This window comes from Myxococcus sp. CA051A (genome assembly GCF_013336705.1).
Classification (GTDB): domain Bacteria; phylum Myxococcota; class Myxococcia; order Myxococcales; family Myxococcaceae; genus Myxococcus; species Myxococcus llanfairpwllgwyngyllgogerychwyrndrobwllllantysiliogogogochensis.
In genome coordinates, this window is record NZ_JABUMS010000001.1 from 1,092,361 (window position 1) to 1,206,737 (window position 114,377).

Sequence of the window (114,377 nt, forward strand, 5' to 3'; positions counted from 1 at the left end):
ACCTTGACGTCCCGGGAGGTCCACGTGGCGAAGCCGGTCCTGAAGTCGGGGAAGGGGACGCGCTCGAAGTCCTTGAGGGGCGCGGACGCCGCGCTGCTCATCATCGACGTCATCAATGACCTGGACTTCCCCGGGGGAGAGCACGTGCTCCCCTGGGCGTCGCGGATGGTGGAGCGATTGGCGCCCTTCGCCGCGCGGATGCGCAAGGCGGGGGTGCCGGTCATCTACGTCAACGACAACTTCAACCACTGGCGCAGCAACTTCCGGGACGTCTACCGGCATTGCACCCGGGCGGGCAGCCGGGGCCGAGGCATCGTCCGGGCCTTGCGACCACATGCCACGGACTACTTCGTCCTCAAGCCCAAGCACTCGGCCTTCTTCGCGACGTCGCTGGTTCCCCTGTTGGAGCACCTGGGGACGAAGAAGCTGCTGATGGCGGGCATCGCCACGAACCTGTGTGTCTTCTTCAGCGCCCATGACGCGCACATGCTCGAGTACGACATCACCGTGCTGAGCGACTGTTGTTGCGCGGAGAGCGACACGGACCACGACCTGGCGTTGGACCAGCTCCAGCGCTTCCTCGGGGTGCGCGTGTGCAGGGCCGACGAGGTGAAGCGCAAGGGGCGCTTCCGTCGACCCGCGCATCCCTCGAAGGGGTCCGGACGCTTGTAGGCGAAGGGCTTCTCAGGAGCGGTGGAAGCGCTGGCGCAGGGCACGGAGCGTCGCCCGAGGACCCATCAACGTCAGGTCGAGCTGCGTCTGCCCGCGCTCTCCGCGGAAGCTCGCGCCCGTGAGCCGGTCCTCGGGCAGGGGCTCCAGGATGTTCGAGACGTTCTTGTACCGCTCCGCCTGGGCTCGAAGCGTCTGTTCGCTCATCCCGAGCTCGCGCAGGGCGGCGAAGAGGTCGTCGTGGAGTTCCGGGGGCACCTGGAGGTGGGCCGCGACAGGCTCGTGGATGAAAGGGGAATGCTTTGTGACCAGATAGCTGATCCTTCGCGCCCCGTGCCCTCCGAGTTCGACGTAGGAGAACATGACGCGGCTGCTCCGGGTGTCGCGATAGAGGTCGCAGCCGTTGTAGGGATAGAAGCCCAGCGCGAAGTGGGTCCAGGCGCGATAGCTCACGGACGTCGTCGCTCCGAGGACATCGTCGTGGATGCCGCCAATCCATTCCCAGTGGGTGGGGACCTGCATGGGGACGTCGTCCAGCTCCTTCACGGCATCCTCGAGGCCGGGCTGGTTCCGGAGGTACTCGACGAGCGTGTCGTGGGTAATGGACATGGTGTCTCAATCTACCAGGAGGCCGAAGCCCCTGCGTCCGGCCGCGCGTTGCGCCTAGACTGCCGCCCCGTGTCCAGGTCCTCCGAGCAGAGCCCCCAGGGTGGTTTCCGCGCCCGTCTCCACACCATCATCTTCGAGGCCGACACTCCGGCGGGAAAGGCGTTCGACGTGGCCCTGCTGTGGGCCATCGTGTTCAGCATCGCGGCGGTGATGCTGGAGAGCGTGTCCTCCATCCGGGTCCGGTATGCGACCGCCCTGCAGGTGGCGGAGTGGTTCTTCACCATCATCTTCGCGCTCGAGTACGTGTTGCGGCTCATCGCAGTGCGCCGACCGCTGGACTACGCGCGCAGCTTCTTCGGGCTGGTGGACCTGCTGGCCATCCTGCCGTCCTTTCTGAGCGTCATCTTTCCGGGGGCGCAGACGCTGCTCGTGGTCCGGGTGCTGCGTCTGCTGAGGGTCTTCCGGGTGCTGAAGCTGGGGCACCTCTTGGGACAGGCGGAGGTCCTGCTCACCGCGCTGCGCGCGAGCCGGGGGAAGATCATCGTCTTCCTTGGCTTCGTGCTGACCGTGGACGTGGTCATGGGCGCCATCATGTACCTGGTGGAAGGGGAGCAGCACGGCTTCGACAGCATCCCCCGGTCCATGTACTGGGCCATCGTGACGATGACGACGGTGGGCTTCGGCGACATCACTCCCAAGACGGTGCCCGGTCAGTTCATCGCGTCGGTGTTGATGATCATGGGCTACGGCATCCTCGCGGTGCCCACGGGCATCGTCTCCGTGGAGCTGGCCGCCGCCACGAAGCAGCGCCCGGACACCCAGGCGTGTCCCGGCTGTGGCGCGCAGGGGCACGACCTGGACGCCCGTTACTGCAAGACGTGCGGGACCGCGCTGGACTGGACGTCCGCGAAAACCGCCGGGTGATGTGGGCCGTGGGTGTTCAGTGTTCACCGTGCGGCGGAAAAGCCCCGCCGGGGAGCGGCTTCATTCGCGAGCATGCGGTGCGCACGTTGCGCCTGCCCTGTTCCCTGGAGATCTCGCGATGAACCTCTTCATCACTGGCGCCACCGGCTTTATCGGCGGCTCCCTGGCGTTGGACTTGAAAGCCCGGGGGCATGTCATTCGTGGGCTCGTGCGCGACGACGCGAAGGCCCGGAAGCTGGCGGCGCTCGGAATCGAACCAGTGCGTGGAGACCTGGGCGACACGGCCCTGCTCATGGCCGAGGCCCGACGCGCGGACGGTGTCATCAACGCGGCCAGCAGCGACCATGAGCAGGCCATCCTCGCGTTGATTGACGGCGTGCGAGGCTCCGGCAAGCCGCTGATCCACACCAGCGGCTCCAGCGTCATTGGCGATGACGTGAAGGGCAATGCCCTGTCGCCCAACGTGTTCGATGAGGAGACGCCGTTCATCGTCGAGCCGGAGAAGCAGGCGCGGCATGCGCTCGACAATCGCGTCCTCGCCGCCGAGGGCGCGCGAGGCATCGTCCTGTGCAACACGATGATCTACGGCACGGGGAAGGGGCTGAGCCGCGACAGCGTGCAGATTCCGCCGCTCGTCGCCCAGGCGCGCAAGAGCGGGGTGGTGCGAATCGTCGGTAAGGGCATCAACCGCTGGTCGAACGTGCACCTCGACGATGTCACCACGCTCTATGCGCTGGCCCTGGAGCGGGCGCCGGCGGGGGCCTTCTACTTCGTGGAGAACGGCGAGGCGTCCTACTCGGAGATTGGCGACGCCATCGCGGCGCGGTTGAAGCTGGGCCCGGTGCGGTCGTGGACGGTGGAGGAGGCCTCGCGCGAGTGGGGCGAGGGCCACGCTCGCTACTCGTTCGGCTCCAACAGTCGGGTGCGAGCGAAGCGGGCACGGCGCGAGCTGGGCTGGGCGCCGCGACACGACTCCGTGACGGCATGGATTCGCGACGAGATGCCCGTCGACTGAGCGACGGTGCCCATCGGGCTGGGGGCCGGACGTCCACTTCTGCTCGTTGCCGGGTGTTGGACGCATCGTTCTTCCACCCCGCAGCGCACTTCGGGTTTGCTGCACGCTGGCAGAGCTTCGTTTCCATCCCAGCTCGCGGAGTGACTTCATGCGTACCCTGCTGACGACCCTGGCCTGCACCACCCTCCTGTCCTTCGCGGGGGCCGCCCACGGGCAGGCTCCCGCCAAACCCACGAAGCCCAGTGGCAACATGGCCCCCGGTGGTGCCGCGGGCAGCCAGCAGTCCGAGCCCCGCCAGGGACCGAATCCCACCGGTGCGCCCGTCGAGACGGCGCCGCCCAACGTGCCCGGGTTCAAGCCGGCCTTCCCGGGCCAGACGCGCGCGCCGGGCGTCCAGACGCGCACGCCGTTCCGAGTCACGGAGGTGGCCTCGGGCTTCAACAAGCCGTGGGCCATCGCCTTCCTTCCGGACCAGCGCATGTTGGTGACGGAGAAGCCGACCGGGAAGATCTTCATCGTGACGCCGAAGGGCGAGAAGTCGCAGCCCGTCGCGGGTGTGCCGCGCGTGGATGGGCGCAACCAGGGCGGGCTCCTCGACGTGGAGGTGGGGCCGGACTACGCGACCAGTGGCCTCATCTACTGGAGCTATTACGAGCCGCGTGAGGGCGGCAACGGGCTCGCGGTGGCGCGCGCGAAGCTGGTGGATGGGGCGAAGCCCAAGGTCGAAGGGCTGAAGGTCATCTTCCGGATGGAGCCCACGCTGGAGTCGACGCTGCATGCCGGTGGGCGTCTGGTCTTCGCGCCGGATGGGAAGCTGTTCGTCACGTTGGGTGAGCGCTCGATTCTCCAGGGCCGCGTCCAGGCGCGCGACCTGAAGAGCGACTTCGGGAAGATTGTCCGCATCAACCCGGACGGCTCCATTCCGCAGGACAACCCGTTTGTCGGTCGCAAGGATGCGCGGCCTGAAATCTGGACGCTGGGCCACCGAAACATCCTGTCCGCGGCGCTCGACAGCAAGCATCGGCTCTGGGAGGTGGAGATGGGCCCGCGCGGTGGTGACGAGCTGAACCTCATCGAGAAGGGCAAGGACTACGGCTGGCCCACCATTGGCTACGGCGAGGAGTACTCGGGTGCGCCCATCCACAAGTCCACGCAAGGCCCGGGCATGGAGCAGCCCGTGTACTACTGGGACCCGGTGATTTCGCCCTCGGGGATGACCATCTACTCGGGAGACCTGTTCCCCGAATGGAAGGGCAACTTCTTCATCGGAGGCCTGTCGAGTCAGGCGCTGGTGCGGCTGGTGCTCAAGGACGACCGCGTGGTGGGTGAGGAGCGGTTGCTCCTGGACCAGGACTCACGCATCCGCGAGGTCGTCCAGGGCCCCGAGGGCGCGCTCTATCTGCTCACCGACGACGACAACGGGCGACTGCTCAAGCTGACGCCGCGCTGACCGGACATCGTCGGCTCAAGGCGCTCGCGTGGGACTGCGAGATGACCTGCCGCGTGGTGGACACGGGCACCGAGCCCGAGCCGCCGGCGTGGGTCGTCTCGATGATGCTGCAATGACTTTTTGGGCATTCCTTTCGGAATGGTTTCATTGATAGGGTTGGGTCCGTCCGCGTTCTGCGGACACTCGACCAATCGCGAGGGGCGCTGTCTTTTCGGGCCGGCACGCACCCCCAAGGTCTTTCTTTCATGTCTCCTCGCCGTACCAATGTCCTGTCGTGCCTGTTCGCGTGGGTGTCCGTCGGCCTGCTCGGTTCCTGTGGTGAGGTCCAAGAGCCCATCGACAACTTGGACCCGACGATTCTCTGTGCGGATGTGGGGTGCAGCGCGGGGCAGTGTGGCGTCAAGAATGGCGCCGCCGTGTGTCGCTGCTCCGAACTCGAGGAGTCGTCGGGGTTCACCTGCGAACAGGTCGACATCCGCTCACCGGACGAACACGGTGATACGCCAGCGACCGCCACGGTGCTGGTGCCCTCCGACGAGGTTCACGAGGGCGTCATTCAGACGTCCGGTCGGATGATCGCGAAGGGTGAGGCGGACGTGGATGTCTTCGCCATCTCGACCCGAGCGGGACAACGGATTCGCTTGACCCTCCTGGCTCGGACTGTGTCCAGCCTGGCCACCGAACTCCTGGATGCCAGCGGGAACCCGTTGTACCCAGACGCGCGTCTTACCTACCGGTCCCTGGAATTCAGGGACCTCGGTTCCCAGGAGGCGGCAACCTGGTTCGTCAAGGTGCGCGCTGAAGAGCGGAACGCGGGGGCCTACACCTATCACCTGGAGGCGCTGGATAGAGACCTGCACGGCGACACGCCCACCACCGCGTCGCTGATCGAACTGCCGAGTGCGCCCTTCCCTGGCTTGGTGGATTTCTTCCGGGACCGGGATTTCTTCACCTTTCACACGGCGCCGGGACAAGGGTTCCGGTTTTCATGTGAGAGCCCGGCACTCGCCATGGTCCTGATGGATGGCGCGGGCGTCGAAGTGGAGCAGCAGGCGTACTGGGGGGAACACAGCGTGGGCCGCGTGAACGCGGCGGCGAGCACCTGGGTCGTCGGAATCTGGCGGAACAACTACGGGTCTGGAAGCACGGTGGACACCCAGTGCCAACTGGACGACCTGGGCTTGGATGAACATGCGAACGTGCCCGCAGGCGCGACGCCGTTGGAGATAGGGGTCCCGATGTCCGTGCGGTTCCAGGGCTCGAACGACGTGGATGTCTTTGCCTTCTCCGCCACCGCGGGGCACATCTACGACCTGGGGCTCACGCCTTCGTCGCACTGGCGGCGCATCCGGTTCACGGATGTGGATGGGAACATCCTGCGCGAGACCTTCGGGAGCCGGCTCCTCCATCAAGCGGCTTCAACGGGGACGTACTACGTGCAGGTCCTCGAGGATCGTGCCTGGGGAGGCGACTTCCAGGTGCGGGTGGATGACCTGGGCCTGGATGACCATGGAGGTAGGTCGGAGCCCACTCTCGTGGCGGTGGGAGAGACTGCCACGGGGTTTCTCCATGGGGAGGAGGACCGGGACGCCATGGCGGTCCCGATCGAAGCGGATGGCATCTATCGGCTGACCTGCAGGCCCGACTGCATCGTACTCGGGTCGGGCTTCGACCCTGTTCTGATGCAGCCCGTCTCAGCCGGAGTCTGGGAGTTCCAATCGGAACGCGGGATCGTCGTGCCCATCTTTGTCCTTTATTCGAAGGCCATCCCCACCACCTTCACGTTCCTGGTGGAGCGGATCGGCACGGACGACTACGGCGACGATGACGCCCATGCCACGCCACTGACGTTCCCCGTGTCCACGTCGGGTGTCTTCGAACTGCCTGGGGACTACGACGTGTTCTCGGTCGAACTGGAAGCAGGACGGACCTACTTCTCGGAATCCAACATGGTGGTGAGTGTGGTGGGCCCAAATGGCGTGGGGATCAACGTGATCTACGAGGGTGCGACGAAGCCCCGCTACTTCACGACCGCGGTGGCGGGACGCCATAGGGTGACCCTCTTTACCTACGAACCAGGTCGGACTGCCTCCTGGCAGTGGTCTCTGCGCTAGCCGGATGGCACGCGCGTTGGCCTTCCGGACCTCATCCATCCGGACCGCCACTGTGACGTCGTCCACTTCTGCTTCCTCGTCCTCGGATGCTTCGTCATGCTCTTCCGCAGCCTCTATCCTCACATTTGATAGAGGCTCTTGGTGCGGCCCCCTGAGTCGTCCGTTCGCAGCAACAACCGGGTCGCAACCTCCCCCCCTGTGCGCCATTTCCTGCGTCTGTCCGGTGCGCTGACTGAGCCACCGGTGACCAGGGGAGTGTCTGTATGGCGTGGGGAATGATGTGGGAGCCTATGGGTGGGGGGCGGTCATGACGGCTCCTGTCCGGAGGATGCGTGCGTCGAGTCGTCCCTCCATGGAGCAGCGCTTGGAGGCGCTCGACTGGGCGGCTCTCGGCTCGGAGCTGGATACTCGTGGGTGCGCCACGCTGGCTTCCATTCTGACGCCTGACGAGTGCTCGGCCCTCGCGGCGCTCTACGCCTCCGATGCGCCGTTCCGCAGTCGCGTCGTCATGGCTCGCCACGGCTTTGGTCGGGGCGAGTACAAGTACTTCGCCTATCCGCTCCCTGACCTCGTCGCCCGTCTACGAAGTGGGCTCTACCCCCCGCTCGCCGCCATCGCGAATCGCTGGAACGAGGCCATGCGCATCGACATGCGCTACCCCGAAACGCACGCCGCCTACCTCCAGCGCTGTCATCAGGCCGAGCAGCTCCGGCCCACGCCATTGCTCCTCCAGTACGGAGAGGGCGACTACAACTGCCTCCACCAGGACCTCTATGGCGACGAGGTCTTCCCCCTCCAGGTGGCCTTCCTCCTGTCGGAGCCGGAGCGCGACTTCACGGGAGGCGAGCTGGTGCTCACCGAGCAGCGCCCGCGCATGCAGTCCCGCGCGGAGGTGGTTCCACTTCGGCAGGGAGATGGCGTCATCTTCCCCGTCCACCACCGACCCGTGCAGGGCACGCGAGGTGTCTACCGCGTCAACATGCGTCACGGCGTCAGCCGCCTCCGTTCGGGCCACCGTCACACGGTGGGCATCATCTTCCACGATGCCCGCTGACGGTCCCCACGCCCGGCTCAGTCACCCCGGAGCGCGACAGAGGGAGACACCCGCGCCGCCCTCCGCGCGGGGAGCAGGGCCGCGGCAAAGGCCACCAGTCCCAGCATCACGAGCACCACCGCGTACGTGAGCGGATCCACGGGCTGAACCCCGGTGAGCAGATGCGCGAGCGTCCGGCTGGCCCCCGCCGCGAGCACGAGCCCGAGTCCCAGCCCCACCGCCGTCAATCCCAGGTACCGACGCAGCACCAGGTTCGTCACCTGGTGTGCCCTCGCTCCCAGGGCCAGGCGGATGCCCAGCTCCCGCGTCCGCTGGGACACCGCATAGGCGACGACGCCATAGAGCCCCACCGCCGCCAGCAGCAGCGCCACCCCGGCGAAGACTCCAACGAGCAGCAGGTAGAAGCGCAGTGGCGCCATCGTGCGGTCCACGACCGAGGCCAGCGTGCGCACGCTGCCGAGCGCGAGGCTCGAGTCGAGCGACCGGACCTCCGCGCGCACCGCCGAGGCGAGCGTGAGCGGGTCCGCCGACGTTCGCAGGACGAGCGTCATCTGCGTGCTGCGTGCCTGCTCATAGGGGAGATAGACCTCCGCGACAGCGGGCGCCGCCAGCCCGTCGATGGCGAGGTTGTCCACCACGCCGACCACGACTCCTCCGAACGCACCGTTTCCCCAGTTCATGTCCGTGCTCAGCGTCCGCCCCAGCGGGTCCTCGTTCGGCCAGAACCGGCGAGCGGCCTCCGCGTTGACCAACACGGCGCGCCTGCCTTCACCTCGGTCCTCGGCGCTCAACCCCCGGCCACTCAGGAGCTTCACGCGCAGGGTCTCCAGGGCGCCAGGACTGACGATGCGCACGCTGGCCTTCCAGGGGGCCGCTCCAGGTGGCACCGGACGCTGGGGATCCTTCAGGTCGAGCGGCATCTTGCCGCCGTCCATCGGCAGGCCGGCGACGATGCCCGCGGCCTCGACGCCGGGCAGGGTGCGCAGCCGGGCGAGGAGCTGGTCGAAGAAGGCCTCGGGCGCGGCGGTGCCGAAGCCATACCGATTGGGCGGCAGGTCGAGCTTCACTGTGAGAACTCCCTCCGACTCGAACCCCGGCGCCGCTCGCTGAAGATGCACGAAGCTGCGCAACAGCAGTCCCGCGCTCACCAGCAGCAACACCGCGAGCGCGGTCTCCCCGACGATGAGCAATGCGCGCGTCTTGTGGTGGTGGGCGCCACCGCCACTCCCCGCATTCGCCATGCGCAGTCCACCGCCGAGCGACACGCGCGTGGCCTTCAGCGTGGGAACGAGGCCGAACAACACCGTGGTGAGCATCGCCAACGCGGCGGTGAAGGCCAGCACGGTGCCGTCGATGGAGGCCTCCTCGAGACGAGGAATGTCCTGGGGGCCGAACGCGGTCAGGACATCCATGGCCCACATGGCCGCGAGCAGTCCCATCGCGCCACCCGCGAGCGCCAGCAGGCCGCTCTCCGCGAGCAGCTCGCGAGCCAGCCGGCCCCGGCTCGCGCCCAGGGCGAGGCGAATCGACAACTCTCCCTCACGCGAGGCCGCACGTGCGAGCAACAGGTGGGTGAGGTTCGCGCAGGCGACGAGCAGGACCAGCCCCACCGCGCCCATCAGCATCAGCAGGGAGGGACGCACCTTTCCCAGCAGCACGTCGCGCAGGGACTCCACGCTCGCGCCCACGTCCCCGTTCGTTCGGGGATGCTGCTCGGCCAGTCCTCGTGCAATCGCGGCCACCTCGGCGCTCGCCTGCTCCACGCTCGCGCCGGGCGCGAGGCGGCCATACACCTCCAGCCAGTGGGCACCGCGTGCTTCCGGCGTCAACGACTCCGGGCCCAGGACCAGGGGCAACCAGAGCTCCGAACGCGCCGGGAAGTCGAAGCCGGGCGCCATGACTCCCACCACCGTGGTGGGCACGGGGGCTCCCGTGCTCAGGGTTCGCCCCAGCACCGTCGGACTTCCGCCGAAGCGACGCTGCCACAAGGAATGAGAGATGACGGCGACCGGAGGCGCGCCTGGAGCATCGTCTCCTCGCTGGAGCGCTCGGCCCAGGTGCACTCGCGGGCCGAGCACCTGGAAGAGGTCGGCCGTGGCGAGGGTTCCCTGGACCTTCACGGGGAGCGACTCGGCGTCATGCGCGCCCAGGGTCAGCTCGGTGCTCGCGAGCGCGGCCAATCCGGTGAAGGAGCGCGCCTGCTCGCGCAGACTCACCAGGTCTGGAGGTGAAGTGGGACCCGGGCCCTGCTTCCCCACGCTGTACAGCCGCACCACGCGCGCGTCGTCCTGGAGGGGGAGGGGACGCAGCAGCACGGTGTGCACCACGCTGAAGATGGCCGCGTTCGCCCCGATTCCGAGCGTGAGTGTGAGCACCGCCACCAGGGTGAACGTGGGACTGCGTCGCAACCGGCGCAGCGCGTGACGGAAGTCCTGGCGGAAAAAGTCCATGCGTGTGCCCGACAGCACGGAGCGTGCCATGAGGCGCACTCTCTGTCGTCAGACGCACGGTGCGACGAGCCACCTGGCGCGGTGGCCGGAGCTGGGACAATCGGTTCCCGGCTCCGGACACTCGCGTCTCATGAACGTGTCTTCGAGGCTCAGTTCTTGGGGAAGCAGCCGGTGGACAAGGCCCACGGCTCGCTGCCGTGGGTGCCGTCCCCCGCGACGAGATAGACCCAGTCGTGGGAGGCGAGGAAGATGACCGGATTGGACGAAGCCGGCCCCGGATTGATGTCCGCCACGTGGGTTCCCGACGCGGTGCCGTTGGTCCACGCCAGCTCCGCGCCCACCGTCTCGTCGAAGTAGAGGAAGGTCGCACCGTCGCCCACGACGAAGGGCGGGAAGGGGTCTCCAGAGATGGAGTTCTCGGGCCCGGGCCTCAGGTCCTTGATGAGCCGGGTGCCCGAAGGCGTGCCGTCGGTGACCCAGGGCTCTTTCCCCTCGTCGGGCGTGGTCGCGTAGAAGAAGACCTTGTTCTTTCCGGCGGCCAGACTCGAGGGCTCGTACCCGGGCGGTGGCGACGTCGGATGGGTGTCCGCGAGCATCAAGGTGCCCGCCGTCGTGCCGTTGCTCCTCCAGGGCTCCCTGCCGTGGGTGCCATCGTCGGCGAACAGGATGACGTTGCCCTTCAGCGGCACCAGCTCACGCGGGTCCGAGCCCGTGGCACCCGGACGGATGTCCTTCACCAGTCGTGTGTCGTCCTCGCAGCCCATCGAGGTCCACAGCTCCGCGCCGTGGACGCCGTCGTTCGCGGTGAAATAGAGCTTCTTCTTCCCTGACGTCAGCCAGGCGATGTCCGAGCCCTCCGAACCCGCGCGAATGTCCTCCACCAGCTCGGTGTCCTCTTTCGTTCCATCCGTCGTCCAGAGTTCCCGGCCGTGGGTGCCGTCGTTCGCCACGAAGAACACGGTGCCGTCTTCCAGTCGGAAGAGCTGCTCGGGCGACGAACTCCCGGAGCCCGGGGCGATGTCTCGCACCAGCCGGGTTCCGCCATTCGTGCCGTCGGACTTCCACAGCTCACGACCCTTGTCGCCGTCGTCCGCGGCGAAGAGGAGCCGCTTGCCATCGACGAGGAGTTGCCCGGGGGAAGAGCTCGCGAAGCCCGGGGCGATATCCTTCACGAGGTGCGTTCCCCCGGTCGTCCCGTCACTGCGCCACAGCTCCGTGCCGCGCGTGCCGTCGTCGGCGGGGAAGTAGAGCGTCTTGCCCACGGAGACGAGCTGGAAGAGCGGGTTGTCTGGGAAGGCATCACCGAAGGGATTGATGTCCTCGACCAGTCGAGTCCCTCCGGGGGTGCCGTCTGTCTTCCACAGCTCGTTGCCGTGGATGCCATCGTCCATGATGAAGAAGACCTTGGAGCCCACGACAGTCATTCGCTTGGGGTAGTCGGAGAGGTTTCCGAGCAACAGGGTGGCCTTCCATCCGGAATGGAGGTCCTGCCCGCCGGATTTCTCTTCCAGCTTCCACAGGGCGTAGGTGTCGAGGCTCGGGCCGTAGACGACGCTCAGATAGACGACGCCATCCACCTGGACGCTGTCGAACGGGAACGTCGAGCCGGTACCCGGCGCGAGGTCGGCGACGAGCTTGGGCCCGCTGCACTGGTTGTTCAGGTCCTGGCTCAGCTCGGTTTCGGAGGTGGTGTCGGGGGTCGGTAGGTCCACCGACTCCTCCATGGGGCCGCAGGCGCAGAAGAGCGCACAACTGCCTGCGAGGAAGTATGAACGGGAGTGACGCATGGATTCATTTCCTTTCCCCGGACCCATCGTTCATCCGGGTCCGCGGAATGTGGAGGGTGATTGGCGAATGCCCAGTGCTCTGGGGCCTGAGGTCAGGTTCGCTGGTTCACCGATGTGAATGAGGCGACACTCCCCCGCGCGGCTATCATCCGGGGCCACGGTGGACGGGGCGCGCGATGGACGACTTCCAGGCGATTCTGAATGAAGTGATGGCGGCCATCCGGCCGACGGTGGGGCAGGGGCGGGTGGCGAACTACATCCCCGCGCTGGCCGCGGTGGACCCCGCACGGTTCGGCATGGCGCTGGCGACCGTCGATGGCGAGGTGTTCGGCGTGGGGGATTGGCGGGTTCCCTTCTCCGTGCAGAGCATCTCCAAGGTGTTCGCGCTGGCGCTGACGCTGGCTCGCGATGGGGATGCGCTGTGGCGCAGGGTAGGCAAGGAGCCCTCGGGCAATCCGTTCAATTCGCTGGTGCAGCTCGAGTACGAGCAGGGTGTGCCCCGCAACCCGTTCATCAATGCGGGGGCGCTGGTCGTCACGGACCGGTTGCTGAGTCTCACGGGCGATTCGCGCGGAGTGTTGCGGGAGTTCCTGCGGGCGGAGAGTGGCAACGCGTCCGTGGACTTCGACCCGGTGGTCGCCGCGTCAGAGGCCGAGCACGGCCACCGCAACTCCGCGCTGGCGCACTTCATGGCGAGCTACGGCAACATCCAGAACCCGGTGCCTCGCGTGCTGGAGCACTATTTCTGGCAGTGCTCGCTGTCGATGAGCTGCGCGGACCTCGCGCGGGCCTGTGGCTTCCTGGCGCGTCATGGGCAGGGCGCGAAAGGTGAGCGGTTGCTCACGCGCAGCCAGGCCAAGCAGGTCAACGCGGTGATGCTCACCTGCGGCACGTATGACGCCGCGGGCGAGTTCGCCTATCGCGTGGGTCTGCCATGCAAGAGTGGTGTCGGTGGCGGCATCATCGCCGTCATCCCGAATCGCTGTGGATTGTGTGTGTGGAGTCCGGGGCTGGATGCCCACGGCAACTCCGTTGCGGGTGTGGAAGCACTGGACCGGTTCACGACGCTGACCGGGCTCTCGGTGTTTTGAGGGGGATGGGTGGCGTTGAAGGTGAACCGGTCCTCGCGAAGATGTTCTTCCGCTGAGGACCGGCCCCCACCGCCCATCCCTCACGCCCGAGCCGTCCCGATGTGAAGCGGATCTCCCGCTTCGCTTGCTGCAACCCGCCCGTCCAACCCGCCCGTCCTGCGTGCTGCCCCGTCCTGCGTGCTGCCCCGTCCAACCCGCCGCCCGTCCTGCGTGCTGCCCCGTCCGACCCGCCGCCCGTCCTGCGTGCTGCCCCGTCCAACCCGCCGCCCGTCCTGCGTACCACCCCGTCCAACCCGCCGCCCTTGCTGCCCAACCCCTGCGCCGTACCGCCGCGCTTCGATGCGGCATCACATAGCAGGGCGCGTGCCGCATCCTTCGCCTCGCTCGATCCAAGCGTTTCCAAGGACTTGCGACGAAGCCACCGCGAGTGATCCACGCAGGTCCGGTAAGAAGTCGGGTGAACCCTTCCGGAATACGGTGCCCTCGGCACCGGGTTGCCCCTCGATGCCCATCAAGACCCGTCGTTGGTGTGTTCCAGGAGAGCCCGATGATGGCTTGCGTCTCCTCGTCTGCCGCTACAGGCCGCGCGGCCTCCCCAAAGCCAAGGAGACCTGGGACGAGTGGCGCCGCGAGCTGGCGCCCAGCCCCGACCTCTTCGAGGCCTTCTACGGCAAGGGCCAGACGCCGATAACCCTCGATGCCTACCGAGAGCAGTACATCCAGGAAATGCAGTCACAGCGGGAAATCATCGCAGAGCTGGCCGCGAGGGTGGACCGGGGAGAGACGGTGACGCTCCTCTGCTCCAAGGACTGCATCCTGGAGCCCGTCTGTCACCGCACGCTGCTCGCGGAGCTCATCGAAGCCGCCCGCCGCTCCTGACCTTCTGGAGCGTGGGCGGCCGCACCGCCGGGACATGGGAGCCAGTGGCTCCCGCGTCCGCCAGCGGTGTCCTTCACGGGCTCACGGCGCGGGAGCCGCCGCCGGGAGTTCGTCGTCCGCCGCTTCCCGCCGGGACTCGCCGCGCACCTTCTGCATCAGCACGTAGAGGCCCGGGATGAAGATGAGGTTGACGATGGTGGACACCAGCATTCCGCCGAACACCGTCGTGCCCAGCGAGTTGCGTGCCGCCGCGCCCGCGCCCTGCGCCGTCATCAGCGGCACCACGCCCAGGAGGAACGCGATGGAGGTCATCAGGATGGGCCGCAGGCGGACCTCGGCGGCCATCACCACCGCCTCCAGCGCGTCCTTGCCGCTCTCCCTCAACTGCTCGGCGAACTCCACGATGAGGATGGCGTTCTTGCTGGCAAGACCCACCAGCATCACCAGACCCACCTGACAGAACACGTCGTTGGCGTACCCGCGCATGAGCTGCAGCGCCAGCGCGCCCATGATGGCCAGGGGCACCGAGAGGATGATGACGAACGGCAGGCTGAAGCTCTCGTACTGCGCCGCCAGCACCAGGAACACGAACAGGAGCCCCAGGCCGAAGATGATGAGCGTCTGACCACCGCTCTCCTTCTGCTCCAGGCTGATGCCCGTCCACTCCGCGCTCATGCCCTGCGGCAGCGTCTCCGCCGCGAGCGTCTCCATCGCCTCGATGGCCTGACCGGAGGAGACGCCTGGAGCCGCCGCCCCGTTGACCTCCGCCGAGCGGAACAGGTTGTAGTGGCGGATGACCTGCGCGGACACCGTGGGCGTCACCTTCACCAGCGACTCGAGCGGAATCATCTCCCCGTTGTCGCTGCGCACGTAGAACGCGCCGATGTCCTGCGGGCTGTCGCGGTACTGCTGCTCGGCCTGCACGTAGACGCGGTACGTCCGGTTCGCGTAGTTGAAGTCGTTGACGTACTGGCTGCCCATGTAGACCTGCATCGTCCCGAAGATCTGCTCGATGGGGATGCCGAGCGCCTTGGCCTTCTGCCGGTCCACTTCCACGTCCAAGAGCGGGGTGTCCGCGTTGAACGCCGTGAGCACGCCGCGCAGCCGTCCGTCCGCGTTGCCCTTCGCCACCAGCTCCTGCGTGGCCGTCGCCAGCTCATCCAGCGTGCGAGAGCCCGCCGTGTCCTCGACGATGTACTGGAAGCCGCCCACGCTGCCCACGCCGCGGATGGCCGGAGGCTGGAAGGGGATGACGCGCGCCCCACCGATGCGGCTCAGCGGCCCACGCAGCCGCTCCACCAGCCCCGCGACGGACTGGTTCTTCCCCGGACGCTCCTCCCACGGAATGAGGCTGGAGAACACCGTCGCCAGGTTGGGGCCGGTGCCCTGGAAGGAGAAGCCGCCGATGGCGAACATGGCGCGCACCTCCGGCTGCTGCTTGAGCACCTCCTCCACCTGGGCCAGCACCTTCTCCGACTGGGCCAGCGACATGCCCTCCGGGCCCTGGATGGAGATGATGACGTAGCCCTGGTCCTCGTCGGGGATGAAGGCCGTGGGCGTCACCCGGAACAAGACCACCGTGGCGCCGATGCAGGCCAGGAACGCAACGAGGACGATGAGCGGGTGCTTGAGCAGCGCCCTCAGTCCCCGGCCGTACCAGGCGCGCGTCGCGTCCAGCACCTTGTCCACCCAGCGGAAGAACACCCACTTCTCACCCACGTGGTGCTTGAGCATCCGAGCGCTCAAGGCCGGGGTGAGCGTCAGCGCGCAGAACGTGGACAGCGCCACCGACGCGGCGATGGTCAGCGCGAACTGGCGATAGATGGCGCCCGTCGTTCCAGGGAAGAGGGCCACCGGGACGAACACCGCCACCAGCACGACGGAGATGGCGATGACGGCGCCGGCCACTTCCTTCATGCCCTCGCGCGCGGCCTGTCGCGCTGTCAGGTGCCGCTCCACCATCAACCGTTCGATGTTCTCGATGACGACGATGGCGTCGTCGACGACGAGGCCCGTGGCCAGTGTGAGGCCGAAGAGGGTGAGGGTGTTGATGGAGAAGCCCATCAACTGGACGAAGGCGAAGGTGCCCACCAGCGAGACGGGCAGGGTGAAGGCCGTAATCAACACGCTGCGCCAGCCGTGCAGGAACAGGAAGATGACCAGGATGACCAGGGCGATGGCTTCCACCAGCGTCTGGAGAACCTCGTGGATGGAGGCGCGCACCGCGAGCGTGGTGTCCGTGCCCGTCTGGAACGTCATGCCCGGGGGGAACTGCGCGGACAGGCGCTCCAGCTCCTTGAAGACGCCGTCGCGCACGTCGAGCGCGTTGGCGGTGGGCAACTGGAAGATGGCCAGACCCACGCCCGTCTTCCCGTTGAAGCGCAACAGCGTGCCGTAGCTCTCCGCGCCCAGTTCCACCCGGCCCACGTCCTTCACGCGCACGCTCTTGCCGCTCGCGTCGCGCATGAGGACGATGTCGCCGAACTCCTCCGGGTCCACCAGACGGCCGCGCGCGCGGACCGCGAGCTGGTAGGGCTGCTCTTCACTGGAGGGCGGCTGGCCCACCTGGCCCGCGGCCACCTGGAGGTTCTGCTCCTGGAGCGCGCGCGTCACGTCCTGGGGCGTGAGCTTGCGGCGCGCCAGCTCCGTGGGGTCCAACCACAGGCGCATGGAGAACTTGCGCTCGCCGAAGATGCGGACCTCGCCGACGCCGCGCACGCGCTTGATGGCGTCCTTGAGATTCACGTCGGCGTAGTTGCTGAGGAACTTCGCGTCGTAGCGGTTGTCCGGGCTGGACAGACCCACCGTCAGCAGCATCTGGCTGGAGGCCTTGTTGACGACGATGCCCGTCTGGTTCACCTGAGAGGGCAGACGCGCGGCGGAGCGGCTGACGCGGTTCTGCACGTCGACGGCGGCGACCTCGATGTCGCGCGTGGGCTCGAAGGTGACGGTAATCTGGCTGGTGCCGTCATTGCTGCTGGTGGAGGTGATGTAGCGCATGCCCTCCACGCCATTGAGCTCCTGCTCGATGGGAATGGTGACGGCGCTCTCCACCACCTCGGCGCTGGCGCCCACGTAGTTGGCCGTCACCGTCACCTGCGGCGGTGCCAGGTCCGGGTACTGGGAGATGGGCAGTGTGGGGATGGCAATGGCCCCCACCAGCGTCAGCAAGATGGAGCAGACGATGGCGAAGACGGGTCTGCGGATGAAGAAGTCGACGAACACGGCGTTCAGGCCCTCATTCTCATGGCGGTAGCCGAGCCTCGCGATGCGACTGGCGAGGCCCGGTCCATCCCCTGCTCAGCGGCTGCCCGCCGTGGCGGCACCGGCCCCGGCGGCCGGAGCGGCGTCGGGGGACTTCACCTTCACGGCCATGCCGTCGCGCAGCGCCTGCAGCGAGGACACCGCCACCCGGTCGCCCTGCTTCAGCCCGCCTTCGATGACGTAGGACAGGTCGCCCAGCGTCCCGAGGACGATGGGGCGGCGCTCCACCACCGTCTTGCCTTCCTTGTCCTGCACCACCATGGCGAAGGGCTGACCACTCAGGCGCACCACCGCGAGCGCGGGAATCTGCAGCGCGTCCCGCTTCGCGTAGACGATGCGCGAGCGCACCAGCTCGCTGGGGCGCAGGCCCACGGTGTTCTGGAAGGCCGCCTTCACCTCCACCAGCTGCGTGCGCGGGTCCGCCTGCGGCGCGACGAAGAACAGGGGGCTGGTGAGCAGCACCTTGCCCTGCGAGTCCAGGACCTCCAGCGCCGTGTCCGGCTTGAGCGCGCGCGCCCGCTCGGACGGCAGCGCCACGCTGACCTCCAGGACATCCGCCTGGGCAATCGTCGTCAGCGGCGTCGTCGCGCCCACGAAGTCACCCATGCGCACCAGCACGTCGCCCACGGTTCCCGCGAAGGGCGCGCGCACGGCGTGGAACTGCAACTGCACCTGGCGCTGGGCCACCTGGGCCGCGGCGGAGCGCGAGGCGGCCTCGGCGGCCTCCACCTGGGCGCGGCCCTGCTCCAGCTCCTGAGCGCTGGCGAGGCCTTCCTTGTAGAGCGCCTCCGTGCGCGCCAGGGTGGTGCGCGCCAGCTCCCGGCTGACGTGCGCGGAGCTCTGCTGCGCCTGGGCGCTGTCGAGCGCGGCCGTCTCCGTGCGCGAGTCGACCTCCAGAATCGGAGCCCCGGCCTCCACCTTCTGACCGGGCTTCACGTGGATGCGGCGCACGTAGCCCGCGACTTGAGGCAGCACGGTGATGTTCTGCCGCGACAGGAGCGAGCCCAGGTACTCCCCGGTGTCCCGCACCTCGCTGGGCGCCAGCGTCAACACCTGCACCTCGCGAGGAGGTGGCGCGGCCGGAGGTGCCGCCTTGCCCGAGCACCCCGCCGCCATCAGCAGGGCGGAACTCCACAACGTCATCTTCAGCGCCTTCAGGGGGCGCACCCGCATCACCAATCGCACCGGGCCTCCGTCAAGAATGCGTCCAGGCGCGCCTGGACAAGCTCGAATTCACGCAGCGCCAGCGTCAGCTCCGCCTGGCGCAAGGCCGCTCCGCTCTGCACCAGCTCCAAGCTGCTGCCGCGGCCCACTTCAAAGGAACGGCGCGTGAGCCGGTCCGTCCGGTCCGCGAGCTCTCGCGACTCGGACGCCGTCTTCACCAGCGCCTGTGCCACCTCGATGCTGCGTCGGGCCTGCGTCACCTCGACGGACACGTCGCGGCGGCTGCCCTCCAGCGTCTCCGCCGCTTGACGTTCGATTCCCTCGCGCTCCTTCACCAGTCCACCGCGCAGGCCGCCTTCCCACAGGGGGACGGACAGCACCGCGGCGATGCTCCATGAAGAGAAGCGCCCGAAGCTCGGGTCCGTCGTCACCGCTTGCAGGTTGCTCGTCAGGCCGAGCGTCGGCAGGTAGCCCGCGGACGCCTGCCGCCGGCTGTCGCGCGATGCATCCACCTGCGCGCGGGCGGCCGCCAGGTCCGGGCGGGTGTCCAGGTCCTCCAGCGGAGTGCACGCCTTGAGCGTGTCCTCCATCAGTCCGCCCAGGTTGAAGGACGTGTCCACGCCCACCGCGTTGCCAAAGCCCAGGGCGATGCCGAGCGCCTCGCGCGCCCGGCGAAGCTGCTCGTCACCGGAGACGAGCGCGCCGCGCGCCAGCGCCACATCCTGGTTCACCCGCACCACGTCGAGCTGGTTGCTCGCGCCCAGGTCGAACGAGCGCGTCGTCAAGGCGGAGCGCTCCAGCGCCTGGAGCAGACCCACGCGGTTGATCTCCGCGGCCCGCTCGGCCGCCACGGTGGCGACCAGCGTGCGGGCAAGCCCCAGCGTGAGGCGGCGACGCAAATCTTGAAGGCTGGCCACCGCGCCGCGCTCGGAGGCGGATGCCGACGACAGGCCTCGCCACGCGCCCACGTCCACCAGCGACTGGCTCAGGGACGCGGAGAGGGTTCCGACAATCGGCGAGGTGGGCGTGCGCCCGTCCAGCGCGGGCGTGGGAAACACGCCCACCGCGGTGTCCGGGTTGAGGAGGTCATGGGCGGCACTCGCCGACGCGCGTGCGTTGGGCAAGAGCGACGCCAGGGCCTGACGCCAGCGCCCCTCGGCGCGTTGGACGCCGGCTTCCGCGGCCCTCAGATTCGTCGAGCGCTCCCGCACGAGCGTCAGCGCCTGCTCCCAGGTGCTCACCTGCTGAGGCGCGGCGGGGACCGGAGCCAACATCGGGTCCTCCACCTTCGGCTGAAAGGGGACAGGGGGAGGAACAGGAGTACTCGGCGCGGCCGGCGTCGAGGCAGCGACGAACGCCAAGAGGAGAGCGGTGGGGGCGGACATACCAATCGGGTAGGTAAGGGTGACTGCAGGTGCGACTCGACTCCCCCCATCCGACGAATTGCGTCAGGCAGATGTAATTGACAACCATTGTAGGCGACAACTATTTCTTCAGAGGAATGACTTTCGCGGAGCACCTCGCCTCGTTGCGTCGCAGCATTCGCCGCCACCTCACCGAGAAGCTCGGGGCGCGGACGACGCGGCCGTTCAATCAACTGCTGGCGCTGAAGGCCATTTCCGAGGGCATGCGAAGGCAGTCCACGCTCGCCGAGCGGCTGATGGTGGACGCGCCCGCGGCGAGCCGGCTGGTGGATCGGCTGGAAGAGGATGGGCTGGTGCTGCGGCAGGCCGGGGAGGACCGGCGCTGCTTCCGGCTGGAATTGACCGCCCAGGGAGAGCGCGAGCTGTCCCACCTGCTCGATGCGCTTCGGGAGCTGGACGGCGAGTTGGGGGAGTACCTTCCGGAGCCGGAGCTGTCGGAGCTGAAGCGACTGATGGAGAAGCTCCAGACGGGCCTGAGCCTGCGGTCAGTCGGTTCGGAAGTGCCTGGCACCGACGGCTGCGGCGAGTGAGCGGGGCCTGGAACGACGAAGGGCCCGGCCTCCGGAAGTGATTCCGGAAGACCGAGCCCCTCGGCTCGAAGCGGCGAGGCGGCCTGTCAGGCCTGCTGCGCGGGCTTCGGCTCTGCCTCGGTGGTGGCGGCGGGAGCCTCGGCGGGCGCCTGCTGCGCGGCGGACTGGGCCTCCGACTCGGCGCGCACGCGGGAGGTCTCCTCGGTGCGCTGGTCGCTGGCGGCCATTTCCTCCGGGGTCAGCTCGGTGCGGTCGGCCAGGATGCCCGTCTTCTTCTCCAGGTCCTTGATGGCGCGGCGCATGAGGTCGCGCTCGAGCAGCGTGCGGTTCAGCCGCTTCTCCAGCGCCTTGTACTTGTCCTTCATCAAGTCCAGGTCGCCCTTGGTCGCGGCGTAGACGCGCTGCTGCGTCTCGTTGCGGCCCTTGATGCGGCGCACTTCCTTCTCCAGGTCCACGGCGCGGTTGCGGTCCTTGTTCGCCGCCTGCTCCAGCCGGTCCATCTTCTCGCGGTCCGCCTCGCTCAGCTCGCGGATGACGCGACGAGGAGTCCGGTCCTCGCGAGCGGCCTCGGCCACCGGCGTCACCGACACGGCCGCGGCCACCACCTGCTCACCCTCCTTGGCGGGGGCGGCGATCTGCGGGGCCACCACGGGGGCGGCGGCGGACACCGGGGCGGGGGCCTGCGGCTCACGGCGACGGCCGCGACCACCCTCGGACTCCGCCTTCAGCCGCTGGTTCTCGGTCAGCACCTGCGCGAGCTCCAGCCGGGTCTGCTCCAACTGCAGCGACGCGTTGCGCTCCACCTCGGCGCGGGCCTTGGCCAGGTCCTGAGAACCCTTGTCGCCCTCCTTCTGCTCGAAGACCTTTCGCTTGGCCTGCTTGAGCTGATCCTTCACTTCCTGGAGCTGGTTTCGCTGCTCATCCAGTTCCTTCTGCTTGCGTTGCAGCTCCGCTTCCGCCCTGGCGCGCGCGGCCTTGTGGTCCGCTTCCAGCTCGACGCGGGGCGTGTTGGAGGAGGAGGAAGAGGACGGGAGCGCCGCCTGCTTCGCGCCGCCGAAGAGGTTGAAATACAGCGAGATGGCGAGCCCGACTGCCAGGGCGATGACCAAAGGAACCACGGGACGACCTCCACGGGAGGGATATGCAAAAAGCGGGGCAGCCTAACCTCCAGCGCGGGCCCGTCAAGAGTGCGCTGGGGGTGCGTCCCCCTTGTACCCCGCCTCCATGCCCTGTTCGGAGGAAGGGTGCACGTGCGAAATCGAAGCCTCCCTTGGAGGGCATTCGTCCAGACGGGGTCTTCCCCGCCCCGCCGGGAGCCGCGATGCTGCGCCGCCCCGAAGAGCCCCGAGGAGCACGTGTGACATGGCTCACCTGGAGCTGAGACCCAAGCAGCGCGTGTCGAGCTTCCGCAAGCTGGCCATTGGCAGCTGGGGGGCGGCGTATGACCCCACCGTCTACGGCACGCTGACGGTGCGCATGGACCGGGCGCTGGCCTACATGGATGCCTTCCAGCGGAGCACGGGCCTGCGGCTGACGGTGACGCACCTGGTGCTCAAGGCGTTGGCGGAGGCGCTGCGGCGCTGCCCGGATGCCAACGCGGTGCTGCGCTTCCACCGAATCTATCTGCGTCAGCGCATCACCGTGTCCGCGCTCCTGCGCTCGGCGGACGCTGCGTCGGGGTGGGCGCCGGTGCGGGTGGTGGACGCGGATCGCCTCGGGTTGCGTGACCTGGTCCTCGCGCTGGACGCGGCGCACGAGGATGCGCGGGTGCGACAGGGCTTCCGGTGGGTGGAGAAGGTGCCCGCGCCGTTGATGCGGCTGTTCACCGGTGGGGTGTCGTTCCTGGCGGTGACGCTCAACCTGGACCTGGGCCGCTTCGGCCTGCCGAGGGATGCGTTCGGCGCCGCGGTCGTCACGGACGTGGGGGAGCTGGGCCTGGACTCGGCCTATCTGCCCCTCGTGCCCTTCACGCGGGTGCCGGTGTTCCTGGCGCCCGGCGCGGTGCGCGACACGCCGGTGGTGGAGGAGGGGAAGGTGGTGGTGGGGAAGGTGATGAGCCTCAACGCGTCCATCGACCATCGCTTCATCGACGGCTTCCACGCGGGTGTGCTGGCCAACACGTTGAAGGAGCTGCTGGAGGACCCCGAGGCGGCGTTCGGTCCGCCGGACGCGGCGGCCTCGGGGGGCTGAGCGCGGGAAGCGATGGGGTGCTCCCCGCGCCCGTTCGTCACGTCAGTACGCGTACTCCCAGCCGCCACGGCCCCCACGGGCACGCGAGCCGCCGGTTCGAGCGCTCATCGCGCGCAGCCGGCGCACCCGCTCTGGAATGGGCGGGTGGGTGGAGAACAGCGCCATGACGCCGCCTCGGTGCAGCGGGTTGACGATGAACAGGTGCGACGTCGCTGGCGCCCTGTCGTATGGCATCACCTCCGCGCCGCGCTCCATCTTCAGCAGGGCATCCGCCAGCGCATCCGGGTCCCCGCTCAGCTCGGCGCCCGTCGCGTCCGCGCCGTATTCGCGCGAGCGGCTCACGGCGAGCTGCAACAGCGTCGCGGCGATGGGGGCGACGAGGAGCAGGCCCAGGTTTGCGAACGCGCCGCCAAGGCCGCCCTCGTCGTCATCGCTCCGGCTGAGCATGGAGCCGCCGAACCAGAAGAGCATCTGCGCCGCGTAGCTGATGATACCGGCCAGCGTGGCCGCCACCGTGCCGATGAGCGTGTCGCGGTTGCGCACGTGCCCGATTTCATGCGCGAGCACGCCCTCCAGCTCGCGCTGGTCGAGGATGTCCATGATGCCCGCCGTCACCGCGACGGCCGCATGTTTGGGGCTGCGGCCCGTGGCGAACGCGTTCGGCGAGCGCGTGGGCAGGATGTAGACCTTCGGCTTGGGCATGCCCGCGCGGGTCGCCAGTCGCTCCACCATCTGATGCAGCCACGGCGCCTGCTCATAGGGCAGTGGCTTCGCGCCGTGGATGGCGAGCGCGATCTTGTCGCTGAACCAGTAGGAGCCGAAGTTCATCACCACGGCGAAGAAGCCGGCGAACATCAGACCCTGGGCTCCGCCCAGTCGCTGGCCGATGACGAGCACCAGCGCGGTGAGGCCCGCGAGCAGCACCGTCGTCTTGAGCGCGTTGCCCAGGCGGTGCCACCCACCGCCGCCGTGCAGCGCCGGACGTCCGCCGCCGTTCCGGGAAGTTTCGTGGGTGCCAGTGAGTGCCATGTCGTCTCGTTCCTTTCCCCCGTTCAGGGGCTTCAGAAACGTAAACAGGCGGGCCGGCTCGTCAACGAAAGCCCCTGGATGTGTCCATGAATCCAGGGGCTTACGTCATCGCTCGGAAGCCAGGCAGGAGAGCGGGCAAGCCGTCGCCCGATAGCGCGCCGCGCGGGCTCGCGAGCCCTCCTATGGCCGGAAGTGTCGTGGCTCGTGGCCCGATGCAGGGGCCGTGCGAGCCTTCGCGGGGACGGTGGGCGCGCCGCGAGCCGAGCACGTCCCGAGGTTGTCAGGGCGAATCAACGCGCGCGGTGCGCAAGGTCGGGCGCAGCCGGATGGGCGGTGAGTCGGGCGCTGGGAGAATCCACGCCTTGGGCGCGAGCCCATCCCGCTCTCGCGCCAGGTCCACGTTTGGATCCACGAGCACCTCCGCGGAGCGCCCGTTCAACGAAACGCGGACATCCGCACGAACCTCCACCGCGCCATGGCCTCGGGACTCGAAGTCGCGGGCGATGTGTCGGGCGAGCTGGAGGATGAGGTCGGGCTGCACGGACATCTCCCGCTCCTGGAGGCGGGTGAGGTGCTCGCTCGGCGAGACGTGCCACTCGCGTCCCGTGCCCGGTGCGCGGACGATGAACGTCACGCTGCCATTCTTCTCCCGCGCCATCACCCGCCAGGAGAAGCGCATGCCCTGCTCGTGCCAGAGCACGTTGCCGCCGTACAGGTGCGTGCGCAGCGGGACGGCAAGCTGCACCACGCCGTACGCCACCGCCGCGCCGAGCGCCACCCAGGCCTTCCATCCCGGCGACGCGAGCCCCGTGGTGCGGGGAGTCCAGGAGACCGCATCGCGCCATGGCAGTCCGCGCAGTCGCGCCACCATGCGTCGGGGCCAGGAGGGCTCGAAGAATACGAGCGCCGCCGTCACCATGATGAAGGGGAACATCCCGATGGGGAACAGCACGGAGGTGGCCGCGTGGAACACGATGACCACGACGTATGCGAACGGGCGCAGCCGGCGCGACAACAGGAACGCGACAATGGTGGTGTCGAAGAGGAAGCCGGACCACGCCGCGGCATAGGCCACCCAGCGCTGCTCCAGCAGGGGCCCCACCCACGGCAGGCTCGTCCGGGCCGACAGCCAGATGTTGAGCGGCTGAGCGTGCACCAACCAGTCGGAGGTGAGCTTCGCCAGTCCGGCGAACACGTAGACGACGGTGACCTGGAAGCGCAGCAAGAGCGTGCACCACGCGGGCAGCGTGTCGCTCCGGAGCGCGGGCCTGCGCCATGCGTCGACGGAGAACGCGCGGTGCGCTGGCACGAAGACGAGCAGCCCGAGCAACAGGCTCACCAGGTAGTAGTGGTTCAGGTAGTTGCTGACATCGACGAGCTGCACATACGTGAAGGCCACGAAGAGCAGGACGGCCGTCGCCCGATAGAACAGGCCCGCCGCGAGGAACGCGCCCAGCACCGCCAGCGCGGCGAACACCAGGTGCATCCACGGCGCGGGCAGCGCCGGCACCCAGTCGAAGCCCCAGTAGCTGAAGTGGAACCGGGGGCGCACGAACAGCACGTCCACCCAGCCATAGGCGAGGAAGCGAATCGACGAGACGGTGATGAGCACCCCGAGCGCCACCCGGAACGCCGCCAGCGCCGCGATATCTCGCGGCGCCAGCAACAGCTTCCAGAGGCGCTCGTTTCGGGAGCCCCGGGCCTGCTCAGTCATTGTCCCCTTCGACGGACTGGGGCAGCTCCAGGTCCAGCACCGTGACGAGCTCCGTCTTGAGCACGTCCGTGACGCCCTTGAACGCGTCATGGAGCGCGCGCACGGACGGCTTGTCCTGGGCCAGCGCCTGCTTCAGGTCCTCTTCCTCGATGGTCGCGAAGGCGGCCTCGGCGGCGACGATTCGCTCACGGAGCTTCTGGGCCAGGGCCTCCGCGCCCGCGGCCACCAGCACGTCATCGAAGCCCGTGCCCGTGTACCCCTCACCGCAGCCCTCCGCGAGCAGCCGGAAGCCCCGGACGTTGGCGCGCAGGTTCGCCTTCGAGCGGTTCGCGAACTGCGACTCGAGGTGCTCAGGGCACGATTCCGTCGAGCACTCCCGCATGCCCAGGGGGCGCGCCAGCTTCAGGTCCTTGCCCTCGCGCTCGAAGTAGAACATCGCGTCGCTCACCGCGTTGAGCGCGGCCTGATTCGTCGGGAACACCGTGTTGCCCGAGCCCGCGGACGCCAACGTGTTGGCGAAGTTGTCCTGGTCCGCTGCCCACGCCTTCACCAACTGCGTGGCTCGCTGATTCACGTCCTGCGCCACCGCGAGCGCATAGGCGCGCTTGCGCGTCGCCCGCTCCGTCGACGACAGCGCCGCCCAGGTGCCCTGCGCGACGATGGGTGAGGTGCCCTGACACGCCGTGTCCTCTCCCTCGTGGAACAGCAGGTACTCCAGCGCGTACAGCCCGCGCCGGCTCACCAGCGACGTCGGGAAACCCGCCGTCTCGTAGCTCTTGCTGACGAGCTGCTCCTCCACCGTGCACCGGCTCACCAGCGGCCACGAGTAGACGTTGTCGCGCAGCTCCGCGCCGCCCGCCGCGCTGCGAGGCGCCGCCGGTCCCACCTGCATGACCTCCGCGACCTGCCAGACGTCCATGGCCGCGTGGAACGCCGCACGCGCCTCCGCCTGCGTCGTGGCATCCGGCTGACCCGCGTACCGCGACACCGCCCCCGTCAGCGCGGTGCTCGCCTCCAGGAACTGCCGCGCCGTCTTCTCCACGCAGGCGCCCGTCGCCTTCAGGAGGTCCGCGCGCGTCGTGTCCGTGCCGCCCGGCCCCGCGTCCTCCTTGCCTTTGTCGGACTCCTTGCAGCCCGGAAGGCAGGTCAGGGCGGTGAGGAGCAGGAGCGCGCTGGTGCGGCGCGCGCGGAGGGGGCCCGGCGACTGGGTCTTCATGAGGGTCTCGATCATCTCGGGGAAGTCAGGGTGCTCAATGCTCGCGCGCTTGACAGCACGTGTGGATCCGTTTTACGAGCCGCACCCTGATTTTGAGAACGATTGTCATTAGCAGATTACGAAATATTGCAGGGAGAGGGGCATACGATGAAGAGCGGGATGCAGCAGCGTAAATCGTTCGCGGGCGTAGCGGCTCTTTCGCTCGCACTGGCGGTGTTCAGCAGCGCCTGTGGCGACGACGACGAGAAGGACCCGCAGAACACGCCGGACTCTGGCACGCCTGACTCCGGAACGCCCGACTCTGGCACGCCCGACTCCGGCACGCCTGACGCGGGCCCGGTGACGACGGTGTCGGACGCCGACATCGCGCTGGCTCGCTTCAACACGGACGGCACGCTGGACACGACGTTCGGCGCCAGTGGCACGACGCGCGTGGACCTGAGCACCGTGGCGGGTGGAACGAAGGACGCCGTTTGGGGTCTGGCGGCGGATGGGACCAACCGGCTCGTCGTCTTCGGCTCGCGCCGTGGCGAGGGTGACCGCGTCGACGCGGACCGCGTGGTGGTGCGCTTCTCGGCCAACGGCGCCCGCGACACGACGTTCGGCACCGAGGGCGTGTACACGCTCAACGTCTCCAACCTGAGCGACGGCGCGCGCCACGGCATCGTCCAGGCGGACGGCAAGATTGTCGCGTCGGGTTACACCAGCCAGCCGACGGGCGCGGGCACGCAGGCAGCCAACCGCATCGTGCTGCTGCGCCTGGATGACGCGGGCAAGGCGGACACCACCTTCGGCTGGAAGGGCGTGGTCAACTCCGCGCCGTTCGGAGCCGTCAACCCCCCCACCAACCCCGAGTGGGGCATGGCGGAGGCGTACGCGGTGGGCCAGTTCAGGGACGGCAGCTACGTCACCACCGGCTACGGCCGCAGCGCGTCCTCCGGCACGGTGGACGTGGTGAACTTCAAGTACTCGGCCACGGGCGAGCGCGACCTGAATTGGGGGTCGAACGGCATCGCCCTGCTGGACCTGGTCAGCGACAACGACCGCGGCCGCAACCTGCTGGTGCTGAACGACGACCGCGTGTGCACGGTGGGCAGCGCGACGCCGGTGGCGCAGAAGATCTCCGCCCTGGTGTTCATGCTGGACAAGAACGGCGCCCGCGACACGACCTTCAACACGGAGGGCTACAAGCTGTACGACTTCGAGCGTCCGGAGCAGGCGTTCTTCGGCGTGGCGAAGTCCGCGGACGGCAACTGGGTGGCGGCGGCCGGTTACCGCGCCGGTGGCAGCGAAGATGACGACGGCGTGCTGGCCATCATCCCGGTGGGCGGCTCGGGCACCGAGGTCTTCAAGGCGGCGCCCATCTCCGAGACGGACCATGACCGCTTCTGGTCCGTGGCCTTCGACGCGTCCAACCGCGTCTACGTGGCGGGCTTCGTCACCGAGGGCGGCGACAACAAGATGGTGGTGGCGCGTTACACGACGGCTGGCGCGCTGGACACCACGTTCGGCACGGGCGGCGTCGTGAAGCACAACTTCATCGTCGGCAAGACGGAGGAGGCTGTGCGCGGCATCGTCGTGCAGTCCGACGGGAAGATCGTCGTCGCGGGCACGGCCGACAAGTAGTAGCAGCACGGTTTCGAAGCACCCAGTCCTGGAGCCGGGGAGTCGGGTCCCTTCATGGGCCCGGCCACCCCGGCTTCCTGGCGTCTGGCGCAGTGCCACCGCACATCATCGAGACAAGGGCGTACTTCGCAGATGGCATGGTTCAAGGACAGGCTGAGGCGGGCGCGGAGCTGGACGGCTCCGGTGCTCATGGTGGGGTTCGTGTCGTCGTCGGCCGCCCAGTCCGTACCGGTCGCTCCCAGCGAGGCTGCGACTCCGTCAGAGGCGGCTCCTCCGGTGGCCCCATCGCCCGTTGGACCTGCCGAGGAGCCCGCTCTTCCCTCGACGTCCTCTCAGCCAGAGCCCCTTGTCGACGTGCCCGTGCCTTCGGAGTCGGTGGCCACACCCTCGGCGCCGGAGGACGCGCCGCTGGCTCCGGAGCAGGCCGGTAGCGTGCCCGCGCAGGCGCCCACCGCGCCGGACGCGGTGCCCGAGGCGGGGCAGCGGAAGTTCGAGAGCGTGGTGGTGGGGACCTCGGAGACGCGCACGAGCGGCTCGGTCCACATCCTCAAGCCCGCGCAGCTGGAGCGCTACGAGAAGGACGACCCGAGCGCGGTGCTGATGAGCGTGCCCGGTGTCTACGCGCGCGGCGAGGATGGCTTCGGGCTTCGGCCGAACGTGGGCCTTCGCGGCGTGAATCCGGACCGCAGCAAGAAGGTCACCCTGTTGGAGGACGGTGTCCTCTTCGGCCCGGCGCCGTACTCCGCGCCCGCGGCCTACTTCTTCCCGCTCGTCACCCGCATGCAGTCGGTGCGCGTGCTCAAGGGCCCCTCGGCCATCCAGCATGGTCCACAGACTGTCGCGGGCTCCGTGGAGTTCCTCACGCGCGACATCTCCGCGTCGGAGTCCGCGTGGCTGGACATCGCCGGAGGTGGCTACCTGTACGGCAAGGCGCACGGCGTCTTCAGCGCGAGCACCGAGCGCGCGGGCTTCCTGGTGGAAGGCATCCACCTGCGCAGCAACGGCTTCAAGGAGCTCGACGGTGGAGGCACCACGGGCTTCCGGCGCAACGAGTGGATGGCGAAGGCCCGCTACCGCCTGGTGACCGAGGGGGAGATTCGCCAGAGCCTCAACCTCAAGCTGGGCTACTCCGACGAGCTGTCCAACGAGACGTACCTGGGCCTGTCCGACGCGGACTTCCGCGCCAACCCGCTGCGCCGGTACGTCGCCAGCGCGCTGGACCGGATGAAGTGGCACCGCACCCAGGTGGCCCTCAGTCACGTGCTGGAAGCCGGCTCGCTGGCCATCACCACCACGGCCTACCGCAACGACTTCGCGCGCGTGTGGCGCAAGGTGAACCGCTTTGGCGGCGCCGCCATCGCCACCGTGCTCGCGGACCCGACGAGCGCGCGCAACTCCATCTACTACGGCGTCCTCACCGGCCAGCTCGACACGTCGTCGACGCAGGACACGTTGCTCATCGGCCCCAATGACCGCACCTTCGTGTCGCAGGGCCTCCAGAGCGTCGCGCGGTGGACCACGACGACGGGCCCGCTGAGCCACAGCCTGGAGGTCGGCGCGCGCTTCCACTACGACAGCATCGACCGCAAGCACACCGAGGACGCGTACCGCATGGCGGGCGGCGAGCTCGTCTCCGCTGGAGCGCCCACGGCCACCACCGCCGACAACAAGGACGCCACCCACGCCCTCGCGCTGCACGTGACGGATGCCATCGCCTGGGGACCGCTGGTCCTCACGCCGGGCGTTCGCCTGGAGGTCATCCGCTCCCGCTCGTATGACCGCATGACGGGGGAGGACACGGACGGCTCGCTCGAGGTGTTGATGCCGGGCCTGGGCGCGTATGGCGCGCTGACGCCGAACCTGGGCCTCTTCGCGGGCGCGTATCGGGGCTTCTCGCCGCCCTCACCGGGCCAGCCCGACGCGGTGAAGCCGGAGAAGAGCATCAACTACGAGTCGGGCGCCCGCTGGACGCGTCGGGGCGAGCGCTTCGAGGTCGTCGGCTTCTTCAACGACTACTCGAACCTCACCGCCATCTGCACCTTCTCCAGCGGCTGTGTGGATGACGACCTGGACCGACAGACGGACGCGGGACAGGCCCACATCTACGGACTGGAGGTCTTCGCGGAGAAGACGTTCCGTCCCGGAGGCGGCGTGACGTTTCCGCTCTCGGCTTCCTACACCTTCACGCGCACGGAGCTGCTCACCGACTTCCGCTCGGCGGATCCGCAGTTCGGCGACGTGAAGGCCGGCGACGAGCTGCCCTATGTGCCCAGGCACCAGGTCTTCGCGTCGGTGGGCGTGGAGGGCGCGCTGGGTGGCGTCATCCTGAGCGCGCTCTACATCGACAGCATGCGCGAGAAGGCGGGGCAGGGTGAGGCGGCGCCCGGCGAGCTGACGGACTCCCAGCTCACCTTCGACGTCAACGCGAACTGGAACTTCTCCCGCTGGGGACAGCTCTACTTCAGCGCGCGCAACGTGTTCGACTCGGCGGACATCGTCTCCCGTCGTCCCTATGGCGCGCGCCCCAACGCCCCCCGCACGGTGATTCTCGGCTTCAAGCTGTCGCACTGACGCAAGGACCCCAGGTGCCCCGGAGGAACCCGGCCGGGGCGAGGGAGGGTCAGAGATAGAAGCGGTCCGTCACGCCGGCGGTGCGCTGGAGGATGGCGCTCCAGCCGAGCCACAGCTCGATGCCACTCTTCGCGGTCTCCGACTCGCCCCCCAGCGCGCCGAGCGAGCCCGTGCAGCCCGCGAGCGTGCACAGCCCGGACTCCGTCAGGTGCTCCAGCAGCGCGCGAAGCGTGGGCATGCCTCGTGATTCGAAGCGGTCCGAGACGTCCGCGCGGTTCTCGAAGTAGGGCTCATCCAGCGCGCCCCGCAAGAAGCGCTCGAGTGCCCACCAGAAGAGATACACCTCCGCGCGGCGCCCCGACGCGGTCGCCGCGGCGGCGATGGACAGACCCTGGTGCACCCGGTCGTAATCTCCGCTGTGCAGGAAGATGACCACCTTGGATGACGCGGGCGCGCTCATGCGGGCCTCATACCGTCCAGCAGTGTCCGCCGTCCATTGAGTCACCAGGGCGGACCGCTCGGGCCCTTTGGCTTGCGCCCGTCCCCCGGCGCTTGCTAGGAAACCCGCGAGCCATCGGGCACTTACACGCCCTGACGGGCACTTGGGACGGGCTGCTTCTCTCATGGTCGAGGACATCACAGCGCGGCGCAAAGACGCTCACCTCGACCTGTGCGCCACCGGTGACGTCGAGCCGGGCGGAAACAGCACCCTCCTGGAGCACGTCCACCTGGTCCACTGCGCCATGCCAGAGATGGCCGTGGAGGACGTGGACCTGTCCACTCCGTTTCTTGGAAAGCAGTTGCGCCACCCGCTGCTCGTCACGGGCATGACAGGCGGCACCGAGCGCGCGGGCGCGGTCAATCGTGACCTCGCATTGCTCGCTGAGCGACATGGTCTGGCGTTTGGTGTTGGAAGCCAGCGCGCCATGTCGGAAGACGTTGCGCGGGCCGCATCCTTCCAGGTGCGGCAGGTCGCGCCCACGGTGGCGTTGCTGGGCAACATCGGGCTCTATCAGGCGGTGCGGCTGGGCGTGGACGGGGTTCGGCGGTTGATGGAGGACATCGGCGCGGACGGCATCGCGTTGCACCTCAACGCGGGCCAGGAATTGACCCAGCCCGAGGGCGACCGGGACTTCCGGGGCGGCTACGACGTGGTGGGGGCGCTGGTGAAGGCCTTCGGCGACCGGCTGCTCGTGAAGGAGACCGGGTGTGGCATCGGTCCGGATGTGGCCCGGCGGCTGGTGGCGCTGGGGGTCCGGAACCTGGATGTCTCCGGCCTGGGCGGCACGTCGTGGGTTCGCGTGGAACAACTTCGGGCGACGGGCGTACAAGCTCAGGTGGGCGCGGAATTCAGCGCGTGGGGAATTCCCACGGCGGCCGCGGTGGCGACGGTGCGCGCGGCCGTGGGGCCGGAGGTTCGGCTGGTCGGCAGCGGCGGGGTGAGGACGGGGCTGGACGTGGCGAAGGTGCTCGCGCTGGGCGCGGACCTGGGCGGAATGGCGCTGCCGCTGTTCCGGGCGCAACAGGCGGGTGGGGTGGAGGCGGCGGAGCAGGCGCTGGCGGTCATCCTGTCGGGATTGCGACAGGCGCTCGTGCTCACGGGAAGCAGAAGCTGCGCTGAGCTGAGGCAGCGGCCGCGGGTGGTGACCGGAGTGTTGAAGGATTGGATTGCGGCGCTATAGCGGCCGTGTGCGTCGACGCAGGAAGAGGGAAGACTCAACATGTCTGAGACGGTGACGTCCCGGCTCTCCGGGTTCCACAAGCTGCCGATGGATGAGCGCCTCGCGCAGCTCGCTCGCATGTTGCGGCTTTCGCCCGCGGACCTGGAGCAGCTTCGCGGCACGGAGGCTTTGCAGCCGGTCCTGGCCAACCAGATGATCGAAAACGCGGTGGGAACCTTCTCCCTGCCGCTGGGGTTGGGACTCAATCTCCAGGTCAACGGGCGCGACTACCTGGTGCCCATGGCGGTGGAGGAGCCGTCGGTGGTGGCGGCGGTGTCGTTCGCCGCGAAGATCGTCCGCGAGGCGGGCGGCTTCATCGCCGAGGCCGACGAGTCGATGATGATTGGTCAGGTCCAGGTGACGCGCTACGGCGACCCGACCGAGGCCACGCAGAAGATTCTGGCGCACAAGGAGCAGCTGCTGGCCCTGGCCAACAGCTTCCATCCCGCGATGGTGGCGCGCGGTGGCGGCGCGAAGGACGTGGAGGTTCGCGTGCTGCCGGCCCCCGAGGGCCCGCGTGGCGAGCCGCTGCTCGTGGTGCACATCCTCATCGACACGCAGGAGGCGATGGGGGCCAACCTCATCAACACCGTGGCGGAGGGCGTGGCGCCGCTCGTGGAGCAGATCACCGGCGGCAAGGTGTACCTGCGCATCCTCTCCAACCTGGCGGACCGACGGCTGGCGCGCGCCACGTGCCGCATCCCCCTGGCGATGCTCGCCGACTTCGAGATGCCCGGTGAGACCATCGCCGAGGGCATCGCCCAGGCCAGCCGCTTCGCGGAGGCGGACCCGTACCGCGCGGCCACGCACAACAAGGGCGTGATGAACGGCATCGACTCGGTGGCCATCGCCACGGGGCAGGACTGGCGCGCGATTGAAGCCGGCGCGCATGCGTTCGCCTGCCGTGGCGGTCAGTACCGCCCCCTGTCGACGTGGTACCTGGAGGAAGGTCACCTGGTGGGCCGCATCGAGCTGCCCATGGCGCTGGGCCTGGTGGGCGGCCCCATCAAGGTGCACCCCGGCGTGCAGATGGCGCTGAAGCTCCTGCGCGCCTCGAGCGTGCGTGAGCTGTCCATGGTGTTCGCGGCGGTGGGGCTGGCGCAGAACTTCGCGGCGCTCCGGGCGCTGGGCAGCATTGGCATCCAGAAGGGCCACATGGCGCTGCACGCGCGCTGCGTGGCGGTGACGGCGGGCGCGCGCGGTGACTGGGTGGAGAAGCTCGCGGACCTGCTGGTGAAGGCGGGTCACGTGAAGGTGGAGAAGGCCCGGGAGATTCTCGCCAGCCTGTCCGCCGAGGACGCCGCTGCCGCCACTGGCACGACACTCTGAGCGCCGTGGCCACCCAGTCCTCCCTGTCCACGTTCGGCGCCGGCAAGGTCATCCTGCTGGGCGAGCACAGCGTCGTGTACGGCCATCCCGCGCTGGCGGGTCCGCTGTCGCAAGGCGTGAAGGCTCGCGGCGTGCCGTCCAAGAAGTGTCAGCTCTCCCTACCGTCCACGCTGAGCCGGGGACAGCGGGCGCTGCTCACCCTGGCCTTCGCGCGCGCGGCGAAGCTGGTGGGCGAGCCTCCGGTGAAGGTGTCGTTGGACCCGGAGCTGCCGCTGTCCGTGGGGCTGGGCAGCTCCGCCGCGCTGTCCGTGGCGTGCGCGCGGCTGTTGCTGCTGGCGGCGGGCAAGGAGGCCACGCCGCGAGAGGCCGCGCGGGTGGCGTGGGAGATGGAGCAGGAGTTCCACGGCACGCCTTCCGGGGTGGACCACACCACCAGCGCGGAGGAGCGGCTGTTGCTCTATCGCCGGACGCCCAACGCGGCGGCGGTGGGGCGCGGCAGGACGGTGGAGAGTCCCCGTCCGCTCAAGGTGGTGGTGGCGCTGGCGGGTGAGCGCAGTCCCACGAAGAAGACGGTGGCGGCGCTGCGGGAGCGGCAGGCGCGGTGGCCCGAGCGCTACCGGCGGCTCTTCACGGAGATGGGGCGGCTGGCGTCGGAAGGCGCGAAGGCGGTGGAAGCCGGAGACTTGGAGGCGCTGGGTGACGCGATGAACGTCAACCAGGGCCTGCTGGCGGCGCTGGGCCTGTCCTCGCCGCCGCTGGAAGAGATGGTGTATCGACTGCGTGGCCTGGGGGCGCTGGGCGCCAAGCTCACCGGAGCGGGTGGGGATGGTGGGGCCGTGGTCGGTCTGTTCCTCGAACCGGAGGCCGCGGTGGTCCAGCTCACCCGACTCGGTGTGCGCTGCTTCAGCAGCCAGCTCGCGGGTCCGCGAGCGCCGTGAGTGTTCCCATGAAAGCCACAGCCCTGGCGCATCCCAACATCGCCCTCGTCAAGTACTGGGGGAAGCGGGACGACGCGCTCATCCTTCCGCACCAGTCCAGCCTGTCGCTGACGCTGTCGCCCCTGTCGGTGACGACGACGGTGGAGTTCGGCGTCCCGACTGACACGGTGGAGATCAACGGCCACACGTCCAAGGGCAGCGAGCGCGAGCGCGTGTTGCGCCTGCTGGAGTCGGTGCGCGCCCAGACGAAGGACGCGCTGGGGCCGGCGAAGGTCGTCTCGCGCGGAGATTTCCCCATGGCGGCGGGGCTCGCGAGCAGCGCCGCGGGCTTCGCGGCGCTCGCTGTCGCGGGACGCGCGGCTGCGGGCCTGCCGTCCGACGCGAGGGCGGCGAGCATCCTGGCGCGGCTGGGCAGCGGCTCCGCGTGTCGCAGCGTGGAGGGTGGCTTCTGCGAGTGGCAGCGCGGCGAGCGCCCGGACGGAGACGACAGCTTCGCGGTGCAGCGCTTCGACGCGGCGCACTGGCCGGACCTGCGCATGGTGGTGGCGGTGCTGGACCGGGGCGAGAAGGACGTGAAGTCGCGCGACGGGATGAAGCAGACGGTGGAGACCAGCCCGTACTACCCGGCCTGGGTGCGTGACGCGGAAGAGGAAGTGCCGCGTGCCCGCGCGCACATCGCCCGGAGGGACTTGCAGGCGCTGGGGGAGCTGTGTGAGCGCAACGCGTGGCGGATGCATTCCACGTCGCTCGCGGCCGACCCGCCGCTCTGCTACCTGAACGCGGGGACGCTGGGCCTCATCCAGCACCTGCGCGAGCACCGCAAGAAGGGCATCCCCGTCTGGTTCACGTTGGACGCGGGCCCCAACCCGGTGCTGCTGACGGACGCGGCGAACGAAGTCGCGGCGGAGGCGCTGGCCCGCGCATGTGGCGCGCTGGACGTGATTCGCTGCGTGCCGGGCGGGGACGCGGTGCTCAAGCAGGAGCACCTGTTCTGATGGAGCGCGCCCTCTCCGCACCGGGCAAGCTGTTCGTCTCCGGCGAGTACGCGGTGCTGTGGGGCGGGGTGGCGCGAGTGGCCGCGGTGGCGCCTCGCACCGCGGCCTATGTGCGGCGGCGCGAGGATGCGCGCGTGCATGTCTGCCTGGAGGAAGGGTCGCTGGGCGGCAGCGTGACGCCTCGGGGCGTGCGCTGGGAGCGCGAGGTGCCCGCGGGCTTCTCCTTCGTGGCGCGCACGCTGGACGAGGCGCTCCGAGCGCACGGCCGCGCGAGCCAGGGCTTCGACTTCGCGGTGGCGCCCTCGGCCGTGGGGCCCAACGGGCAGAAGCTGGGCATGGGCGGCAGCGCGTGCGCGACGGTGCTGGCGGCCGAGAGCGCGCGTTATGTGCTGGAGGAGCGCTACGACGCACTGAAGCTGGCGTTGCTGGCGCACACGCAGGGGCAGGGCGGCAAGGGCAGCGGCGGGGATGTGGCGGCGAGCTTCGCGGGGGGCGTGCTGCGCTATCGGCGCTATGACGTGACGCCCCTGGTCGACGCGAGCAACGGCGGACGGCTGAGCGCGGCGCTGACGGAGTCGGCCTCCGTGGACGTGTGGCGACTGCCCGTGCCCAGGGTGTCCATGGCGTATGCCTTCACGGGTGAGAGCGCGTCCACGCGCGTGCTGATTGGCCAGGTGGAAGCGCGGCTGGAGGCGGCGGGGCGCCAGGCCTTCGTCGAGCGCTCCAACGTGGTGGGGCAGGTGATGGAAGACGGTCTCGCGGGCTGGGACTTCCGAGGCTTCTCCGAGGCCGTGAAGGCGCAGCACGCGCTGCTGTTGGAACTGGGCCCGCTGGAGACGGAGGGCATGCGCCGCGTGTTGTCCATGGCGGCGGCCTACGGCTGCGTGGGCAAGCTGTCCGGCGCGGGGGGCGGCGACGGCTGCATCCTCTTCGCACCGGACGCGGAGGCTCGCGCCGAGCTGTGCAAGGGACTGGAGTCGCGCGGCTTCCACACGCTGCTGCTGGAGGCCGAGCAGGGCGTCCGGGGTGAGACGCAGGTGGATGCGCGGCTGCGCGCCTGGGTGGACGCGCTCGTCTGAGTCACGCGACGGCCCTGGTTCTCACTCACTCACTTACGAGAGAGCCCGGGGCCTCGGCTCCCTTCAGAACATGTGGCCGAAGGTGATGTAGATGCGCTGGCGGCCGGTCTCGGTGGAGCGGGCGTAGTCCATGCGCACCACGGCGGCGCGACGGGTGAGGCGCAGGCCGCCGCCGATGCCCGGGTGCCACTCGTGCCACTTCCCGTCCGTCACGCCCGGGTGCCACACGCGCCCCAGGTCCAGGAACATCACCGCGCCCACCTTCATGCTCTTGCCGAACACCTGCATCTGCGCGGCCTGGAAGCGCAGCTCCGTGTTGCTGAACGCCTTGATGTTGCCGGAGAAGCGGTTGCGCTCGATGCCGCGCACGCTGCTCATCCCGCCGATGCCCTCCGACACATTCACGCCGCCCGTGTTGCTCCACTCGAAGAACGGCACGTCGCCGAAGAGCATGTCCAGCGTGAGCCGCTGCGCCAGCGTCAGCCGTGACGACAGCCGCAGGTATCGCCGCTCGCTCAAGGTGATGCCCACGTACTGATAGCGGCTGCCCGTCGCCTGGCCGGACACGCGCAGCGCCAGCTCCTCCACGCCCCCCTCCAGCGGGTCCGTCTCGTCGTCGCGTGTGTCCCACAGCGCGCCCACGAGGAGCTGACCGGTGGAGCCACCCTCGATGCCGATGGGCTGCTGCTGCGTCAGCATGGACTGGTCTTCCGCGCTCACGCTCGTGTTGCGCCACGCGTAGCCCACGTAGGACTGGAGTGGATGCGTGGGACCGAAGGGCCGGCCACGAAGGCGCAGCCACGCGCCGGGCGAACCCTTGTCGAACGTGAAGCGCTCGTTGTCCAGGTCACCCTTGAAGTCCGGCGCCGACTGGTTGCCCGCGCCGAAGAAGGGGCTGCGCAGCTCCCTGCGGTACTCGAGCCCGGCCTCCAGGCGAAGCGGTCCGATGAGGCGCGGCCCGTCGTAGCGCAGGTAGTGGCTCTGCACGCCTCGGCTGCTGAAGAGCACCTGCGCACCGATGCCGTGTGCATACGGCGTCTTGCCGGGGCCGTACAGGTAGATGCCGCCCACCGCGCCGTAGCTGATGCCGTGGTCCGAACTGAACGTCATCATCGGCAGCGCGATGATGTCCGAGCCGGAGTCCGTCTTCGCGGGAGCCAGCCCAGGCGCCGGCCGGGCAGGCGGCGTCACCGGAGCGGCACTCAGGAGGGCGAGGAGGACAGCGGGAATGATCATGGGGACCGTGGTGACGCCTCTCTGAGTCGGATCCATCCCGACTGAAGGACGGCGCTACCTGCCCGCCTGCTTTCCAGGAGGGCTGCCTTCGACTGAAGGCGGCCGTCCCCCCAAGTGCTCATTTTGCCTGCCGAAGGAGGGGAGGCGTCAACGTGAGTGGAGTCATTACCCCAGCTTCATGGATGTGGGCCCACGGACTTGCGCGGAGGGTGCGCTCGAAAGTTCCGCCCGCAGCGGCGCATCGGCGCCGGAACCTCTTGATTGTCCATTTAGACGGGGTGCCGAAGGCCCTGCTGGATGAGGCGATTGTCGCCGGGAAGATGCCGTTCTTCTCACGACTCATCCGCTCGGGGGCGTTTCATCTGGAGGACGCCTTCTGGGGCGCGCCCACCTCCACGCCCTACTTCCAGGCGGGCTTGCTGTACGGCATGCGCGAGTCGAACCTGCCTGCCTACTCCTGGTACGACCGGGAGCTGGGTCGCAAGGTGCAGATGAACGTGCCCGCGGACGCGCTGGAAATCGATCAACGGTTGCGAGGCGCGGGGCGCGACAGCCTGCTGGATGGCGGTGGCCACGGGTACTTCTCGCTGTTTCGCGCGGGCGCGGACAACGCGCTGAGCATGAGCACGCTGGGCAGCTTCAAGCTGATGTCGCGCTCGCTCTCCTACGAGCTGATGGGTTTGTCGGCCGGTCGCACGCGGGGCGCGTGGGACTTCCTGCGCTCGTTCGGAATGGATACGTGGCAGTCGGCGCGCGAGGTGGTCCGCTGGTCTCGCGCCCTCCACGACTGGCGCCACGAGCAGTCCTTCCTGCTCAGTCGCGTGCTCTTCCAGCGCCTGGGCTGGAGCTTCGCGCACACCAAGGCCCTGGTGGACATGGTGCGCGGCGTGCCCGCCATCTACCTCGTCTTCGGCAACTACGACGAGGTGGCCCACCGCCGCGGGCCCCGCTCGGAGATCGCGCTGGCGGAGCTGCACCGGGTGGATGCGTACCTCTCGGAGCTCTACGCCATGGCGCGCTCGGTGGAGCGCCCCTACGACGTCGTCATCCTCTCGGACCACGGACACGTGGACAGCCTGCCGCTGGAGCAGCGCCAGGGCGTTCGACTGGAGTCCATGTTGTTCGAGGGCGCTCACGTCCCGCTGTCCGACGACGTGGCGCGGGGCCTGTGTGAGGGACGTTCTCTGCCCGAGCCGGACACCGTCGCGCGCGCGCCTTTCAAGCCCGTCGTCGTCGAGTGCGGCAACTTCGCCCATGTCTATCTCTCCGGCGAGAGCGAGCCGCTGGAGGCGAGGACGCTGCTGGCGCGGCATCCGGAGGTGTTGGCGCGCGCCACGCGGAGCCCGGACATCGGCATCGTCGCGATGCGCCGGGGGAACTCCGCGGTGGCCGTGGTGCGCGGTGGCGTCTACGGCCCGGATGAAATGGAGCGCGCGCCCCTGGCACCCGAGTACAGCCGCCGCGCCGTGGCGGACTTCCTCAGGGGCCTGCCGGCGATGAAGACGGCGGGAGACCTGGTCCTCTTCGGTGAGGCGGTGCGGCGCGGAGGCACCGTGGGCTTCGCGTGGGAGTTCGGCTCGCACGGTGGGCTGACGCGCACGGAGGCCAACAGCCTGGTGTGCTGGCCCGCGGACGCGCCCGTGGACCTGTCCGGTCTGGGCCACTGCGCGGACCTGCACGAGCGGCTCGCGGAGGCCTATCTGGAGCCCGCGCTCCGACTGCGGTGGGTCCAGTGAAGCAGGACCCCGTTCGGTCCACGACGGGCAGGTGGCCCAGTCCCTCGGCTCGCGGCGTCAGCGTGCCCAAGGTGCTGCTCGCCGTGCTGGGGCTGGCGCTGTCCGTCGTCCTGCTCTCCACGGCGTTCTTCCGGTGGCACCTTCAAGGCCCGGGGCCACTGCTCGAGCCGCGCTTCCCCCTGGACGAGTTCCTGAGGGACCTGCCCGGCCACCTCGTGTGGCTGTTGCCCTTCGTGCTGCTCCAGGCCTCCATCATCCCGCTGCGCGCGGTGCAATGGCAGAGCACCTTGCGCAAGCGAGTGCCCTTCCGCGAGCGCTACCACCTGGTCGCCATTGGCGCCTTCGTCCACAACGCGCTGCCGGGGAAGCTGGGCGACATCCTCCGCTCGTTCCTCCTGTCGCGCACCGAGCGCATTCCCTTCCTGCGCTGCCTGGGCACCGTCGGCGTCTGCAAGCTGATGGAGTTCGCCGCGCTGATGTTGCTGGTGACGCTCTCCCTCTTGGGGCCCTTCGGCGCCACGCTCTCCCGCTTCCAGGGGCAGCTCAAGGTGGCGGTGTCCCTGTGCGTGGGATTGGTCGCCCTCGTCGTGCTGCTGGCCCACTGGTCCGCGCCGCTGGCGAACTCGCTGCACCGCCGTCACCGCTTCCCGCGCCTGGAGGGCCTCCTCCATCACGTCAGCGACGGCCTGGGCTCGGCGCGCTCCTTCCGGGGCATGGGCAAGGTGCTCTTCTTCTCGGTGGGCCCGGTCCTGGCGTCCGCGCTGGCGTACGGACTGGCGCTGCACGGCATTGGAATCCAGGGGGGCCTCTTCGCGGGGGCGGTGATGCTGGGGGCCATCTCCCTGGGACAGGCGCTCCCGGGTGTCCCGGCCGGCATGGGCATCTACTACTTCGTGACGAGCTGGGCAGCCCGCAGCCTGGGGGCCTCGCCGGAGGACGCGGCGGCCTTCGCCACGCTCACCCACCTGGGGACGGTGCTCAGTCAGGCGGGAGTGGGGGCCATCTCCGTCTACGTCCGGAAGATTCGAATCAGGGACTTGCGCAAGGGCGGCAGCCTGGCGCGCGAGGCGGCGCACCACGTGGCCCACGAGTCCGTCGAGCCGGCGCCACCGTGAGCGCGCGGGGGCAATCAGAGCCCTGAAAAGCGAAAAGGGGCCCTGGTTTGAAACCAGGACCCCTTCTCAACTTTGTGCCCAGGAGAGGACTCGAACCTCCATGCCCTTGCAGGCGCTAGACCCTGAATCTAGTGTGTCTACCAATTCCACCACCTGGGCAGGTGGTTCCTCGCGGCGCTGCGGCGTTGCTGCGATGGGGCGGACATATAGAAGTCCTGCCCCGCGCCGTCAAGAACTACGTAACAAGCTCACTTCTTCAGCGGCCATTTCCCCTCGGCTTCGAGGGCGCGGCGGATGACGGGGTTCTCATCCATGAACGCGGTGAGGGACTCCTCGGTGATCTCCACCGTGACGTCCTCCTGGCTGACCTCCGTCTGGCAGCTCAACCGCGAGTACGGGCGCACGTCGAACCCCATGTCCAGCCGGTCCGCCTCCGCGTCCGATTGCTCGCTCAGCGAGTCGAGGCCCTTGCGCACCCAGATGTGACAGGTGGAGCAGCCGCAGACACCGCCACAGCTATGGCCCACCTGGGCACCGCCCTGCTCGGCCGCGTCCAGGAGGATGGTCCCCGGGGGCACGTCCACGCTGACCTCGGCCAGGGGGCTCTTGAAAGTCACCTTGGGCACGTCAGTAGTCCTCCACCGACTGGCCGGCCACCACCTGGGTGATGGCCTGGTTCATCACCCGCTCGATGAAGGGGCGGCACGTCTCGTCCAGCGCGTGCACGGCCTCCTTCAGCTTCAGGTAGTCGTTGCCCTGGGCCGTCTCGCGCACCTTCGCGAGGGCCGCGTCGATGGCGGCCCGCTCGTCGCCCTGGACCAGCGCGCCGTGCTCGCGCAGCTGCCGGTCCGCCTCGGCCAGCACGCGCTCGGCGTCCACGCGCTGCTCACGCAGCTGCCGGGCCTGGATGTCGTCCTCGGCGTACTCGATGGAGTCGAGCAGCATCCGCTCGATTTCATCCTCCGTGAGGCCGTGGCTCGGCGTGACGGTGATGGACTGCGCGGCTCCGGTGCTCTGCTCCTTCGCGGAGACGGAGAGGATGCCGTCGGCGTCCACCTGGAAGCGCACTTCCACGCGCGCCATGCCCGCCGCCAGCGGAGGGATGCCGGAGAGGGTGAAGCGCGCGAGGCTGCGGTTGTCCTCCACCAGCTCGCGCTCACCCTGCACCACGTGCACGTCCAGGCCGGTCTGCCCGTCCTTGAACGTGGTGAACACCTGCGCCGCCGCCGTGGGGATGGTGGAGTTGCGCTGAATCAACTTCTCGGTGATACCGCCCATCGTCTCCAACCCGAGCGACAGCGGAATCACGTCCAGCAGCAGCACCTCGTCCTGACGGTCCTCGTTGGTGAGCAGGTCCGCCTGCACCGCCGCGCCCAGCGCCACCACCTGGTCCGGGTCGATGTCGCCCAGGGGCTCGCGGCCGAACATCTCCGCCACGAAGCGCCGCACCGCGGGCACGCGCGTGGAGCCGCCGACGAGGATGACGCCGTCCAGCTCCCCGGCCACCACGCCCGCGTCCTTCAGCGCCCGACGGCACACGAGCCCCGTCTTGTTCACCAGCGGCTGAATCCACGCGTCGAAGTCCGCGCGCTTCACCGTGTGCGACTGGCCACCCACGGTGACGGTCGCCTCGGGCGCGTCGGTGAGGGCCTCCTTCGCCTTGCGCGAGGCCGCCAGCGTCTGGGCCACGAGGGAAGGGGAGGGCTCGGTGATGCCGAGCGCCTGGAAGACTTGTGACGCGATGGCCCGGTCGAAGTCGTCGCCGCCCAGCGCGGAGTCGCCGCCGGTGGACTTCACCTCGAACACGCCGTCCACCAGCTTGAGGATGGAGATGTCGAAGGTGCCGCCGCCCAAATCGTAGACGGCGAAGGTGCCCTGGCTGCCCTTGTCGAGTCCGTACGCCAGCGCCGCCGCCGTCGGCTCGTTGAGCAGCCGCAGCACCTCCAGCCCCGCGAGCCGCCCCGCGTCCTTGGTGGCCTGGCGCTGGGCGTCGTCGAAGTACGCCGGCACGGTGATGACGGCCTGCTCCACCTTCATGGAGAAGTGGGCCTCCGCGCGGCGCTTCAGCGCACGCAGGATTTCGCCCGAGACTTCAATGGGCGTCACCGGGTTGCCGCCGGCCACGTCGAAGCGCACCACGTTGGCGCCGGGCGCGAACTTGTAGTGTCCCAGCTTGCGCGTCTCCGCGTCGTCGGGGCCGCGCCCCATGAAGCGCTTCACGGAGGAGATGGTGTCGGTGGGGTGCTCGCCAGCCAGGGCGCGCGCGCGCGCGCCGGTGACCACGCCGCCGTCCTTGCCGTAGTGAACGACGGAGGGCAGCAGGAGCGAGTCGCCCTCGTCCACCGGGACGCAGCGGGGCTTGCCCTGCGCCACCGCGGCGACGAGTGAGTGCGTGGTGCCCAGGTCGATGCCCACGGCCTGGCCCTTGGGCTTCAGCGGGTCGTGGATCTGCAGGTAGCCGTTCTTGCTCACGACAGACTTTCCTCCTCGAACGCGTCCACCTGCTCGAGGAAGCGCGTGAAGTAGCGCACCCGCCCCAGCGCGTGCGATGCCTTTCTCACCTGGGCCGGCGCTTCCTCCGCTGGCCCCCCACCTTCCAGGGCCCTGAGGACACCGGCCGCCTCGTCGAGCGCCGCCTTGCTCCGGCCCCGCACCTGGCTGCCCATGGCCTGCACGCGGGCCAGGTCCTTCTTCTCCATGGCCCCGTCGAGCGCCTCGCGCAGCTCCATGACCTCCTCGAGGAACTCCAGGGGCATGTCCTTCTGCGCGCCCGCGTCCTCGCGGTCCAGGTCCACCCCGTGCAACTTCAGGAGGTAGAAGGCGCGGCGCACCGGGTCCTTCAGCGTCTTGAAGGCCTCGTTGAGGGCAGTCGTCCCCTCCAGGGCCTTGAGGCGCTCGCGCGCGTCGGCCTGGGCCACGCGGTCCGGGTGCAGCTGGAGCGAAAGCTCGCGGTACTGCTTCTCCAGCGCGGGCACGTCCACGTCATAGGCGCGCGGCAGCCCGAAGACGTCGAAGTGGGTCCTCACTCGGTGTGCTCCATGGGGGTGTGGGGCGGACAAACGAAAGGGGCCCGGCGGCTGGCCGGACCCCGCGTGACGGTGTCCCTTCCGGAAGGGAAGGGACGGGGACTGTCCCCACTCAGACGGAGAAGCTCTCTCCGCAGCCGCAAGCGGCCTTGATGTTGGGGTTGTTCAGCTTGAAGCCGGAGGCCATGAGCGTCTGCTCGAACACCAGCTCCGTGCCAATGAGGTACAGGTAGCTCTTCGGGTCCACGAAGACGCGCACGCCGTCCCGCTCGAAAATCTTGTCGCGCTCGCGGGACTTCTCGGACCACTCCATCGAGTACTGGAGGCCCGAGCACCCGCCGCCCTTCACGGCCAACCGCAGGCCCGCCTCGGGCGTCTGCCGCTGCTCCAGCAGCTCCTTCAGCCGGGCCACGGCGCTGTCCGCCACGACGATGCCCTTGGGAGCGGGCTTGGCCACGGGCGCGGGGCCAGGCACCGGGCTCTGCGTCGTCTGCTGGGTCGCCTGTTCGCTCATGGTTTCGCCTCCTGGAGTCGTGAAGTTCGCCGTACCAACAGCCCTTAGGATGCCTGGGCCTTGCGCGCGGCGCGCTTCTTCTTGAAGTCCTCGATGGCCGCCTTGATGGCGTCCTCGGCGAGGACCGAGCAGTGGATCTTCACCGGCGGCAGCGACAGCTCCCGGGCCACGTCCTTGTTGGAGATGGTCATCGCCTGGTCCACCGTCTTGCCCTTCACCCACTCGGTGACGAGCGACGAGGAGGCGATGGCGGACCCGCAACCGAACGTCTTGAAGCGCGCGTCCTCGATGAGCCCGTCGTCGGAAATCTTCAACTGCAGGCGCATCACATCGCCGCACGCCGGAGCCCCCACGAGGCCCGTGCCCACGTTCGGGTCTTCCTTGTCCATCGTCCCGACGTTGCGGGGGTTCTCGTAGTGGTCGATGACCTTGTCGCTGTAAGCCATGCCAACTCCTTCAACGGATGCTTCTCACCAAAGGTTCCGGGGAGCAATGCCCACCGGTCGAGGGGCCATGCGCCCCGCTGATTGCCTGGAAAGACGCGCTAATGCGCCGTCCACTCGATGCTCTTGAGGTCGATGCCTTCCTTGGCCATCTCGTAGAGGGGGCTCATGTCGCGCAGCTTGCGGACCTTGTCCACGACCAGGTTGACGACGAAGTCGACCTCCTCCTCGGTGGTGAAGCGGCCCAGGCCGAAGCGGATGGAGCTGTGCGCCAGCTCCTCGTCCACGCCCAGCGCGCGCAGCACGTAGGAGGGCTCCAGCGAGGCGGACGTGCACGCGGAGCCTGACGACACCGCGACGTCCTTGATGCCCATCATCAGGGACTCGCCCTCGGCGTGAGCGAAGGAGATGTTGAGGTTGCCCGGCAGCCGGTGCTCCAGCGAGCCGTTGAGCACCGTCATGTCCAGCGCGTCGGTGAGCCCCTTCCGGAGCTTTTCGCGCAGGCGGAGGATCCGGGCGGCCTCGTCGGCCAGCTCCTCGCGGGCAAGCTGCGCCGCGTGGCCGAAGCCGACGATGGCCGCGACGTTCAGCGTGCCGGAGCGCATGCCGCGCTCATGGCCGCCACCGTCGATGAGGGGGGCGATGCGCACGCGCGGCTTGCGGCGCACGTACAGCGCGCCAATGCCCTTGGGGCCGTACATCTTGTGCGAGGTGATGGAGGCCAGGTCGACCTTCATCGACTCCACGTCGAAGGGCACCTTGCCGATGCCCTGCACCGCGTCGCAGTGGAAGAGGATGCCCTTCTTGCGGCACAGCGCGCCAATCTCCGCGACGGGCTGCACCACGCCAATCTCGTTGTTGGCGAACATGATGGAGACGAGCACCGTCTTCGGCGTCATCGCCTCCTCGAGCTTCTCCATGCTCACCCGGCCGTCCTGCTCCACGTCCAGGTACGTCACGCGCGCGCCACCGGTGGGCATCTCCGCCCACTTCTTGTAGGTCGCGTCGTTCTCCAGGTCGTGCTTCGCGGCCAGCTCCGCCACGTCCTCGGGCGACACGTCGCGCTCGGCCAGCTGCCCCAGGCGCAGGAGCTTCAGCTCGTCCAGCCGCTCCTGGCGCACGCGCTCCAGGCGCTTGCAGGTGTCCAGGATGGCCTTGTGCTCGGTCTTCAGGGTGATGATGTGGTCACCCTTCGACTTGTAGTACTCGATGACGCCCTTGATCGCGAGGTTGTCGGACTCGGTGGCGCCAGAGGTGAAGACAATCTCCTGGTCCGTCGCGCCGATGAGCTCGGCCACCTGCTGGCGGGCCTTCTTCACGGCGGCTTCGGCCTTCCAGCCGAACACGTGGTTGCGGCTGGACGCGTTGCCGAAGTCCTCGCGCAGGTACGGGAGCATCACTTCCAACACACGCGGGTCCAGCGGCGTGGTGGCGTGGTTGTCCATGTAGATCGGCAGCTTCAGCATCGCTTCCCACACCTTCCTGAAGGGGCTTACGACTGCCCCCGCACCCCGGCGCCACCCAAGGGGCGCGCTGCGGCGGGCATACACCGTCACACATGAATGTGGACCGGACTGGTCAATTATAAAATCGGGTGCCCTCGGGTCAAGCGAACATAAGGCGGACGAGAGACCTGCCGGGACTGGCCGGATGGAGGGGATGTCGGCGGTGGAACGGCTGGGCCAGGGTGGATCAGTCCCAGGTGCGCCGTCCTGGAGCGGGGTGCTCCGAAATGGCGCGGTACCCTGGCTACTGTCGCCTGTAAGCGTCTGATTTCCCGTGGGGTCCGCGCTGGCTGGGGGGCTGCAACCTGGGGGGTCCATCAGGAGGCAGGCATGAGCGCGAACGCGAAGCAGACGGCCCGGTCGAGGGAGCAGGCGGAGTCCACGGAAGCCGGTCGGACGCAGCTGGTCCGGGTGGAGGGAGGCTCCGGGGGGATGGAGCGCAACCGGTACTCGGACGGCTGGCGCGCGGGGAAGCCGGCGGAGGACCCGGAGAAGGTGAAGCGCTGGGGCCTCATCACCGCGCGGCCCAGCGAGTTCCTCGTCCACATGCGTCGAGGCCGCGTGCGCGAGGTCAGCGGTCAGGGTGCGAGCTGCTTCAAGCTGCCGGGTGACTCGGTGGCGATTGTGCCCACCAGCATCCAGCGGCTCCAGTTCACCGCGGACCAGGTGACGAGCGAGAAGGTGGGCGTGCAGGTGACGGGCCTCGCGGTGTACCGAATCGCCGACCCGCTGGTGGCCTTCCGCATGCTCAACTTCTCCTTTCCGGAGCGGGCGCAGGAGAAGCTGGCGGAACTCTTGCGGGAGATGTTCGTCGGCGCGGCGCGGCGCCTCGTCGCCAACCTCTCCATCGAGGAGTGCCTGTCGCGGCGCAAGGAGGGCATCGCCGCGGAGCTGATGCGCGAAATCGGGCCCGTGCTCGCGGGCCGGGGTCGGCTGGAAGACTCGGTGGACGCGGGCTGGGGTGTGCTGCTGGACACGATTGAAATCCAGGACGTGCGCGTCCTGTCGTCCACCGTCTTCGAGAACATGCAGGCGCGCTTCCGTCGCGAGCAGGAGCGGCAGGCGCGCGAAGCGGAGCTGGCCAAGGAGCGCTTCGTCCACCGCGAGGAGACGGAGGCCGAGCGGCAATTGAACCTCCAGCGCCTGGAGGCCGAGGACGAGGTCCGCCAGCGCAAGCAGACGGCGGACGAACAATCCCAGCTGGAGACGCTGTCGGTGGCCGCGCGCGTGGCCGAGGCGAAGCTGGCCCAGGAGCGCACGCTGAAGCAGGAGCAGGTCACCGTGGAGCGCGAGGTGGCGCTCACCAAGCTGGCCGCCGAGCAGGAGGTCCGACAGAAGAAGCAGGTCTCCGACGAGCAGGCCAAACTGGAGACGCTCAACGCCGAGGCGCGACTGGCGGAGGCGAAGATTGTCTCCGAGCGGGCGCTCGCGACGAGCCGCGCGCAGGTGGACATGGAGAAGCTGGCGCGCGAGCAGGAAACCGAGGTGGCGCGCGCGCGCATCGCCCTGGAAACGCTCAAGCGCGAGCAGGACGCGGACGTGGGCCGCGCGAAGCTGGAGCTGGAGAAGCAGAAGCTGGCGCAGGAGGCCGAGGCCGCGCAGGCGAAGTTCGAGCTGGTGCGCCTGCAGCGGGAACAGGAAGCGGAGCACGCCCGCGCGCAGATGGAGCTGGAGCGCCTGCGCCGCGAGGAGGAACAGGAGAACGCCCGCGCGCAGATGGAGCTGGAGCGGCTGCGCCGCGAACAGGAACAGACGGCGGCGAGGCACGAGGGACAACTGGCCGAGCAACTCCAGGAAGTGGAGAAGCTCAAGGCCCAGCTCCAGGTGGTGCAGTCCCGGCGCTCCATCGCCGAGGCGGAGGTCGCCATCGCCGAACTGGAGGTGCGACGGGAGAACGCGCGCCAGGGGCTGGAGCTGTCGCGAGCCCGCGCGCTGCGCGACATCGAGAACACCATCAGTCCGGAGGTCATCCAGATGACGCTCGCGCAGCAGCTCCCGCTGGTGGCGGCGGCCTTCCAGCAGAAAATGGGCGAGGTTCACGTCACGGCGGTGGATGGAGCGAATCCCTTTGGTTACATCGCCGCCGCGGTGGAGGGCGTCATGGGGCTGGCGCGCTCCGCGGGCTTGAAGGTGCCCGCTTCCTCGCTTGCCCCCACGGCGCAGTAGCCCGCTGACCGGGGCCTGCGTATACAAGGCAGGCCCTTTCGGGAAGACGGAGTGAAGCGCGCATGAATGCCAAGAAGCTGGGATTGATGGCCGTGCTGGCCGGCGTGGCGGTGGCCGTGGTGCCGTGGCTGCTGCCCACCGGGCCGAGCACGGAGCTCGACGCGGCGCGTTTCCTCGAATCCGGCAGCCTCTTCGTGGGCGCGGCCGTCGTCTTCGGCGGCGGTCTGCTCACCGCGCTGACGCCCTGCGTCTACCCGCTCATCCCGATTACGGTGTCCGTCTTCGGCGCCCGCAAGGCGGACAGCCGGGGCAAGGCGCTGCTGCTCACCACGTCCTACATCGTCGGCATGGGGGTGGTGTTCAGCGCGCTGGGCATCCTCGCGGCGAAGACGGGGCAGGCGTTCGGTTCGATGCTGGGGCACCCGGCGGTGGTGACGGGGCTGGCGGTGTTCCTGCTGCTGCTCGCCTCGTCCATGTTCGGCGCGTTCGAGCTGGCGCTGCCGTCGAGCCTCCAGACGCGGCTGAACTCGGTGGGCGGCGCGGGCGTGGCGGGCGCGTTCCTGATGGGCAGCGTGTCCGGGTTCCTGGCGGCGCCGTGCACGGGTCCGGTGCTGACGGGCCTGCTGGCCTTCGTGGCGAAGACGGCGAACACGACGCTGGGCGCTTCGTTGCTGTTCATCTACGCGCTGGGCATCGGCGTGCCGTTCTTCGTCCTCGGCGTGTCCACGGTGCGGCTGCCCAAGAGCGGCGTGTGGATGGAGTGGGTGAAGAGCGTGCTGGGCATCGTCCTCGTCGCGCTGGCCTTCAGCTACCTGAAGGACGCGTCGCCCTGGGCGCGCGGCGTGGTGAAGATGCTGGGCGCGGAGCTGGGCCGGGTGCCGGGCGCGGCCGTGGCGGCCGGGCTGGCGGTGGTGGGCGTGCTGGTGGGCGCGGTGCACCGCTCCTTCAAGGAGGGCGCGCGGGAGTTCTCGTTCAAGGCGTTCGGCGTGGCGCTGGTGGTGGTGGCGCTGGTGATTCGCGGTGGCGCGCTGGATGCGGGCCCGGTGGGCGAGCTGTGGGTGCGCCTGGGTGTGGCCGAGCCGCCGCGCGCGCCGTCCTGGCAGTGGCACCACGTGATGCCCGCCAAGCACGCGACGTTCTCCGCGGATGCGTTCGAGAAGGTGCTGGCCCAGGCGAAGACGGACGGGCGCCCGGTGCTCATCGACTTCTTCGCGGACTGGTGCGCGGCCTGCAAGGAACTGGACCGCGAGACGTACCCGGCGGCCGAGGTCATCTCGCAGTCGTCCGAGGGGCAGTTCCTCACCATCAAGATTGACGCGACGAACAGCGAGGACGCGCTCGACGCGTTGATGGAGCGCTTCGGGGTGGAGGGCCTGCCGACGGTGGCCTTCGTGGCCCAGGACGGCAAGGTGCTCACGCGCCCGCGCATCACCGGCTTCCTGGAGCCCACGCCCTTCGCCGCGGAGATGCGCAAGGCGCGCTGCACCGACGGCGCGTCCTGCTGAGCCGCGTTCAGTCCCCGTCGTCCTCGTCACACGAGGCGCCGGGCCTTCGTCCCCGGCTCGCGAGCACGCGGTCGATCATCAGCTCATGCAGCGCGTAGAGGGGCCTCGCCACGTCCTCGCCTTCCAGGTACGCGAAGGCACCGGCGATGGCCTCCAGCGTGGACATGCCATCCGGATGGGGCGGTCTGCGCAGCCTGCGTGAGTCGGGTGGCGGCGGAGGCAGCATCAGGCTCGGCAGCCGGCGCAGCTCGGGCACCCGCTGCACCATGCGCTTCGCCTGACCCCAGCTCCCATCCAGGACGATGAGTCGCTTCGGAAGCGCGGCATCCGGCGCGGGCGCCTGCTGTGTCGTGGGGAACAAGAGCCACGTGGCGCCGTCGTCCTCGAGCGTCGACACATCGAAGCGCTCGCTCGGCGAGCCATACGAGACGATGCGACAGCGAGGCATCGCGAGCGCGGCCATGCGGGCCGTGTTCGTCGACTTCAGCGTCTCCTTGTGGTGACGGATGATGAGCAGCTCGGTGCGCGTGGAGATGACGGGCAGCTCGGCGCACAGGCACAACACGGTGGGCAGAAAACAGCGCGGACAGCGACCCGCGAGGTCCTCCGGAGTTCGAGACCTCATTTCCCCTGACGGTATCGCTCCATCAGCACGCGCGCCTCACGAAGCTTCTCCTCGACGTAGCGGTCATCCGCGTCCGGCTCGTAGTCGGCGTCCGGCACGTCGAGCTGGAAGATGGCGGACAGGAGGATGGGCGCCACCTCCAGCCACTCGGCCGTGCGGTTGAGCGCCGCCTGCCTCCGGCCCGCGAAGGTCTCCGGCCCGTCCTCCGGCCCGCAGCGGCAGATTCGCGCCGAGTCACCGGAAACGTCCACGTAGAGCCCCAACACCTCCGCGTCGACCTCGGCGGCGAGCGCGCACGTCGCCTCGCTCACGTACGCGGCCATGGCCTGGGCCGCGGAGCGCTCGGTGAGGGAGCGCACCAGGTACACCTGCCAACCGGCCTCGGAGAGCGCGCCCGACTCCTGGATGGGCGTCAGCTCCGCGGGGGGCGCCTGGATGCGTGACAGCAATCGCCGCACGGGTGCCTCCAGCCGCTCCAGTCGCGCGTTGGACGCGGGACAGAAGAAGAGGACGCGATACTCACGGCTGTCTGCTGCGGTTTCCATGGGCATACGGCGTCGCCAGGCGCTGCACTGCAAGCAAGAGCTTCGTTCACCCAAGAGGACCAAAGGATTCCCCGACCTTGCAAGTGGGGAGTTCGGCGGAGGGTTCAAGGCGCGGCGGACGGGAGGGGCACGCCTGACGCGGCGCCCCTTCGCTCGGAGGCGACCCAGACCCCCGCCGCCAACACCAGCAGTCCGCCCGCCACCCCCACCGGGCTGAGGGCCTCCGCGAAGACGGCCCAGCCCACCAGGGAGGCCGTGAGCGGCTCCAGATAGGTCAGGGCCCCGGCCGCCGCCGTGGGCACATGGCGCAGCCCGGCATTGAAGAGGCAGGTTCCCAGCAGGCCACACACCGCGCCCCCGGCGAGCACCTGGAGCGTGGCCCCATCCAGCGCCGGGGGCAAGGCGTCCGCCCCGGCGATGAGCAACAACACCCCCGCGGACACCGGCGCATGGAGTGACGCGACCGCCACGGGAGAATATGCCCGTGTCGCCGCTTTCGTCCCCAGGACGATGGCCGCGTAGAACAGGGCGCTCCCGGCGCCCAGCGCCGCCGTCATGCCCGCGCCGCCCGTCCCATCCGGCCGGCCGATGAGCAGCACCAGCCCCAGCAACGTCACGGGCGCGGCGACCAGGGCCCGGAAGGAGCGCCGCTCGCCCAGCACCCAGGGGGCCGCGAGCGCCAGCAGCAGGGGGGCCAGATAGTGCGTGAGCACGGCCACCGAGACGGGGCCACGCTTCATGGCGGCGAAGAAGAGGCTGATGTTGGCCGCGTCCGCCAGGCCGACGACGAGCAGGGCCGCGGTGGCTCGCTTGTCGCGCCAGGGGGCGCCGCCCAGCAGGAAGGGCACCGGCAGCGACATGGCGATGAGGGCCAAAAGCGCGTTCTGGGCCCAGGACAGGCCCGCGGGCCGGAGGAAGAGGGACCAACACCCCCAGAGGGTGGCCCCGGCCGCGACCATGGCGAAGTGCCGCACTGCTCATGACTCCTGGTGACGCCGAATCGCCCGGAGGCGCCGACGGGGCGCGCAGCCTAGGAACATCTGCCACACTCCGTCCATGGGGCCCTTGTTCGCCTACAGCCTCGTGCCCGTCCTCTCGGTGTCGCTCCTCTTGTGTTTCACCGCCGCGCTGCGCGGACGTGACGCCCGGGGCTTGACGCTGTACTGCCTGGCCACGGCCTTCTGGAGCGGCTCGTTGCTCTTGATGTGCGTGCCCCAGGGCGCGTGGCTGGGGTCGCGCTTCGCCGCCAGCGGTGCCTTCACCGCCGCCGCGTACCTCCACGTCGCGTACGACGTCACCCGGCAGCGCTCCTACCGGCAGGTGGTGCTGGCCTACTTCGTGGCGGCGGTCGTCACCATCGTGGGCGCGCTCTTTCCGGATGCGCTGTACGGGCCGCTGGCGATGAAGCGGGGGCCGTTGTTCTGGCCCGTCATCGGGCTGTCGGTTTCCGCGGCCGTGGTGCCGCTGCTGCATCTGGCCCGCTCGTATCCGCGCGAGACGCCGGAGCGACGGCCGCTGTTGCGCAGCCTGGGCATCGTCGGCGCGCTGGCGTACTCGGGCGGGCTGGGCACGGCGCTGCTCCTGTCGGGTGGCTACGCGCTGCCCTTCGGGCTGTACGGGGTGCTGGCCTCGCTGCTGGTGCTGGTGCACGTGGTCAACGCGCATCAGCCTCCCGGGGAGCGAAGGCTCCTGGAGCGCAGCCTCGTCTACTCGGCGATGGCGGCGGTGCTGTCGGCGGGCTTCCTCTTCGGCGTGTTGACGCTGATGGCGGGCAGCGGGCAGCCCTTCCTGCGCGAGTACCGGGTGGGCGCCTTCTTCCTGCTGGCGCTGGCGGCGCTCGCCTTCGAGCCCCTGCGGCAGGGGCTCCAGGAATGGCTGGGGCGCCGGTTCCTGAAGGGTCGGGCCACCGGCACCGAGCTGGTGGCGGCCCTGGCCGAGCAGGAGACCCGCGCGGACCAGGCGGCGCGACTGGCGGAGCTGGGCCAGTTCACCTCCGCCGTGGCCCACGAGGTGCGAAACCCGCTGGGCGTGCTCGCCGCGCACCTGAAGCTCCTGGAGCGCCAGGGCGTGGATGCGGACTCGGTCGCCGCCATGCGTGAGCAGATCTCCCGCGCCGGGCACTTCGTGGACGAGCTGCTGCGATATGGCCGGCCCCGGCCGCTGGAGCTGCGCCGGGTGGACATCCAGGCCACCGTGGAGCTGGCGTATTCCACCGCGCGACAGGGATTGGGAACGCTGGCGCCGGACGTGGCCTTCGAACTCGCGGACAGCGGACCCCTGGCGCTGGAAGCCGACCAATCCCAGCTCTCGCAAGTGTTTGTGATTGTCCTGGAGAATGCCTTGCTCGCGCTGCGCGAGACTCCCGCGCCACGCCTTCGCGTGCGCTGCGAGCGTTCCGAGGCGACCCTCCAGGTCATCGTCGAGGACAGTGGCCAAGGCATCCCTCCGGAGCTGCTCCCCCGGCTGTTCCAACCCTTCGTCACGGGACGTCGCCGTGAGGGACCTCGCCCGGGGACGGGCCTGGGGCTGGCCATTGCGCGGGGAATCCTGGAGCGTCACGGAGGCGCGGTGCGGGCTGGACGCTCCGAGTCCCTGGGTGGCGCGAGCTTCGTCGTGACGCTCCCTTTGACGCAGCCCGTGCCCCTGGCCGCTGCCGCCTCCTGACGTCATACTGTCTTCACGTAGACACTTTCTCCACGGGGCTTTCGGATGTCGCTCGAATGCCGTGTCTGTGAGGAAAAGAGCGTGTCGGCAATAAAGCAGACCTGACGCGTTCTCTGTTGAAAGGGAAGGAGGGGGCCATGAGAGCACGGCCGAGATTGAGGGTGGTGGAGCCTCCGTCTGGAGAACCCAGGGCGGACTTCGAGGTCTTCGCTCGCCAATTCCAACCCGCGTTGTTTGCCATTCTTAGAAAGTATTGCGTGGGCATCGAGCACGAGGTCGAAGACCTGGTGCACGATGTGTTGTTGCGTGCGCTGCTCCAGTGGGAACACCTACAGCATTGGGAGTCGTACAAGCAGCGCTTCTGGTTGGGGCGGGTGGCGGAGAATTGCTTTCTGGACCGGTGTCGGCGCCGCAAGAGCGAGGCGGACCGGCTGCGCAACCTGCTCGAACTCCATGAGGAAGCGGAGCACATCGACGAGGCCGCGCAGGACGAACTGTGGTGTCACGTCGGTGAAGAGGACGTGAAGTGGGCGCTGACCTTCCTCAGCCCCAAGCTGCGATTGACATTCGAGCAGTACCTCCAAGGGATGTCCTATGCGCGCATCGCTCGAGAGACAGGCGTACCGCAGGGGACGGTGGGCGCGCGCCTGCATCACGCTCGACTGGAGCTTCGAGAACTGCTGCGTGAGACGGCCGAGCGTCGACGCCGGGAGCGGGGACGATGACGGTCGACTGCAAGGACCTGCCTCGATTCCTCGATGGCCAGATGAACGCGGCGGAGCAGTGCGGGTTTCGTCAGCACCTGGGCATGTGCTCGCTTTGCGAGGCTCGCTTCCGGGAGAGCCTGCAACTGGAGTTGCTGGCGCATCGGGCCTTTCCCTCGCATGCGCCTTCATCCGCGAAGCGGCCTTTCTCCACCGGGCGTTGGTTCGGCGAGAGCGGGTCTGGCTTCAAGGTCCTCGTCGCGTGTCTCGCGGTGTTGTTGTTCTTCCCGAGCGCCGGCCACTGGGGCGGCGAAGACCTGTCCTGGCTCGTCAAGGACGGCCCGCGCACGCTGGAGGCGCGGGTGACGTATCGCGCGGTGGATGCGCGCTACCAGCCCTATGTCCCGGACCGGAGCGGGGCCTGGTCACGTCCCGCCGTGCCCTCGCTGCCGCTGCAGGAGCTGTCGAGGATGGAGGCGCGGGGAGACCTGCACGGCATCGCCACCGCGTACCTGCTTCACGGTGCGCCCCGACAGGCCCTGGCCTTCCTGAAGCGGCTGCCTCCCTCGGTGGACAGGGACTGTGACCTGGCGCTCCTGGCGCTGGAGCAGGCGCGACAGGGCGGGCCGCTCGACACGCGCCACGCGCACCTGGAAGAGGCACTGGAGCTGCTGGCGGGCGTGCTGCGCGTCTCACCGAGACATCCCCAGGCCCTGTGGAACAGGGCGCTGACGCTGGCGGAGCTGGGGCTGACGCTCCAGGCGGCGGACTCGTTCGGAGAGGTCGCGAAGCTGGGAGAGGTGGGCTGGAGCGAGGAGGCCTCGGCCCGGGAACGGGCCCTGCGCGAGTCCACGCTCTGGCGCGGTCGAGCCTGGAAGGACGCCTTCGCCGCGACGCGGGACTTGCTGACGGATGCGTCCGCGCCGCTGCCCCTGGTGGCGGTGAGGGACCATCCGGGCATCCTCCGACTGGCCTTCTACGACGCGGTGCGAGCGGCACCCCGGCGACAGGATGTGCTGCGGTTGCTTCCACTGGCCCGGGCACTGGACGAGCGCTATGGCGGAGCCGTCCTCCAGACGTGGCTGTCTCGCGTGGCGGAGCGGGACTTCACACGAAGGGGGCCTCTGGCGCGGAGGTACGCCCAACTCGTGCTGGGCGCGCTGTCGCCTTCCGGGGCGGTGATGGAGGAGCTGCGCCGCTCGGGAGAGGATGACCTCTATCTGGGCGCGCTCGTGCTCGCGGGCTCGGCGCGACAGCCGGTGGACTCGGAAGCGCTGGTGCGACTGGCGCAGGCGTCCGAGGACCCGTGGATGCGGGTGCTCGGCGAACTGGAGCTGGCTCGCGCGGACCAGCGGGACGGTCGCTGGTGGAACGCCGAGCAACGGCTGCTGGAGGCGCTGGACACCTGCCAGAAGCAGGGCCTGGTGTATCGCTGCCTGGGTCTGGAGCATGCGCTCACGGAGCTGTACCTGGACCTGCACCGCCCCGCGGACGCCTTCCAGCATGCGTGGAACGGCTGGGGCCGCGCCCAGGAGTCTCGCGAGTGGAGGTACGAGCAGTTGTTCCTCCAGGAGCTGGCGGACGTGGCGCGCTATCAACATTCCTTCACCAGCGCCCGCGCCTATCTGGAGGAGTCGCTGGTCCGCATGCCGGAGGACTGCGCCCAGCGCACGCACGTGCACAGCAACGTGGCCCTGCTGGAGTGGCAGCGCTTCCGCCCGGACGCGGCGCGCGAGTCGCTGGAGCGGGCGCTGGAATGTGAGCGACCGCTGGGGATGACAGGCGCGCGGGTGTTGTCGGAGATGGCCCGCTCCAATCCCCGGCCCCATGACGAGCATTGGTTGCGCCGTGCGCTGGCGGACCTGCGGCGGGAGGGAGGCTCGCCCGGGCGCGAGGCGTTGCTGCTCGTCTTCGAGGGTCAGTTCGCGCTGGAGCAGTCGCGAGACGCGGGCCAGGCGTTGCTCTGGAGGGGCGTGTCGATGGCGGAGCACACGCCGGACAGCGTCGATGCGCGCAAGGCGCTCGCCTTCGGCTACTCGGCCCTTCTCTCCGAGGCGGGGCGCGCCGGTGCCTGGAGTGAGGCCCTCGCGTTGATGGGCCGCGAGCTGCGCGTCGAGTCCGTCCCCGCGAGCTGCCTGCTGGTGGTGTCGCTTCAGCACGAGCGCACCCTGGTCCTCGCGCGCGGGCCTCAGGGCGAGCTGAAGGGCGCGTATTCCTCCGACCGTCGGGAGCCGCTGCGCGACGATGCCTCCGGACTGGTTCCCGCCGGGCTCGTGAAGGAGCTGACGGGCTGCGAGCACGTGGAGGTGCTCACCCGGCCGCCCGTGCACGGTCTCACCGGCCTGTTGCCGGACTCGCTGGCGTGGAGCTATCGCGTTGGGCGAGGCGCGCGGAGCCTGCCCGCGCAAGGAGGACAGTCCAGTCACCTGGTCGTCACCGAGGTGGCGAGCCCACCCGCCCTGCGGCTGCCGAAGCTGGGGGCGTTGACACCGCCGCGCGTACCGGACCCGTGGCGCGTGGAGCTTCGAGGCGCGGAGGCCACGCCGTCACGGGTGCTGCGGGAGATGGAAGACGCGTCCGAGGTCGAAATCCACACCCATGGGTTGTTCAGCGCCTCCCTGTCCGACGCGTCGATGGTGGTGCTCGCGCCGGACCCGGATGGACGCTATGCGCTGACCGCCGACAAGGTCCGTCAGACAAAGCTGAAGCATGCTCCGCTGGTGCTGCTGGCCACGTGTGGCGCGGCGAAGACGGCGCCGTTTCCGCATGAGTCCTTCAGCCTGCCCGTGGCCTTCATCTCTGCGGGCGCGAGCGCCGTGCTGGCGGCCTCCGTGGAGATTCCGGACACCGCGGGCGGCTTCTTCGAGAAGGTGCGCGAGCGCATCCGCGCGGGGGCTCGTCCGTCCGTGGCGCTGCGGGACTTGCGCGCGCTGTGGTTGCGCGAACACCCCGATGACGCGCGGTGGCTGTCCCATGTCCTTCTCTTCGAGTGAGCGCTTCGCGAGAGCGCTCCTGGTCGAGGGATGTGACGTGAGGGGTTTCCGGCAACAAGGAGGACGTCGTGCGTTCTATGGCATGAGGGCCGCCAGCGCCCCGCATCCAGCGGGGGAGCGGAAGGCGGACCCCAGGAGCCGTGCGACATGACGAACTGCTTGAGCGACGCGAAGCCGACGGAGGAAGCGCCCGCGCTGCAAGGGCCCGCGGTGAGTGGGACCGCTCCGGAGCAGGAGCCGAAGGTGGAGGGGGATGTCCACGGAGACGAGTCCGACACTCCTCCGGCGGCCGCCCGTCCCGACGTGAGGGACCCTCCTCCCACCGGTCCTCCGGGCTGAGAGGGACGAGCGCGGCGGCCGGAACGCTTCGCGGATGTCTCCCGTTCGTGGGGCGTCCAAGCAAGTGGTGGGGCGGAGCAGACGCGGTGTCCTTCCGGTGGCGGGTCGACTCCGCCCTGGGGGCTGCACCGATGTCCGGGAGCTGGCGGAAACCGGCGTGGTTGCGTCGGTTTCCAGACGGCGACCCAAGGATTCCGGGTGGCTGCGTTTCGAGTGGGCGTGGAAGGAGGGCGAGGGGTCGATGAAGGACCATCGCAATGCCTCGGTGAAGCGATTCACCGTGGCCTACAGTGCCGCCGTGGCACACGAAGGCTTCGAGGAGTTCGCTCAGCGCGTCAGGCCCATGCTCGTGGCCCTGGCGAGGCGTCTGTGCGGCCAGGGTGGCATCGACCCGGAGGATCTGGCGCAGGAAGCGCTTGTCCGGGCGCTTGTCCACCATGCCACCTTGTCCTCACAGCCAGAGCCCGTGTACCGGGCGTGGCTGTGCAGGGCGCTCACCAATCACTTCCTGGACCAGTGCCGCAGGAGGCGGACGGAGCTGCTGGAGCAGGAGCGCCGGGATATCCGCCTGGTGCGAGAGGACGTGGAGTCTCCCGACGCGAGAACGGGCGAGATGTGGGAGCGCATCACCGACGCGGACCTGGTCCAGGCTATTTCCCGGCTGCCCAATCCGCGCGTGCGTGAGGCGTTCGAGCTGCACGCCACGGGACTGCGCTACCGGGCCATCGCCCATCGCATGGGCGTGCCCGAGGGCACCGTGGGCAGCTGGCTGTTCCAGGCGCGCAAGGAGCTGCGCGAGCTGCTGATGCCGCTGACGGATGGTGGGGGGATGGCATGAGCCCTCCGTGTCATCGGTTGTATTTGTTCCTGGATGGCGAATTGCCCCCGGTGGACGAGGAGAACTTCCGCCACCACCTGGCTCGCTGCGGAATGTGCGCGTCCGGGCTGCACGAGGCGATGCAGCTGGAGCTGCTTGGCTTCCAGGCACTCCACCCGGAGGGGCTGCCCCTCGAGGAGGAGGTGGAAGAAGCGCCGCGCTTCGAGACGTCCCCGGCGTGGCCCGCGCCGCCCTGGCCGAAGCCCGCGTGGCACCAGCGGCTGCGCTCGGTGTTGCCCGCGCGGAGGGGCCCGGTGGGCTGGTGGGCCGCGGGAGCGGTGGCGCTGGCCGCGGGGCTCCTGGTGTTGGTGCTGGCCGTGCCTCGCGCGAGGGACACGTCGCCCGAGGTGTGGGTGGCCCATGCGACGCAGCGCGCGCTGGAGGCGCGGGTCTCCTATTCACGGGCGGACGGGTATCGCCCCTACGTGCCGATGCGCGCCGGGCCCGAGGCTCCCGTGGTGACGGCGCCCCTGCCGCTGCGCGAGCTGGCGGAGCTGGAGGACCGGGGCGACCTGCATGGCATCGCCGCCGCTTACCTCGTGCGCAGGGACGTGCGGCAGGCGGCGGACTTCCTGCGACGGACGCCCGCGTCGTTGGACCGCGACAGCGACCTGGCGGTCATCGCGCTGGAGCAGGGGCGACGCGAGGACGCGCTGGAGCAGTTGGAGACCGTGCTGCGAAAGTCGCCGGACCATCCACAGGCGCTGTGGAACCGGGCGTTGGTGCTGCGGGAGCTGGGGCTGACGCTCCAGGCCGCGGAGGCCTTCGACGCGGTGGTGAAGCTGGGGGAGGCCGGGTGGAGCGAGGAAGCCCGGGTGCGCTCCCAGGCGCTGCGCAGCGAGACGTTGCTGCGCTCGCGGGACTTCCAAGACGCAAGGGCGGCGGCGCAGAACCTGACCACGATGCAAGGCGCGCGTCTGCCGCTGGCCGAGGCCCGTCGCTTCCCGGGCGTGGTGAGGCTGTCCTTCTACGACGCGTTGAGGACGGCGACCACGCGCGAGGCGGCGCTGCGGCTCCTGCCGCTCGCGGAGGTGCTGGACGAGGTGCAGGGCGGCTCCACGCTGCGCGACACCGTGCAGGCCGTCGCGCGCGCGGACTTCCAGCGCCGAGGTCCGCTGGCGCGAGACTATGCGCGACTGCTGAGGGGTGAGCATCCCTCGCCGGGCGCGTTCCTGGAGACGCTGCGGCGCTCCGGAGAGGACGACCTGTACCTGGGCGCGCTCGTGGCGCTGGACGTGGTGGCGCGCCACCTGGACGACTTCGAGCGCATCGCCCGGGCCGGAGGCGACCCCTGGTTGGTGCTGCTGGCCGAGCGTGAGCTGTCCGTCCGGGAGGAGCACGCGGGCGAACCGTGGAAGGCGGAGCAGCGGCTGCGCGCGGCGCTGTCGTCGTGCTCGGGACGGGGGTTGGCGTACCGGTGCGCGATGCTGCGACGACGGCTGGCGGACCTCTTCGTGCGACTGCACCGGCAGGCGGACGCGCTGGAGGAAGCGCGTGACGGCTGGCGCCTGACGCGGGAGCTGGGGGAGTGGAACCTGGAGCAGCAGTTCCTCCAGGAGATGGCGCAGATCGCCCGCCTTCGCCACAACGCGGCCAGCGCGCGGGCCTTCCTGCGCGAGTCCCTGTCACGCATCCCGGATGACTGCGAACAGCGCACGTATGTGCACCGCAACCTCGCCATCGTGGCCTGGTCCGACTTCCGCCCGGACGAGGCCCGCGAGGAGCTGGAGCAGGCCACCCGCTGTGGACGCCCCCTGGGCATGTCGGGCGCATGGGTGCTCTCGTATCTGGCCCGCCATGGCGCGGAGGTCCGCGACGAGGACCTGCTACGGCGCACGCTCGACGAACTGCGCCGCGGCTCGCGCACGCCAGGGGAGCTGGCGCTGCTGACGTTCCTGGACGGTCAGTTCATGCTGGAGCGGGAGCGGGCGTCGGGGCGGGAACTCTTGCATGGCGCCATCGACGCGGCGGAGGCGCTTCCTCGGGACGTGGACGCTCGCAAGGCCCGGGTCTTCTCGTACGGCGTGTTGGTGAGCGACGCGGCCCGCTCCGGTGTCCAGGAGCAGGTGCTGGCGCTGATGGGGCAGGCCCTCCGGGTGCCCGTCCCGGAGCGCTGTGTGCTCGCGGTGTCCGTGGACCACGAGCGCACGGTGACGACCGTACGCGACGCGGCGGGCGCGCTGTCGGGCGTCTATGACGACCGGCGTTCCTCGTCCCTGCACGGGACGGCCGACGGGCTCGTTCCATCGAGGCTGGTGGCGGCGCTCCGCGGATGCGAGCACGTGGACGTGCTGGCCTTGCCGCCCGTGCACGGCCTGCCGGGACTGCTGCCCGCGGACCTGGCCTGGAGCTACCGCGTGGGGCGCCCCGGGCCCGTTCCCGAGGCGCGGGTCCAGGGCGGCCGCCACCTGGTCGTCACGGGCGTGGACGCGCCGCCAGCGCTCGGGCTGGAGAAGCTTTCGCCCCTGGAGGCGCCTCGTGTGCCGGACCCGCTGCGAGTGGAGCTGCGCGGCGCGGCGGCCACCCCGTCGCGCGTGCTTCGTGAGATGGCGGAGGCGCGCGAGATTGAACTCCACACGCACGGCCTCTTCAGCTCGGAGCTGTCGGACTCCTCGCTGCTGGTGCTCGCGCCGGAAGAGGATGGACGGTACGCGCTCGCGGCGAACCAGGTGCGGGAGCAGTCGCTCGCCGGCGCCCCCCTGGTGTTGCTCGCGGCGTGTGGGGCTGCTCGCGCCGCGCCCTTCCTTCACGAAACGGTGAGCCTGCCGGTGGCCTTCATCGAGGCAGGGGCGCGCACCGTGCTCGCCTCCACCGGTGACATTCCCGATACGGCGGGGCGCTTCTTCGAGTCCGTACGCGAGCGCATCCGCGCGGGGGCCCCGGCCTCCCGGGCCCTGCGCGACGAGCGCCTGGCGTGGCTGGCCCGCGAGCCGGCGGCAACCTGGCCCGCACAGGTCCTCCTGTTCGAGTGACGTGTCGACACGTCATCAAGGATTCCGACCCCCCGCGTTCTGGAGGTGACGCTCCGTCGACCTGACGGCGCGTCGCGTCTTGAAACATCGAACAGGGGGGGATTCTCACATGCTGAATTCAAATTCGGGGAAGACCAGCGCGGGCCTCGTTGCCCAGGAGATTCCGGATCCACCGCCGGAGAAGGATCGGGGCCTTCGCGCGCCGACCGGGGAGGAGGCGACGCCCGTTTTCTCCGCCAGGCTCTCGTTGCCCCCGCCTCCTCCGGCGGACGAGCCGGCCGCCAACGACGAGCGCTGAAACACGTAACAGCCGTTTCATGACTCTCCTGAATTACTGGAGAGTTGCTTGTTTTTCGGGGCGTTTCCGGGGGGAGGCGCCCCGATTTTTTTTGAACAAGGACGCTCAAGGAAAAAGGCTCGGAACGTATTTCAGAAGGAAGAGGGCGGCGACGGGGGAGTACGGCTGCTTCGACTGCATCGCGACAGGGGGGAGTGATGTTCCGAGGTGACGCGCGGGGCCATGGTGACACCCATGGGATGTGGGCACCGGAGGATGGGCGTGGAGCGGGTGGGGGGACCTGGGGGGCGTTGGCGGACGGGGGCGAGTGGGAGGCGGGTCGGGCGGGGGGGAGCGTTTTTGGGGGGGATGAGCAGGACCAGGAGGAGGCGCGGACCGAGCTCCTCCTGGGTGACGACCTGGATTTCCAGATCGCCAGTTATTGAGATTCACGGCGCGAGGGTTCGGGGAAACGCATCATGCTGGCGGATGGCGTCGGGGGACGACCATCCACCTCAATCGGATGGCGTCGTAGTGGTGGGGGAGACGACGCGCAGGACCAAGTGGGTCGTGGGGGGCGTCATCCGAAGAGGGCCAGATGCGGCGGACGAGGGAGCAGGTGGCAGGACGCGCCCCAGGTCCTCCGCCTCCGGAGTCTCCAAGGGCTCCGGGGGTGGGGGACTTCGGCGTTGGGGGGACGGGAGCTAGGGTGTGACTCCAGCTCGACTCGGAGTCCCCCATGACCCTGCTGAAGTGGGCGGCCTTGCCGCTCTTGTTCTTGGCCGCCTGTACCGGCTCTCGGTGCGCGGCACAGAAAGCTGAAACGCCCCAGCTGTTGTCCCTGTCCCAGCAGATCGCGCTGCGGGAGGACTGGCTGGACAAGCGCCATGGCCTGCTGCTGGAGATGATGCGGCGGCACGGCGTGGGCATGTGGATCATCGTCAACGAGGAGTTCAACGATGATCCGCTGACGCAGTTCGTGGCACCGCCGCGTCCGTACGCGGGCAACCGGGACATCTTCGTCTTCGTGGACGCGGGAGCGGAGGGCCTGAAGCGCGTGGCGCTGACGGGCTACGCGGAGGAGTCCATCCTCAAGTTCTTCGAGGCACCCGAGGAGGGACAGTCCGCCCCCGAGGCCTTGAAGTCGCTGGACTCGCGCTACCAACCCAAGGCGATTGCGCTGGGCATCGGCGGCAAGCGGGGCGTGACGCGCAGTCTGACGAAGGATGGCTATGCCTACCTCCTGGACGCTTTCGGCGCGGAGGCGGAGGCGCGCTTCGTGAGCGCGGCGCCGCTCATCGAGGAGTACCTGGACACGCGGCTGCCCGAGGAGTGGGAGCCCTACAAGGGGATGGTGGAGTTGACGGACGCCATCGTGAAGGAGGCCTTCTCCTCGAAGGTCATCGTGCCGGGGAAGACGACGGTGGGGGACGTGCGCCGATGGCTCTACGACAGGCTGGGCGCGCTGGGCGTGGGCACGTGGTTCCAGCCGGACATGCGCGTGCAGCGCAAGGGTGGCATCCCCGCTAAGTCCCGAGGCTTCCTCGCGGTGGCGAAGGAGGACCTGGTCATCGAGCGCGGCGACCTCATCCACGTGGACTTCGGCATCAGCTACCTGGGGCTGCACACCGACTGGCAGAAGATGGCCTATGTGCTGCGCGACGGTGAGACGGACGCGCCCGAGGGCCTGAAGAACGCGCTGGCGAACACGAACGCGCTCCAGGACGTGTTGATGGTGCAGGCCTCCCGGCCGGGCCGCTCGTCCGCGGAAGTGTATGACGAGACGATGGCGGCGATGACGGCGCGTGGCATCGAGGCGCAGGTGTACAGCCATCCCCTGGGCAACCACGGCCACGCGCTGGGGGCCTCCATCGACTTCCGCTCGTCGACGCGCAAGGACACACCGAAGCCGTTGCGAGAAGGCTCATACATCGCCATCGAGCTGAACACGGCCACCCCGGTGCCGGAGTGGGACGGACAGAAGGTGGCGGTGATGGAGGAAGACCCGGCCTACCTCACGCACGAGGGCTGGAAGTTCTTCGTGCCGCGCCAGGAAGCCTTCTACCTCATCAAGTAGAGGGGCTTCAGAACGCCACGCCCAACCCCATCCCCAGTGCCCACATGCGTGAGGCGCTGGGCGCGGGGCTCGACTCGGGAGCGCCCAAATCGATACGCACGCCGGCCCGAGCGAACGCGGGGCCGAGCCGCACGCGGACGAAGGGCTCCAGGGAGAGCTGGGAGTCCTCTCCGTCCCACGTCGCCTCGGTGAGGTGGGGCGAGACGACCTGGGCGCGCACGCCAGGCTCGAGCATTCCAAGTCCGAGCGAGGCCTCGACGCTGGCCTGCGCGACGAAGTGGGTGTCGCGCGCGGAGCGGGACACGGGCATGAGCATGCCAAGCGCCACGTCGGCGCGGGCCTGGAAGCCGGGCAGGTCCACGCCCACGGCCATGGGCAGCACCACGGACGTGGTGTCGAGCGCCCACAGCCACGGGTCCGCCAGCCCCCGCACGGCGGCGGCGGTGGCGTAGTTGACGCCCTCCGTCTCGACCCTCCGGGAGCCGATGATGTCGGCGTCCTCATGGCGGGCCAGGGGCAGGGCGACGCCCGCGCCAATGCGGACGAACAGGCTGTCATCCGCGAACGTGCGGACATGGTGCAGGCCCACGAGCAGGTTGGACGAGCCAACGTGGCTCGTGGTGCCCTCCACTCCACCCTCGGGTTTCAGCGCGGTGTAGGGCAGCCCCCAGTCGAGCCGGAGCTGACCGTGTTCGGAGACACGGAAGCCGGCGGCGAGGGTGGGCGAGACGTGGCGCGTGGAGACGTGCCGCAGTCGGGGCGCGGAGGAGAAGGTGACGGAGGTGGCGAGGAAGTTGTCGGGCTCGCGCACCTGCGCCCCGGCGCGCATCCCGGTCAGGAGCAGGGCGGTGGCGACGAGCCACGCGGCGCTCCAGCGGTGAAGCACGAGGGTGCGGTGAGGCGTAGGCATGGCGGTGGTCCCGTCGAAGGCCCGTCCGGCTCACGGCCCCCCTTCTTCGTGGAACACCGATGAAGACGCCGAGCGTCACCACCCTTGACGCATGGGCGTGCTTTTTTCCGCGCCGCCCTCGGCTTCATCAGTCCGGGCCCGCCGCCCCGCTGACGTCGGCCCAGGTGAGGCCGAAGCGCGCGAGGTACTTCTTGAGGCGGTCCGCGTCATTGACGCTCGCCTTCCTCGCGCGGGATTGGGAGAACAGCACGCGCCCGGCTTCGGACAGCGAGCGCACGCCCTGGCAGACCCCCAGCACGTCCGCGAGCTGCACGCGGTCGAACCTGTCCAGCTCCTGGGCCAGCGCTTCACCCAGCACCTCGGCGACACGGTCTGCGGAGCCCACGGGCTGCAAAGGCCCGGGGCGCGAGCCTCCCGTGCGCCACTGCGCGCGCAGTCGCTCCAGCTCCTCGTCGACCACGTCGCGGGTGATGCGGCCTCCGGGAGCGAGCGTGGCCATGCGCAGCACGGCGGCGTTGAGGTCGCGGAAGTTGCCGGACCACCGGGCATCGGGCGAGGTGGCGAAGCGCAGGAAGCGCTCCTGGGCTTCCTTGTTGAAAGTGATGCGCGCGCCCATCGCCTCCGACGCCTTGTCCAGCTCGTAGAGGAGGTTGGGCGGGATGTCCTCCGGACGCTCGCGCAGGGCGGGCAGCCGGAAGGTCCACAGGTTGATGCGCGCGAGCAGGTCCTCCCGGAAGCGCCCCTGCTCGACGTCCCCCTGTAGGTCCCGGTTGGTCCCGGCGATGAGCTGGAAGTCGCTCTCCACTTCCCGGTCCGAGCCCACGGGCAGGAACCGCTTGTCCTCCAGCGCGCGCAGCAGCATGGCCTGCTCGTCCGCGCCCAGCTCGCCAATCTCGTCGAGGAAGAGCACGCCGCCGTGGGCCTGTCTCAGCAAACCGGGCCGGTCCTGGAGCGCTCCGGTGAAGGAGCCCTTCACGTGGCCGAAGAGCGCGGACATGGCGCCGTCACCGCGCAGGGTGGCGCAGTTGAGGTCCACGAACGGCCCGCTGACGGTGCCGCGAGTCTTCTTGAGCGTGTAGACGCGCCGGGCCAGCTGGGATTTGCCCGCGCCCGTGGGGCCGGTGATGAGCAGTGGCGCTCGCGACTGGGTGGCCACCTGCTCGATTCGCTCGATGATGCGGTTGAAGGCGGCGTTGCGCGTGTCGATGCCGGCCTTGAGGAAGGACAGGCCCTCGCGTTGCTCTTGCTGGAAGCGCGTGGCCAGCGTGTCGTAGCGCGACAGGTCCAGGTCGATGAGCGTGTGCGTGCCCGCGCCCGTGCCCGTCCTGTCCCGCCCGGCCGGTGACAGCTGCACCAGTCGGCCGGGGATGAGCCGGCTCTCCACCAGGAGGAACATGCAGATCTGCGCGATGTGCGTGCCCGTGGTGATGTGGACGAGATAGTCCTCCTCCTCCGGGTTGAAGGGGTAGGCGCGCACGTAGTCGAGCAGCGCGCCGTAGGTCTCCTCCAAGTCCCACGGGTTCTTGATGTCCAGCGGCGTGGCGCGCACGGACGTCTCCGGAGACACCTGGCGGATGTCGCCCACCAGCGTGCCCGCGAGCGCCGCCGCTCCAGGCGGATGCAGCAGCTCCAGCCGGTGAACGACGAGGTCGTCCTGCTGGCACAGCGCCACCGTGGGCCGCCACTTCGTCCACCGCCCGGGGCCCTGCCCCGTGTCCAGCGTCGTCCCGAGCATCCCCAGGACCACCGTCTGCTTCGCCCGTGTCTTCGCCATTCGAATAGGACTTTATCCCAAGGGATATGGATGGCCAGCCCCCTCGGGGCGCTTCCCTCGGAGAAAGGGTTGGCACGCCGGCTGCTCTACGTCCCTCCGTGCCCGGGAAACAGAGCCCGGGCGAACGACCGAAAGGTGAAGGCCATGGAGCGCAACAAGGTGAGCTACGAGGTGCTGTCGGACGAGGCGGGTCGCCCCATCAAGTCGTGGACGATGGGAGTGCCGTTCGAGGACGAGGCCAAGAAGCAGCTCCGGAACCTGCGCGGCCTGCCCTTCATCCACAAGTGGGTGGCGGTGATGCCGGACGTGCACCGCGGCTACGGCGCGACGGTCGGTAGCGTCGTCCCCACGGTGGGCGCGGTGGTTCCGGCGGCGGTGGGTGTGGATATCGGCTGCGGGATGATCGCCGTGCGCACCACGCTGCGCGCGGACCAGCTCCCGGACTCGCTGCGTGGGGTTCGCTCGGCCATCGAGCGCGCGGTGCCGCATGGCCGCTCGGATAACGGTGGCCGTAACGACGTCGGCGCGTGGCGCGTGGCTCCGGCTTCGCATCAGCAGGTGTGGTCGCGGTTGATGGAGGGGTATGACCGCGTCGTCGCCAAGCACCCTCGCATCGGCCGTGGGCCGGACCTGGCGCACCTCGGTACGCTCGGGACGGGTAACCACTTCATCGAGCTGTGCCTGGACGAGTCGGATGGCGTGTGGCTGATGTTGCACTCCGGTTCGCGTGGCGTGGGTAACCGCATCGGCAGCTACTTCATCGAGCTGGCGAAGGAGGACATGCGCCGCTGGCATATCAACCTCCCCGACGCGGACCTGGCGTACCTGCCGGAGGGTACGGAGCACTTCGATGACTACGTCTTCGCGGTGAGCTGGGCGCAGGACTACGCGGCGATGAACCGCGAGCTGATGCTGCGAGGCGCGGTGGATGCCCTGCAGTTGAGCGGTGAGCTGCCTCCGTTCTCGCTGTCCGAGTCGGCGGTGAACTGCCACCACAACTACGTGGCGCGTGAGCACCACTACGGGAAGAACTGCTTCGTGACGCGCAAGGGCGCGGTGCGGGCGCGCGAGGGTGACCTCGGCATCATCCCCGGCAGCATGGGGGCGCGTTCGTACATCGTCCGAGGGAAGGGAAACGCGGACAGCTTCCATTCCTGCAGCCACGGCGCGGGCCGGGTGATGTCGCGTGAGGCGGCGAAGAAGCGCTTCACGCTGGAGGACCACGCGAAGGCGACGGCGGGCGTGGAGTGCCGCAAGGACGTGGACGTGATTGACGAGACGCCGGCGGCGTACAAGCCCATCGATGCGGTGATGGCGGCGCAGTCGGACCTGGTTGAAGTGGTCCACACGCTCAAGCAGGTCGTCTGTGTGAAGGGGTAGCCGAAGGACCACGACAACCCCCAACACGCGAGGTGGCCATGCCGGGATGACGACACCGAGGCGCCCGTTCCCCCCAAGAGGCCGAAAGGCCGCCAGTGGTGGGGGAGCGGGCGCCGCTATTTTGGGAAGGGTGTCAGAATGCCCGGGTGGGGCCGTGAGGCGTGGGAAAAGCAGGAGACGAGACACATGCTGCGCATCGATGGTTCAAGGGGAGAGGGCGGCGGCCAGGTGCTGCGCACGTCGCTGGCGTTGTCGCTGGTGACGGGGACGCCTTTCACGATGACGAACATCCGCGCGGGCCGCGCGAAGCCGGGCCTGTTGCGCCAGCACCTGACGGGTGTGAAGGCCGCGGAGGCGGTGGGCGCGGCGGAGGTGTCCGGCGCGGAGCTGGGCTCGAAGGAGCTGACGTTCCGTCCGCGCGCGCTGGCCGCGGGCAACTACCACTTCGCGGTGGGCACGGCGGGCAGCGCGACGCTGGTGCTGCAGACAGTGCTGCCCGCGCTGCTGGCCGCGACGGAGCCGTCCACGTTGAGGCTGGAGGGCGGGACGCACAACCCGGCGGCGCCGCCGTTCGACTTCCTCGCCCGGGCGTACCTGCCGATTCTGCGCAAGCTGGGGCCGACCGTCACGGCGACGCTGGAGCGTCCCGGTTTCTTCCCGGCGGGTGGCGGGAAGTTCCACGTGGACGTGCGGCCGGCGCCCATGAAGCCCCTCTCGCTGCTGGAGCGGGGGCGGGTGCTGCGCCGTGACGCGAAGGCGGTGGTGGCGATGATTCCCTTCGACGTGGCGAAGCGGGAGATGGAGACGGCGGGGGCACTGCTCAAGTGGCGTCCGGACGAGCTGCGGGTGGAGGAACTCAAGCGCACCACGGGCCCGGGCAACGCGCTGGTGGTGGAGGTGGAGAGCGAGCACGTCACCGAGGTCTTCACGGCCTTCGGCGAGCGAGGCAAGCGCGCGGAGGTCGTGGCGGAGGAAGCGGCTGGAGAGGTGAAGCGCTACTTGAACGCGGATGTCCCGGTGGGCGAGCACCTGTGCGACCAGCTGCTCCTGCTGTTCGCGCTGGCGCGGGGTGGGGAGTTCCGCACGCTGCCGCTGGATGGGCACTCGGTGACTCAGTTGGAGACGATGGCGCACTTCCTCGACGTGAAGGTGGACGTGCGCGAGGTGTCCCGCGAGGTGCGCGAGGTGGTGGTGCGCGGCTGAGCCCCCTGTCGAGGGCATCCTCCAGGTTCCGGCCGCACCTGGAGGACGCGCGTGTCACGTGAGTGATGCCGACGCCGTGGCAGTGCTCCCGGCTCTGGAAGAGAAACTCCATGCCGGTGAAGGCCGCCCACGCGGACTCGTGGGGAAGGGCACCCCGGGTGTCGGTGACTCACCCGGGGGCCCGATGCGTCAGGGGCGTCGGCGGACGATTTCGTTCTGACTCGAGATGCCCCAGACGGTGCCGTCCGAGGCCGCCGAGATTTGTTTCAAGGTGCCGGTCCTGGGCGTCCAGGCGGAGCCGCTCCACTGGAAGACATTGCCCGCGGGGTTCAGGGCCCAGATGACGGACGCGCTGCCGACGGAGACGTAGTTCATCCCGGGCGGGATGTTGAACGTCCACTCGGTGCCGTTCCAGCGCAGCACGCGCAGGCCATCCGGAGGGTTGGTGGCCCACAGCTCGCCATCGGTGCCGACGGAGATGCGCTCCACGCAGCAGCGCTTCGGGGACCAGGCGGAGCCGGTGTATTGGTACAGGGTGTTGTCATTGCCCAGGCCCCACACCGTGTTCGCATTGGCGATGGTGACCTGCTTCATCCCAGCCGGGATGTTGAAGGTCCACCGCGTTCCGTCCCAGCGCAACACCCGCATGCCGTCCGGAGGGTTGGTGGCCCACAGTTCACCATCGGCCGCGGCGGCCAGTTCGGTGACGCAGCAGCTCTGATTGACCCACGTCGCGCCATCCCACTTCCAGTGTCGCCCCGTGGTGTCCAGCAGCCAGACGATGTTCGACGCGCCCACGGCGACCTGCTTGGGCGTCGTCTGCGGCGGCGCCGGGATGACCACGTATTCCGAATCGGGCGGGACGATGAGCGAATACAGCATCTTGTTGGGCGAGCCCTTCACGTCCTGGATGACGTTCGCCGTGCCTCCATTCAGCACGGCCTGCGACACCTGCGCGGGAGTCGCGGTGGGGTTCTTCTCCAGATAGAGCGCGGCCACGCCCGCGACATGGGGCGACGCCATGGAGGTGCCGCTGAGGTCTCGCGTTCCGGTGTCGGACGTGTTGCTCGTGGAGCGGATGCCCACGCCGGGCGCGAAGAGGTCCACGCAGGCACCCCAGTTGGAGAACGTGGCGCGCCGGTCCTGGATGTCGGAGGCCGCCACCGTGAGGGCCTCTGGCGTGCGGGCTGGACTCGACTGACAGGCATCCGCATCGCTGTTGCCGGCCGCGAGGACATACGTGATGCCCGCGTTGATGGAGGCCCGAACGGCGTCGTCCAGCAGGGAGTAGGCGCCACCGCCGAGGCTCATGTTCGCCACCGCCGGCTTCTGGTGGTTCTTGGTCACCCAGTTGATGCCGTTGATGATGCCGCTGTAGCTGCCTCGGCCGTCACAGGCCAGCACCCGCACCGGGTGCAGCCGGCTATTCTTGGCGACGCCCCACGTCGCGCCGCCAATGGTGCCCGCCACATGGGTGCCGTGGCCCTGGCAGTCATTGGTACCGTTCCCATCCGCGATGGCCGTCATGCCTCCACTGACACGGCCTCCGAAGTCCGCGTGTGACGCTCGGATGCCGGTGTCGAGGACGTACACGTGCACGCCCTGGCCGGTGGTGGTCTGCTCGTAGCGCTGGTCCAACGCCAGGGGATGGGAGTCGAGCCGGTCCAGGCCCCAGGGCGCATTGGTCTGCACGGCCTCCACGTCGACATAGCCATCCTGGCCGAGCGCGATGACGCGCAGGTCGCTGGCGATGACGGTGGCGGAGGCGTCGGTCAATCCGTTGGCCGAGAAGCCGAGTGAGCCCGCATCGAAGTAGGCGAGGATGGTGCCACCGAAGCGTTGCGTCAGGTATTGCGCCACGGTTTGGACCTGGTCGGGTGTCACCAGGGTTGGGTCGAAGAAGAAGAGGTATTGGCCCGCGATGGCGTTGGCGGGACGGACGATGGGGGGCGGTGGATGGGTGGGCGGCGATGGGTCACAGTCGTGGAACTGGGTGCCGGTGACCAACATGGCCCCCAGCATGAGACGCGAGGATGCCTGTCGAAACGAGAGCAGCATGGCGAGTCAATCCAATGGGGTGCGGGTTGACGCGAGCCGAGCCGCGCTCGCGCGGAGACTCCGCATTCCAAGTCCCGGGCCATGCGGTGCGCGGTTTCGTGTGCAAGGGATTGTGAGCGCTTGGCGCGGGCTCACGCCTGGCGCGACGTGCGTCATCTCGAATGGACGCGTCATTCCTGGGGCTCGTGGTGAACACTGACGCGTCAGTCGTGAAATGAGACACATCCTCGGTGTCGCGTGGCTCGCATTTCCCAGCCTCCTGGGGTGGTGAGTGAGCGCTTGCGCCCAGGGGACGCGCTCGCCTGAAGCCCTGCCGGGCATGCGGGAATGAAGCGGTCCTGGCTGGCTCGGAGCCTTGGCCGCGCGACAGCGGATGCGCGGAGGCATCAACACGAGATGGCCGAGGTTCCCGAAGTCGAAATCATCGCCCGGGACTTGCGACAGGCAGTCGTGGGGCGCCGAATCACTGATGTCGAAGTGCTCGTCCCGGAGGCGGTTCGTTTCCCGTCGCCGCCGGAGTTCATCGCCGCGCTGCGGGGTCGGTGCATCACCGGTGCGCGTCGTCGGGCGAAGTTCATCCTGCTGTCGCTGGACGACGGACAGACGCTCGCGTTGCACTTCATGCTCTGGGGCACGTTGTCGCTGCGGCCCGTGGGAAGTGAGTCGCCACCCGAGAGTCTGGTCGTCATGACACTCGATGGGGAGGAGGCGCTCTGGCTCACGGACACGCTGGGGTATGCGCGTGTGGCGGTGGCCCGCACCGCCGAGCTGACCTCGCGCCTGAAGCTCGAGGAGCTGGGGCCGGAGGTGCTCGACGACGACTTCACCTCGGACCACCTGGCGCGTCGGTTGTCACGTCGCAGAAGCCCGCTCAAGACGGTGCTGCTCAATCAGCGTGTCGTCGCGGGGCTGGGGAATCGGGACGCGGACGAGAGCCTGTGGAAGGCGGGGTTGGATCCGCGTCGCCTGGCGGCATCCCTCACTCGTGACGAAGTGATGCGGTTGCATCGTGCCATGCGCGTGGTGCTCGAAGAGGGGCTGTCGCTCCGGGGCACGCAGCGGGATTTGTTCGGCGTGAAGGGACAGGCGAAGCACCGGCGCAATGTCTTCGAGCGCACCGGCGCGCCGTGTCCCCGCTGCGGCACGCCGATTACCCATGTTCGGGTCGGCGGCCGGAACACGCACTGGTGCGTCCGGTGTCAACCCGAGTCAGGGGCACCCTCGGTCCCGACGCAAGGGGTGTTGCTGTGAGCGCCTTCCTGGTGGCGGCCATCGCCTCTGCTTTTCTTTCGGAACAGGAGGGGTGGGCCGTCCAGCCGCCCCCCGCTGCGCTGACCGCCGCTCCGCTGTTATGAAGCAGGTGTGTCCGACGTCACCGAGTCCACACCGTCGCCGCTCGACTCCGCGCTGGCCCGCGCCAGTGAGGAGCTGGGCCTGCCCAGCTACTACCAGTCCTGTGTGCGCCCTCTGCTGCGCAACCCCGAGGGCCGCTGGCCCCGGTGCTGTGGCGGCGGCTGTGAGCCGTGCGCCCAGACGCTCATCCAGGTGGCGCTGCGTACCCTGGAGATTCTGGGCACACCGCGACAGGCCCCTCTTCCGGACTGAGTCCACACATGGCTTCCGCCCCTCCGCTGTTGCTCGTCGACGACGACGCCGCCTTTCGCAAGGTCTACGGCAGCCTGCTGCGCGACGCGGGCTATGAGGTGGTGGAGGCGGCGGACCGTCCCTCCGCCCGCGCCGCCTTCGACGCGAGGCCCTTTCCCCTCGTCCTGCTCGACTTGATGCTGCCTCCGGATGGCAGCGTCTCCTCGGGCCTGGCGGGACTGGCGGCGTTGCTCGACGCTCGGCCGGGCACCAAGGTCATCGTCGTGTCCGGGGTGGGCGATACGCGCCACTCGCTGGAGGCGATTCGCCTGGGCGCGTACGACTTCCTCACCAAGCCCGTGGACCCGGACGTGCTGCTCGTCGTCGTGCAGCGCGCGCTGGCCCGTGTGGCGCTGGAGCGCCAGGTGGAGGCGCTGCGCACGTCCCTGGAGCGGGCCGCGGGCGACGCGGCCATGGTGGGGCAGAGCGCTTCGTTCCTCGCCGCCCTCTCCCTGGCCGAGCGCGTGGCCGCCAGTGACTTGCCCGTGCTCGTCACCGGTGAGAATGGCACCGGCAAGGAGCTGCTCGCGCGCATGGTGCACCAGAAGAGTCGGCGCCATGCGGGCCCCTTCATCCCCGTCAACTGCGGCGCGCTGCCGGAGACCTTGCTGGAGAGCGCGCTCTTCGGCCACGTGAAGGGCAGCTTCACCGGTGCGACGCGAGATCATCGGGGTCTCTTCGCGGAGGCGGACGGAGGCACCCTGTTCCTGGACGAGCTGGGGGACATGACGCCGTCGCTCCAGGTGAAGGTGCTGCGCGCGCTGGAGACAGGAGACATCCTGCCGGTGGGCGCGGACCTGCCCGTGCACGTGGACGTGCGCCTCATCTCGGCGACTCATCGAGACCTGGGACGCATGCTCCAGGAGGGCGCCTTTCGCGAGGACCTCTACTGGCGCGTCAAGGGCGTGGAGCTCCGCCTGCCGCCGCTGCGCGAGCGCGCCTCGGACCTGCCGCTCCTGGCCAAGCACTTCCTCAACCAGTGCGCGCACCTGTGTCCGGATGGCCGGGCGAGGTTGCTGTCGGATGCCGCCGCGGAGTCGCTCGCCGCGCACGGTTGGCCGGGCAACCTGCGCGAGCTTCGTCACGAGATGCAGCGCGCGACGGTGTTGGCCGGAGAGCGCCGCGAGCTTCAGCCCGAGGACCTGTCCTTCACCGGCAGCGAGCGTCCTCGCGCGAGCACCCCGGGCGCCACCACGCTGGCCGCCAAGGTGGAGGCGCTGGAGCGCCGCGAAATCGAGGACGCGCTGAAACGCTTCGGTGGCAACCGCACGCACTCCGCGGAGGCCCTGGGATTGTCGCGACAGGGCCTGCTCAAGAAGCTGGAGCGCTTCGGGCTGACGTGAGTCAGAAGAGGCGTGCGCCCAGGCCCGCCTTCAGTGCCCAGCCCAGCCTCGTGTCGGAGAGGCCCGCGCGCTCCTGGAAGGTCTCCGTGCCCAACTGCCCCGCGAGCAGCACGGACACGTTGTTGCCCAGGTACACCTCGACGCCGCCACCGCCCAGCGCCTGGAAGCGCAGCGACTTCGACTTCGAGATGCCGATGTCCAGGGGCAGGTCCACCAGCCCCAGGATTGTCACTGTCTCGGCCACCCGCCAGCCGGCGATGAGCCCCGGAGACAGTCGCAGCATCACGCCCGAGAAGTTCTGGTCGTCCATGTACGTGGAGCCGGAGTTGAACACCACGCCCAACCCCAGCGTCGGCGCCAGCGACACCGAGCCCCGCTCCAGCACCTTCAGCCGCCCCACCAGCTCCAGCGCGGCGGACAGCTGGAACCAGTTGAGCCGCGCTCGCGCCTCCAGCTCGAAGCTGGAGATGCCCTGGCGAAACCCCACGCCAATCTCCGGCGCACCCGCGTAGCCGTACAGCGCCGTCGTCCCGGCCGGCAGCGTCACCGGCGCAATCACGGCCCCGAGCGGATCCTCCTCGGACGAGACGGGCGCCTGCTCGACGGTGACGCGCCCCTCCTCTCCGGGTTGCGCGGCCGTCGCCTGCTGGGCGGCGGAAGCGGAGGTCAGCAACAGCGCGGACACCAGGAGCCAGGAAGAGACTGAGCGCGTCATGCCGCGCACCCTACCGCGACCTGTTTGTTACCGAAACTCAACGATTCCGAGGACTTGTGTCCAGGTTGCCAATCTATCAAGCTTCGCTGGAATAATTCGGTATCCATGACTACCGCGCTTACACAGCTCTCCGCGCGCAATGACCCGACGGCGTCGGTGCCGTCGGAGGTTGGCGCGCGTCGTCGAGGGGGGCGGAGTCGGGCGCGGGTGCTGCTGGTGGACTCGGACGCGGGCGCGCAGTCGGCGCTGGCGGCGGCGCTGGTGGAGGCGGGCTTCGAGGCGCTGCTGGTGGGTGGGGCGCAGGCTGCGCTGGATGCGCTGGCTCCAGAGGGCCCCTTGCCGAGGCTGGTCATCGCGGACGTGGAGCTGCCGGATGGCGACGGCTTCAGTCTGTGCGGACAGATTCGCGCGGACGTGCGCACCGCGCACCTGCCGGTGTTGTTGCTGGCGCGGCGCGAGGAGGACTTCCACCGAGACCTGGCCGGTGGCGTGGGCGCGGACGACTACCTGACGCGCCCGTTGGACGTGGAGGACGTGGTGTCGCTCGCGCGGCTCAAGTCGGGGTATGCGACGGGCGCGGCGACGTTCGAGTCACATACCGCGAGGCTGGCCCTGCCGAGGGTGACACGGGCGCTGCTGGCGGGCGTGCGCTCCGGGCGGCTCGTCCTCGCGGAGGGCGAGGGCTGGTTCTCCTTCCGCCATGGCCTGGTGGTGGACGCCATGTTTCATGGCGAGCGCGGCAGCCTCGCGTTTCGCCGGCTGCTGGGTTTCGCCAGCGGCGCGTACGCGGTGGCGCTGGGGCCCGAATTACACAAGGGCTCGTTCACCATGGACCGCGCGCACCTGTGCGAGGCGGTGTTGCCGGCGCTGGAGCGCTTCGAGGCGCTGAGGGCGCGCGGCCTGCCGCTGGCCTCGCGGCTGACGGTGGACTTCGCGCGGCTGGCGGAGGAGCTGCCCGCGCTGCCCGAGGACGTGGGCGAGGTGGTGCGTCTGTTCGATGGGCGACGCACGGTGCGCGCCGTGCTGCTGGAGTGCCTCTACCCGGAGGCGGTGGCGTACGAGGCATCCACGCGCCTGTTCGCGCTGGGCGTGCTGGTGCCTGCGTGTTTCATCGAGGAGCGGGAGCGGGCGCGCGGAGGCTCGGGAGTGCCTGGCTTCTTCGAGCCTGTGCCCTCGGTGGACCCGGTGCCCGGGGTGTCGCGAGGAGATGCGGACTGAGGGTTTGACTCCGCGCCCCGGGCTGGGAGACAAGGCCGCCCAGAGGCGACACCTTCCATGTCCGGTCACAATCGGTGGTCGAAGATCAAGCGCCAGAAGGCCGCGATGGGCGCGACCAAGGGCAAGCTCTACTCGAAGGTCGTGAAGGAGATCACCGTCTCCGCGCGACTCGGGGGAGGAGACCCCACTGGCAATCCGCGTCTGCGTGTGGCGCTGGGCCTGGCCCGTGAAGCCAACATCCCCAAGGACACCGTCGAGCGTGCCATCAAGAAGGGCACCGGCGAGCTGGAAGGGGAGCGCTACGAAGAGGTGATGTACGAGGGTTACGGCCCCGGCGGCGTGGCCGTCCTCGTCGAGTGCGTCACCGACAACCGCAACCGCACCTCGGCCGACGTGCGCTCGACGTTCGGTCACCACGGCGGCAACCTGGGCGCCGAGGGCGCGGTGGCCTGGATGTTCCAGAAGAAGGGAATCGTCACCGTCAAGCCCGGCCCCGAGGAGGACGCGGTGCTGGAGAAGGCGCTGGAGGCGGGCGCCGAGGACGTCGTGCCCCAGGGCGCGGACGGCTTTGAAGTTCGCACCGCGCCAGTGGACCTGCATACGGTGGCCACGGGCCTGGAGTCCGGGGGCCTGCCGGTGGGCGAGCAGAAGTGGGCGTACCTGCCGCAGAATACCGTCCAGCTCGACGGCGATAATGCGAAGAAGATGCTCAAGCTGATGGACGCGCTCGAGGACAACGATGACGTGCAGAACGTCCACGCGAACTTCGAGATCGACGAGTCCCTGATGGAGTCCCTGTCGCAGTAGCGGCAGGGCGAACGGAGCGAACGGTGCGCGTTCTCGGAGTAGACCCTGGCAGCCGCTTCATGGGCTACGGGGTGGTGGAAGAGAAGCGAGGCCGACTGGTGCATGTGGGCCACGGCGTCATCAAGGTGGATGAATCAGCGCCCCTGGCCTTTCGCCTGAAGGAGCTGCATGCCGCGCTGAGCGCGCAGCTCGCGATCTTCCGTCCGGAGGCGGTGGCGGTGGAGGGCCTGTTCACCTTCCGCAATGCCCGGAGCGCGTTGGTGCTGGGGCACGCGCGCGGCGTGGCGCTGCTGGCGGCGGCCCAGGTGTCGCTGCCCGTCTTCGAGTACGCGCCCGCGAAGGTGAAGAAGTCGGTGGGCGCCGGCGGCGCGGACGGCAAGGACGCGGTGGCGCGGATGGTGCGGACGTTCCTGCAACTGGAAGCCAAGGACCTGGGGCGCGCGGACGCGAGCGACGCCCTGGCCGTGGCGCTGTGTCACCTCAACCATGGTCGCGCCGCCGTTCCCACGGCGAGCACGGCTGGCAAGAAGCGCAAGGGCGCCGCGGCGCTGCTCGCGGACAGACTGGCGCCGTCCTATCGGCGCCCGGAGGCGGGATGATCGCTCGGCTGCGTGGCGTGGTGCTGGAGAAGGATGCCGAGGGCGCCGTCATCGACGTGCAGGGCGTGGGCTACCTGGTGAACTTCTCCACGTTGGCTCTGGGGAAGCTTCCGCCGGAGGGCCAGACGGTGGACGTGCGCGTGCGCACCGTGGTGCGCGAGGACGCCTTCGACCTGTTCGGCTTCCTGACCCGGGCGGAGGAAGAGCTCTTCCTGCTGCTCAACGGCGTCTCCCGCGTGGGGCCGCGCATGGCGCTGGGCGTGCTGTCCGGCATGGAGGTGCCGGAGCTGGTGGCGGCCCTGTCTCGCGGCGAGGTGGCGCGCCTGGCGAAGATCCACGGCGTGGGAAAGAAGACCGCCGAGCGACTGGTGCTGGAGCTGAAGGACAAGATGAAGAACGTCCACCTGGAGGCAGTCTCCCGGGGGACTGCGCCCATTCCGGTGAGCGGGCCTCAATCCGACCTTGTCTCCGCCCTGCTCAACCTTGGCTACAAGCCCCCGCAGGCGGAAAAGGCCGCGGAGCTGGCCACCAGCAGGCTGGGTGCCGACGCGTCCTTCCAGGTCCTCTTCCGCGAGGCCCTCAAGTCCCTCAGGGCAGGCGCCTGACGTCTTCTGGACGTCCGCCGTCGCGGGTGTAGTCGGGTGGCCAAATCCGGACCTCCCTGACCAGCCCGCACAAGCTTCTTTCCTCTGAGAAATCGAAACGGTCCAGGGTCCGACGGGCCCTGTGTCGGCTCGGCGGCAAGGGTCGACGCCTGTCGCAGGATGCCGGACAGCCTGGGCTGCCTCCTACCCGCAGTGGGTAGCCAGTTTCATCGACGGTGACACTTTCCAGCCACAGCGGTGGAGGCGAGTGCCCCACCCAGGACAAGGAGTTGCTCACATGAAGGCATGGCGTGGCGTCCCGGTGCTCGTGTCCGTTCTCGTCGGAAGTCTGGGCGGGGTGGGGTGTGGTCCGGCCTTCGAGTCGAGTGACGAACCGGGAAGCGAGCGCGTGGCGTCGGCCCGGGCCTCGGTGGATGCGGCGCCGGAGGAGGCGGACGCGGAGGTGACGGCGCGTCGGGCCTGTGGGACGGACCCGGTGGGGTCGCCGGGTTCCAAGCCGGAGTGGCTGGCGCGGGGCGACGGGCGGCTGTTGTTCAGCGCGGAGGCGGTGGGGCAGGGTCGCGAGCTGTGGAGCAGCCCGGGGCGCTCGGGCTGCGCGGGCGTGGTGAAGGACATCCGTCCGGGGACCATGGGCTCGGTGCCGCGCTTCCTGACGCCGCTGGAGCCGTGGGTGCTCTTCGTCGCGGATGACGGCCAGCACGGACCCGAGCTGTGGCGCACCGACGGCACGGAAGCGGGCACGGTGATGGTGAAGGACCTGCTGCCCGGCGAGCGCGGCTCGGCCCCCCGGGCGCTCACGAGGGTGGGCGACTGGCTCTACTTCACCGCGGAGGACTTCGAGCACGGCCTGGAGCTGTGGCGCACGGACGGCACGGAGTCAGGCACGCGGCTGGTGCACGAGTTCGTCCCGGGCCCCGGTTCGCTCCAGCTGGTGTCGCTGACGGCGTGGGGGAAGCGCCTCGCCCTGGTGTCGTACTCGCCCGAGGCCGCGGTGCTGTGGGTGGTGGAGGCGAATGGACAGGCGCGCGTGCTCTACCAGTCGGCGGTGGGGGTGCTGCTGTCGCTGACGGCGTCGGAGCGGCGCCTGTTCTTCCTGCGGGACACGGGGATGGATATCGCGGAGCTGTGGGTGACGTCGGAGCGGCCGGGCTCCGCGACGCGGGTGCGGGACTTCACCGGAGAGTTCCCGTCGTACCTCACGGCGATGAATGGCTCGGTGTTCTTCCTGGCCGGCGCGGATGGCTACTTCGGGGAGCAGGGCGACACGCTCCACGGGGGCGAGCTGTGGCGCAGCGACGGCACGGTGTCGGGCACGCGGCTGGTGCGCGACATCTGGCCGGGGCCCAAGGGCGCGCTGCCATCGCATCTGGTGGTGATGGATGGCGTGCTGTACTTCGCGGCGGATGACGGCTGGCGCGGGCGCGAGCTGTGGCGCAGCGACGGCACGCTCCTGGGGACGTGGATGGTGTGGGACCTCCAGTGGGGCCCGGAGGGCAGCGAGCCGGAGCAACTGGTGGCGGAGAACGGCTGGCTGTTCTTCTCCGCGAAGACGGCCCTCCACGGGCGCGAGGCGTGGTCCAGCGATGGGTGGTTGTGGCGCACGCGCCGGCTGACGGACATCGCGCCGGGGACGTCATCGTCGGACCCTCGCTCGTTCGTGCGCTCGGGCTCGGAGGTCTTCTTCCTGGCCGGAGAGGCGCCGGCGGACGAGGCGCTGTGGGCGGTGCCCCTGCGTCCCGCCTGGCCCTGCGCCACCGGGGCGGCTTCGGACGCGCGAGGCTGCTGACGTCAGGCCGCGCGCCGGCTGGCGGGCGTGGGCCGCACGTCGCCGAAGTTGGGCGCGGGCAGGACGATGGTGGGGGCAAGCCCCGGCGAGAGCAGGTGCGAGGTCAGGAGCGAGGAGGGGTGGAAGTTGATGAACGCCCCCTCCACCGCGGAGTGCCCGGCGAAGAGCTTCTCCACCACCATGGACGAGTACTGCGAAAGCGAGTCCTCGCGCGTGTTGCCGTTGAGCACCACTTCCCAGCCCATGTGCTCGGCGAAGCGGCGCACGCCGGGGATGGCGGACAGGAGCGGCGTGTAGCTCTCCGTGGCCACGCCGTTCTCGCTGACGACGAACACCTCGCGCGAGGTGGCCACCGCCAGCGACATGTTGCCGCGCGTGTGGCCTGGCGTGCTGAGGATGGCCGCGCCCACGCCCAGCCACGTGTCCCCGTCGAGCAGCACCACGCGCTCGGCGGGGATGTCGGCGCCACCGGGGACGAACCACACCGTCTGCATGGGGTGCAGGTCCTTCACCATCTCCCACTCCGCGCGCTGCACCAGCAGCTTCGCCCGGGGGAAGTACGCCGACACGCCGTCGCCCCCCAGCCACCCGCGCAGGTCCTGGATGTGCAGATGGTCGAAGGCCAGGTAGTCCACGTCCGCGGGCGTCAGCCCCAGCGAGGCCAGGTGGCTCTGCACCGTGCCGTGCCGGGTGGACATGAGCTTGTCGGAGACGAAGCCGCCGTAGCGCTCGCGCAGCGCGTGGTAGAACGGCGCGGCCACGCCCCGCTCGTAGTCGGACGGGTTGAAGAGCAGCGTGCGTCGCTCGCCCTTCGCGTCGACGAACTGCACCACCTGCATGCGGTTGGTCATCATCACGTACGGCGCGGGTGACAGCGCCGCCCCGCTGAAGGCGAACTGCGCGGGATAGGGAAACGTGACGAGCTCGCAGGTGGCCACCGCCGCCACGGGACCTTCCTGGACGAAGCGCTCGCGGGCCTCGAGCGCCGCGCGGCGCAGCCTCTGCAGACGCAGGCCTGGCAGGGGCTCGGAGTGGGCCTCGGCGAGGAAGGGCAGGGGGCGGAACGCGGGGCTCTGGCTCATGGATTCACCGTGACAGCGAGAGGTCGAAGACCGGCGCGACGAACGGAGCGCACGGGCCATGTTCTCCGGCCCGGCGGCGGGGATGCCAGGCAACGTCGGCGTGTTTCACTCGAGCGTCCGCCAGTCCACACGCCTGCCCAGGCACCAGGGAACGTGGCGTCGAAGCCGGTCATGACGGTGGGTGCTCCCTGGCCTGCTGGGCGTCCCCGAGTCCAGCCCGAGGATGTGGGCGACACGCGCGGCCTTCCTGTATAGGGTCCCATGGTCATGGCGAGGAAGTCCGACACTCTCTCCGAAGAGGTCCTCCCGGAGGACGTCCGGCTCGAGGCCTCCCTGCGTCCGCGCTCGTTCCACGAGTACGTGGGACAGGGGCTCGTCGTCGAGAAGCTCAAGGTGTACGTGCAGGCGGCTCGCAGTCGGGGCGAGGCCCTGGACCACTGCCTGTTCTCCGGCCCTCCGGGCCTGGGCAAGACGTCGCTGGCGCACATCATCGCCAACGAACTGGGCGTGGGCATCCACGTGACGAGCGGTCCCGCGCTGGAGCGCAAGGGCGACCTGGCGGGCCTGCTCACCAACCTGAACGAACGCGACGTCCTCTTCATCGACGAAATCCACCGGCTCAACGCGGCGGTGGAGGAGTACCTCTACCCGGCGATGGAGGACTTCCGGCTGGACATCACCATCGACACGGGGCCGGCCGCCCGGGCGATGAAGATTGATCTGCCGCCCTTCACGCTCATTGGCGCGACGACGCGCACGGGCCTGCTCACCTCGCCCTTGCGTGACAGGTTCCAGATTCAGGAGCGGCTGGAGTACTACGACGCCGCGTCCCTGGAGCTCATCCTCCACCGCTCCGCGCGCATCCTCGGCATCCCCCTGGAGAAGGAGGCCGCCCACGAGGTGGCCACCCGCTCGCGCGGCACGCCCCGCATCGTCAACCGGCTCCTGCGCCGGCTGCGCGACTTCGCGGAGGTGGAGGGCAACGGGAAAATCACGCTGGAGCTGGCGAAGAAGTCCCTGGACCGGCTCGGCGTGGACGCCAGCGGCCTGGACTCCATGGACCGCAAAATCCTGCTCACCATCCTGGACAAGTTCGGCGGCGGTCCTGTGGGCGTGGAGACCATCGCCGCCAGCGTGGGCGAACAACGCGATACCATCGAGGACGTGTACGAGCCCTTCCTGATGCAGGAGGGCTTTCTGCAGCGCACGCCCCGGGGCCGGATGGCCACCCACCGCACCTACCAGTATTTCAAGAAGCAGCCACCGCCCACGCCCCAGGGCAGCCTCTTCTGAAACCCGCGAGCCATGAGCCAGGCCACCTCCCCCGCGTCTCCCGCTTCCGGACCCACCACCCTCCGCGTCGCGCGTGACTTCTACGCGGACCTGATGCGGGCCTCCCAGACGTCGCGCGCGGGCTTCCTCGCCGAGCGCGAGCGCTGGCTTCGCGGCGTCCCCGTGGACGGCCGGGAGGAGCTGCTCTTCGAATTCGAGATGCTCCTGCGCGCGGTGGAGCGCTACCTCAACCTCACCGCCGTGGTGGACGCCAAGGACCGGCCGCTCGTCACCCGCGACTTCCACGAGGAGCTGGTGGACGTGCGCGACGCCATGGACCGCGCCATCCGTGTCGCACGTCACCTCCAGGACCCGGACAGCGACCAGAAGATGGTCTTCCGCAAGTACGTGGAGACCCAGCTCGCGGATGACCGGGTGCGTCGCGCACTCATCGAGGAGGAGCTGGACCAGGAGACGCCGTCGGAGAGCCTCTTCGTGCTGCGCGAGGACCTGGACGCGCTGCGCAACCTGCTGGACCACCTGCTCCAGCTGCCCACCGCGCGGCTCAACCTCTTCCAGGACCTGGGCAAGCTGGCCCTGAAGGAAATCGTCCTCAACCGCTACTTCCGGCCCTTCCGGCCGTTGGAGTTCCGCGTCGAGTACGACCGGCTGCGCTCGGTGCGCCTGTTGGATCTGCTCGTGGGGATGCCGGAAGAGCAGCGCGCCGGCTTCTCCACCGCGTTCCTGGGGCTGTTCCGGCTGCTGCACTACCTGGCCTACGTGGACGCGGAAGGCACGCCGCCCGTGCCCCGGCGGGTGCGCGTGCTGCTGGCGCTGGTGCGCAGCGAGACGCACGCCTTGGCCACGTGGCTGCACGCGGAACTGTCGCCCAAGGCGGGCTCCAAGGCGCTCCAGGCCGCGGCCCTGCGGACGGCGCGGGATCTGGCCAAGGAGTCGGAGCGCATTGGCCGCGAGGTGCTGGCCCACGTGGACAAGGAGCCGGACGCGCCCGCGCGCGCCACCGCCGCCTTCAGGTCGCTGTTGCGCACCCAGGTCGTCGCGCTGGTGGAGGCCCTGGCCCCCAATGGCGGCCTGTCCGACGACGTCTTCGACGCGCTGGTGAGCCCCCAGGACGCCGCGCTGCGGCTGCGCAAGGACCTGTGGGTGTACGCCCAGCTGTGCCGCTCCGCGGAGGGGTTCCTGCGCGCGGAGGACGTGCCCGCCGCGGAGCGCTCCCTGGACGCGCTGAAGACCTTCCTCGCGTACTTCCACGACGGCGGCTACCAGCTGCTGCGCTACTCGGACTACGACGCCTTCGACCGCTTCACCGCGCTCCTGGTGGAGCTGCCCTGGCCGCCCGAGGGCCCCGGCATCCGCAGCCGGCTCGCCGAGGACCTGCGCCGCTTCAGCCAGACGCTGGAGTCCACCTTCCACTCCGTCAGCCGCCGCACCCTCCTTCAGGGCAGGGGGTTCGACCGCCAGGAAGCCGAGGCGCTCCGCGATCGCTTTGTCGCGGTCCCGACTCGCTGACCCTCACGTGGGGGGAGAAAATCGACCCACGCCCACTCGCCCCGTATGACGCAACCCCCCACGGGGTGTGCTCGTACGGGGCGTGTTTGCTTCCAGCCAGTTCCTTGCGCTATGGACGCCCCCGTGTTGCATGGAAGACACGCTTCGTTGCGAAGCGCGTCACGGGGCAGGGCGGCGGGTGAGGCGGTGAAGAATTCCCGGACACCAATGTCACGGTTTCGGGTGAATTCACCAACCCTCGGACGGGGGGAGGGTGGCTGGCCACGATGGGCACCCACCGCGATGTCAGAAAAAATCCAACCGTTCCAAGGGGTTCGAGTCATTCGACCCCCCCACCACGGAAGGCGGGATGTCACGCTGTCGTGGCATGCCACTTGCTGAATCTGCGCGTCGCGTCAGACCACTGTTGAACGATTCCGGCGCCATCTGGCCAGATGACCGTTCGGAAGTCCCGCAGCACGAGCAGCCACGAGGCGACACCGACATGCCCCCGTCTTCCTACAACCAGCGCACCCTCTCGAAGACCGCCAGCCTCCAGGGCATCGGGCTCCACTCGGGCGCGAAGGTGACGCTCACGCTGCGTCCGGCGCCCGCGGGGCACGGCATCGTCTTCGTGCGCACGGACCTGCCTCGCCCGGTGAGCATCCCCGCGTTGGCGGAGTACGTGGTGGACACGGCGCTGGCGACGACGCTGGGCCGCGACGGCGTGAAGGTGGCGACGGTGGAGCACTTCATGTCCGCCATGGCGGGCCTGGGCATCGACAACGCCCGGGTGGAGCTGGACGGCCCCGAAGTGCCCATCATGGACGGCAGCGCCGCTCCCTTCGCGGCCCTCATCCAGGATGCGGGCATCCGCGAGCTGGACGCGCCCAAGGAGCTGCTCGTCATCCGCAAGCCCGTGTCCGTGGTGGATGGCGACAAGCAGGCCTCGCTCACCCCCTCGCGCCACTTCCGCATCAGCTGCACCATCGACTTCGAGCACCCCGTCATCCAGGGTCAGGCGTTTGATTTGGATTTCAGCGACCGGGACTTCTCCCGGGAGATTTCCCGCGCGCGCACGTTTGGCTTCCTGCGTGACGTGGAGAAGCTGAAGAAGCTGGGCCTGGCTCGCGGCGGCTCGCTGGACAACGCCATCGTCGTGGACGAGGTGTCCATCCTCAACCCGGAAGGGCTGCGCTTCACCGACGAGTTCGTGCGTCACAAGATCCTCGACGCCATCGGTGACGTGTCTCTGTTCGGCCGTCCCGTCATTGGCCACCTCACGGCCTACAAGACGGGCCACGCGCTCAATCACAAGCTGGTTCGCAAGGTCCTTTCAGACCCGAGCTGCTATGAGATTGTCCCCGCGCGTCGTCGCGACGTGGAAGGCTTGGAGCTGGGCCTGCCAGGATTGGCCGGCGCGCTGGAGCTGGAGCCGCTCGTCGCCTGATGTTGGTTTGGCATTTCCTTGCAGGTCGGGGCTGGCTCGACTAAGTCGCGGGCTCATGCCCATGCGTCCAACCAACGTCATCCTCGCCGCGCTGCTGGCGGCTTCGTTCACCGCCGGTTGCAACAAGGAGAAGGCGCCGGTCACCGCGCAGGCTCCCGCCGCCGCCCAGGCCCCCGCGGGTGAGCCCACCCCGGACACCGTGGTCGCCACCTTCGGTGACGGCCAGAAGATCACCTACAAGGAGCTCAACGACCGCGTCCAGGAGCCGATCGCCAACCTGGAGAAGCAGAAGTTCCAGCTTCGCAAGCGCGGCCTCGAGGGCATGGTGACGGAGAAGCTGGTCGATGCGGAGGCCAAGAAGCGCGGCATCACGCAGGACCAGTTCCTCAAGGCGGAGATCGACGACAAGGTTCCCGCGCCGACCGAGGAGAAGATCAAGGAAGTCTTCGACGGCGCCAAGGGCCAGCTGCCGCCCGGCTCGACGTTCGAGCAGATGAAGCCGCAGATCCTCGACTTCCTCACGCAGCAGCCCAAGCAGGAGCGCGCCCAGGCCCTCTTCGCGGAGCTGCGCAAGAACGCCAACGTGCAGATCACCCTGCCGGAGCCGCCGCGTGCTCCCGCCGAGCGCAAGACGGTCTCCGCCGTCGGCCCGTCGAAGGGCCCGGACAACGCGCCCATCACCATCGTCGAGTTCAGCGACTTCCAGTGTCCGTTCTGCAGCCGCGCCATCGGCGCGGTGGACCAGGTGATGAAGGAGTACGACGGGAAGATCAAGCTGGTGTTCCGTCAGTTCCCCCTGGACTTCCACAAGGAGGCGCAGAAGGCCGCCGAGGCGTCGCTGTGCGCCAATGACCAGGGCAAGTTCTGGGAGATGCACGACAAGCTGTTCGCCAGCCAGTCCGCGCTCCAGCTGGAGAACCTCAAGAAGTACGCGGGCGAGCTGAAGCTGGACCAGGCCAAGTTCGACAAGTGCCTGGACTCCGGTGAGAAGGCCGCCACCGTGAAGAGCGACATGGCGGACGCGCAGAAGGTCGGCGTCAGCGGCACGCCGGCGTTCTTCATCAACGGCATCATGCTGTCGGGTGCGCAGCCCGTCGAAGAGTTCAAGAGCATCATCGACGCCGAGCTGAAGCCGACGGCGCAGAAGTAATCACGCGGTTCGGAGGGCACGGGCGGTGGCCCAGAAACCCAAGGCCACGCCCCGTGTCGGCGGTGAGGCGACTTCGCTGGATTTGGAGAAGTCGCTCGCCGCTGGCCTGTCCTCCTCCCGTCCCCTCTCGGCCTGGTTCCATGGGCCGGAGGGGATGGTGCTCCTCCAGGAGCCCATGGGCTTCGCTGGCTTCCTGGCCGGCACGCTCGGGACGCTCTCGGTGGAGGAAGTCTTCGCCCACGTCCTGACGGGGATTCGCAGCGGGTTGCTCGCCGTGCAGCACGGCGCCGTCCGCCGCACGGTGTCCTTCCGGGACGGGCAGGTCGTCTTCGCCACGTCCACGGAGCGCTGGGAGCGGCTGGGCGCGGTGCTGGTGCGGCTGGGGCTGGTGACGCAGGCACAGCTCACGCAGGCGCTCTCACGCGTGATGCCGTCGCGGCGCATCGGCCAGGTGCTCACCTCCGAGGGACTCGTGTCCGAGGCCCATCTCTACAGCGCCATGACGTACGTGGTGCGGGAGGTGGTGCTGAGCCTCTTCGAGTTGACGGAGGGCAGCTTCCTCTTCGTCGAGGGCCCCGCGCCCATGGCGGACGTGGTGAAGCTGCCGGAGCGCACGCGTGATTTGGTGCTCACCGGAATCAAGCGCTCGGAGGAGCTGTCGCGGTGGCGGCGGCGCTATCCGGAGGACATGCGCGCGGAGACCGGGCCGAAGGGGCCTCGCCCGGGTGAGGAGCGCCTCTTCCGGCTGCTGGGCGCGGGCACGACGCTGGGCGAGCTGCGCACGGTGCGCGAGAGCGGACACCACGCGTTCTTCGCGTGGCTGGAGGAGTGCGTGCAGGGCGGCCACCTGACGGTGCGACCCGCCACGCCTCCCGCGCCGCCCGTGCCCGCCGTGGAGGGCATGGCGTGGGAGCTCTTGTCCGCGGAGGAGCGCTACAACCTGCTCTTGTCCCTCATCCACCGCGCGCTGCGCGACGCGGGGGAGGACGTGGACCTGCTGCGTGGCTTCCTCGATGCGCCGCCGTCGGGGCTCGAGGACGCGTATGCCGGCGTGGTGTTGAGCGCGGAGGGCCGGGTGGATGTGGCGCGGCTGCGCGCCAACCTGTCCGGTGGTGGCGAGGCGGTGGCGCGGGCGCTGACGCTGGAGGCGCTGGACGCCATCGTGTCGTACGCGTTGTTCTCCGCGCGAAACGTCCTGCCGTCCGAGGTGGCCGAGCGCTTGTCCAACACCTACCGCACCCTGCAGGGAGGGCTGGCCTAGCAGGCGGCACATGCCCACGTTCGCGGCCACGGCGTTCGTGGTCGGGGGACGATGGTCATGGGTGTGTTGCGGAAGCTGGCGTGGGGGTTCCTGGTCGTGAGCGCGGGGTGTAGCGGCTCGCGTCAGGCCGTGAAGGCGGACGCGGCGCAGCCTGGAACGGGCGGCTCGGGACAGGGACAGGTGGAGGCGATGAAGGCCTCCGTGTCTGGACCGTACGTGGACGAGGAGCTGGGGTTCGAAATCATCCGGCCCAGTGACGACTGGCAGTTGGACGCGACGAACGAGCGCACGCCGGAGGGGCTCGCGATTCCGGTGGTGCTGCGTCACCCTCCGTCAGGTGCGCAGGTGGTGCTCCAGGTGGCGCCCGCGGTGGCCACGCCCACCCAGTTCGCCGAGCGGCTCACGGAGGGACTGCGACAGCAGCCGGGCTTCATCACCACGGACCCCGTGCCCCTGGCACTGTCCGATACGGCGGTGGGCTTCAACTTCCAGGTGGGTGACAACGTGCATGGCCGAGTGGCCGTGCGCGAGGGCCAGGAAGGCCGGGTGCTGATGATGCTGGCCACGTGGCCGGCTCAGGCCGTGGCGGGCGACATCCAGAACGTGGATGCGCTCATCGCCGGCATCCGCCCGCTGCCGAATCGCAAGGCCGTCCCGAGCAAGGTGCCGCAGGCCGTTAGGCCCTGAGCCGGAGGGCCGGTGCTCGGCCACTGGCTTCGAGCGGAACCCTCGGCCCGATACGCGCGGCCAGGGTCCTCTCCTAGAGAAAGGGACGCGGGCCTCGTCCGCGCCCTTGCTCGGCCAGGGTCCTCTCCCAGGGAAGGGGGACGCGGGCCTTGTCCGCGCCCTCTCGCGGCCCGTCGTCGGTGGACGGGCCGCGGAGGCGTGCTGCTCAGCTCCGCGCGGACTTCCGGGCGCCGCGAGCCGCGCGAGCAGGCTTCGCGGGGGCCTCGGCGGCCTCGGTGGCCTGCGTCTCCGTGCGCAGCCGCACCCACTCCACCAGGGTGCGGACGCCCACGCCGGTGGCGCCCTTGGCGTTGTAGCCGCGCTCCTTGGGGCTGTTGGACGGACCGGCGATATCCAGGTGCACCCACGGCGTCTCGCCGACGAACTCCTTGAGGAACAGGGCGGCGTTGATGGAGCCACCCCAGCGCTCGCCGGAGTTCTTCATGTCGGCGACCTCGGAGCGCAGCGCGTCCTTCTGCAGCTCGCTCACCGGCAGGCGCCACATCTCCTCGCCGGCGGTGCGCGCGGCCTGGAGGACCTCGTTCACCGTGCCGTCGTTGTCACCGAAGGCGCCGACGATGTAGTTGCCCAGCGCGACGATGCACGCGCCCGTGAGCGTCGCCAGGTCGATGACCGCGGACGGCTGGTGCTCGCAGGCCCAGGTGAGCATGTCGCCCAGGACGAGGCGGCCCTCGGCGTCCGTGTTGGTGATTTCCACCGTCTTGCCCAGCCGCGACGTGAGGATGTCGCCCGGCTTGTACGCATTGCCCGCCGGCATGTTCTCGCACGCGCCAATGAAGGCGTGCACGGGGAAGGGCGGCTTGATGGAGGCGATGACCTGCATGGCGCCCAGGACGGCCGCAGAGCCCGCCATGTCCGTCTTCATGTCCACCATGCCCTCGGTGGGCTTGAGCGACAGGCCTCCCGAGTCGAAGGTGATGGCCTTGCCCACCAGCGCCAGCGGCGGGCGCTTCGCGTCGCGCGCGTTCTTCGGCGTGTAGACGACGTGGATGAGCCGCGGCTCCTCGGTGCTCCCGGCCGTGACGCCCAGGAACATGCCCATGTCGAGCTTCTCGATTTCGCGCTTGCCGCCAATCGTGATCTTCAGCCCGTGCTCCCGCGCGGACTTCCGGGCGGCCTCGGCCAGCACCGTGGGCGTCACCGCGTTGGGCGGCTCGTTCACCAGGTCGCGGGCCCAGTTGGAGGCCTCGGCCACGCGCTTGCCCAGGGCCAGGGCGTCCTCCACGTCGCGCGACTTCTCCGTGCCCTCGGGCAGCGCCAGCGCCACCTTGGTGGGCTTGGGCGTGCCCTTCTCCTCGCGCGCGGAGGACTTGTACTTGTCGAAGCGGTAGGCGCCCAGCTCCAGGCCCTCCACCACCGCGCGCACCGCGTCCGCGGGCGCCTTCGTGGCGGGCAGCGCCACGACGAGCGACGTCACCTTGAGCCGCTGGGCCGTCTTCGCCGCGCGACCCGCCGCCAGCCGCAGGACTTCCGGGTGGAAGCGCGCGCGGTTGCCCAGGCCCAGGAGCAACACGCGGCCCGCCGTCGTCCGGCCGAGCGTGTGCATCACCAGGGACTGGTCGGCCTTCGCCTTGAAGCCCTCCTGGGTGGCGGCCCCGCGCAGACGGCCTTCCAGGGACTTGTCCGCCGAAGCCAGACTGGCCGGGGCGCCCTCACCCAGCTCGCCCTCGAAGAGCGGAATGACGAGCAGGTCGCCATTCGCGAGGGTGGCGTCGCCGGAGACGAAGGTGAAATTCATGGGCCGATGAACTCCTGAACGGGAGAGGGGAAATACGGAAGGGCGCGGACTGTAACGCCCACCCTGTTGCACGCAAAGCGTTGGATTTCATTCGAGCGTTGCATTGCAGCAGGGGCCTGGGTAGCAGTCAGGCAATGCCCACCTTGCTGATGCATCTGACCGCCATCGAACGGTTGGCCGCCAACCCCGGAGAGCTGCCGGCGGACTGGGTGCGCGCGCTCTCCGAAGACCTGGCCTACGCGCGCTTCGGAGTGGCGCTGCCGGACCTGCCGCTGTGCGAGGGCGTCCGAGGGGGCCTCTCCGCGTTCCTGCCCGAGCGGGAGATGCCCCTGTTCGCGAGGCTGTATCACGAGCGCGCGCCGGTGGGCTTCGGGCTGAAGATGGCGGAGCTGGTGGCCACGGGCGCGCTGGTGGGCACCGAGCCAGGGCTGGCCCTGCTCGCCGGCTACTTCACGCACCTGTGCCTGGACCGACGGCTGCACCCGGTGGTGGACAATCTGGTGGTGCGGCATCGGCGTCGCGGCGAGCGGGCCCTGGCGGCGCACCGTGACATCGAGTGGGCCCAGACGCTCTTCTACCTGCGCGAACTGCACGGCGTGGACCTGCTGGGCACGCCCCGGCTGCGCGAGAAGTGTCAGGTGGTGAAGAGTCCTGGCTTCCCGTGGCGAGGCATCGGCCGGGGCATCTACGAACTGGTGCGGCTGTCCTCGCAGGAGCGCGTGGGGCAGGCGCCGTCCAAGGCGGAGGTGGATGGCTGGGTGCGCGGCCTCTATGTCTCCGGCCTGTTCCTCTCCAGCCCCATGGGGCGCACGCGCGCGCTGCCCGCCTTCGCCCACTTGTCCTTCCAGGAGCTGTACCGCAACGACACGTTCGACTTCTCCCAGGAGGTCGAAGGTGCGCTGGAGTCGGCGCGTGGAGTCCTTCGGAGGTTGCACGGCTACATGGCGAGGGGCACCTTCACACCTCGTACGCGTGCCCGCTTCCTGGAGGCTTTCCCAGAGGGAAACCTGGGCGTACGCGCCGCATAGCGCGCCGCGCATCGCCCTGAAGTGCTGGGCTCTTTCGCGCGCAGAGCAACCGTCCTGCCGAGCCTGTCTCCTAGAGGGGAATGGCGCTGGGCGCGGCGATGGCCCGCTCCTATTCTCGTGAAGGAATGACGGTTCTTCTCCTCATGGTGGTGGGCGGGCTCGCGGGAGCACTGGGCGCGATGCTGGGCATCGGAGGTGGCATCGTCCTGGTGCCCGCGCTGGTGCTGGGCTTCGGGTTGCCGCTGGAGGAGGCGGTTCCGGCCAGCTTGATGTGCGTGGTCGCCAACTCGTGCGCCGCCGCGGCTGGCTACGTCGACAACCACCTGAGTGATATCCGTCTGGGCCTGACGCTGGAGCTGGCCACGGTGCTCGGCGCCATCGCCGGAGGACTGGTGGCGGCGCTCATCGCACCGGCGATGGTGGCGGTGGTGTTCGGCCTGTTCACGCTCTATGTCGCGCTGCAGATGATGCTGCTGCGCTCGCCTCGAGGTGAGCCCGCGACGCTGGACGACTACCAGCCGACGAACTACCCGCTGGGCATCTCCGGCTCGTTCGTGGCGGGTGGCCTCTCCGCGCTCCTGGGCGTGGGCGGTGGGCCGCTGAAGGTGCCGTTGATGAGCTACGGCATGCGGGTGCCCTTCAAGGTGGCCAGCGCCACCAGCAACCTGATGATTGGCGTGACGGGCGCGGCCAGCGTGGCCGCCTACGCGCTGCGCGGACACCTGAAGCTGGCCCTGGTGTCTCCGCTGGTGGTGGGTGTGCTGGCCGGCGCGTATTTCGGGAGCCGGCTGATGCCGAAGGTGCCCACGGCCGTGCTCAAGAAACTCTTCGCATTGGTGCTGCTGTCGGTGGCGGGGCAGATGTTGTGGAAGGGAGGGGCGGGACTGTGGCCGAGCGTGTGGGAGTGAGTGAAGGGGACCCGGACGGCGCCGAACCGCCGCGGGTCTCGGCGGCGATGATGGCGGACCCGGCGGCACTGGGTTCCAACACGATGGTGGCGACCCCGGCGCAACAAGCCGAGGCGCCCGAGCTGGAGGCGGAGCCCGTCACCGCGGGCCTCGCCGAGGCACCGTCCCAAGGCGTCACGCGCGTCCGGGACAGGACGCTCGCGGGAGACCGGTGGATTGCCCGGGTGTTGCGCGTGGGCGCGGTGCTGAGCGGCGGCATGTTCGTGCTGTCGCTGGGCCTGGAGGCGCTGCCAGGCACGGAGAGCACGCACGTGGCCATTGACCAACTGCGCAAGGCCGCGGCGTCGCTGCTGCTGGTGACGCCGGTGGCGCGGCTGGGCGTGGCGGGCACGCTGCTGGGACTGCGCGGTGAATGGCGCTACGCCGTCATCGCCGCGGGAGTGCTGGGGCTTCTGGCCCTGGCGGTGGGCGCCGGCATCCAAGCGTGATGCGGCGCCCGGGGCAGGGCGGTGGGTGGGCGCCTCAGGCGCCTCGCGCGGCGAAGTGGGCGAGGATGTTGCGCACCTTGGCGACCTCGTCCGCGCGGCCCTGCTCCTCGTAGAGTGGCAGCACCGCTTCGAGCTGGGAGCGCGCCGCGGGCAGGTCCTGCGAGTAGTAGCAGGACAGGCCCAAGTCCCACCGGGCGCGGGCCTCGTACACGTGGTCGTGCAGCTCCTGGTACAGCTCCACCGCGCGCAAGAGGTGCGTGCGCGCGCCCTCGTGGTCGCCGAGCAGTCCCTCGGACTCGCCCAAGAGCAGGTGGCCCAGCGCGAGTGCCTCCGCGTCGTCGCCCTTCTCCAGCAGGGGAAGGGCTTCCAGGAAGCGCTTGCGAGCCGGCTCGTACTCGGCCTTCTCCATGCGGATGTCGCCGATGTCCAGCAGCAGCCGCGCGGTGCGCTCCGTGTTGCGCGTCTGGCGGTAGAGGATGAGGGCCTCCTGGTACTTCTCCTCGGCGGCCTCCGGCTGTCCCAGCGCGCGCAGGGACTCACCGATGCAGGCGCGGGACAGGGCCTCTCCGTCGCGGTCCTTCGTCTCGTTGAAGAGCCGGGCGGCCTGGGCGATGAGCTCCACCGCGCCCCGGTGGTCCTCGAAGTTCGCCTTCACCACGCCCAGTCCGAAGCAGGCCTGGGCCTGGCCCGGCTTGTAGCCGGCCTCCTGGAACATCGCGAGGGCCTCCTCGTAGCACTGGCGGCTGGCGGCATGGTCTTCCAACATGCCGTGCAGCTCCGCCAGGCTCACCAGCCCCTGGCCCACCTGGGTGGGCGAGCCGGTGATGCGCAGGGTGGCCAGTTCGTTCTTCTGCTTCTGGAGCGCCTGGAGGAAGTGGGCGCGTTCGGTGTCGTCGGGCGGGTGCATGCTCACGCGTCGCCACCCTTGCGGCGCCGGGCCGCCTTGTCCAACGAATCGTGCTTCTCGCTCCGGTCAGTGCCATTGACGTCCGGGGGGACGGCCGCGCCCGCGGGGGGCGGGGCGTGGTGCCGGTCCTTCTCCACCTTGTCGGCCTGCTCGTAGCCGAGCAGCGGGGAGAAGAAGCAGTCCTTCTTGGTGTACTCGTCAAAGGAGAAGGCGAAGCGGTAGCTGGCCGCCGCGCGCTGGTTGCAGTCGGTGCGCTCGCAGAAGCGGCAGGAGATGCCGGAGGGGATGGCATCCTTGCGCAGGTCATTGGTGGGCAGGCCATAGGCCAGGTATTTGGCGTTCTCCGCGTGGGTGCCCAGGCCGATGGAGTACGCGGTGCCCTTGACGATGGAGCCCTCGGTGGGCTGGAGCTGCACCTTGGCGAAGCAGAAGTACGTCGTGCCGTCCGGCATGATGGAGTACTGCCGGGTGAGCTGCGACGGGTTGAGGAAGGCCAGGTGCACGGCCCACTTGCCACAGCTCCCGCCGCCGCTGGCGAAGCGGATGCCGGTGCCGCTGTAGCGCTTGGAGATGTTGCCGGCGATGTCCGAGCGCAGGAAGTGGAAGGGGATGCCCGGGCGCTTGGGGTCCGACAGGTTGCACAGCCGGTGGGCCACCGTCTCGTAGGTGGAGCCGAAGATGCTCGACAAGAGCTCCACGTCGTAGCGCGTGCGCTGCACTTCCTTGAAGAAGTCCCCGTACGGCAGCATCAGCGCACCGGCGAAGTAGTTGGCCAGGTTCACCTTGATGAGCCGCGTCGTCTCCCCGTGCCGGGTGCGCCCCGCGCCGAGGATGCGCTCCACCAGCTTTTCCTTGTCCAACATCAACAGGCCAATGGACGCGGCGATCTGGAACTTCAGCGGCTGCTCGGTGAGGTCCGGGGACAGGGTGAGCGTCTGCTCCTCCGGGTCCAACCGGCGCACCACGGACGAACCGCTGGGCGAGGCGTCGATGAGCACGCGGTAGCCGAAGCGCTTCTCCAACAGCTGCATCAACTGGCCGCTGGTGAGCTGGCGCTCGATGCTGATGTCCCGCCGCAGCTCCTCGGCCTGCTCCTCCAGCTCCGGGAAGTAGTTGCGGTGCGTCTCCAGGAAATCGCTCACCTCGTCGAAGGGTGAGTAGTCGAAGCGCACACCCGGCACGGTGCCGTTGCCCGCGCTGCCGCCCTGCGTCCGCGTGCGCTCCTCCACGTTGAGCTGCGCGAGCACGTTCTCCAACTGCGTGCGCGTGTTCTTGTAGAGGTTGAAGAGCGCGGCCACGGTGCCCGCGAGCTTCGGCTCCGCGGACAGCGACTGGAGCGACTCCGGGTCGATGTCCAGGCTCTTGAGCAGCGGCTCGTCCAGGAGCTTCGCGAGCGCTTCGTCCACGCGCCCCTCGCCCAGCGTGGACATGAACTGCTCGGGGTCCTGATCGAAATACCGCAGCGCCTTCCAGAGCAGCGGGAAGGGCATCACCCGCTTGCCCTTTTCGATGAGGTTCAAATACGCGGGGGAGACCCCCAGGTCCTTCGCCGCGTCCGCCTGCTTGATGTTGCGGGCGAGTCGCAGGCCCCGGAGCTTCAGGCCCACGTTGGCGTTCAGTGCGTTGTCGTTCATGGCTGAGTCGGGTCCCGTCGGAGTGCGCCTGGCCTCTTGCGCCCTCGCCCCTCTGAACCACTCTGCAAATCGATTTACCGATTTGCAATCAACGTTTTTCTTGAGGCCGCTCCCTGTGTGGCGGGCGACGGAACGGTCGTCGTCCACAGGGCGATTGGCCCCTGAGTATGTGCAACCACATGTAATCGCTGCGCTTTATCCGCGCGCGGATGTGCGTTCCGGGCAGTGTTCGACGCACGTTGTCAAAAGTTTACTGCCGCGGCGCGCCAAGCCCGCTTCACGTGCTGGTAAACCCGCATTCACGGTTTACAGAGCAGAGCCGGCGCCGGTTCAGGCGATCAACCGGTGGAAGATGAGGGAGACGTTGGTGCCGCCGAAGCCGAACGAGTTGCTCATCACCGCGTCGACGTGGGCCTCGCGCGCGGTGTTGGGGACGCAGTCCAGGGTGATGAGCGGGTCCTGGTGCTGGAGGTTGATGGTGGGCGGCAGCACGCCTCGGGTGAGGGCGAGCACGCTGATGACGGCCTCGGCGGCGCCCGCCGCTCCGTTCATGTGGCCCGTCATGGACTTGGTGGAAGAGACGGCCACGGTGCTGGCGGCGTCGCCGAAGATTCGGGCGATGCCTTGAGTCTCCATCAGGTCGCCGACGTCGGTGGAGGTGCCGTGCGCGTTCACGTAGCCGATGTCCGACGGGGAAAGCACCGCGTCCTTGAGGGCGGCGCGCATGCTGCGTTGGGCGCCCTCGTGCTCGGGGGCGGGCGTGGTGATGTGGTACGCGTCGGAGCTGGCGCCGTAGCCGGTCAGCTCCGCGAGGATGCGCGCGCCGCGGGCCTTCGCGTGCTCCAACTCCTCGAGGATGAGCATGCCCGCGCCCTCGGCGAGCACGAAGCCGTCGCGGTCCTTGTCGAAGGGGCGGCTTGCGGCCTGGGGCGCGTCGTTGCGCAGGGACAATGCGCGCATGGCCGCGAAGCCGCCGACGCCGAGCAGGGAGATGGGCGCCTCGGCGCCTCCGGCCACCGCCACGTCGAACTCTCCGCGCTGGATGCCGCGCATCGCCTCGCCGATGGCGTGCGCGCTGGTGGAGCACGCGGAGTTGGGGGCCCAGGACGGGCCCTTGAGTCCATGGCGCAGGCTCACGTAGCCGGGCGCCATGTTGATGATCATCTGGAGGATGAAGAACGGGCTGATGCGGTCCGGGCCCTTCTCCAACGTGCGGCGGTGGGTCTCCTCCAGGCTTGCGATGCCGCCGATGCCGGAGCCGATGATGGTGGCGATGCGCTCGGCGTTCTCCGGCGTCACCTTCAGGCCGGAGTCCTCCAGCGCCATGTCCGCCGCCACCACGGCGAAGTGGGCGAAGCGGTCCATGCGCCGCGACTCACGCCGTTCGATGTAGTCGTCGACCTTGAAGTCCTTCACCTCGCCGGCGATTTGACAGTCGAGCGCGCTGGCGTCGAACAGGGTGATGGGCCCCACGCCGCTCTGGCCTCGCACGAGCGCCTCCCAGCTCTTCTCCACGCCCGTTCCCACGGGGCTGATGAGCCCCATTCCCGTCACCACGACGCGCCGCTTCTGCATCCGCCGCTCCCTTGGATGGCACGCCAGGAAGACGAACGGCCCGGCCGCTCGTGCGCCTTCCTTTTCGTGGCGTGCGCTGCATGGCCCTTTGTATTATGGGCATCATCCCATCTGGCAAGCCTGATTGTCAGCAATACGGAATATCTGGAATCCGGATGATGGTGTCCACCACTGCATGAGGGAGGAGCGAGGCCCATGAGCGACGGGAAGGCCGAGACGCGCACGAGGACGGTGACGTGGAGAGATCCTCGGGAGGGCGTGGCGGCGGCGAAGTCGCTGTCGGGACTGGAGTACCTGCGCGCCATCGTCCGGGGCGAGGTGCCTGGGGCGCCCATCGCGGCGTTGATGGGCTTCGCGCCGGTGGAGGTGTCGGAGGGGAGGGCGGTGTTCGTGGTGGAGCCAGGGGAGCACCACTACAACCCGATTGGCACCGTGCACGGGGGCCTGGCGGCGACGCTGCTGGACTCGGCGCTCGGGTGCGCGGTGCACTCCACGCTGCCGGTGGGTGCGGGCTACACCACGCTGGAGCTGCACGTGAACATGGTGCGCGCCATCTCCCATGACACCGGTTTGCTGACGTGTACGGGTGAGGTCATCCACGTGGGAGGCCGCGTGGCGACGGCGCAGGCCCGGCTGACGGACGCGGACGGCAAGCTGTACGCGCACGGCACCACGACGTGCATGGTGTTCCGGCCCCCGGTTCCGGGCGGCCGGGAGTAGAGGGCGCGACGATGCGGTACGCACCCGAGCACAAGCAGGCCACTCGCGAGCGAATCCTCACGGCGGCGCAGACGCTCTTCCGGAAGGAGGGCTTCGCGGGCGCGAGCGTGGAGCGCGTCATGCGGGCCGCGGGCCTGACGGTGGGAGGCTTCTATGCCCACTTCGCCTCGAAGGAGACCCTGCTCGAGGAGTCCGTGCGCGTGTTCTTCCGGAACCAGCAGGTGCGCTGGTTCGGCGGACTGGAGAAGTTGCGCGGCGCGGAGTTCCTCGACCTCTTCGTGCGGCGCTACCTCAACCCCCACATCCGCGACAACATGGAGACGGGCTGCATCATGCCGTCGGTGCTGTCGGACCTGACGCGCGGGACACCGGAGGCCCGCGAGGCGCTCGCGCAGGGCCTGGAGACCCTGGCGGAGGAGCTGGGGGCCCATGTCCCGGGTGGAGAGGGCGTCACCGACCGACAACGGGCGCTCGCCACGGTGGCGCTGCTGTTCGGCGCGATGACGCTCGCGCGGGTGACGAAGCACCTGCCGCTCTCGGATGAAATCCTGGAGGCCGCGCGGGCCTTCCTGCTGGCGGGGGGCGCGCCGCCTCCGAAAAAGCGACACTGAGGGCGCGGGGGCGCGCGTGGTGCTCGCCTCCCATCACCGTGCCTTCGGGCCGGGGTGGAGGTGGTGATGTCCTTCGCGCGCGGCCGTCCGATGCTGTGGGGGCTCGCCCTCGTGGCGCTGTCCTGCCTGGGGGTTCCACGCCCGCGCCCCGCGAAGGACCCGGCGGCGCTGCGCTACAACATCACCTACGTGCGCGAGCCCACGCACGCGCTCGATGTCGAGGTGGTGCTGGTGCGAGGCACGCCGCGCGCGTTCCGCTTCACCCAGCCGGGAGGCGTGCACACCGTGAGCGCGTTCCGCGAGGACGGCGAGCGGCTCGAGTTGAGCGTGAGGGATGGACAGGTCCTCCTGCCCTCGGACATCCGCTTCCTGCGCTATCGCTATGAGCTGGATGCGCGCATCGGCGCGCGCGGACCCGACCTGTTCTCGGGTGGGGGAGAGGGAGACGCGCGGCATCTCGCCGGACGTGCGTACCTCATCCGTCCCAACCAGGCGCCGCCCGACCTTCGCGTGGAGCTGGTCGTCGAGGGCACGGAGGCGCTGCTGCCGTGGCAGCCCGATGACACTGGCCTGTATCGGCTGCGCGCCGAGGACCTGGTGGACTCCGGGTTCCATGGCTTCGGGGGGCGCCGCTGTCAGGTGGTGTCGCCGGATGCGGTGCTGGACGTGGCCGTGCTCGGCCACTTCACCTGGGTGGACGACACCCAGGTCTGTGCCTGGTTGAAGCAGGCCGCGGAGGAGGTGCGCACCGTGCGCCGCGCGTTTCCGTATCCGCGCGTCACCGTGCGGGTCATCCCCGTGCCCGGACGCGAAGGTCCGAGCCTCTTCGGCATGGTGCTCTGGAGCTCCCCGCCCAGCATCTCCCTGCTCGTGGGCCAGGACGCGAGCGCGGCCTCCTTCGAACGGGACTGGGTGGTGCTCCACGAGATGCTCCACCTGACGCATCCCGCGTTCCTGCCGCGCGTGCCCTGGCTGTCCGAGGGCCTGGCCACCTACTTCACGGAGCTGGCCCGCGCGCGTTCGGGAAGGCAGAGCGCCGAGCGCGCATGGGAGGAACTGGTGGACGGCTTCGCGCGAGCTCGTCGCGTGGCGGGAGCCCGCACGATGGAAGAGGTCGTCACCGACGGTGACTTCGCGCTCGGCACCTATTGGACGGGCGCGCTCTTCGCGCTGCATCTCGATGTGGAAATCCGCCGTGTCACTGGAAACCGGCGCCACCTGGAGGATGTGTTGGAGTTGCTCGCGGAGCGGGGGCCCACTTCCACGTTCGGTGCTTTTGGCGTGGCGGTGGACGCCGTCGCGGGGCAGCCGCTGTTCGACGCGTTGCTCGCGCGGCACCTGCGGCGCGTGGCTTTTGCGGAGCAGGAAGGTCTGCTAGAAGCGCTGGGTGTGACGGCGGGAGCCGAGGGCATCGAGCTGGTGTCTGCCCGGGACAGCTCGTTGCGTGAGGCGATGGAGGGTCGGCGTATCCGCGATGTGTCGCGGTGAGTGGCGCGGCTCGCGGGATGTAACCGGTGGGCAGGATGTTGCGTACCGGATGCATCCGCGAACCCCTGACATCCGTAAATGAGGTCCGCCACATCCAGAGCCCCGTGGGTGCCTGTCGCGCTCCTGGGGTCTGGGGCTTCATGTAGTTCAACCTGTAGTTCCCCCTCAACGCAGCACCGAAAGGAAGCAACACCATGAACGCGAAGGCTCTTGCGGCGATCGTCGGCACCCTGTCCCTGGCCTCCCTCGCCACCGGCTGTGCGTCCACCAAGTCCGCGGAGGCCACGCCGGCCGCCGCCGAGAAGGGCGCCGAGGGCTCCTGTGGCGCGGCGAAGGCCGACGGCAAGGGCGCCGAGGCGGGCTGCGGCGCGCAGAAGCAGGAGGGCACTGCCCCCGCCGCGACCCCTGAGAAGGGCGCCGAGCACGGCTGCGGCGCTGGCGGTTGCAACGGCCAGAAGAAGTAGTCCTCGGCGCACCGGGGGCAGGTGACGACACCTGCCTCCTCGCGCCGACTTCCGGGCGGTGGGAAGAGCACCTCCCGCCGCCCGGTTCATTTGTCTCCCAGGAGGTGGCTGGCCGTGGTGGCGACGTACGCGCGAAGACACGGGCTTCAGCCCCTGGGCGTGGGCATTGGCCTGCGCAGGAGCTTCTACGAGGAGCTGCCGCGCACCGAGCGGGCGCTCGACTGGGTGGAGATCATCCCGGAGAACTTCCTGTCGCTCGGAGGCCGCCCGCAGCGCGCGTTGGACGCGTGCAGGGAGCGCTGGCCGGTGTTGCCGCATGGCGTGGGGCTCGATATCGGCGGGCCGGATGCGCTGGACGTGGACTACGTCACGGGGCTCGCGGCGCTGGTGAAGCGCGTGGACGCGCCGTTCTTCTCGGACCACCTGTGCTACTCGCGGCTGGGCGGCGTGTACCTGCATGACCTGCTGCCGCTGCCCTTCACCGAAGCCGTCGTCGAGCACGTGGTGCCCCGCGTGCGTGAAGTCGTGGCGCGCGTGGGCCGGCCGTTCCTGCTGGAGAACCCGAGCTACTACGCGAACATGCCCGGCGGCACGCTGTCCGAGGCCGACTTCCTGCGGCACGTGGTGGAGGAGGCCGACTGCGGGCTGCTGCTGGACGTGAACAACGTCTATGTCAACGCGCGCAACCACGGCTACGACGCACGCGCCTTCATGGACGCACTGCCTCTCGAACGCGTGGCGCAGATCCACCTCGCGGGCCACACCATCTACCCGGACGTCATCATCGACACGCACGGCGACCGCGTCTGCGACGACGTGTGGTCGCTGTATCGCTACGTGCTGGAGCGCACCGGCCCGGTGTCGACGCTCATCGAGTGGGACCAGGACATCCCGTCGATGGAGGCGGTGCTGGACGAGGCGGACCTGGCGCGCGCGGCGCTGCGGGAAGGGGCAGGGCGATGAAGCCTTCGCTGAAGCACTTCTTCGACAGCATGGGCACCTACCTGGCGCGCCCGGGCGGCGAGTCGCTGGAGCGGCTGTACACGGCGCATCCGGAGTGGCGCGCGCCCTCCTCACGCGTGTCCCTCTACGGCGACTTCGTGCGAGGCCACGTGCGAAGCGCGCTGGAGAAGCTCTTCCCGATGCTGCGAGGCGCGGTGGGCGGGGAGGCGTGGAACGCGTTGGTGGAGGACTACACGCTGACCCGGCCCGCGCGGCACCACGAGGTGAATCACATGGGCGAGGGCTTCCCTGCCTTCGTCGCGGACGGGGTATCGTCGCGCGGACTTCCTCCCCATGCCCCCGCGCTGGCGCGGTTCGAGTGGTCGGACTTCGCGGTGTTCTCGTCCCAGGCGGAGTCACCCGAGCGGGTGGAGCGCCTCATGCCGAATCCCACGCTGATGGTGCTGGAGCAGCCGTACCGCATCTGCGCCTACGTGCGCGCGAAGGGCGCAGTCGCGGTGCCCCAGCCCGGTGACGAGCTGGCGCTGTTGTGGCGTCATCCGGCGCAACTGGTGACGTACTACCAGGAGGCCACGCCGCACGCGCTGCTGGTGCTGAAGATGGCGGTGGAGGGGCTGTCCGCGTCGGACGTCGCGGTGGCCACGGGGATGCCGGAGGCCGACATCCTGGGCGCGGTGGTGCGTCTGTCGCGAGACGGCCTGGTGCTGTCGCCCGACGCGTGACTCCGTCGCGGGGCCTCGGTGCGACTCAGTTGCGGACCGAGCACACCTGGCCGACGGCGGAGTCCTCGCAGCGCGACAACCCCGGGCACTCCTGGTCCTGGGTGCACGCCACGGTGCACTGGCCCTCCAGACACAGCCCGCCCGACAGGCCGAGCTTCTGGCAGCGCACGTCGTCCGCGCACTCCGCGCCCAACTGGAGCAGCGCACCACAACCCACGAAGCGCGCGGGGTCCGGCAGGCAGCTGCCTTGCTGGCAGGTGAAGCCCGCCTCACACCGGTTCGCCGCGATGTCCTCCTCGTTCACCGACTCACTGCACTGCTTCACGCAGGCGACGCCGCCCTCGGCCAGGGGTTGGCACGCGGCGCCCACCTGGCAGCTCCCGTCGTCCTGGCACGCGCCACAGCGCGGCCCGGCCGCCGCACAGCGGAAGCCCTTGCACATCATCCCCGCGCCACACTGGCCATCCAGCACGCACTCGACGCAGCTGCCGCCCGGGCCACACACCAGGCCGTCAGCGCAGCCCGTCAGGCCGCAGCGGTTGAGCAGCTCCTCGTTGGCCTCCAACTGGACCTTGAGCTCCTTCTTCTCGCCAGCGCCCACGCACGCCTCGGCCTGGACCTCCGGAAAGCCCACCCCGGCGATGCTCAGCGCGTAGCACCCATCCGGCAGGGGGCCCACGCGCAGCCGGCCCGCGCCATCCAGGACGAGCCGCTCGAAGGGCGTGTCCCGCACCGAGACCTGCACGCCGGCCACCCGCTCGCCGTGCGAGGACTTCACCCGCATCTCGAAGAAGCCCGCGTCCCGAGGGGCCACGCGCTGGAGCTTCACGGACTGGCCGCCGGCGACCTTCACCGACACCCGCGTCGCCTTCTCCGCCGTGGCGACCACGAACAGCTCCGCGGGCCCGGTGGGCACGCCTTCCAGCTTGAACCTTCCCTCCGCATCCACCGCCGAGCGCACCTCATGGGCCCCGACGAGGGACACCACGGCGACCTCCGGGTCGAACTCCGTGAGCTGGCCTTCGATGGTCCCCACGCGCAACGGAGCGTTCTCCAGATTGCCGCACGCTCCCAGGCCCAGGACCAGGAAGACACCCAACGCGATGTGTTGTCTCGAGCCCATCAGAAGCGATACCCCACACCGGCCCAGCCGCCGGTGAATCCCACGGCCTGTCCCTCTCCATCCACCACCACGTAGGTCAGCATGAGCTGCGCCTGGGTCATCAGTTCCAGACGTTCACCCACCCTCACCACCATGCCTCCCACCACGCCAGGGCTGACCGTGAAGAAGCGCTGGCCGCCGGGGAAGGTCTCCACATCGAAAGACCGCCCCAGGTACAGGGCGGCCACGCGGGGACCGGCGAACAGCGTCAATCGTTCCCATCTCCACAGGTAGGGCAGGGCCACCCCCGCGGAGAAGGTGGTGTAGCGAAATGGCACCTCGTCCCCGGGTTGGAGCTGGAGCGCGCGCCGGCCCGTGCTGAAGCCCACATCGAACAGCAGTCCGAAATCGCGCAGCGGCCGGTCCTCCAACCGCAGCGACACGGCGACCTCCGGCGCCAGGGGCAGCAGCTCCGCGCGGCTGCGCGCGTCCGCGAAGGTGAACATTCCCCCGAGCAGCGACAGCGAGCGCCGGGGGAACGCCTCCGACAAGAGCTGCTCCAAAGGCAGCCGCTCCCCCGCGCTCACCTCCACGTCGCGGCGCATCAGCACCGCGTCGCCCTTGGTCAGCTCCACCGTGCGCTTGCCGGGCACCACCGCCGCGCCGCCGGGCAGCTCCGTGCGCGCCTCCCCGTCGACCTTCAGCGTGAAGCCGTCCAGCCGGGGGTTGTAGGAGAACAGCTCCGGCCGGCCCGTCCGGGCGATGGTGCCCGACAGCACCACCGGGTCCGCGCCCACTTCCAGGATTTCCGCCGAGGGGCGCTGACGGCCCTCGGTGAAGGCAAAGGTACGCCGGCGCGCGTAGTCATGGGCCTCCGTCGCGGTGACGGCGCCGTCCGTGTTGCGGTCCGCGCCGCCGCCCAGGCCCTCGACGAGGAAGTGCGTGTAGATGTCGTTGCGCAGCCCCTCGTCCTCGCGCGCCGTCTCGCCCCAGTCGCAGGCGGCGAACACCATGGATGCTCGCGAGGACTCCTCCAGCGGGCGCGCGTAGAAGCCGGACTTGACCCCGGACAGCTCCTTCTCCAGCTCCTTGGGCAACAGCGACTTGCCGTTGCCGCTGTGACAGGAGGCGAGCACCAGCAACCGGCGCCGACTGGAGAGCGCGTCGAACTCCGCTTTCAGCATATCCATGGACAACGCCGTCTGGGCGATGGCGCGATAAGAAGCGTCCCTCGTCACCAGGAAGCGGCGCAATTCGCCCGTGGCATCCCGGGCCAGGGTGCCGTGCGCGGAGAAGTAGACCACGACGACGTCGTCCGGGCGGTGGGCCTGCTTTCGCAGCTCCCGCAGCGCCGCGAGGATGGCCGCGCGCGTCGTCTCCTCGGGCCGCGTGAGTACACGCACCTGGTCGAACCGCCCGCGCGCCGGGTCCAACATCGCCGCCGCCAGGTCCGTCGCGTCCTTGGCGGGGTAGCGCAGGCCGCGCCAGTGGGGGTCGTCGAACTCGGAGATTCCCACCAGCAGCGCCATGCGCCGGGGCGTGTACGCGCTCGACAGCGCCTCCTCGTCGAGCCGCAGCGGCACCAGTCCGCCCTTCTCCGTCCCCAGGGACGAAGGACCCGCGCACGCCGTCAGCGCGGCCAGCAGGATGGGAAGAAGGCGCCTCACATTCACCTGATCAGCGGGGATTCTGGCTGCTTCGGACGCGGACGTCGAACCTCGTCACCGCCAGCGTGCCTTGTTCCCATCGCTCACCTTCTCCCACCAGCACGCGCTTCACCTCGTCGACCGAGGGTTGCAGGCCCGTGGGGGAGGCAGCCAGCCACAGCGTCAGCGGGCCGGACTCGCCCTCCAGGCTGACGCCGGAGAGGCCCTGGGGGTCCTGCAGGTCATGCGTTCCCGCCTCCAGCTCGAACGGTCCGAGCAACTGGGGCTCCTCGCCCGCGCGCTGCTGGAAGAGCAGGGCGGTGCCCGCCTCGGTGGCGTGGTAGCGCAAGAGGAGCACGTCGCGGGAGTCCACCTGGGTGTCCGGGTCCAATCGGCGCAGGCTGCCATCCGCGCCCCGAACCACCACCGCCAGCTCCAGCGCGATGCGCCCCACCTGGCCCTTCACCCCGGGCTCCTGGGACGCGGTCCCCACCTCCACCCCGGTGCCTCCCTGACGCAGCCGGGGCACCACGACCACCGCGAGCAGGCCCGCGGCTACGGCCCCGGCGATGAGGCCCCACTTTCGGGTGTCCAGCCGGGGCGCGCGCAGCCGCCGTCGCACCCGCGCGAAGCCCACCTCGTCCAGCGGCGCGTCGCTCTGGGGCTGGGCCAGGGCGAGGAGCACCGCGTCCACCTGTCCATCCAGGACGTCGGGGCCGGAGTGGGTGGCGAGGAAGCTTTCACACGCCTCACACGCGGTGGCCAGGTGCTCGCGGAAGTACTTCACCGCGTCCGGCTCACGACGGGCAAGAGCGTGTAGCGCCTCGTCATCCAGGTGTCTCATGACCTCTCACTCCCAACGTCCGGCGAGCACTCGCCGCAGCAACTCTCTTTTGATACGGCCCCGGAAGCGCTCGAGTCTCATCGTCACCGCGCTTTTTCCCACACCCAGTTGCTCGGCAATCTCGCGCGCGGACAGCTCTCCTTCGATATAGAAGAGCCGGACTGTCCGCTTCTCTTCGCCCTCGGGCAGCTCGGAAATGAGCTGTCGGACCACCTCGATGTCGCGCTCGAGCTGGAGGGCCTCCGGAAGGGCCGGGACTGTCTCCGGTTCCGGGTCCGCGATGTCGTCTTCCAGGCGCCGCACGCTCGCCTTGCGCTCCAGCCGGGTCCGGGCCCGGTTGCGTGCGATGGACAGGAGCCACGCCTCGAAGGCCCCGGCTTCCTTGAGTCGGGGGAGGGCCCGGAACGCCCGGACGAAGGTCTCCTGGATGACGTCTTCCACCTCGTCGGGGTCCAGCGGGGCGAACCCCGCCATCAGCCTCGCCACGAGGGGGCGAGTGCGCCGGTACAGCTCACTGAAGGCGGAAGCCTCCCCATTCGCCGCGCGCCGCACCCATTCCGCCAGTCCCTCCGTGGAACCCACCTGTCCTCCAAGACCCCCGGCGGTGTCCGGTGGCCACGCGACTGACTCGACCGTCCCCTGACCCCGCGAGGAAGCGGGCGGAGCGGACTGCTTCCTACTGGCTCCCAGGGGGGGCTTGGGGAGAAGAATGCACCCCGCCGTTTCATTTTCGCGAAGGACCCCGCCATGCGCGTCATCAACTTCAACCCTGGCCCCGCCGGCCTGCCCCTGCCCGCCCTGGAGCGCGCCCGGGACGAGCTGCTCGACTTCCAGGGCTCCGGCATGTCCGTGATGGAGCACAGCCACCGGGGCAAGGAATACGAGGCCGTCCACGACGAGGCCATCGCCCTGCTGACCGAGCTGACGGGACTGCCGTCCACCCACCAGGTGCTCTTCCTCACCGGCGGCGCGTCGCAGCAGTTCGCCCAGGTGCCGATGAACTTCCTCACCCCCGACACGAGCGCGGACTACCTCATGACGGGCGTGTGGAGCGAGAAGGCGCTCGACGAGGCGAGGTACTACGGCAAGGCCCGCGTCGCGGTGACGACGGTGCGGTCCGACAAGCACTACACGCGGGTCCCCCGCCAGGACGAGCTGAAGCTGGACCCCCAGGCCTCGTACGTCCACCTGACGAGCAACAACACCATCTACGGCACCCAGTGGCACACGACGCCGGACGTGGGCACCGTCCCGCTGGTGGCCGACATGAGCTCCGACTTCCTATGGAAGAAGATGGACCTGTCGCGCTTCGGGCTCGTCTACGCCGGCGCGCAGAAGAACCTGGGACCTTCCGGCGTGACGCTGGTGGTGGCGGACAAGGGCTTCATCGCGCGAGGGCGCAAGGACATCCCGAAAATCTTCCGCTACTCCGTCCACGCGGAGAACAACTCGCTCTACAACACGCCCCCCACCCTGGCCATCTACCTGGTGCGCAACGTGCTCGCGTGGATGAAGAGCGTGGGCGGCCTGGAGCAGGTTGAAGCGTGGAACCGCCAGAAGGCGGAGCTCTTGTACGGCGCGCTCGACAGGCTCTCCGGCTTCTACCGGGCGCCGGTGGAGCGCGAGTCCCGCTCGGTGATGAACGTCGTGTTCCACCTGCCCACGCCGGAACTCGACGCGGCCTTCGTCGCTGACGCGAAGCAGCAAGGAATGGTGGGGCTGAAGGGGCACCGGACGGCGGGCGGAATCCGGGTTTCCACGTACAACGCCGTGACTGTGGAGAATGTGCGCACCCTTGTCACCTTCATGGAACATTTCGTGAAGACCCGCGGGTAGTCTCCGTCGAACTCGCGGAACAACTCATCTGGAGGGTTTCATGAAAGCCACGCTGCCCGCCGTCGCGCTCTGCCTGCTGTTCGCCGTGCCCGCATTCGCCAAGGAAGTGGCCGGGGTGAACTATCCGGACACCGCGAAGGTGGGCGACAAGGAGCTGAAGCTCAACGGTGTGGGCCTTCGCAAGAAGGTCGTCTTCAAGGTCTACACGGTGGGGCTGTATCTGGAGACGCCGTCGAAGGACGCGGCGCAGATCATCGCCGCGGACGAAACCAAGCGCGTCCGCATGTACATGCTTCGTGACCTGGACAAGAAGACCATCACCGAGGCCATCTCGGACGGCTTCAAGAAGAACGCGGGCGCCAAGCTCCCCGCGCTCCAGCCCAAGCTGGACTCGTTCAACGCGTCCATCCCGGACCTGAAGAAGGGTGACGAGCTCATCCTGACCTACGTGCCGGGCAAGGGCACCGAGGTGAAGAGCACCAAGGGTGGCGAGGACATCTCCGTGGAGGGCAAGGACTTCGCGGACGCGCTCTTCTCGGTGTGGCTGGGCAAGGACCCGGTGGATGGCGGCCTGAAGGACGGGATGCTCGGCAAGGACTGAGCGAGTCGTCACACCTCGCGTCACCTCGGGCGCCCCGTGTCTCGGTGAGAGGCACGGGGCGTCTTCGCGTTTTCGGGCGCCCTGGGTGACGCTTGAAATACGTGGATGCGTGGCGCGTAGTAGGAACGTGCCCGGCTGCACGGCGACGCCGGGTCTGATAGCAACCGGCCGGTCAGGAGGACGACATGGGTGGTATTTGCGCGTGGCTGGTGCTGGGTGGAATCGCCGGCTGGTTGGCGAGCATCATCAAGGGCACGAATGCGAAGATGGGAATCTTCGCCAACATCGCGACCGGCGTGGTCGGTTCGATGATTGGCGGCTGGCTGTTCAGCCTGCTGGGCGGCCGGGGTGTGACGGGGCTCAACCTCTATTCGCTGGCGGTGGCCACGGTGGGGGCGGTCATCCTCATCAGCATCGTCCAGGCGATACGCAAATAGCGGCCGGGGCCCCTCACGCCTTCAGAAGAGGCTGAGCTGGGGTGACGGCGGAGGCTTGCGCGGCGGACGCCGGAAGGTGTCCGGCGCGTCCTCGGTGATGTAGGAGGTACGCAGGCCGACCTTGCGCGCCGTCGTGTCGAAGAGGCGGTGGATGGTCTCCGCGTAGAGGCCTTCGCCGCGCATGCGGTGCTTGAAGCGGGAGTCGTTGAGCTCCCCACCGCGAATCTCCCGGATGCGGTGCAGGACGCGCTCGGCGCGCAGGGGCAACTTGGCGCGCAGGCGTTCCTCGAAGACGTCCTTCACGGGCCCGGGCAGGCGCACCAGGGTGAAGTGCGCGCGGCTGGCGCCGGCTTCACGCACGGCGGTGAGCACGCGGTGGATGTCCTCGTCGTTGAGCCCCGGGATGATGGGGGCCACGGAGACGGCCACGTTGAGGCCGGCCTCGGCCAGGCGGCGAATCGCGAGCAGCCGCCGCTGGGGGGAGGCCGCGTAGGGCTCCATGGCGCGTGCGACTTCCGCGTTGTGGAAGGGCAGGCTGATGCTGACCCAGAGCCGGGCGTCGCGCGAGATTTGCTGGAGCACGTCGAGGTCCCGCTCGATGAGCACGCCCTTGGTGATGATGCCCACGGGGTTGCGGTACTCGGCGCAGACCTCCAGGCAGGCGCGGGTGAGGCGCATGGAGGCCTCGAGCGGCTGGTAGCAGTCGGTGACGCCGCTGAAGACGACGGTTTCGCCCTTCCAGGACGGGCGCTCGAAGTGCTCGCGCAGCAATTCCGCCGCGCGGGGCTTCACGACGAGCTTCGTCTCGAAGTCGGTGCCCGCGCCGAAGTCGAGGTACTGGTGCGTGGGCCGCGCGTAGCAGTACGCGCAGGCATGGAGGCAGCCCCGGTAGGGATTGACGCTCCAGCTGAAGCCCACGTCCGGGCTGTCGTTGTGCGAGACGACCTGCTTGCTGTGGTCTTCAAAGACTTCCAGCCGCGAGGGTGGGATTTCGTCCAGGTACTCCACCGCGGTGCTCGCCCACGGGTTGGGCGGATTGTCGATGGGGCGTGCCTTCACGCGCACAGGGTGGGGCTGAAAGCGCGTTCAGTCAAGGATTAGAGTAGCGAACGATTTTTTCTGACCGCGGTTGAGGTGGAATGCGCTCCGGGTTCGTTTCCTGTCGGCAGCATCAACGTCAAGCAGGAGCTCTCGAGCATGAAGTCTCTTGGAATGAAGCCGCTTCTGACAGTCCTGTCAGTGCTGGTGGTCTCCCTGGTGGGATGCGGGGTTGCGGAGGAAGCGTCCCACGTCCCTCCTGGTTCCACGTCCCAGGCCCTGGCCGGACCCTATGATGCGTGGGTTGCCCGCCACGCGCTCACCGCCGCCCAATACCAGACGGAGTTCAATACCTGGACCGGGCAAGGCTATCGCCTCTCCTATGTCAGCGGCTACGAAGACGGAGGCAGTGTCCGTTACGCGGCCATCTGGGAGCAGACGAGCGGCCCGGCCTGGCGGGCCTTCCACGGGCTGACCTCCGCGCAGTATCAGACCACCGCCGTCAATCAAAACGCGCAGGGATACCGCCCGGTGGTGGTCAACGGCTACAGCGTCGGAGGCGTCGCCTACTTCGCGGTCATCTTCCATTCGGACGGGGTCGCCGCGTGGGTGGCCCGCCACGACCTGACCGCGGCCCAGTACCAGACGGAGTTCAACACCTGGACCGGGCAGGGCTACCGGCTCGTGCACGTCAGTGGGTACACGTCCGGTGGCGCTGAGCGCTATGCGGCCGTCTGGGAGCAGACCAGCGGGCCGGCGGCGCGGGCCTATCACGGGCTGACAGCGGCCCAGTACCAGTCCACGTTCAATACCAACGCGTCCCAGGGCTACCAGGTCGCGAAGGTCAGCAGCTACAACGTGGGCGGCACGGACCGGTATGCGGCCATCTTCCATGCGTCAGCGGGGATTCCGATTGCCGCGCGTCATGGCCTCACCTCCGCTGGCTACCAACAGGCCGCGACGGACCTCAAGAACCAGGGATACCGCCCCGTCGTGGTGGCGGCGCACAACAATGGGAGCCAGCCCGAGTTCGCGCTGGTCTGGCAGAACCTGACGTTCAGCGCGGCGGACCTGCAGCACATCGACACCACCGTCCAGCAGGCGATGTCCAACACGAACACCGTCGGCCTGTCGCTGGCCATCACGCGCCGCGGGCGTCTCGTGTTCGCCAAGGGGTATGGCCTGGCCGACCAGGCCAACAGCACCCCGGTCAACTCCTCCCACCGCTTCCGCGTCGCCAGTGTGTCCAAGCCGATGACTTCCATCGGCATCATGAAGCTGATTGAGAACGGCCAGATTCAACTGACGGACCGCGTCTTCGGCCGGGGCGGATTGCTCGGTGAGACGTACGGCGCGCAGGGCACCTACCGGGACAGCCGCGTCCTGAACATCACGGTCCAGCAACTGCTGGAGCACACGGCGGGCGGCTGGGACAACGACGGCGCGGATGGGACGGGTGACCCCATGTTCATGAACACGAGCATGACGCACGCGCAGCTCATCCAGTGGGTGTTGCAGAACGTGTCGCTCGAGTTCGCGCCGGGGACGACGTACCAGTATTCGAACTTCGGCTACAGCGTCCTGGGTCGCATCATCGAACGCGTCACGGGGATGACCTATGACGCCTATATGCAAAGCCAGGTGTTCACGCCCAGCGGCGCCACCAGCTTCGCCGTCGGAGGCGATACACTGGCCGCGCGTCTGTCGAACGAGGTCGTCTACTACCAGCTTGGCGCGGGGGCCTTCAATCCATACGGCATGCCGGTGCGTCGCATGGATGCGCACGGCGGCTGGGTCGTCACGCCCATCGACCTGCTGCGCGTCTCCGTTCGAGCGGATGGGTACTCGACCGTCCCGGACCTGCTGAGCACAAGCTCGCTCACCACGATGACCACGCGCACGACGGCACCCGATACCTTGGGCAACCCCGTCAACTATGCGAAGGGCTGGTCCGTGAACAGCCTCCCCAACTGGTGGCACGGCGGCTATGTCCCGGGCACCCTGGCCCTGCTGGTGCGGACCGATGACCGCTATGGGCCGAGCCGCGCCGAGGAGTTCACCTGGTCCGCCATGACCAACTCCAACAACAGGGCCGGCTCGGGCACGTCGGACATCAACCTCGACAGCCTCATGTGGAGCGTCGTGAATGGCGTCAGCGCCTGGCCCGCGCACGACCTGTTCTAATCACGGCGCGTGGGACCGGCGGGGCTCGCAAGCGCCTCCGCCGGTCCGTTGGTGCGCTGTCCCGCGGGAAGGACCTTCCTCCCGTCGGGGCGTCCGATAGTCCGTGGCCAAGGTCAAGACCGGGGAGCAAGAGCCGGCGGCCCGCTCACTCCGAGTGGCCGAGCCCGGTCCATGTCGTCAGCGTGACGCCCGAGTACGCCGAGTACACGCGGAGGCCGACGAAGTACGTGCCCGCCGTCGGCGCCGTCAACGTGCAGGTCTCGGTGTTGCCGCCGAGATAGGGCCGACATTGGTAGGCCGTCGTCGTCGGGGCCGTGCCGAAGTTGACATAGAGGTCCGCGTCACCCGTGCCGCCGCTGAGCGCGAACGTCACGGCCGATTGGCCCGAAGGGACATCGACCGTCCAGTAGTTGAAGTGGCCGACGATGCTGTCCGCGATATTGATGATCGGGTCCCAGGGCGGTGGGGGCGGAGGAGGAGGGACCACGGGGATGGGCCAGGGCCAGGGCCAGCGCCAGGGCGGGCAGAGGGGTGGATCGTCGAACGTGCCGGTCAGGTTGACTCCCGAGAACACTGACCTCCCGTAAAGGCTGACATGGTACCTGCCTGCCTGCGGCAGCGTGAACGTGCAGGTCTCGTTGTTGCCGCTGAGGTTCGGACGACAGTGGTAGGTCGTCGTTGTCGGCGGCGCGCCGAATCTGGCGTAGAGGTCCACGTCACCCGTGCCGCCGCTGACCTTGAAGGTCACTTTCGACCTGCCGGCGGGGACATCGAGACTCCAGTGCTGGAAGGAGCCCGCGCTACCCGAAAGGCCGGTCATCGACAGCCAGGGGGTGGGCCCGGGGCCCTCCACTTCAACGCCGATACATACCGCCTTCCAGGCGTTGCTCACCGAGGTGATGGTAGCGGCGTCGTAGCCCAGCTGTGCGGCGGCCTGCTCGGTCGCGGTCTTGGCCGCCTCGAAGTTGGAGCTGGCGATGAGGATGTCCCTGTTGGCCTTGTAGAAGATATTCGCGGCCTTCTCGATGCCGATGCCCGCGACCACCGTCGTCGTCTTCGCGCGTGGGTGCGTGCCGCCCTGAGACAGCAAGTAGAACGCCAGATTGGAGATACCCGAGCTGTAGTGCACATCCACGCCGGAGGAGTAGTCGCTGTAGCAGTCGAGTGAGTCGCCATCCTGTGTGGGATTGGCCATGTATCGCAGGGCGTCGTTCGGGATGTGCGGCGTCCAGATGCCGTCGCCGATCTCCCACGTGTGAGGGCTGACGACCTTGCCGTCGCCGTACCACTCGCAGACCGCACCGAAGATGTCCGACAGGGACTCGTTCAGACCGCCGGACTCACCCGAGTAGATGAGCTCGGACTCGTGGTCGGTCACGGCGTGGGTCAGTTCGTGCGCGGTCAAGTCCAGCGAGTTCGCCAGGTTGCTGGCGTTCACGCCGTCACCGTCGCCATACACCAGCTGCGTGCCGTCCCAGAAGGCGTTCACATAGGCGACACGGTGGTGCACGGTGCTGAGGAGCGCCGCGCCCGCGTTGTCGATGGAGTCACGGCCAAACAGCTCGCTGTAGCAGTCATACACCGTGCCCAGATGGTCGTAGTTGGTGTTGACGACCGGGTCGGGGTGCTCAGCCTGGCCCTCGCCGCGGACCAGCGTACCGGGCAGCGTGGAGGCGTTGTTTCCGTTGTAGATGCGCCGGTTGAGCGCGGAGTGGATGCGCGGATGCACGGCGAGCAATTCGCCATCATTCGCGTCCACATAGACCAGGTCTTTGGAGGGGATGCCCGCGCGCTGGCCTTCGACTTGGACCTGCCATGCCAGATGCATCTCCTCGTCACCTTCGGGACGGAGGAATACCTGCTTCGGGGACCCAACGGCCATGGCGGGCTCCGCACGCGAACCACGTACCGCCACCTGGGCGGCATTCTCGGGCGGTATCACGCCCTCTCTCGAAACGCGGCCACCACCCCGTGCGTTGCCGTTGACCGCGTAGACGGCTCCCTGGGAATCCACGTGGAGCACCAGGGCGCTACCGATGACGGGCAAGCCCCCGTGGAACTGCTGGAAGCGCAAGTGCCGGTGGCCCTGCTCGTCCACGTTCTGCTTGCGGAACACCAGGTCCTCGCCCCGCATGCGGAACTCCGACGCCACGTCATTCAACACTCCACGGACATCCTCCCCCGTGGCCCGTGATTTCTCGGTGAAGACACGCGGGACGCGGCCGAGGTCGCGGCGGACGAAGTAGTGGCCATCTGTCCTGGAGTCGACGTGTGGCCTGGGCGCGGATGCCGGCGCGGTCGCCTCCACGTGCGTGGCCGCCGAGATGGCCATGGCAGGTGGCACCTCTCCGGACGGGGCATCGCACGCCGTGATGCTGGCGCAGAGGCAGGTGGTCCATATGACGTACGCAGAGGGAAACTTCATGGCTTCTCCTTGGCTCTCGCCTCGATGGAGGAACTCCGGGTCGGGTCCGGAGCACCTCCCCATGGCAATCCGACTCCGCCGGACGGCCGCCTTGTCACACGCGCTCTTATCCAACCGATGGCATCCGCCAAGCGTGCTCGAGGCCAGGGGTTTTGGGGATTCCCTAAAACGAGGGAGAGGAGTGTCCAGCGTGTCGTGAATCTGAAATTCATTGCTCCAATCGCGCGCAGGAAAGACCTCGCAGGACATTGCTGCCCCTCCGCTTCGGTGGTGGATTCCCCCTATTCCTCCGGGTTTGTTGTTTTTGTATCTAATGAACGCGCGTCATCCACATCACCGCACTGCAGAAGGGAT

Annotated in this window: 94 protein-coding genes and 1 tRNA gene; 58 read left to right on the plus strand and 37 right to left on the minus strand. The window is 69.1% G+C overall.

The window, feature by feature from the left end:
• Window positions 1–24: 24 nt before the first annotated feature.
• The gene (locus tag HUA74_RS04460; protein ID WP_371745467.1) at window positions 25–672 is read left to right on the plus strand and encodes a cysteine hydrolase family protein; all 648 of its coding nucleotides are present in this window, start codon (window positions 25–27) and stop codon (window positions 670–672) included.
• Between the two features lie 12 nt (window positions 673–684).
• Here HUA74_RS04460 and HUA74_RS04465 read toward each other — a convergent pair whose 3' ends face one another.
• Window positions 685–1,278: a hypothetical protein gene (locus HUA74_RS04465; protein WP_174453516.1), complete on the minus strand. Its 594-nt coding sequence runs from the start codon at window positions 1,276–1,278 to the stop codon at window positions 685–687.
• A gap of 69 nt (window positions 1,279–1,347) precedes the next feature.
• Here HUA74_RS04465 and HUA74_RS04470 point away from each other — a divergent pair, with 69 nt between their 5' ends.
• From HUA74_RS04470 to HUA74_RS04490, 5 genes are all read left to right on the plus strand, one after another.
• Complete coding sequence (locus tag HUA74_RS04470) at window positions 1,348–2,202, plus strand: ion transporter (RefSeq protein ID WP_174453517.1); 855 nt, start codon at window positions 1,348–1,350, stop codon at window positions 2,200–2,202.
• A gap of 118 nt (window positions 2,203–2,320) precedes the next feature.
• Window positions 2,321–3,217 carry an NAD-dependent epimerase/dehydratase family protein gene (locus HUA74_RS04475; RefSeq protein WP_174453518.1) on the plus strand — a complete coding sequence of 299 codons (897 nt, stop codon included), beginning with the start codon at window positions 2,321–2,323 and terminating at the stop codon, window positions 3,215–3,217.
• 148 nt (window positions 3,218–3,365) lie between these two features.
• Window positions 3,366–4,667 carry a PQQ-dependent sugar dehydrogenase gene (locus HUA74_RS04480; protein WP_174453519.1) on the plus strand — a complete coding sequence of 434 codons (1,302 nt, stop codon included), beginning with the start codon at window positions 3,366–3,368 and terminating at the stop codon, window positions 4,665–4,667.
• A gap of 596 nt (window positions 4,668–5,263) precedes the next feature.
• Window positions 5,264–6,781, plus strand: coding sequence for a hypothetical protein (locus HUA74_RS04485; protein WP_174453520.1), 1,518 nt, complete (start codon window positions 5,264–5,266; stop codon window positions 6,779–6,781).
• Between the two features lie 352 nt (window positions 6,782–7,133).
• Window positions 7,134–7,835, plus strand: coding sequence for a 2OG-Fe(II) oxygenase (locus HUA74_RS04490; protein WP_254624881.1), 702 nt, complete (start codon window positions 7,134–7,136; stop codon window positions 7,833–7,835).
• A gap of 17 nt (window positions 7,836–7,852) precedes the next feature.
• On the opposite strand, the gene HUA74_RS04495 is transcribed toward HUA74_RS04490, so the two are convergent.
• A complete protein-coding gene (locus tag HUA74_RS04495; RefSeq protein WP_254624882.1) occupies window positions 7,853–10,315 on the minus strand; it encodes an ABC transporter permease in 2,463 nt (820 codons plus the stop codon).
• Between the two features lie 119 nt (window positions 10,316–10,434).
• A complete protein-coding gene (locus HUA74_RS04500; protein WP_174453522.1) occupies window positions 10,435–12,072 on the minus strand; it encodes an ELWxxDGT repeat protein in 1,638 nt (545 codons plus the stop codon).
• A gap of 176 nt (window positions 12,073–12,248) precedes the next feature.
• On the opposite strand from HUA74_RS04500, the gene HUA74_RS04505 reads away from it, so the two are divergent.
• Window positions 12,249–13,163 (plus strand): glutaminase, encoded by a 915-nt coding sequence (locus HUA74_RS04505; RefSeq protein ID WP_141644205.1) that lies wholly within the window; start codon window positions 12,249–12,251, stop codon window positions 13,161–13,163.
• Between the two features lie 504 nt (window positions 13,164–13,667).
• Window positions 13,668–14,042: a DUF488 domain-containing protein gene (locus HUA74_RS04510; RefSeq protein ID WP_174453523.1), complete on the plus strand. Its 375-nt coding sequence runs from the start codon at window positions 13,668–13,670 to the stop codon at window positions 14,040–14,042.
• An 81-nt stretch (window positions 14,043–14,123) separates the two neighbouring features.
• Here HUA74_RS04510 and HUA74_RS04515 read toward each other — a convergent pair whose 3' ends face one another.
• From HUA74_RS04515 to HUA74_RS04525, 3 genes are all read right to left on the minus strand, one after another.
• Window positions 14,124–17,267, minus strand: a complete 3,144-nt coding sequence (locus HUA74_RS04515; protein WP_174453524.1) for a multidrug efflux RND transporter permease subunit — start codon at window positions 17,265–17,267, stop codon at window positions 14,124–14,126.
• 75 nt (window positions 17,268–17,342) lie between these two features.
• Window positions 17,343–18,491: an efflux RND transporter periplasmic adaptor subunit gene (locus tag HUA74_RS04520; RefSeq protein WP_371817191.1), complete on the minus strand. Its 1,149-nt coding sequence runs from the start codon at window positions 18,489–18,491 to the stop codon at window positions 17,343–17,345.
• On the minus strand, window positions 18,479–19,855 hold the full coding sequence (locus HUA74_RS04525; RefSeq protein WP_174453525.1) for a TolC family protein: 1,377 nt from the start codon (window positions 19,853–19,855) through the stop codon (window positions 18,479–18,481). Before HUA74_RS04525 ends, HUA74_RS04520 begins: the two co-directional genes overlap by 13 nt.
• Before the next feature lie 143 nt (window positions 19,856–19,998).
• Here HUA74_RS04525 and HUA74_RS04530 point away from each other — a divergent pair, with 143 nt between their 5' ends.
• On the plus strand, window positions 19,999–20,424 hold the full coding sequence (locus tag HUA74_RS04530) for a MarR family winged helix-turn-helix transcriptional regulator (protein WP_254624885.1): 426 nt from the start codon (window positions 19,999–20,001) through the stop codon (window positions 20,422–20,424).
• Between the two features lie 86 nt (window positions 20,425–20,510).
• On the opposite strand, the gene HUA74_RS04535 is transcribed toward HUA74_RS04530, so the two are convergent.
• A complete protein-coding gene (locus HUA74_RS04535; RefSeq protein WP_174453527.1) occupies window positions 20,511–21,542 on the minus strand; it encodes a cell envelope biogenesis protein TolA in 1,032 nt (343 codons plus the stop codon).
• Between the two features lie 244 nt (window positions 21,543–21,786).
• On the opposite strand from HUA74_RS04535, the gene HUA74_RS04540 reads away from it, so the two are divergent.
• Entirely contained in the window at window positions 21,787–22,614 is an 828-nt protein-coding gene (locus tag HUA74_RS04540; protein WP_174453528.1) for a 2-oxo acid dehydrogenase subunit E2, read from the plus strand.
• A gap of 42 nt (window positions 22,615–22,656) precedes the next feature.
• Here the strand turns inward: HUA74_RS04540 and HUA74_RS04545 are convergent, their stop codons facing one another.
• The 3 genes from HUA74_RS04545 to HUA74_RS04555 all read right to left on the minus strand — a co-directional run bounded on the left by HUA74_RS04545 (window position 22,657) and on the right by HUA74_RS04555 (window position 26,573).
• On the minus strand, window positions 22,657–23,643 hold the full coding sequence (locus HUA74_RS04545; protein WP_174453529.1) for a zinc metalloprotease HtpX: 987 nt from the start codon (window positions 23,641–23,643) through the stop codon (window positions 22,657–22,659).
• A gap of 280 nt (window positions 23,644–23,923) precedes the next feature.
• On the minus strand, window positions 23,924–25,357 hold the full coding sequence (locus tag HUA74_RS04550; protein ID WP_174453530.1) for an HTTM domain-containing protein: 1,434 nt from the start codon (window positions 25,355–25,357) through the stop codon (window positions 23,924–23,926).
• Window positions 25,350–26,573 carry an imelysin family protein gene (locus tag HUA74_RS04555; RefSeq protein ID WP_174453531.1) on the minus strand — a complete coding sequence of 408 codons (1,224 nt, stop codon included), beginning with the start codon at window positions 26,571–26,573 and terminating at the stop codon, window positions 25,350–25,352. Before HUA74_RS04555 ends, HUA74_RS04550 begins: the two co-directional genes overlap by 8 nt.
• A 159-nt stretch (window positions 26,574–26,732) precedes the next feature.
• On the opposite strand from HUA74_RS04555, the gene HUA74_RS04560 reads away from it, so the two are divergent.
• Both HUA74_RS04560 and HUA74_RS04565 read left to right on the plus strand, forming a co-directional pair.
• Window positions 26,733–28,199, plus strand: coding sequence for a hypothetical protein (locus HUA74_RS04560; protein WP_254624886.1), 1,467 nt, complete (start codon window positions 26,733–26,735; stop codon window positions 28,197–28,199).
• A 132-nt stretch (window positions 28,200–28,331) separates the two neighbouring features.
• The gene (locus HUA74_RS04565) at window positions 28,332–30,770 is read left to right on the plus strand and encodes a TonB-dependent receptor domain-containing protein (RefSeq protein ID WP_174453533.1); all 2,439 of its coding nucleotides are present in this window, start codon (window positions 28,332–28,334) and stop codon (window positions 30,768–30,770) included.
• Window positions 30,771–30,819: 49 nt separating this feature from the next.
• Here HUA74_RS04565 and HUA74_RS04570 read toward each other — a convergent pair whose 3' ends face one another.
• On the minus strand, window positions 30,820–31,230 hold the full coding sequence (locus HUA74_RS04570; RefSeq protein WP_174453534.1) for a hypothetical protein: 411 nt from the start codon (window positions 31,228–31,230) through the stop codon (window positions 30,820–30,822).
• 163 nt (window positions 31,231–31,393) lie between these two features.
• Here HUA74_RS04570 and fni point away from each other — a divergent pair, with 163 nt between their 5' ends.
• From fni to HUA74_RS04595, 5 genes are read left to right on the plus strand one after another with little or no spacing between them, the layout of a single operon-like run.
• On the plus strand, window positions 31,394–32,452 hold the full coding sequence (fni, locus tag HUA74_RS04575; RefSeq protein WP_174453535.1) for a type 2 isopentenyl-diphosphate Delta-isomerase: 1,059 nt from the start codon (window positions 31,394–31,396) through the stop codon (window positions 32,450–32,452).
• A 39-nt stretch (window positions 32,453–32,491) separates the two neighbouring features.
• Entirely contained in the window at window positions 32,492–33,820 is a 1,329-nt protein-coding gene (locus HUA74_RS04580) for a hydroxymethylglutaryl-CoA reductase, degradative (protein ID WP_141644230.1), read from the plus strand.
• Window positions 33,821–33,825: 5 nt separating this feature from the next.
• Window positions 33,826–34,758, plus strand: coding sequence for a mevalonate kinase (mvk, locus tag HUA74_RS04585; protein WP_141644229.1), 933 nt, complete (start codon window positions 33,826–33,828; stop codon window positions 34,756–34,758).
• A gap of 8 nt (window positions 34,759–34,766) precedes the next feature.
• The gene (gene mvaD, locus HUA74_RS04590; protein ID WP_174453536.1) at window positions 34,767–35,753 is read left to right on the plus strand and encodes a diphosphomevalonate decarboxylase; all 987 of its coding nucleotides are present in this window, start codon (window positions 34,767–34,769) and stop codon (window positions 35,751–35,753) included.
• Window positions 35,753–36,832: a mevalonate kinase gene (locus HUA74_RS04595; RefSeq protein ID WP_141644227.1), complete on the plus strand. Its 1,080-nt coding sequence runs from the start codon at window positions 35,753–35,755 to the stop codon at window positions 36,830–36,832. The genes mvaD and HUA74_RS04595 overlap by 1 nt, the downstream gene beginning before the upstream one ends.
• Window positions 36,833–36,895: 63 nt before the next feature.
• Here the strand turns inward: HUA74_RS04595 and HUA74_RS04600 are convergent, their stop codons facing one another.
• Window positions 36,896–38,068, minus strand: a complete 1,173-nt coding sequence (locus HUA74_RS04600) for a BamA/TamA family outer membrane protein (protein WP_174453537.1) — start codon at window positions 38,066–38,068, stop codon at window positions 36,896–36,898.
• Window positions 38,069–38,250: 182 nt separating this feature from the next.
• Here HUA74_RS04600 and HUA74_RS04605 point away from each other — a divergent pair, with 182 nt between their 5' ends.
• Together HUA74_RS04605 and HUA74_RS04610 are read left to right on the plus strand one after the other, a co-directional pair.
• A complete protein-coding gene (locus HUA74_RS04605; protein WP_174453684.1) occupies window positions 38,251–39,804 on the plus strand; it encodes an alkaline phosphatase family protein in 1,554 nt (517 codons plus the stop codon).
• A 71-nt stretch (window positions 39,805–39,875) separates the two neighbouring features.
• Window positions 39,876–40,919, plus strand: a complete 1,044-nt coding sequence (locus HUA74_RS04610; protein ID WP_141644238.1) for a lysylphosphatidylglycerol synthase transmembrane domain-containing protein — start codon at window positions 39,876–39,878, stop codon at window positions 40,917–40,919.
• A gap of 75 nt (window positions 40,920–40,994) precedes the next feature.
• Here HUA74_RS04610 and HUA74_RS04615 read toward each other — a convergent pair.
• The 7 genes from HUA74_RS04615 to HUA74_RS04645 form a co-directional block, all read right to left on the minus strand.
• Window positions 40,995–41,078, minus strand: a tRNA-Leu gene (locus HUA74_RS04615).
• 89 nt (window positions 41,079–41,167) lie between these two features.
• Window positions 41,168–41,545 (minus strand): 2Fe-2S iron-sulfur cluster-binding protein, encoded by a 378-nt coding sequence (locus HUA74_RS04620; protein WP_174453538.1) that lies wholly within the window; start codon window positions 41,543–41,545, stop codon window positions 41,168–41,170.
• A 1-nt stretch (window position 41,546) separates the two neighbouring features.
• Window positions 41,547–43,391 (minus strand): Fe-S protein assembly chaperone HscA, encoded by a 1,845-nt coding sequence (gene hscA, locus HUA74_RS04625; RefSeq protein ID WP_141644224.1) that lies wholly within the window; start codon window positions 43,389–43,391, stop codon window positions 41,547–41,549.
• Entirely contained in the window at window positions 43,388–43,945 is a 558-nt protein-coding gene (gene hscB, locus HUA74_RS04630) for a Fe-S protein assembly co-chaperone HscB (RefSeq protein ID WP_141644223.1), read from the minus strand. Before hscB ends, hscA begins: the two co-directional genes overlap by 4 nt.
• A 112-nt stretch (window positions 43,946–44,057) precedes the next feature.
• Complete coding sequence (locus tag HUA74_RS04635) at window positions 44,058–44,459, minus strand: iron-sulfur cluster assembly accessory protein (RefSeq protein ID WP_141644222.1); 402 nt, start codon at window positions 44,457–44,459, stop codon at window positions 44,058–44,060.
• 44 nt (window positions 44,460–44,503) lie between these two features.
• Window positions 44,504–44,905: a Fe-S cluster assembly scaffold IscU gene (gene iscU, locus HUA74_RS04640; RefSeq protein WP_141644221.1), complete on the minus strand. Its 402-nt coding sequence runs from the start codon at window positions 44,903–44,905 to the stop codon at window positions 44,504–44,506.
• Window positions 44,906–45,003: 98 nt separating this feature from the next.
• Window positions 45,004–46,365, minus strand: a complete 1,362-nt coding sequence (locus HUA74_RS04645; protein WP_254614657.1) for an IscS subfamily cysteine desulfurase — start codon at window positions 46,363–46,365, stop codon at window positions 45,004–45,006.
• A 372-nt stretch (window positions 46,366–46,737) separates the two neighbouring features.
• On the opposite strand from HUA74_RS04645, the gene HUA74_RS04650 reads away from it, so the two are divergent.
• Entirely contained in the window at window positions 46,738–48,573 is a 1,836-nt protein-coding gene (locus HUA74_RS04650; RefSeq protein ID WP_174453540.1) for an SPFH domain-containing protein, read from the plus strand.
• A 62-nt stretch (window positions 48,574–48,635) separates the two neighbouring features.
• Complete coding sequence (locus HUA74_RS04655; protein WP_141644218.1) at window positions 48,636–50,078, plus strand: protein-disulfide reductase DsbD; 1,443 nt, start codon at window positions 48,636–48,638, stop codon at window positions 50,076–50,078.
• A 7-nt stretch (window positions 50,079–50,085) separates the two neighbouring features.
• Here HUA74_RS04655 and HUA74_RS04660 read toward each other — a convergent pair whose 3' ends face one another.
• From HUA74_RS04660 to HUA74_RS04670, 3 genes are all read right to left on the minus strand, one after another.
• Window positions 50,086–50,703, minus strand: coding sequence for a tRNA-uridine aminocarboxypropyltransferase (locus tag HUA74_RS04660; protein WP_174453541.1), 618 nt, complete (start codon window positions 50,701–50,703; stop codon window positions 50,086–50,088).
• Window positions 50,700–51,248: a hypothetical protein gene (locus HUA74_RS04665; RefSeq protein WP_141644216.1), complete on the minus strand. Its 549-nt coding sequence runs from the start codon at window positions 51,246–51,248 to the stop codon at window positions 50,700–50,702. Before HUA74_RS04665 ends, HUA74_RS04660 begins: the two co-directional genes overlap by 4 nt.
• A gap of 104 nt (window positions 51,249–51,352) precedes the next feature.
• Entirely contained in the window at window positions 51,353–52,222 is an 870-nt protein-coding gene (locus HUA74_RS04670; protein ID WP_174453542.1) for a DMT family transporter, read from the minus strand.
• An 82-nt stretch (window positions 52,223–52,304) separates the two neighbouring features.
• Between HUA74_RS04670 and HUA74_RS04675 the strand changes: the two genes are divergently transcribed.
• The 8 genes from HUA74_RS04675 (at window position 52,305) to HUA74_RS04710 (ending at window position 64,151) form a co-directional block, all read left to right on the plus strand.
• Window positions 52,305–53,912 carry a sensor histidine kinase gene (locus HUA74_RS04675; RefSeq protein WP_174453543.1) on the plus strand — a complete coding sequence of 536 codons (1,608 nt, stop codon included), beginning with the start codon at window positions 52,305–52,307 and terminating at the stop codon, window positions 53,910–53,912.
• Between the two features lie 137 nt (window positions 53,913–54,049).
• A complete protein-coding gene (locus HUA74_RS04680) occupies window positions 54,050–54,637 on the plus strand; it encodes an RNA polymerase sigma factor (protein WP_141644213.1) in 588 nt (195 codons plus the stop codon).
• On the plus strand, window positions 54,634–57,609 hold the full coding sequence (locus HUA74_RS04685; protein ID WP_174453544.1) for a CHAT domain-containing protein: 2,976 nt from the start codon (window positions 54,634–54,636) through the stop codon (window positions 57,607–57,609). The genes HUA74_RS04680 and HUA74_RS04685 overlap by 4 nt, the downstream gene beginning before the upstream one ends.
• Before the next feature lie 147 nt (window positions 57,610–57,756).
• On the plus strand, window positions 57,757–57,948 hold the full coding sequence (locus HUA74_RS04690; RefSeq protein WP_174453545.1) for a hypothetical protein: 192 nt from the start codon (window positions 57,757–57,759) through the stop codon (window positions 57,946–57,948).
• 241 nt (window positions 57,949–58,189) lie between these two features.
• Window positions 58,190–58,786, plus strand: a complete 597-nt coding sequence (locus HUA74_RS04695; protein WP_174453546.1) for an RNA polymerase sigma factor — start codon at window positions 58,190–58,192, stop codon at window positions 58,784–58,786.
• Window positions 58,783–61,797 (plus strand): CHAT domain-containing protein, encoded by a 3,015-nt coding sequence (locus HUA74_RS04700; RefSeq protein ID WP_174453547.1) that lies wholly within the window; start codon window positions 58,783–58,785, stop codon window positions 61,795–61,797. Before HUA74_RS04695 ends, HUA74_RS04700 begins: the two co-directional genes overlap by 4 nt.
• Before the next feature lie 109 nt (window positions 61,798–61,906).
• Window positions 61,907–62,095 carry a hypothetical protein gene (locus HUA74_RS04705; protein ID WP_174453548.1) on the plus strand — a complete coding sequence of 63 codons (189 nt, stop codon included), beginning with the start codon at window positions 61,907–61,909 and terminating at the stop codon, window positions 62,093–62,095.
• Window positions 62,096–62,813: 718 nt separating this feature from the next.
• A complete protein-coding gene (locus tag HUA74_RS04710) occupies window positions 62,814–64,151 on the plus strand; it encodes a M24 family metallopeptidase (protein ID WP_174453549.1) in 1,338 nt (445 codons plus the stop codon).
• A 7-nt stretch (window positions 64,152–64,158) separates the two neighbouring features.
• Here HUA74_RS04710 and HUA74_RS04715 read toward each other — a convergent pair whose 3' ends face one another.
• Window positions 64,159–65,061: a hypothetical protein gene (locus HUA74_RS04715; protein ID WP_141643492.1), complete on the minus strand. Its 903-nt coding sequence runs from the start codon at window positions 65,059–65,061 to the stop codon at window positions 64,159–64,161.
• A gap of 127 nt (window positions 65,062–65,188) precedes the next feature.
• Window positions 65,189–66,835 carry an RNA repair transcriptional activator RtcR gene (gene rtcR, locus HUA74_RS04720; protein WP_141643493.1) on the minus strand — a complete coding sequence of 549 codons (1,647 nt, stop codon included), beginning with the start codon at window positions 66,833–66,835 and terminating at the stop codon, window positions 65,189–65,191.
• A gap of 144 nt (window positions 66,836–66,979) precedes the next feature.
• Between rtcR and HUA74_RS04725 the strand changes: the two genes are divergently transcribed.
• Both HUA74_RS04725 and rtcA read left to right on the plus strand, forming a co-directional pair.
• Complete coding sequence (locus tag HUA74_RS04725) at window positions 66,980–68,215, plus strand: RtcB family protein (RefSeq protein ID WP_141643494.1); 1,236 nt, start codon at window positions 66,980–66,982, stop codon at window positions 68,213–68,215.
• Window positions 68,216–68,401: 186 nt separating this feature from the next.
• A complete protein-coding gene (gene rtcA / locus HUA74_RS04730) occupies window positions 68,402–69,418 on the plus strand; it encodes an RNA 3'-terminal phosphate cyclase (RefSeq protein ID WP_174453550.1) in 1,017 nt (338 codons plus the stop codon).
• Between the two features lie 189 nt (window positions 69,419–69,607).
• On the opposite strand, the gene HUA74_RS04735 is transcribed toward rtcA, so the two are convergent.
• Window positions 69,608–71,476: a S8 family serine peptidase gene (locus tag HUA74_RS04735; RefSeq protein ID WP_254624887.1), complete on the minus strand. Its 1,869-nt coding sequence runs from the start codon at window positions 71,474–71,476 to the stop codon at window positions 69,608–69,610.
• Between the two features lie 396 nt (window positions 71,477–71,872).
• Between HUA74_RS04735 and mutM the strand changes: the two genes are divergently transcribed.
• The 3 genes from mutM to HUA74_RS04750 all read left to right on the plus strand — a co-directional run bounded on the left by mutM (window position 71,873) and on the right by HUA74_RS04750 (window position 74,463).
• Window positions 71,873–72,727, plus strand: a complete 855-nt coding sequence (gene mutM / locus HUA74_RS04740) for a bifunctional DNA-formamidopyrimidine glycosylase/DNA-(apurinic or apyrimidinic site) lyase (RefSeq protein WP_174453551.1) — start codon at window positions 71,873–71,875, stop codon at window positions 72,725–72,727.
• Window positions 72,728–72,838: 111 nt separating this feature from the next.
• Window positions 72,839–73,081, plus strand: coding sequence for a hypothetical protein (locus tag HUA74_RS04745; RefSeq protein WP_141643496.1), 243 nt, complete (start codon window positions 72,839–72,841; stop codon window positions 73,079–73,081).
• Between the two features lie 8 nt (window positions 73,082–73,089).
• A complete protein-coding gene (locus HUA74_RS04750) occupies window positions 73,090–74,463 on the plus strand; it encodes a sigma-54 dependent transcriptional regulator (protein ID WP_141643497.1) in 1,374 nt (457 codons plus the stop codon).
• 1 nt (window position 74,464) lies between these two features.
• Here HUA74_RS04750 and HUA74_RS04755 read toward each other — a convergent pair whose 3' ends face one another.
• The gene (locus HUA74_RS04755) at window positions 74,465–75,178 is read right to left on the minus strand and encodes a hypothetical protein (RefSeq protein WP_141643498.1); all 714 of its coding nucleotides are present in this window, start codon (window positions 75,176–75,178) and stop codon (window positions 74,465–74,467) included.
• Between the two features lie 105 nt (window positions 75,179–75,283).
• On the opposite strand from HUA74_RS04755, the gene HUA74_RS04760 reads away from it, so the two are divergent.
• The 5 genes from HUA74_RS04760 to HUA74_RS04780 all read left to right on the plus strand — a co-directional run bounded on the left by HUA74_RS04760 (window position 75,284) and on the right by HUA74_RS04780 (window position 80,193).
• A complete protein-coding gene (locus HUA74_RS04760; protein ID WP_174453552.1) occupies window positions 75,284–76,396 on the plus strand; it encodes a PleD family two-component system response regulator in 1,113 nt (370 codons plus the stop codon).
• Between the two features lie 57 nt (window positions 76,397–76,453).
• Window positions 76,454–77,203, plus strand: coding sequence for a YebC/PmpR family DNA-binding transcriptional regulator (locus tag HUA74_RS04765; RefSeq protein WP_174453553.1), 750 nt, complete (start codon window positions 76,454–76,456; stop codon window positions 77,201–77,203).
• A 23-nt stretch (window positions 77,204–77,226) separates the two neighbouring features.
• A complete protein-coding gene (ruvC, locus tag HUA74_RS04770) occupies window positions 77,227–77,802 on the plus strand; it encodes a crossover junction endodeoxyribonuclease RuvC (protein ID WP_174453554.1) in 576 nt (191 codons plus the stop codon).
• Complete coding sequence (gene ruvA / locus HUA74_RS04775; RefSeq protein ID WP_141643502.1) at window positions 77,799–78,407, plus strand: Holliday junction branch migration protein RuvA; 609 nt, start codon at window positions 77,799–77,801, stop codon at window positions 78,405–78,407. Before ruvC ends, ruvA begins: the two co-directional genes overlap by 4 nt.
• 277 nt (window positions 78,408–78,684) lie before the next feature.
• Window positions 78,685–80,193 (plus strand): ELWxxDGT repeat protein, encoded by a 1,509-nt coding sequence (locus tag HUA74_RS04780; protein WP_174453555.1) that lies wholly within the window; start codon window positions 78,685–78,687, stop codon window positions 80,191–80,193.
• A 2-nt stretch (window positions 80,194–80,195) separates the two neighbouring features.
• Here the strand turns inward: HUA74_RS04780 and HUA74_RS04785 are convergent, their stop codons facing one another.
• The gene (locus HUA74_RS04785) at window positions 80,196–81,275 is read right to left on the minus strand and encodes a hypothetical protein (protein ID WP_141643504.1); all 1,080 of its coding nucleotides are present in this window, start codon (window positions 81,273–81,275) and stop codon (window positions 80,196–80,198) included.
• Between the two features lie 261 nt (window positions 81,276–81,536).
• Here HUA74_RS04785 and ruvB point away from each other — a divergent pair, with 261 nt between their 5' ends.
• The 6 genes from ruvB (at window position 81,537) to HUA74_RS04815 (ending at window position 88,604) form a co-directional block, all read left to right on the plus strand.
• Entirely contained in the window at window positions 81,537–82,568 is a 1,032-nt protein-coding gene (gene ruvB, locus HUA74_RS04790; protein WP_141643505.1) for a Holliday junction branch migration DNA helicase RuvB, read from the plus strand.
• Between the two features lie 12 nt (window positions 82,569–82,580).
• A complete protein-coding gene (locus HUA74_RS04795; RefSeq protein ID WP_141643506.1) occupies window positions 82,581–84,077 on the plus strand; it encodes a hypothetical protein in 1,497 nt (498 codons plus the stop codon).
• Between the two features lie 484 nt (window positions 84,078–84,561).
• A complete protein-coding gene (gene lpxC / locus HUA74_RS04800) occupies window positions 84,562–85,506 on the plus strand; it encodes a UDP-3-O-acyl-N-acetylglucosamine deacetylase (protein ID WP_141643507.1) in 945 nt (314 codons plus the stop codon).
• A 61-nt stretch (window positions 85,507–85,567) separates the two neighbouring features.
• The gene (locus tag HUA74_RS04805) at window positions 85,568–86,656 is read left to right on the plus strand and encodes a thioredoxin domain-containing protein (RefSeq protein WP_371745506.1); all 1,089 of its coding nucleotides are present in this window, start codon (window positions 85,568–85,570) and stop codon (window positions 86,654–86,656) included.
• A gap of 25 nt (window positions 86,657–86,681) precedes the next feature.
• Window positions 86,682–87,917: a DUF4388 domain-containing protein gene (locus tag HUA74_RS04810; protein WP_174453556.1), complete on the plus strand. Its 1,236-nt coding sequence runs from the start codon at window positions 86,682–86,684 to the stop codon at window positions 87,915–87,917.
• 57 nt (window positions 87,918–87,974) lie between these two features.
• Window positions 87,975–88,604 (plus strand): hypothetical protein, encoded by a 630-nt coding sequence (locus HUA74_RS04815; RefSeq protein WP_141643510.1) that lies wholly within the window; start codon window positions 87,975–87,977, stop codon window positions 88,602–88,604.
• Window positions 88,605–88,809: 205 nt separating this feature from the next.
• On the opposite strand, the gene HUA74_RS04820 is transcribed toward HUA74_RS04815, so the two are convergent.
• Window positions 88,810–90,402: a leucyl aminopeptidase gene (locus HUA74_RS04820; protein ID WP_174453557.1), complete on the minus strand. Its 1,593-nt coding sequence runs from the start codon at window positions 90,400–90,402 to the stop codon at window positions 88,810–88,812.
• Window positions 90,403–90,536: 134 nt separating this feature from the next.
• On the opposite strand from HUA74_RS04820, the gene HUA74_RS04825 reads away from it, so the two are divergent.
• The 3 genes from HUA74_RS04825 (at window position 90,537) to HUA74_RS04835 (ending at window position 92,826) form a co-directional block, all read left to right on the plus strand.
• Entirely contained in the window at window positions 90,537–91,430 is an 894-nt protein-coding gene (locus HUA74_RS04825; RefSeq protein WP_141643512.1) for a hypothetical protein, read from the plus strand.
• 125 nt (window positions 91,431–91,555) lie between these two features.
• A complete protein-coding gene (locus HUA74_RS04830; RefSeq protein ID WP_174453558.1) occupies window positions 91,556–92,338 on the plus strand; it encodes a sulfite exporter TauE/SafE family protein in 783 nt (260 codons plus the stop codon).
• Window positions 92,335–92,826, plus strand: a complete 492-nt coding sequence (locus tag HUA74_RS04835) for a hypothetical protein (RefSeq protein ID WP_371817192.1) — start codon at window positions 92,335–92,337, stop codon at window positions 92,824–92,826. Before HUA74_RS04830 ends, HUA74_RS04835 begins: the two co-directional genes overlap by 4 nt.
• A gap of 34 nt (window positions 92,827–92,860) precedes the next feature.
• On the opposite strand, the gene HUA74_RS04840 is transcribed toward HUA74_RS04835, so the two are convergent.
• The 3 genes from HUA74_RS04840 to fabF all read right to left on the minus strand — a co-directional run bounded on the left by HUA74_RS04840 (window position 92,861) and on the right by fabF (window position 96,942).
• A complete protein-coding gene (locus HUA74_RS04840; protein ID WP_141643533.1) occupies window positions 92,861–93,733 on the minus strand; it encodes a tetratricopeptide repeat protein in 873 nt (290 codons plus the stop codon).
• Window positions 93,734–93,735: 2 nt separating this feature from the next.
• Window positions 93,736–95,367 carry a short-chain fatty acyl-CoA regulator family protein gene (locus HUA74_RS04845; RefSeq protein WP_141643514.1) on the minus strand — a complete coding sequence of 544 codons (1,632 nt, stop codon included), beginning with the start codon at window positions 95,365–95,367 and terminating at the stop codon, window positions 93,736–93,738.
• 330 nt (window positions 95,368–95,697) lie between these two features.
• Window positions 95,698–96,942: a beta-ketoacyl-ACP synthase II gene (fabF, locus tag HUA74_RS04850; RefSeq protein ID WP_174453559.1), complete on the minus strand. Its 1,245-nt coding sequence runs from the start codon at window positions 96,940–96,942 to the stop codon at window positions 95,698–95,700.
• 195 nt (window positions 96,943–97,137) lie between these two features.
• On the opposite strand from fabF, the gene HUA74_RS04855 reads away from it, so the two are divergent.
• The 6 genes from HUA74_RS04855 (at window position 97,138) to HUA74_RS04880 (ending at window position 101,910) form a co-directional block, all read left to right on the plus strand.
• Window positions 97,138–97,662, plus strand: a complete 525-nt coding sequence (locus tag HUA74_RS04855; protein WP_174453560.1) for a PaaI family thioesterase — start codon at window positions 97,138–97,140, stop codon at window positions 97,660–97,662.
• Window positions 97,663–97,673: 11 nt separating this feature from the next.
• A complete protein-coding gene (locus HUA74_RS04860) occupies window positions 97,674–98,273 on the plus strand; it encodes a TetR/AcrR family transcriptional regulator (protein ID WP_174453561.1) in 600 nt (199 codons plus the stop codon).
• Window positions 98,274–98,339: 66 nt separating this feature from the next.
• Window positions 98,340–99,761, plus strand: coding sequence for a hypothetical protein (locus HUA74_RS04865; RefSeq protein ID WP_174453562.1), 1,422 nt, complete (start codon window positions 98,340–98,342; stop codon window positions 99,759–99,761).
• A 194-nt stretch (window positions 99,762–99,955) separates the two neighbouring features.
• A complete protein-coding gene (locus HUA74_RS04870; protein ID WP_141643519.1) occupies window positions 99,956–100,225 on the plus strand; it encodes a hypothetical protein in 270 nt (89 codons plus the stop codon).
• Window positions 100,226–100,342: 117 nt separating this feature from the next.
• Entirely contained in the window at window positions 100,343–101,188 is an 846-nt protein-coding gene (locus tag HUA74_RS04875) for a DUF692 domain-containing protein (protein ID WP_371745505.1), read from the plus strand.
• Complete coding sequence (locus tag HUA74_RS04880) at window positions 101,185–101,910, plus strand: DUF2063 domain-containing protein (RefSeq protein WP_174453564.1); 726 nt, start codon at window positions 101,185–101,187, stop codon at window positions 101,908–101,910. Before HUA74_RS04875 ends, HUA74_RS04880 begins: the two co-directional genes overlap by 4 nt.
• Window positions 101,911–101,935: 25 nt before the next feature.
• Here the strand turns inward: HUA74_RS04880 and HUA74_RS04885 are convergent, their stop codons facing one another.
• Genes HUA74_RS04885 through HUA74_RS04900 form a run of 4 tightly spaced genes read right to left on the minus strand, consistent with a single transcriptional unit; the run spans window position 101,936 to window position 106,084 of the window.
• Window positions 101,936–103,033 carry a carboxypeptidase-like regulatory domain-containing protein gene (locus tag HUA74_RS04885; RefSeq protein WP_174453565.1) on the minus strand — a complete coding sequence of 366 codons (1,098 nt, stop codon included), beginning with the start codon at window positions 103,031–103,033 and terminating at the stop codon, window positions 101,936–101,938.
• Window positions 103,033–104,679, minus strand: a complete 1,647-nt coding sequence (locus HUA74_RS04890; protein WP_141643523.1) for a caspase family protein — start codon at window positions 104,677–104,679, stop codon at window positions 103,033–103,035. The genes HUA74_RS04885 and HUA74_RS04890 overlap by 1 nt, the downstream gene beginning before the upstream one ends.
• 10 nt (window positions 104,680–104,689) lie before the next feature.
• Window positions 104,690–105,502, minus strand: coding sequence for a hypothetical protein (locus tag HUA74_RS04895; protein WP_174453566.1), 813 nt, complete (start codon window positions 105,500–105,502; stop codon window positions 104,690–104,692).
• 6 nt (window positions 105,503–105,508) lie between these two features.
• Entirely contained in the window at window positions 105,509–106,084 is a 576-nt protein-coding gene (locus HUA74_RS04900; protein WP_174453567.1) for a sigma-70 family RNA polymerase sigma factor, read from the minus strand.
• A gap of 165 nt (window positions 106,085–106,249) precedes the next feature.
• Here HUA74_RS04900 and serC point away from each other — a divergent pair, with 165 nt between their 5' ends.
• The 3 genes from serC to HUA74_RS04915 all read left to right on the plus strand — a co-directional run bounded on the left by serC (window position 106,250) and on the right by HUA74_RS04915 (window position 108,376).
• Window positions 106,250–107,338: a 3-phosphoserine/phosphohydroxythreonine transaminase gene (gene serC, locus HUA74_RS04905; protein WP_174453568.1), complete on the plus strand. Its 1,089-nt coding sequence runs from the start codon at window positions 106,250–106,252 to the stop codon at window positions 107,336–107,338.
• A 40-nt stretch (window positions 107,339–107,378) separates the two neighbouring features.
• Window positions 107,379–107,939 (plus strand): chalcone isomerase family protein, encoded by a 561-nt coding sequence (locus HUA74_RS04910; RefSeq protein WP_141643527.1) that lies wholly within the window; start codon window positions 107,379–107,381, stop codon window positions 107,937–107,939.
• Window positions 107,940–108,124: 185 nt separating this feature from the next.
• Window positions 108,125–108,376: a GlsB/YeaQ/YmgE family stress response membrane protein gene (locus HUA74_RS04915; RefSeq protein WP_141643528.1), complete on the plus strand. Its 252-nt coding sequence runs from the start codon at window positions 108,125–108,127 to the stop codon at window positions 108,374–108,376.
• A 21-nt stretch (window positions 108,377–108,397) separates the two neighbouring features.
• On the opposite strand, the gene HUA74_RS04920 is transcribed toward HUA74_RS04915, so the two are convergent.
• Window positions 108,398–109,435, minus strand: coding sequence for a PA0069 family radical SAM protein (locus HUA74_RS04920; protein WP_141643529.1), 1,038 nt, complete (start codon window positions 109,433–109,435; stop codon window positions 108,398–108,400).
• Between the two features lie 138 nt (window positions 109,436–109,573).
• Here HUA74_RS04920 and HUA74_RS04925 point away from each other — a divergent pair, with 138 nt between their 5' ends.
• Window positions 109,574–111,598, plus strand: a complete 2,025-nt coding sequence (locus HUA74_RS04925; protein ID WP_254623514.1) for a serine hydrolase — start codon at window positions 109,574–109,576, stop codon at window positions 111,596–111,598.
• Window positions 111,599–111,743: 145 nt separating this feature from the next.
• On the opposite strand, the gene HUA74_RS04930 is transcribed toward HUA74_RS04925, so the two are convergent.
• Window positions 111,744–114,023, minus strand: a complete 2,280-nt coding sequence (locus HUA74_RS04930) for a M4 family metallopeptidase (protein ID WP_174453569.1) — start codon at window positions 114,021–114,023, stop codon at window positions 111,744–111,746.
• Between the last annotated feature and the right edge of the window lie 354 nt (window positions 114,024–114,377).

Coding starts and splice junctions, on each gene's coding strand:
- HUA74_RS04860 (WP_174453561.1), top strand. CDS start 97,674: ATGCGGTACGCACCCGAGCACAAGCAGGCCACTCGCGAGCGAATCCTC.
- ruvA (WP_141643502.1), top strand. CDS start 77,799: ATGATCGCTCGGCTGCGTGGCGTGGTGCTGGAGAAGGATGCCGAGGGC.
- HUA74_RS04555 (WP_174453531.1), bottom strand. CDS start 26,573: ATGAAGACCCAGTCGCCGGGCCCCCTCCGCGCGCGCCGCACCAGCGCG.
- HUA74_RS04690 (WP_174453545.1), top strand. CDS start 57,757: ATGACGAACTGCTTGAGCGACGCGAAGCCGACGGAGGAAGCGCCCGCG.
- HUA74_RS04480 (WP_174453519.1), top strand. CDS start 3,366: ATGCGTACCCTGCTGACGACCCTGGCCTGCACCACCCTCCTGTCCTTC.
- HUA74_RS04495 (WP_254624882.1), bottom strand. CDS start 10,315: ATGGCACGCTCCGTGCTGTCGGGCACACGCATGGACTTTTTCCGCCAG.
- HUA74_RS04885 (WP_174453565.1), bottom strand. CDS start 103,033: ATGGGCTCGAGACAACACATCGCGTTGGGTGTCTTCCTGGTCCTGGGC.
- HUA74_RS04760 (WP_174453552.1), top strand. CDS start 75,284: ATGACTACCGCGCTTACACAGCTCTCCGCGCGCAATGACCCGACGGCG.
- rtcA (WP_174453550.1), top strand. CDS start 68,402: ATGCTGCGCATCGATGGTTCAAGGGGAGAGGGCGGCGGCCAGGTGCTG.
- HUA74_RS04870 (WP_141643519.1), top strand. CDS start 99,956: ATGAACGCGAAGGCTCTTGCGGCGATCGTCGGCACCCTGTCCCTGGCC.
- HUA74_RS04660 (WP_174453541.1), bottom strand. CDS start 50,703: ATGAGGTCTCGAACTCCGGAGGACCTCGCGGGTCGCTGTCCGCGCTGT.
- HUA74_RS04915 (WP_141643528.1), top strand. CDS start 108,125: ATGGGTGGTATTTGCGCGTGGCTGGTGCTGGGTGGAATCGCCGGCTGG.
- HUA74_RS04560 (WP_254624886.1), top strand. CDS start 26,733: ATGCAGCAGCGTAAATCGTTCGCGGGCGTAGCGGCTCTTTCGCTCGCA.
- HUA74_RS04655 (WP_141644218.1), top strand. CDS start 48,636: ATGAATGCCAAGAAGCTGGGATTGATGGCCGTGCTGGCCGGCGTGGCG.
- serC (WP_174453568.1), top strand. CDS start 106,250: ATGCGCGTCATCAACTTCAACCCTGGCCCCGCCGGCCTGCCCCTGCCC.
- HUA74_RS04895 (WP_174453566.1), bottom strand. CDS start 105,502: ATGAGACACCTGGATGACGAGGCGCTACACGCTCTTGCCCGTCGTGAG.
- HUA74_RS04650 (WP_174453540.1), top strand. CDS start 46,738: ATGAGCGCGAACGCGAAGCAGACGGCCCGGTCGAGGGAGCAGGCGGAG.
- HUA74_RS04880 (WP_174453564.1), top strand. CDS start 101,185: ATGAAGCCTTCGCTGAAGCACTTCTTCGACAGCATGGGCACCTACCTG.
- HUA74_RS04805 (WP_371745506.1), top strand. CDS start 85,568: ATGCGTCCAACCAACGTCATCCTCGCCGCGCTGCTGGCGGCTTCGTTC.
- HUA74_RS04735 (WP_254624887.1), bottom strand. CDS start 71,476: ATGCTGCTCTCGTTTCGACAGGCATCCTCGCGTCTCATGCTGGGGGCC.
- HUA74_RS04505 (WP_141644205.1), top strand. CDS start 12,249: ATGGACGACTTCCAGGCGATTCTGAATGAAGTGATGGCGGCCATCCGG.
- HUA74_RS04685 (WP_174453544.1), top strand. CDS start 54,634: ATGACGGTCGACTGCAAGGACCTGCCTCGATTCCTCGATGGCCAGATG.
- HUA74_RS04665 (WP_141644216.1), bottom strand. CDS start 51,248: ATGGAAACCGCAGCAGACAGCCGTGAGTATCGCGTCCTCTTCTTCTGT.
- fabF (WP_174453559.1), bottom strand. CDS start 96,942: ATGCAGAAGCGGCGCGTCGTGGTGACGGGAATGGGGCTCATCAGCCCC.
- HUA74_RS04815 (WP_141643510.1), top strand. CDS start 87,975: ATGGGTGTGTTGCGGAAGCTGGCGTGGGGGTTCCTGGTCGTGAGCGCG.
- mutM (WP_174453551.1), top strand. CDS start 71,873: ATGGCCGAGGTTCCCGAAGTCGAAATCATCGCCCGGGACTTGCGACAG.
- HUA74_RS04570 (WP_174453534.1), bottom strand. CDS start 31,230: ATGAGCGCGCCCGCGTCATCCAAGGTGGTCATCTTCCTGCACAGCGGA.
- HUA74_RS04595 (WP_141644227.1), top strand. CDS start 35,753: ATGGAGCGCGCCCTCTCCGCACCGGGCAAGCTGTTCGTCTCCGGCGAG.
- HUA74_RS04715 (WP_141643492.1), bottom strand. CDS start 65,061: ATGCCTACGCCTCACCGCACCCTCGTGCTTCACCGCTGGAGCGCCGCG.
- HUA74_RS04930 (WP_174453569.1), bottom strand. CDS start 114,023: ATGAAGTTTCCCTCTGCGTACGTCATATGGACCACCTGCCTCTGCGCC.
- HUA74_RS04565 (WP_174453533.1), top strand. CDS start 28,332: ATGGCATGGTTCAAGGACAGGCTGAGGCGGGCGCGGAGCTGGACGGCT.
- HUA74_RS04680 (WP_141644213.1), top strand. CDS start 54,050: ATGAGAGCACGGCCGAGATTGAGGGTGGTGGAGCCTCCGTCTGGAGAA.
- HUA74_RS04695 (WP_174453546.1), top strand. CDS start 58,190: ATGAAGGACCATCGCAATGCCTCGGTGAAGCGATTCACCGTGGCCTAC.
- lpxC (WP_141643507.1), top strand. CDS start 84,562: ATGCCCCCGTCTTCCTACAACCAGCGCACCCTCTCGAAGACCGCCAGC.
- HUA74_RS04700 (WP_174453547.1), top strand. CDS start 58,783: ATGAGCCCTCCGTGTCATCGGTTGTATTTGTTCCTGGATGGCGAATTG.
- HUA74_RS04710 (WP_174453549.1), top strand. CDS start 62,814: ATGACCCTGCTGAAGTGGGCGGCCTTGCCGCTCTTGTTCTTGGCCGCC.
- HUA74_RS04475 (WP_174453518.1), top strand. CDS start 2,321: ATGAACCTCTTCATCACTGGCGCCACCGGCTTTATCGGCGGCTCCCTG.
- HUA74_RS04855 (WP_174453560.1), top strand. CDS start 97,138: ATGAGCGACGGGAAGGCCGAGACGCGCACGAGGACGGTGACGTGGAGA.
- HUA74_RS04765 (WP_174453553.1), top strand. CDS start 76,454: ATGTCCGGTCACAATCGGTGGTCGAAGATCAAGCGCCAGAAGGCCGCG.
- HUA74_RS04510 (WP_174453523.1), top strand. CDS start 13,668: ATGCCCATCAAGACCCGTCGTTGGTGTGTTCCAGGAGAGCCCGATGAT.
- HUA74_RS04500 (WP_174453522.1), bottom strand. CDS start 12,072: ATGCGTCACTCCCGTTCATACTTCCTCGCAGGCAGTTGTGCGCTCTTC.
- HUA74_RS04865 (WP_174453562.1), top strand. CDS start 98,340: ATGTCCTTCGCGCGCGGCCGTCCGATGCTGTGGGGGCTCGCCCTCGTG.
- HUA74_RS04755 (WP_141643498.1), bottom strand. CDS start 75,178: ATGACGCGCTCAGTCTCTTCCTGGCTCCTGGTGTCCGCGCTGTTGCTG.
- HUA74_RS04525 (WP_174453525.1), bottom strand. CDS start 19,855: ATGTCCGCCCCCACCGCTCTCCTCTTGGCGTTCGTCGCTGCCTCGACG.
- HUA74_RS04490 (WP_254624881.1), top strand. CDS start 7,134: ATGGAGCAGCGCTTGGAGGCGCTCGACTGGGCGGCTCTCGGCTCGGAG.
- HUA74_RS04780 (WP_174453555.1), top strand. CDS start 78,685: ATGAAGGCATGGCGTGGCGTCCCGGTGCTCGTGTCCGTTCTCGTCGGA.
- HUA74_RS04600 (WP_174453537.1), bottom strand. CDS start 38,068: ATGATCATTCCCGCTGTCCTCCTCGCCCTCCTGAGTGCCGCTCCGGTG.
- HUA74_RS04910 (WP_141643527.1), top strand. CDS start 107,379: ATGAAAGCCACGCTGCCCGCCGTCGCGCTCTGCCTGCTGTTCGCCGTG.
- HUA74_RS04750 (WP_141643497.1), top strand. CDS start 73,090: ATGGCTTCCGCCCCTCCGCTGTTGCTCGTCGACGACGACGCCGCCTTT.
- HUA74_RS04635 (WP_141644222.1), bottom strand. CDS start 44,459: ATGAGCGAACAGGCGACCCAGCAGACGACGCAGAGCCCGGTGCCTGGC.
- HUA74_RS04705 (WP_174453548.1), top strand. CDS start 61,907: ATGCTGAATTCAAATTCGGGGAAGACCAGCGCGGGCCTCGTTGCCCAG.
- HUA74_RS04465 (WP_174453516.1), bottom strand. CDS start 1,278: ATGTCCATTACCCACGACACGCTCGTCGAGTACCTCCGGAACCAGCCC.
- ruvB (WP_141643505.1), top strand. CDS start 81,537: ATGGTCATGGCGAGGAAGTCCGACACTCTCTCCGAAGAGGTCCTCCCG.
- HUA74_RS04840 (WP_141643533.1), bottom strand. CDS start 93,733: ATGCACCCGCCCGACGACACCGAACGCGCCCACTTCCTCCAGGCGCTC.
- HUA74_RS04785 (WP_141643504.1), bottom strand. CDS start 81,275: ATGAGCCAGAGCCCCGCGTTCCGCCCCCTGCCCTTCCTCGCCGAGGCC.
- HUA74_RS04675 (WP_174453543.1), top strand. CDS start 52,305: ATGGGGCCCTTGTTCGCCTACAGCCTCGTGCCCGTCCTCTCGGTGTCG.
- HUA74_RS04825 (WP_141643512.1), top strand. CDS start 90,537: ATGCCCACCTTGCTGATGCATCTGACCGCCATCGAACGGTTGGCCGCC.
- HUA74_RS04845 (WP_141643514.1), bottom strand. CDS start 95,367: ATGAACGACAACGCACTGAACGCCAACGTGGGCCTGAAGCTCCGGGGC.
- HUA74_RS04580 (WP_141644230.1), top strand. CDS start 32,492: ATGTCTGAGACGGTGACGTCCCGGCTCTCCGGGTTCCACAAGCTGCCG.
- HUA74_RS04550 (WP_174453530.1), bottom strand. CDS start 25,357: ATGACTGAGCAGGCCCGGGGCTCCCGAAACGAGCGCCTCTGGAAGCTG.
- HUA74_RS04820 (WP_174453557.1), bottom strand. CDS start 90,402: ATGAATTTCACCTTCGTCTCCGGCGACGCCACCCTCGCGAATGGCGAC.
- HUA74_RS04795 (WP_141643506.1), top strand. CDS start 82,581: ATGAGCCAGGCCACCTCCCCCGCGTCTCCCGCTTCCGGACCCACCACC.
- fni (WP_174453535.1), top strand. CDS start 31,394: ATGGTCGAGGACATCACAGCGCGGCGCAAAGACGCTCACCTCGACCTG.
- HUA74_RS04830 (WP_174453558.1), top strand. CDS start 91,556: ATGACGGTTCTTCTCCTCATGGTGGTGGGCGGGCTCGCGGGAGCACTG.
- HUA74_RS04605 (WP_174453684.1), top strand. CDS start 38,251: ATGTGGGCCCACGGACTTGCGCGGAGGGTGCGCTCGAAAGTTCCGCCC.
- mvaD (WP_174453536.1), top strand. CDS start 34,767: ATGAAAGCCACAGCCCTGGCGCATCCCAACATCGCCCTCGTCAAGTAC.
- HUA74_RS04540 (WP_174453528.1), top strand. CDS start 21,787: ATGGCTCACCTGGAGCTGAGACCCAAGCAGCGCGTGTCGAGCTTCCGC.
- HUA74_RS04545 (WP_174453529.1), bottom strand. CDS start 23,643: ATGGCACTCACTGGCACCCACGAAACTTCCCGGAACGGCGGCGGACGT.
- rtcR (WP_141643493.1), bottom strand. CDS start 66,835: ATGGCGAAGACACGGGCGAAGCAGACGGTGGTCCTGGGGATGCTCGGG.
- HUA74_RS04725 (WP_141643494.1), top strand. CDS start 66,980: ATGGAGCGCAACAAGGTGAGCTACGAGGTGCTGTCGGACGAGGCGGGT.
- HUA74_RS04925 (WP_254623514.1), top strand. CDS start 109,574: ATGAAGTCTCTTGGAATGAAGCCGCTTCTGACAGTCCTGTCAGTGCTG.
- iscU (WP_141644221.1), bottom strand. CDS start 44,905: ATGGCTTACAGCGACAAGGTCATCGACCACTACGAGAACCCCCGCAAC.